The organism is Sulfurovum sp. UBA12169 (assembly GCA_002742845.1).
Taxonomy (GTDB): domain Bacteria; phylum Campylobacterota; class Campylobacteria; order Campylobacterales; family Sulfurovaceae; genus Sulfurovum.
The window spans coordinates 735,895-851,237 of sequence record DLUH01000005.1; the positions used below are offsets into that span (position 1 = coordinate 735,895).

Sequence of the window (115,343 nt, forward strand, 5' to 3'; positions counted from 1 at the left end):
GAAAATATATGATGCACCCCTCTACGCTTGCTATCGTCAACAAAATCAAAGAGGGCTACGGTATTTCGTATTCTGTTTTTTTTGAGCGGCTGCTTGCAGAGTACAAGGAAAGTTTTCCGATCACAATCTAAACTTCCCCCCCTTTTTCTTTGCAAAAAAATATATCTATACTTACAAAACGAATATCTTGAAAAGGAGCAACAATGCCAATGCCAGAAAAAAAAGGCATGCGTAAACCGGTGACCAGAGAAGATCTTGATCGTTCAAAAATGCAGGTGAATAAAGATCAAGCCAGATATGAGGTGATGAAAAATGACTTTGAGTCGTTTCGGGCTTCCAGAGAAGAAGACTTTAAGAAGAATATAAAGTCCATCGTCTCCGAAGAGGATATGGATGCGATAGAGCTCGGCGGCGATCCGCTGAAGATCTATGAGATCATCAAAAAATATGAGCAGGAGTATATCTCGGATAAGATCGAAGAAAAAAGAGAAGATCTTGAAGCGTTTGAAGAGCAGCTGCATAAAAATACGGCGCTTGTAGAACAGCTTGAGATCGAGGCGCAGTTTTTGGAAGAAAATCCTGACTTGGATTTTGAAGGGCTGATCGACTTGCTTGAGAGCGGACTGAGCCCGAAAGAAAAGCAAACGCTCATGGAAGCTTCCGGCGGAGACAGTATGGAATTCTTGAAGCTTGCGAAAGAAAGGCTTGGAGGAGCCGCAAAAGGAGATACCGGCAAAGAAAAAGAAGAGGATCCTATGCGCCTGCCTACCGACTTGAGTTTTGCAGCCGGAGAGACAGGAGATGTGGACGGCGGAACGGAAGGGCAGGATGACAATGAGTACCTGGCTTCGATAGGACTTGCATGATGGATAACACAACTAGAACAGAAGAGAAAAGATGGGCACTTGAAAGGGATCTTGACGTACTGAGACGTGCCATAGGGATCGCAAAAGACAAAAAAAGGCTCAAAGAGGTACAAGACTTCGCCAAAGAAAGAAAAGCGGAACTTGAGATGATAGAGGATGCCGGCTATCTTGAAAAGATAGGGCTAAAATAGATAAAAACAAAGAGTAAAGGATAATATAATGTCAGCATTGATTACGGCAAGCGCCTTCGCGGAAAAAGACCCGAAGGTATTGGTAGGACACGCAAAAGAGGTGATGGTCGCAGCAACGAGAGCTTCTGCTTTTTCTTCGTTGAGAGGAACAGATGATAACTCGATCATCAAAACACAGCTCGAAGACGGAAAGAGCACGATCGTAACGATGAGTATGGTCGCGCCTCTGAGAACGCTCGGCGTAAGAGGCAATACGTCACTTGATAATACAGAAGGCAAGATCAAGCGTATGTTCATGGATGTTCGCGGGAATGTCATCGCGGAAAGCGACATCTCTCAAAACAAAAAACTTTTGTCACGATCAAGCTGGCAGACATTTAGACGAGACGCGAAGAATGGATTGGCTGAGTGGAGAAAATGGCTTACTGATTGCGAAATTTTCTCCAAACTGTCACGCGACTGTACAAAAATCACCGTAGTTCAGGCAGACGGAACAGTCTCTGAAAATCCTGCTGATCTGGCACCCGGCGATACCTTCGGCGCGGCCCATCTTGATGCGGCGTACAGCAGAGCCAAAAACGGATATACAGACGCTGCGGATAAAAGACACCCAAAAATGAAACCGTACCGTGTTGAGATGGGGCAGGTCAAGGGGCAAACCACTGAAGTAGAGGTTTTTGTGATGCTTCTGGGGACTGCTTCGATCGAAGCACTTGGGCAAGACCCGTTGTATCTTGAGAAGGTCAAAGAGCTTTCCGATGCGGATAAAGAGAAATTGCCTTTTGCCGGAGGCATCGGGCTGTACGATAACAAAATGGTGATCGTAGACAAGGGAACATGGAATGAAGAAGACCCAGGTATCGTAAGATCTGACACTGCAGACTGGACGGATATCAACGGCCAGACGATCGGCGGGTTTAGCCAGTATGCAGGTACGGGCGTGGCGACAGAAGTGAACCTCCTTTTGGGCGCAGGCGCAGGGATGGAACCGTTCCAGGCGGTTCCGGACTACGGTGAAGACGGCACAACCATCGACAGCGGCAGAAAACTGAAAGTGTATGTTGACCAGTTCTGGGGATTTGAAAAATTCCGGCCTCAAGGTAAAACAGCAGAAGAGCAGGCGCTTGCATGGCATGATGAGGATTATGGCGTGCAAGCAGTTATCGCGGCAGTCGTATAAAAGGAGAGATGATGGCAGTCTATACTCCAGGTATGCTTGCTGTTGAATATGTGGGGGGTTTCCCCTACGTTGTAAGGGAAGTAAAATATGCGCGGTTTGAGCCGTCCGTCACGCTCGAAGAAGGGGATATCATTTTCCTTCCTATGCTGTCTGCCATGATGCTGTTGAGGCGAAAACATCGTCTTTTCCGGCCGGCAACAGGTAAGCCGTTCTTCAACTCAGATGCAGCTGAAATCACGAAAGAGAACATCATGGACGTTACCACGGTGAGTGATGAGATGATCATGGGAGACCAACCTGAAGGAGAAACCTTCTTTGAAGAAGATGCAGCTGAAATCACGAAAGAGAACATCATGGACGTTACCACGGTGAGTGATGAGATGATCATGGGAGACCAACCTGAAGGAGAAACCTTCTTTGAAGAAGATGTAGCTGAAATCACGAAAGAGAACATCATGGACGTTACCACGGTGAGTGATGAGATGATCAGGGCGGCGTGCCGATCGTACGGCATCAAGACAGGCAAAAAGACGAGAAACGACCTTGTCGCGCTTTTGCTTCCTTTTCTTGAAAAATAAGCTATGGCTTCCGCCATAGCGTTTGGATGTTTTTCTCATGGTATCAAGTGTCTTCCTCGCGTTGCGAGTGTTTTGATGCCATGGCAAAGATATACCCAAAAGGAGACACATGATAGACGTAAGTATGCTGACCCTTTCCATCCGAACCAAGATAGGCGATACGGACGCGGCAAAATACCGTTTCAGCGATATGCAGATCATCGATGCGGTTAATGCCGCGCTCGATGAGTTGAGCGAAGGGCTGCTATGGTCTGTACGTACCTGGGTGATACCGTGCAAGGACGGTGTGGGAAGGTATGCGCTTCCGGATGATTTTCTGCGCCCTGTGTATGCTTCCTTCAACGGAAAAATCATCAAAGAGATAGAAAGCCTTGAACATCGCGCGATCTCTGACAACTTCAGCACCGGCATAGCGTATGACAACCGTACGCTGCATCTCTTTCCTGAGGAATCTATCCGTGCTTCTGATACAGTAGAGCTATATTACAACAACTATGAGAACATAAATGACAAGAGCGATACTCTCGACCTCCCAAACGGATACAAGCTGGTGATAGAGTACTATGTGCTGCATCTTTTGTATCAAAATCCCATAGCCAACAATCATATGCAAAAGAGCGCCGAAGCGCTGCAGCTGTTTGAGCGACGCCTGGAGAAGATCAAGGGTATCACTCGCGCGAATGTGCAGAGCAAAAGGGTGAGAAGCCCGTACAATAAAGTATAACAGGAGTGCAATATGGCGTATGATGTGAGTATGTTTATGGCTGACGTAGAGACAATCTCTGATGAGCTTCGCGAAAACAGCATCTATAAAGATGCCAAAGAGAGCATCGAAAAAGCAATGGATAATGTAGAAATCTCCAGTGAAGAGAAAAAGAAACTTCTTTCAGGGTATCTGCAAAATTTCAGCATTCCTGCGCTGCAGATGGCATTTGACGCTGCAAGCAAGATCAAGCTGCTAGAGCATGAAATAGAAAAAGCGGCTTTTGAAAAGCTTCGCGTGCTTGCAGACATCAAAAAGAATTACGGCTTTGGTAATGCATCGGCTGAAGCAGGTCTGGGTGAAGATACGAAAGACGGCCTGGTCGATGAGCAGAAAGCAGGGTTTTTTAAAGATCAAATCTATAAACTGGCCAAGACGCTCTCAGAAAACTCCTACATGCTAGCGCAAAACGACGTCCCGACACCGGAATGGATGGCGGATGCAATCAAGCTTTGCTCTGAATTTCTCTCTGCGGGCAAAATCGATATAACAGTGGACAGAACCCTGCCGGAAACTGTTACCACGGTGACGTATAATGCTAATGCTACTACCCCTAACGGGCTAGACGTGTAACGATGGCGGCGATCCGGCTCAACACGTATGACGGTTCGCTTGATCTTGGCGAAAACATGCGCGCAAACTTTTTGGCAGACCGTCTGGCTAAAAACAGATGGGGCAAAAAATTTGCCAGACTGTACACAAGGCATATGGGCGCAAAAAGCATCGGCGGAATTGACGTGGTGGGGACGTACGACTACACTAAAGGAATGCGTGCGATCACGACAACGCTGGATGATGCGTGGGAAGAGCTTGACCGAGCGGAAACATTTAAGAGTATGCTTCAGGAGAATCTTTCTGTCAATATAGCTGGAACATGGCATGTCGCCGGAGCGCTGAAACACAGTTTTTTCTCTGTGCTTGCAGAACAGAGCGATACCTCTTCGTTGTTTTATACCCCTGTCGTCAATGTGACGGGGCTTCGTATTTCTTTGAGCATAGAAACGGACGGGGGAGACGGAAGACGAGTGTCATACTTCCATACCACCGGAAACAGTGATACCAGTGCGAGCATCCTTGAGCCGCTCGAAGAAGCCGATGATACCTGCGGGGTGTATCTGTATGACAATACGGCAACGCCGTACGGGCATTATGACGGCGGGCTGAAAGGCGGCACGACACATGACAACGTGCTTAGCAGTTACGGCATAGAAGATACGGCAAACCCTGCATTTGCAGCAAACCAGGAAGATAGGTTTGCTGCGATATGGAGCGAACTGGAATACTATGGCGGGATGATCGCGAAGCTGCGCCTGCCTGAACATGAAGAATACACACTTCCGCCGCCGTTTTCTGTCGTGATAGGGCTTGGTCAGCTATTTGACTATCTTGACAAGCGCATAGAGACGCTAAACGAGACGATCGAGACGCTAGAAAACGATGACGGCAGGAAGGGCGAGGATATCGAGCTGCTTGAGCATCTCGGCGTCGCCGATACCCTCAGCGAAAACATCAGCGACCCAGGCGAGATCAAGTATATCTGGTTTGAGTTTTTCAAGAAAGATGTAGAGATACAGTATGTATACAATATGGACACGCAAACCTATGAGCCTGATCCTAGCTCTCCGTGGTGGGAAGCCGAAGAGTTTGACGAGATACGCAAGCATGTGAAGAATTTCCATGAGTATTGCGTTTTGGATGTCAGCATCGGTGCAACCGTGTATGTCAAGAAGGAAGTGCTTTCGCTTGCGGGGTGGAAGATATTTTGGTTTGTTTCTGCGTTTTTGGGTACGGATGCCAAAGCGAAGGACAAATCGTTTTTTGAGAAGCTGCTGAGTTTTGTGCTGCTGGTCGTAGCAATCGTACTGACGGTACTCTCAAACAACCCGATGTGGCTCAAAGTGCTGCTCGTGACTACCACCGTGATGGGATATATGGGGGTATTGACTCCTGAGCTTGCGCTGGCTGTTGCTATCATCAGTTTCGGGTACGGACTCTACAGCACGGACTTTTCCTCGTTGAGCGGCATGGAAATGTTCAAGTTTGCCGTGCAAAACATAAATATGGTGATGAAAATCGTGCATTTGTACGATGCGGTAGGGCTGCAAGAGCGTCTCGAAAAAGAAGCGAAAGAAAAGAATGACGAAAAAAGCATCGCACAGATGCAAGATGATGCGATGCGGTACATCTACTCTGATGCGTACAGCCAGTACGATGAATTTTATTCTTTGCTGTACCGTTACGAACCCATTTACCTGTGATCTAAACTTCCCCCCCTTTTTTTTCTGCAGTTTTCTTTTCTATACTTAGGACCATATGACTTTAAAAAAAGGACAGAGATATGCCAATGACAAACTATGGAACATTTACACCGGAGCTTTTATTCAAAGATCTTGCAGGAAGCTCTTTGATGGGGGCGCAAACGGTGCAGCCGAATGTGGGAGCTCAAACAGAAGAAAACACCTCCGGAATATTGTCAGATATTGGCGGCCTGCAGGGGATATCGTCTCTGCTGGGCGCCGTAGGCGGCATCATGGGCGCAAGAGACGAATCTAAATGGAGAGAAAGGCAAGAACGCCGCGAAGAAGCACGAGTAGCACGCGAAGAGCGCAGACAGGAAAAGTTTGAATCTGATATGAACAGGGCATGGAACTAGAATGCGGACTGTGGCGCTTGCAACGCCTTTGGCAGAAGGCGACACCTTGACTGTAGAAAAAAGAAGCCGGTATCTGCATCCGATAGGTTGCGATATCGTGACGTTGACGGCAGGTGCGGGCGGCATCGCGCAGGCCGAACTTGAAGAAACGGCGCAAGACGAGTGTTATGCTGCCGTGTTTGCAGGCGGGAAAACGCTACCGTTTTGGGTGTATGAGGGTGAAAGCGTACAGGAAATCGACCTTACAGGCCCTATCTATCCGCGCAACGCGATACAAAATTATGAGGGCCGCATCGAAGAAGCAGCGGCCAACGCTGTGCGCATGATAGATATGAGCGTATGCGGATATCCGAATGTAAACCAGGAAGACCAGCGTCTTGGGTGCCGGTATGCTGCATACGAATCAGGCGAAGAAGATATGCGCGTCTGTGAAATAGATACAGCGATAGGTAATCCCTAATAGAATAAAAAAGAGGCAAAGATGAGCACATGTGATAAAGAAAACGGGTTTGCGGCGAAGCTGAACAGCGTTTATGGGTGGCTGACGGAGTTGATGCCTAGCCTAAGTGCGCTTTTGGGCATTGTGGACAGCAAGGACGAGATAATAGCGGCGGCTGATGAAGCCACGGAGGCTAGCAGTGAAGCGCAGCTGCGCGTGTGGGAAGCGCAGGCGAAGATGCTTACGGCGGACAGCTACGCCAATGAGCTTTCGGGCGTTTTGGTGAAGATATATAGCAGCAACGGGGACGGGACGTTTAGTTCTGTTGATTCGGACGAGTACAGTGCGCTGCATTGGGCAGGGGTATTGGAAACTTTGGGTACCGGAGGAACGGTGCTCGAGCTTGATCTTGCTCCTAAATTGGGCGGCGCGCTTGACTGCAACTTGAAGACTATCAATAAGAGTGCCGTAAGGCAGATCATCGACGCAAGTGTTTCTGCCGGAACGCATACGTTTGATTATGCGAACGGGGATATGCAGCAGCTGACAGTTACGGGCAATATGGCGATCGCTTTTAGCGGTTTTCCTGCCGGGCAGGTTTCTGCGTTTATCATAGATGCCGTAAACTGGGGAAGCTACACCGTGACGCATCCTGTAGGTATGCTATTTGGCAACGGTGAAGCCCCAATCTATACTTCTGCCGGGACAGACAGACTTTTGGTGACATGTGATAAAGACGGAATTTTCACGCTTAGCGTAACAGAGCAGAATATCAAGGCGGTCGTCGCATGATGATAGCTAAAAAAATGATGACAGCAAAGAAGGATAAGCTTGTTTATGTCGGCGGCAAAGTATTTACCGCAGGAAGTGTGGGCGCCGCCGGTCTGTCTATACCTCTGACGGATTTGTCTGGGGGCATAAACTCGGAGCCCTCTGAGGGCGATATAGTAATCGTAGCGAATGCAGTGTCCGGGCAATCTGCATACACTCTTACGTCATATTACCCTGTCGATTTTACCACGCTAGCGTCTGTGACGGCTACAGATGCAAATAAAACAACTCTTAAACTTTCGTATAAGATTATGGCAGCAATACCAGATACGAGTATAAGCATCCCGACAAACGCAGACTCATATACAGGAAACGCCGTGATCGTGCAGGTGTGGCGAGGTGTAGATCCTTTGCTTCCTATAAGAGATCTTTATGGTTTTTATATGGCTGCTACGCATATAGACGGCGCGCACCCTAATCCTCCCGTGTGTGAGCCTATAACAAAAGGAGCAGTTGTAGCTGCTTTCGGCGCAGAGGGATGCGCAGGCATGGTCGGAGGGGTATTTTCTTCTGGTGATCTTGAAAAGTTCATTTCTGGTCTTGGTGAGGCTGCGAGTTATATCGGCGTAGCCTGCGCCGGCGGTTATAAAAGATGCAGTGAATATGACGCCGTAGACCCTGCGTCGTTTAGTTTTTCAGGTACCGGCTCGGCAGATAATGCATCGGTAAGTTTTTCAATCGTACTCAATCCGGCGTAAAAGGAGAAATAAATGTACGCAGAAATAAAAGACGGAAACATAACAAAAATAGTAAGGCCGGGGGGGAGTTATAAAAATATCTCTTTTGGGAAATTGGCACAAGATCAAGAGTACCTTGATGCCGGGCTGTATAAGCTCATGGAAGAAACTCCGGTTACTACCGAATACCAAAAACTTGGCGGGGAGATCATCGCAATAGACGAAGCTTCAAAAACGGTCACACGCACGAAAGAAGTGCTTGGTATAAGCCTCGAAGAGATAGAGGCTGCCGATAAGAGAAAAGCTCAAAAAGCAAGGAAAGAAGCCATGCTTGCAGGTGCACCGTACACGCTCAATAACACGGTGTACCAAATCTCTTTTACTTCGGATGATGCCAACGGCCTAATGCAGGTGGGCAAAGCGTTTGAGCTGGGGGTAACAAGTACCGTTGTGAAATTTGAGAATGGCACTACTATGCCGGTCACGCCTGCTGAATTTAGCGATTTTGCTGTATGGTTTGTAGCAGAGCGCAATAGGTTTTTTGTGAATTAAAACAGGGAGATGAGGGATGAGGGACTTTTTACTTTTATTGACGGCGCTAATGCTGTTCGTGCCCGTTTTTGTGGCGGGCACGGTGATACATCTGAGGAAAGAATTTAAACTTCGACATCGTTTTTCGATGACTGGTTATGCGTACAATATCGCGCTGCATATTGACCGCGCGGGGGGTGCGATGCTTTTCAACTCTGAAAACAAGACGATCTCCGCGATGGCGTACGAGAAAAATATCCGATGGCTTGTGGTTCTTGTTAACTGGATATTTCGCGACCAATACCACTGCCTTCATGCCTGGCAGGATGAGTTTGGGAGGGCAAAACTGTGAGCGAGGCATATACTACATGGATGATCATCTACAACACGCTGCTCGCAGGCTTTGCAATGTTTTTGACGTACCTGGGGCTAAATAAAGAAGCGTTTACGCTGTTTGCCGCGCTTCTTTTCATCGACTACCTGACGGGCGTGGGCAAAGCGGGAGTGCTGGGGCAAAGCATCACGTCAAACAAGATGAAGTACGGCATCGCCTCGAAAATGGTGCTGCTCTTCATACCTATCGTGCTGGCTATCGGGGCGAAGATCATCAAGCATGACGCTGAGGATATACTCTTTGTGGGGATCAACATCCTGGTGCTGAGCGAAGTGTACAGCATCATCGGCAATATCTACTCCATGCGTACCAAAGAAGAGCTTCCTGAGATCGACGCGGTGGCCGCGATAGGCAAATTCATCCGCGACAAACTCATCGCGCTGAGCGGGGGTGAGAAATGATGTATCAGTTCAGGGTTTATCTTTACGCGGCAGTTATTTTGGGCGCAACAGCGTTTCTGTACTTTTGGCATTACAAGCCCATGGGTGAGCTTGAAGAGGCAAAAAAAGAGATCGAAGCCAAAGAGCTCATCATCGATCTAGGCAAGCATGACAAAGAAAAAGCGGTGTTTGAAGCGAAACAGCAAGCGAAAAAAGAGACGCTGCAAGATCAAAAAAAGGAGGTACACGATGAGATCAATAGTTCTGTTGGTCATCATATCATTTGGATTCGTTAGCTGCGGCACGCCAAAGACGCACTATGTGTATCTGCCGTGTCCGAAGCTGCAACTTTATGAGCTGAATGTTACGGAAGATGTGCCGTTTGCATTACATTATGAGGTGCAAAAATGAGTAGAAATGTCGTGCTGGAGGAGAAAGAGTTTAAGACGCTGGTCGAAGAGCTTCAGAAGCTTAGAGAAGAGAAAAAAGAGCTGCTTAAAGCTAATGAGTTTTTGAACGGACAAATAAGAGAATATAACGAAAGGTTTGCCAATGAGCATCAAAGAAAAGATCATCAATAGCATCATCGACATCGAGGGCGGCTATGTGAATGACCCAAAGGACAGCGGCGGCGAGACGAAATACGGCATCACTAAAGCAACGGCATACGCGTATGGATATGCAAAGAACATGAGAGATCTGCCGCGTGAGCTTGCGTTTGAAATCTACGCGAAAAAGTACTGGGACAAGCTCAACCTTTCTCTGGTCGAAGCGCTATCCCCTGCGCTTGCCGAGGAGCTGGCGGATACGTCGGTCAATATGGGGCCGCAAACTGCCGCGAAGTTTCTGCAAAGAGCGCTGAATGTGCTCAATATGCAGGGCAGAAAATACGACGATCTGATCGTGGACGGCGACCTGGGGCAAAAAACGCTTGTCGCGCTTCGGGCCTATTTCGCGCATCGCGGGATAGCAGGCGAGACGGTATTGCTCCTGCTTCTCAACAGCTTGCAGGGCGCAAAGTACGTATCTCTGGCAGAACGAAGAGAAAAAGACGAAGCTTTTATCTTCGGCTGGTTCCAAAACCGAGTAAAAATCTAAAAAAGGAGAAGAAATGACACAAGATCTTATAGTGACTGAAACGCAAGGATGGGTAGCGATCCCGCTGGGTGCAACGGCGTTTTCGCTCAACAGCGACGGAAGAGCATTTTACGGCCAGGCCGCATCGGCCGGCGACCTTGCGGGTGTGAACGGCGCGCGAATGGTCAGCTATGTGCCGTACCTGATCGACGCGAGTGAGCAGTATTTCGTGCGCGCGGTGGGCAGTACGGCAATATTAAGCTTGGAGGTGTGATATGAGACAAGGCGGATTTGATCTGAGAGTGAGATACAGCAAGGCGGAGATTGACGCGAAGCTAGAGGCACTTGAACAGCGAACTGTATATTACGGTATAGGCGTACCTGGAACTATAGGCTTCGGCGTTGCTCCTGCGAGGAAAGAAAAGTACGAAGCGATCGGAGCAGTACCGTATGATGGTCACGATGTGGACGAATCGCCAAATAGAGGGCTATACTTGCACACGGCAAGCGGTTCTACGTTGTGTCACATTCCAAAACACTACTATAAATATGTTGGCAATATAGCCACTTTAAGTGATTATCCACAGGACGGTTATGTTCTTGACAGAAGTTTTATAAACGGCGGGGTAGAGCTTGACGGTGTTTTTATATTTATAACTCACGGAAGCAATAATAGCGGGAAATTAAGTGCGAGAAAAGGATACGCGCCGCTAAGTACCGGCACAGCAAACAATCCAATAAATGCGCTTAGCACTGCTCCGGCAAACAATCTGGGCGGTATATATAAAGCAGCAAAGAGTTGCGATGCTAGTGCTTTTGCCACTCCCATGTGGCACTTTACGATGCTGGCAAGACTTGCCAAGGCACACGGAGAAGCTTCAACATCTACTGCAGTTTGTGCCTTTGTAGATGTGCTTCCGAAGCATCCCAAAGGTAACAACAACAATGCGCTAAAAGACTACAATGATACAAGCGTAACGTTTACAAGCGCTGGTAATGCAACTTATCCGAACTGCGCTCTAACGGGTTCAGGCGTGCCTTACCCAAAGACAACGCACAACGGTCAGCAAAACGGCGTTGCTGACCTGAACGGCAATATATGGACAGCCTGTAGCGGGATGACATACCGCGCCAGAACGGGTGCCACTGGAATAAGCGGCACAACCGCCATAGCACTGACTGCACACGGGTATGCAGTAGGGGACAAGATAGCATTCGGCGGCACTCCTGCGGTGGGGTCAACGTTTGACACTGTAGTGTATACGGTTGCTTCCGTCGTGGATGCTGACAATTTTACGATAGATGTTGCGCTGGCAAGGGACATCCTTGCTACGAATGGCATCTATACGGGCAAAACTTTCTACATATTGAAAGAATCTGTAGATATTACCGCAATGCAAGATGATAGCACTACAGCGGGGACTGGTGCGTTTGATATGAGTTTGTACGATCAGGTGGATTTGTCAGATCTGATCAACCCGTCTACAAAGGACCAGTGGAAGAAACTTGGTAATGGCACGGAGCAGGTGTTCGACTTCAACACGGACAGAAATACCAACGCCTACAAGAGAGCTTCTCTTGGCATACCTAGACTACTTGGACAGTCTGCGGGAGGCACAACCGAGTACGGTAACGATGGTATCTACTCGCATCTCCGGCACGATTGTGTGCCGATGGCCGGCGGTAGTTGGGACTACACTTCCAATGCCGGCCCCGGGACGTTCAATTTGAACAACAACCGTACGAATTCCAACAACAATGTTGGGGTGCGCGACTGTATCTCCAAACCTGAAGCAACAATGGTTGAAACTGGAAATATAGGGGTATATTGTCCTGCTATTAGCGAAATCAACGGCGAAGTCGGTCTTTTGAGTAACGATGTTGAAAATCAGACCGGAGCCACAAAAAGAACAGGAAACCTTTATGAGGCTTCTTTCAGTATAGAAAATCTGCATGCTGCGTTCATAGATGCAAGAAAAGGGAAAAGAAAAAAGAAGGCGACGCTTGCTTTTGAGAAGAACCTTGGCGCAGAGATATACGCTTTACATCAAGAACTTAAAGCCGGTACCTATGCGCCAAAGCCGTATATTACTTTCAAGGTGTATGAACCTAAAGAGCGTATCATTTATGCGCCTCACTTTCGTGACCTTGTGGTACAGCATGCGATATATAGAACGATCTACCCGATATTTGACAGGACGTTCATCGATCATTCGTATGCGTGCAGGAAAGGCAAAGGCACTCATGCTGCTAGTGCGTACACGCAAAAAGAGATGCGAAAGTATGACGGCGATCTGTACTATGTGAAGCTGGATGTGAAGAAGTTCTTCTACTGTATAGACAGGGAGGTGCTTAGAGGGTTTTTTGAGAAGAAGATCAAAGATGCGCGCTTCGTGGATGTGATGATGCAGTTCACGGACATGGGTACGCCAAAAGGGATACCTATAGGAAACCTTCTCAGCCAGCTTTATGCGTTGATATATATGAACCCTGTGGATCACTTCATTAAGCGTGAGCTGAAAGCTAAGTCATATGTCAGGTATGTGGATGATATGGTGGTGATTGGTGTGAGCCGTGAGAGGGCAGTGCAGATCAAGGATGGGGTAGAGTCCTTTCTTGGCAGGGTGCTGAAGATGGAGTATTCGCACTGGATGATTAGCAAGATCAAGCGGGGTATCAACTTTGTGGGGTACAGAACGTGGAAAAGTGTGAAGTTTGTGCGAAAGCACAGTATGTATAAATTTAGAAAAGCGATGAAAAGATCGCAAATTGAGTCAATGGCTTCTTTGGTATGGCATGCTAGCGGCACCGCTACTTTGCGCTACTACAGGAAGCTGTTGATTGAAGACGGGATTCTAACAAAACTATCCAAAAGGAGCCAACTATGTTTAAGTATGTGAGATATGTGCCGTTCGCTGATGAGTTTACGACACATGAGTTTTTAGAGAAAAATGAGAAATGCAAGATACATCGTTTTGATGTGCCGTATGTGTCTGTAGAGTGTGGTACAGAAGCGGACTTCGCGGCGTTGATAGTATATCAAAATCCGCTGATCGAAGCAACAGAGATATTAAAAGAGGAATTTGCGGAAGCGGTTAGAGAGTCACTACAGGTGAAGCGAATGTACGATATAGCAAACGAGCAATTTGTCAAAGAGTGTGTAGTAATTTCGGAAAAATATACACAAGAAGAAGTGAGCACTTGGGGCATTCAAGTAGCAGAAGCAGAAGCTATCAAAGCGAATACAGCAGTAGCAACACCTTTTTTGGATGCACTTGCTCAAGAGGATAATATAACAATAGAGCAGGCAGCAGACAAGATCCTATCTCTTCGGGATCAACAGTCTGCCTATACAGCCGCAGCACTTGCCAGAAAATGGCAAGTGCTGGCAGAACTTAAAGCGGAGGTGGGGTTATGATAGAAAAAATATACACTTTAATGGGAAAAATAGGCATAACAAAAGGGCAAGATAAAATCTTGCATTTTGTTGCAGGGTTTGGGATCGTTGCCGTGTTGTTCTTGGTTTTTGAGGACTACATTGCGTTTTTCGCTATGTTGTTTTTCGCATTCGGGAAAGAGGTGTACGACAAGTATGTAAAGAAGACGGAAATTAATTTTTTTGATTTCTTTGCCACATTGCTAGGCGGTATGGTGGGCTTGTTTAGTGCAGGCCTTTTGGCAGGATTCGTTTGAAAGGAAAACAAAATGTTAGACACAAGAGATTATAAACTACTACAAAACCAGGACAAACGAACGAAATGTATCGTCTATACCAGAGTGATGGGTTATCATAGACCCGTTGAGAGTTTTAACATCGGTAAAAAAGGCGAGCATGCTGAAAGGCAGTTTTTTAAAGAGAAAAGATAGCTAGCAGCGGAAAGAAAACCGCGTTAACAAACTCACGTATTTCATCTTTTTTCATGATACCTTCCTTTGGGTTGCGGCAGTTTACTGCCGTAGCTTAATCTTCCCCCCCTTTTTCTTATCGACCTCTATTTTTTACAATTGGTACAAAAAGAGGTGTACTGAAATGGCAAAGTTTAATACAAAATTTGATCCATATGTATCACAGGTTACAAAGCCTACGGAAGGGAATATGTTTTCGGCGCTTGCTGTAGGCCTTTCAGGGTTTGATAAAGCCCGCGAAGATACGGAAATACGAGAAATCAATATGGATGAGCTGCAAAAGAAGCGCAGAGATGATAAGAAGCTTGCTGCGCTTGCTTCGTACGAGGGCCCCCGCAGCGCGTTTATGCGTCAGCATGGCGATTTTGAGACAGCTTCCGCGGCCATGGATGCGGAAAATATATTTAAGTCACGCGCCGCGCAAAGGATTGCAGCGGAGCAGCTAGCGCAAAAGAACAGCGCTAAAACACAGCCAAAGGCGTTGCAAGCGCCTGCCATCGACTATGGCGCGTTTGGCTTCGGAAAAAATGAAACCGCACCGAAAGAACCGGATCAACCCGCCGCAACCCAAACGCCAAAACCATCCGCTCCCAAAAAGACCGTGACGCTTGTCAATCCGAAAACAGGAGAGAAGCGTGTGGTAGAAATACCTTAAGGAAGAAAAATGTCAGAATATGAAAAACTGATCGCGGAAGGATGGGTAGTAGATGACGGAAGCTATGATTCCAAAATGAGCGCTGCCCCAGACACTGCAAGCCCAAGCACGACCATGTTTCAGGAGAGACCTTTTGACTTTGGTATACCGCGCCCAAGCGGTATACCGACTACATCAAGCATCTATCAGAAAAATATCGCGCGTATTGCAAAAACCGCAGACGCTATACAAGATGGCGATCTATCGGTGCAGGCATCTTCTATCCTTGGATCAAATGCGGACTATAGAGATATAGACAAGGCGATCAAAGTCTTGGCGTTTAACGATAGGGTAAGGCTGGCAAACGCCAAAAAACAGGCAGACATCTATAGGCATATTGAAAATGAAGTGCTATCCTTTAGCGATCCCTATGCAAGAAGCGAAGCCTACAACGTCATAAACGACCCGACTATGAAAATAAGCGACAAATTGACGGCGGTAGGGGCATACAAAGAGGCGTATGGCGCCAAAAGTGACGCATCGACTCCTGCGGGTATGCGATATCTCAACGAAATACAGCAGCTTGAAGCAAAACCAAACCTTGGGACGGCTGAGAGGGAAAGGCTTACCAGTCTCAAAGACCTATATGAGGCGGAAGTGGTAAGAGGGTTTGACTCTACGGCGAAGAAATATAAAACGGCAACCAGGGAGCTTGACCGCACATGGGAAAATCTAAAGACGGCATATCCATCAGAAACAGAAGCAAAAACACTTTCAACTATCGACGTGAGAAATCTGTCTGACGGGGACAGGGCGAAGCTTAACCGTGTCGGGCTCATGGCGGTAAAATCTCTCGGAGTAGAAGGGCAAGCTGCCCACAATGCCATGAGGGGGATAAAAGCCCAGTACGATCAGGCATCCACCGCGATGGATATCACGCTTAGAATGATGGAGAAAGGGAAGGATATCAACATGATAGATACCGTGTATAAAGACCTCCTTGCGCAATACTTTGGATACAGCAAAGATATGCTCGATAAGGTGTCAAGAGATAAGTCTTTTATGAACATCCTTGCAGACTACAGGCATGGACTGTATGGTGCAGCACTGAACAAGACGGAGCAACAAACATTTCTTGAATCCGCTTCGTCTTTATATAGGAACAATCAGGATATCGCCCTCGCAACCAAAAAAATCATGGATATGAATCTTGCAAAAATGGACATGATACGAACACAGATGGGATTTGAGGCTTTTAACGCTTTGTACGGCGACCTGCATTCAAACATGAAAGACAGGGTTGAGTTGTGGAACGATGCGATATCCGGGCCCGCTGCCGGAGCGAAGAACGACGGTTTCCTCAACCCTGATGAGATACTTGGCGGCACAGGAAGCGTACAGCAAAACAGCGGTACGACAAAAAGGTTCAACGGAAACAACATTGATGAACTTGATAAACTTCTTGGGATGCAGCAGAGATGATAACACTTGATATAAGCAGAAGCTCTTTGATGGGGCTTGATGATGAAAGAAAGAAACGCATCAGGGAGAAAGCGGCCGCCGGCGAACTTGAGCTGAATGTCACGGAAGATATCGACGATATGGGCATCCTTGATGTTGCCGGCAAGAATGCAGGAGATACCAAAAAAGTAGAACAGATACAAGCGCCGGACACGCTTTCGCAGGAGCAGTACGGCGAACTGATGAAAGAGGACAACACCGCCACAATCCCTACGGTTGCCACAGGAGGCATATTCTCGGCAGAAGATCCAAAGTGGAAAGCGGCGGAAGAGAAAAAAGGAGATCTTGTCACGATGCCTACTTCGGCAAAAGGCACCGAAGAGATCGCTGATGGGGTAGTAAAGCAGGAAGCCCCCATCAGGCCGGAAGTGGATTCTGAAACAGAGTGGAAACGCGGGCTTTTGGCAAAGACAAATGACATCAAGACCAATGTATCTAATGCTAAGAGAGTTTTTGAGCAAGGCGGGTACAAGCTTATAGGCGTCAAACCCAACGAGCCAGGCGCGGCAACACAGTCTAACGTCTATAAGCTTGAAAAGGACGGCAACGAGTATATCATCGACGAGAACAGCTTTGACTCGGCAATGTGGGACCTGGGAGGAGACCCTGCAAGCAACGCCATCGCGCTTGGCACGGCAGGAATCGGCACAGCGATAGGGCTCGGCGGCATCGGGAACATGATAGACCAGGCGATCAGCAAGGCCATGAGCGGTGAAGAACTCAGCGCGGAGCAGAGAGCCGTGGAAGTATTAAAAGAAGCCGCGCTGTTTGGGGCAGGGGAAGCTATCGTTAAGAGCGCCCCGCTTTTGATCAAGGGCGCAAAGGGCATGCTTGAAGCGCCGGCATGGGCAAAAGAGAATATCTACGGCTATATCGCAAACGGAAACATGCCTGGGGCAAAGTCATTTGCAAAAGATATCTTGGGCGTGGATGACGCCTATATGGATGAAGCGGTCAAGTCTATGCAGACGTGGCAGAAGGAAGCGTATAGCAAGGGTGCAGATGCGGATAAAAAAAGGCTGAAGGACGTCCTGTTTGCCGACAATAAGCTTGAGTCAGCCGCTGAATATGTAAAAGAGGCTATCGATTCATCTAAAAACATGACAGACCAAGAGAGACTGTTGGCTACAGTGATGCAGCATCCAGAGGGGGAACGCTACTTGTTGCCTGCACTTGACGGCAATATAGACGCCGCCACTCAGGCCATGCGAAGTATAGACGCAAGGGTTCAGCAAGCAAGAGAGCTGCTTGACAGCGCAAGCGGCACAGAGATAAAGCAAGCGGTGCAAGAGTATGAAGGCAGGGTTGCAGATCAGTATAAAGATATGAGGAATACCTTCACTGAGGCATTTAAGAAGAGCAACTATCGCTTCAATTTGGACGATCTGAAGATAGAGGACAAAATCAAAAGTATGGGTTCTTATGTCGGAGACGACTATATCCAAAAACAATTTGAAGCCATGAGTAGCGCCGTCAAAGCAAAAATAGAGGGCGCAAGAAGCGGCGCGGGAGTCACAAGGAACATTGACGATCTTCTCGATCTGTGGCAGCGCGTCAATAAGTTTTACGGGAAATACGGGAAACAGCTTGACAAACCTGACGTGGAAGTGTTTGAAAACATCAAAAAGGGTATAGGCGATGAAGTTGAGCGCGCGCTTGAAAAGCATACTACACCGGAGATATCGCGTGATCTTCTAAGGTATTTCGATGATGCCAGAGATGCGTACAGCGAGATGTACCGCGTGTCGGAAACCAATCTGTATAAAGGGCTTATGGGCGAAGGAAAAAGCGCGAAGGATAGAGTGGACGCGCTTATCAAACATGCGCAGGATGACGAGGGAGAGCTGCAAAGACTTTTAAACAAGCTTACGCCTGAAGCGGCAGACAGGGCGGAGAGCGCGATAATAGATTCGGTGCTTAGTAAGCATACGGCAGGCGAAACGGGCAAGCTGCAAGCGCTCAATACTGCCGCTGCGCTTGATGACCTTGAAGCTCTAAAACCATTTTTGAAATCGGATGCGTCACAGCAGGGCATTAAGCTGCTTGAGGAGATGCACCAAAAGTTCAAGCATGATTTTAGTCTTTATCAAGCCGCTAAGGGAGAAACGGTAAAACAGCCAGAGGGCGGGATATCCCCATCTCCGATAGGCAGGATGCGTACCGCCGCCGGAAGCGCGATATTTCGATATATGAAAAGCATGATTCCGTTTAGTCGAGATGCTAAAGCCTTGGCTCTCCAACGTCATATTGGCAAGGCGCTTGAGAAAAGCAGAGCACCTGTAGATATGGCAAAGCGCGTATATTCTTCCATGGCGTTGTTGCCTAATCAAAGATCAGAGCTGAAAGAGTTGATCAAGATCAACAACAAGGCAATGGCTGCAAAGAACAAGGCTGCCGCTGATGCCGCCCTGCAAGAGCTTAGAGACTTTGAGGCGAAGATGGAAGCGAAGAGGATTAACGATGTCTTGTCGGTAAAAGAATTCAAAAAGCCTGACATCTATGAGATACGCGCAATCGAAAAGCTTGGGCAGGACGATGCAAAAGCCACGCTTGCAAGAAGCATCCGAGCGATACAGGAAGGAAAAGCAGGGAGTGCAGACATAAAGAGGTATCTTGAGGCAAAAGAATATATCGAGCCGGAACGTCTTGCCAAAGCGATAGAAAAAGAGCGACTATTCTCTCTGGATCAAAAGTATCGTTTTGTGGGAGAAGAAGAGATAGGCAAAATAGATAAGCTTCGGGGCTATCTGATGAGCGATGCAACGCTCAAATACGGCAATGAATTTAACCCGCAACAGGTCAAAGCGCTGATCTATGATCTTAAAACGAACGGAAAACCGCGCGATTTGAAATATGACAAGCTGTATGATGACGTGATGGGAATGTATGACGCGCTTGCGCCGCGTATCGATGAGGCGTACGGTAAAGTGTCTGTGCAGTCTCTAACTCGGGTACCTGCGTCATCCGAAGATGCGGCATCCTCGGTCACCCGCCATCAAGGACACCAGGCAGAGCGATTACCTTTGCGCGGCGTTCCTTCCGCTCAGGGATACGGCAGTCAATCTGCACAGACATATGACAGTATAGCAAAAGCGAACGAAAAATTCAAGGACTCTGTCGTAAGGGATGAGTCTGGTGATCTTAAAGTGCTGTATCATGGTACAAACAGCGACTTTGACACCTTCAATGTAAACAAAGCAGCGAACGGAAACTTCGGTCACGGCTTCTATCTTGCAGAAGATGTTGAGACGGTAAACGCGCACTTTGCCAAAGGATATGGTGCAAATATAATGCCCGTAATGGCAAATATAGAAAACCCGTTTGATATTGATGATCTTGCAAAAGCAATGCCCGTTTATGAAGCATTTGCCAAAGAGTTCGGGATGAAGATGCCAAAAGAGGCTAAGAACCCGCTTGCCGTATATAAGCTCATAACCAACGGAAGCAAAGGGAAAGAACAGTTTAGGAACTTCCTTGAGTATCTTGGCTACGACGGGATAGTAGGAAAGACACCAGGAGCAGGTAGACAGTATGTAGCGTTCTATCCTAACCAGATTAAGTCTATCCATAACAGAGGCACATTTGACCCTAAAAATCCAAATATCTTGATGGCAAATCATCACATCGGCAGTGGCTTAGTTGCAGGTAGCGGCAATGCGATAGTGTATGATGAGGAGGGCAATATAGTCGGGTTTGATACTGATGGTTTTGTTAGCGGTTTTTTAGCAGGTGCAATAGGAAGCAAAGCAGGTGCAGCGGCACTAAATAGAGTAAATCCAAAACTCTACAATAAGATATTAGGCGTGTCAAAAGAGTTTCCAAATATGGCGACTTCAAACCCTAAACTTTTAGCCCAGATATATAAAACTGCTCCGAGTGCCAAAGGGCAGGCTCTTACTTTCGCCGGCGAAAAAGCTATAAAAGCAGATGTTGCAAAGCTTGATGATGCTATGAAGTTGGCAGACTCTGGAGCAAAAGAGTCTGACATCTGGAGAAGTACGGGATGGTTCAAGGGCGATGACGGAAAGTGGAGATTTGAGGTGGATGATAGCGGGGCAAAGATGTTGAGCAAAGCAGAGCTTGACGCACTTGCAAAAGATGATCCGTATGAAATGATAGAAATTCCTTTGTCGCAAATATTTAAGCACGATAAGCTTTTTGAGCAGTATCCGAAACTCAAAGATATAAATGTAAATTGGGAGTATTCAAAAGCAAAAGGGTTAGAGAAGCCTGAAAATGTCTATCATGGAGCGAGCTTTAATCATAAAGAGAACCTTATAATTATAGGCAACGGACTTAACGACAAAGATATAAAATCTTCGATACTCCATGAGGTCCAACATGCCGTGCAAGGTATAGAAGATTTTGCGAGAGGCGGAAATCCACAGAGCATAAAAGGTATATCTAAATATCAGGAAGACAAACTAAGAGATGAATTATCGGAAATTTCAAGCGAGCAGCTAAGTAGAAAATTAGGAAATGAGCCTAAATCTATCTGGGTATATGACAATAACATGGTCTTAAAAACAGACAAAGAGCTAGAAAGCTATGAAGCAGATATCATTCAGGAGCTAAAAAATACAAAGCACAACAACTATGAACGACTCCACGGCGAAGCAGAAGCAAGACTCACTCAAAAAAGAGCGGATGCAGGGTATAAAAATTATCCTTACGATGACTTAGATGTGCCAAGAGATGAGCTTATCATCCGAGATGGTGAGGGTGTGGCGGAGATGAGCATAGAGACAGAGGCACGATATATAAATCCAAAAAACGGCAACTTGACATCACAATTTAAAAAAGATGCTATGCCTATGCCAAAAGCTTTAAGTAAAAAAGAGTTTGCAAAACAGTATGGAGATACATACGGATGGACAAGCGTAGAAACACCTATCGGTAAGATAAAATTTAACGTAAACAGTGCGTATAAGCATATGGAGTCTGATAATACTTATTTTGCAGACAGAGTTAACTTCTCGGGTGCTTTTGATAAAGCCTTGACGGATCCGCTCATGATAGTTAAAAATCCTCTCAAAGACGGACAAACAGAATACTACCTGCCGCTTAAAAACGAGACAGACGGTATCTTGCATTTTATAAATATAGCAAAAGACAAAAACGGAGAACTTAAACAGATAACTTTTTTTGATGTTTCAGAAGATGAAGCGAAGAGAATAATCAAGAGCCAAGGAAGCAACATGCTTTATTTTAAGTATTCGACGGCTACCAAGCAAATGCTTGATACGGGCGATGCAGTGCAAATCCCAAAAAAATCGCCGTCTACAAATGAAAGTATAACTAAAGAGTACAAAGATAGTCAAGGGGTAACATCTATATTGCCGGCAAGCTCAGCAAGCAAGGAGAAAATAAATGAACGATAAAGAACTTTTGGACTACCTAAAGTCCACTTTCGAGGAGTCAAAGACACTTACGGAAGGATCTAGAAAAGAGGGCCGGGATGCGTATGAGTATATGAGAGGAAACCAGCTTCCGGCTGATGTGATCGAAGCGCTTGAGGACAGGGGGCAGCCTGCAACATGGGAAAACATCTATGCAAAGATCGACAACAAAGTCGAGGGCATGAAACTGATGACGCGCGAGGATATCGTTCTTTTGCCTAGAAATTTTGCCAAAAAAGATCAATTTGCTGTGCTGTCGAACGTGCTAAAGTCTGTACATGAGAACTCCGAATGGAAGACGTACAAAAAGCGTGCGGACAGAGACTTTCGCGTCGTAGGGCTCAGCGTCGTGGAACAGTCGATGCACATACTTGACGAAACAGATATCAAAGGCAAGAAGGTCAAAGAGGTTGTGCGAAAACATATCCCGGCTCTTGAGTGCTTCATCGATATGTATGCTTCAAACCCGGATATGAGCGATCAGCGGTATTTTCATCATTCGAGGCTCATCCATAGGCCTTTTCTTGTGCGAGCATTCGGCGAAAAGGCAAAGAACATTGCTGCAAATGATGCGGAGATGGTGAGAGTGCAGCGCACGTGGTACCGTGATCAAGAATGGAAGATACGTTTTGCAATATGGACAGACGAGGCAGTACTGGAAGATGTGCCGACACCGTTTGGCAAACTCGACAAATTTCCGTTGGCGATAAGAAGGCTCAATTGGTCGCATCGGAAAGAGTATTATGGGATGTACAGGGATCTAAAGCCGTTCCAGGATACGATAAACTTCACGATGCTGCGTATCAAAAATATGCTCGGAAGCAATAAAGTCATGATAGAATCAGATGCGGTTGACGACGTACATACGTTCACCGATGATTTCTCAATCGATGAGTCTGTTATGGTACTGAAACCAGGGTCTCTGATACAAAAAAAGGTAGAGATCATCAAGCAGACGAATGATATCTCTCAACTGATGAGCATTGTGCAGGATGCAAGGATACAGGCCGAACTTGTCATGGGGCTCAATGCCGAAGCACTCGGCAGCGCAGTCAACCGACTGAGCGGGTATGCGATAGAAAACAGAATCAATCAAGGACTTGTGGGGTTGCAAAACTTTATGGATCTAAGTGGAGAGCAGGATGTAGACCTGGCGCAAAACGAGATAGAGATCATGAAGGAACATTTTAGCGCTGAACAGATCTACTATATCGAAGGCAAAAGCGGCAAAGAGCGCGAGCAAGTTGTGTTGAATGCGTATCAAAGAGACGATTTAGGCAGGATGCTTTATGATGCAGGCCGACCGCTACAAGAGAACATACTTGAGATAGGCAGGTATGATGTGCGCTTTACGCGTGTGCCGATGAACAGAGGCGCATCCGGCGAACGGCAGAAAAATTGGGCTGAAGTGATGAAAGTGTTGCGCCCTGAAGTGGCAGAGCGTCTTGTTCCGAGCATGTTGCGCGACACGGAAAGTCCGGAAGCAGAAGAAGCGCAACGCGTGATCGATGAAATGAACGAAAATATACAGCCTGATCCTGCTGCACAGCAGGCGCAACAGCTACAGATAGAGACGATGGCTGCGCAACTTCAAAAACTGCAAGCGCAAATCAATGAGATGAATTCAAAAGCAGAACTCAACAAGGCCAAAGCGGCAGGCATCCACGGGGCGTAATATCAATAGTACGATGTGATGAGGCTCAGCACTTCACTGAGCAACCGGTCCTGTTTGTCTTCATCTACAAGCGCAAATGCTTTGCATATCTTTGCCATACGCTCATCCCCGTCGCACGGGGTTTGTGCCATCTGTTTTTTTAGGGCAGCCATCGTCTCTTCTGTAAAGAAGTTCGGTTCAGGGAAGGTGTACTGCGGCCCATTGCCGGTCTCTATCCAGGAGAGATTTACTTTTTTTTCATTGGCTACCTTAATAAGTTTTTTCTTCGGGATAGCATCGCGGTTGATCCATGTGTCGTATGTGCCGGTAGGGACATCCATCTTTTGACACAGATCAAGACGGCTATCCACCTCATATATGAGCATGAGCCGATCAATAATGGGCTGAATTTTCTTTATTTTTGCCATTTTTTGAATAAATCCTTTCAAAAACCTTGACAAACACCTCAAATTGAAGTATCATTGAAGTATTAATTAAGTTGCTAAGAATAAATATAGCATATTTTGAAAGGATTTGCAATGTATCACGAAGAAGTTATAAAAGATCGCATAGAAACAAGGATACGAAACATTGCGGATATGCTTTGTCTTGTAGGGCCTGACATAAACAATAATAGCCCTATAGAGTTTAGGCTTGATAGCATCATCGATCACCTTGGCGATTTGATAGAGCATGAATTTTCAATCTCTCACGTCGCGCGTTTATGCGGGAAACACAAAGATACTATCAGAAATTTTCTGCTCCAGAACTATGCAGAAGGCAAAGGGTATAGACTTTCGCCAAAAGGTGGTAAAATATATATTGCAAGAGATGCAGCGCTGAGCATAAGGAGACACTATGCAAAGTAATGCAAGCAATGCAACACGACAAAAAGGAAAAGGCTGGTTCGTAAATGAATGCGGCGTGATATATGTGCAGGGTTCAATCAACGGAAAGTTTGTCAGGAAGTCAACCGGCATGAAGAGCACCTCCGGGAATATCACATATATCAAGAAAAATTATCGTGATGTTCTTTTAAATATAATCAATGAAAACAAAGTAACTACGGGCACCAGCTTTGAGGAGTTCGGGCGAAAAGTAATTGAGGATGGCGCAAAGAAGGTAGTTAACGGAAGGGAGAGCAAGCGCGGGAGAGGAGAGCTCGCACAAAGGGATGCTCTATCCAAGTTTGACAACTATCTTTTACCATTTTTTAGAGAGTATGCGCTGGATGAGATCAAAGCTATGCATATAGAAACATGGCTAGTAGGGATACTTAGACATAAGAGCACTTCTACAGCAAATAAGTGCAAAAATCTTTTAAACGAGATCATGCATAAAGCATGCGGAAATGACATTATAGTTAAAAATCCTGTTGAGTATGTTGAGAAAATAGAAGTAGAATATGAGAAACAGCAGGCCTATTCTATAGGTGATACGTTAAAAATGATGCGTGAGTCTAATGGATGGATGCATACATATCTGAATCTTGCGTTTACGACAGGGATGAGAACAGGCGAGCTTCTTGCTTTAATGTGGGAAGACGTAGACTGGGAGTATTCGTGTATATATCTAAAGCGATCAGTTTCAAAGGGTAGGATAAGGATAGGCAGTACCGGGAAAAAGAACCATTACCGTATCGTGCCCATACTGCCAGAGGTACTTAAAATTCTTAAGTCTGCACATGAGAACAACGCTAAAAGCAAATGGATCTTCCCTAATCAGAAAGATAGCTTCTACAAAGAGTCTAAGGATGTAGTTAAATATCACTTCAAACCGCTTTTGAAGAAGCTTAAGATAGCGTATATATCATTGTACGCTACGCGGCATACATTTGCGACGATAGCAGACAATGCCAGAGTCGACTCTGCAACTCTAGACAAAATGATCGGGAACAGTGAAAAAGTAAGACAGGATCATTATGTTACGTTTGCCATGACAAAAGAGAGAGCCGAAGAAGCTCAAAGCAATTTAACACCTGTAAACAATATTCTGTTCAGTAATATGAAGGTTGAGACGAAGTGATGAAAACTGCCGAGTTACTGCCGAGTAAATTTGTGATTATGGATGGAAGCTCGATATTTTGGGCATTTGTATTTTTATGCCGAAAGCCTCATAAGCCGGAGGTCGGGGATTCGAGTTCCCCCCTTGCTACCACTTCGTACTAAAAATACCCTATAGAATGTTTGAAATCGAGTTTTTTGGCCTAAACGCATATTTACTATGAGTCAAGTTCTAGATTGATCGGGTTGTTTTTTTGTTACTCGGCTAAAATAGTAAAGTATTCCGCTCCCAATGATCGCTGCAACGAATAAAGTTAAATACCAATGTTCTTTCGCCCATACTATAACTTGAAGAATTTGTTCTCCAAAATACCAAGCCGGAATAATTGTAAGAGCAGCCCAGCACCAGGCACTAATGAGATTGATAAAGGCAAATGTTTTAGCATCATATCGTGTAAGACCGATAGAAATGGGTATGACAGTTCTCATGCCGTACATATATCTTTGCACAAAAATGATCGGCCATCCATATTTTTTTAATAAAATATGCGCCAGCGCAAACTTTCTTCTTTGTCCTTTAAACGTTTTGTGAACATATTTTTTGTTGAATCTTCCAATATAAAAATAGATCTGGTCACCGGCAAAGCCGCCGAGCCCTGCAATAAATATTGCCAGATATAAATTCATATCCCCTGTGTGCGATAAAAGACCGGCCATAATAAGACCTGCTTCGCCTTCTAAAATACTCCAAGCAAAAAGTATTATATATCCATGGGTTTTAAGCAAATAGATAAATTTTTCATCAATTCCGTCGCCCGGTGCGTAGTATAATCCATATGCCAAGAAGAGAGCAAAAATGGTTACAATAACCGTAAAAAGCTTTCCAGAATTATTTTTTAGTTTTTGTCTCATTTTCTTCCCAATTCTCTAAATTCTATAAAGTATAGCATTACAATACTTTGTGGCAAATAATGACATAAATTGGTAAACAAAATGTTGCTTTTCTGTATAATTTAATCTTAAAAAATATAAATATATGATATTCTTGTGCGATACGCATTTATTTGAATGTATTATGTAAAACAAAATAAGGGCAAGGAGTTTATCATGGTAAAAAAGGTAAAGATAGTATTTTTGTGTATGGTTTTAGGAACTTTGCTAAATGCAAGAGAGATTTCTAGCGGAGATAAATTTTTAGGATTGGAAGTCGGCGCTGCGACAGTGCAGGCAGATACGGGAGGATTTTTTGGGGAGTTGGAGCATGAAGGAACCGATGTAGAGATCGGTTTTCGTCTCGGTGTTCAAAACGAAGCATGGAGAACGACGTTGATTTATGATTATTTTGATAGCAGCGATGATGATCAAAATTATGAAAAAGGGATGCTTACGGTAGATTATTTCTTTCTTGAATCTACACGCGGAGTTCAAATGTTTAATCCTTATATCGGCCTAAATGCAGGATATATGAATTATGAGTCTACCGGCATCGATGAGAGCGGATTTTTGTATGGGGCTCAAGTCGGCGTGACGTTTGATATGATGGAAAATATCAATGCAGATTTGGGATACAGATATTCTTATACGGATGCCGCACATACGGACCATATAGGAAGTTTTGTGCTTGGCGTTAACTATTTGTACTAACAAGGGGAGTAGATGAAAAAAAATATTTTTATTTCTCTTTTGCTGGCGTTTGCCTTTGTGATAAGCGGATGCGGTAGCACTAGCAAAACAGGCGGAGACGCTGAGGGTACAGCCGCTGTTGAGATGCAAAAAAGCCAGATAGCACTAGGATCAAACGGAACGGATTTTTCTTTGCCTTTAACATTTACCAAACTGTTAGACAGCAGCTATCAGGTTGAGCTGAGCGATTTTCGATTGAGTGTGACAGGCTGTACGGTTCATACGATCACATTTGATCCTGCCGCTTTGGTATTTGACGGAGGGCTTAATACGCAAGAAACACTTCTGGTAACGGGTGCATTTGATCAAAACTGTACACCGACAGGCTTTACGTTGACGGCGACACAAAAAGTTACCAAAGACGGCCAAAGCAAAACCGAAGAAGTAACCTTCAGTTCTACCTCTTCTGGAGATATACCAACAAGCGGTTATGACATAATCAATGCAACAACACCGCTTATTATCGGAGAATCAAATACGGGATATATGATTAGTATGCAAGTTGTCAAAGACGGTTATGTGGCACCGGGAGAAACGGTTAAGCTGCGAGCATTTAATGATGAAGATGGTCGCATAGAGGCAACTTCTACCTATACTGCTACAACGGATGTTAACGGTATAGCGCGTTTTGATTATGTATCACCGGGTGTTTTGCCCTTAGAGGGTACATCTGCAATACTGTTTGCTGATTTGATGGATGAAAATGATACTGGAGTGATTGCTACACAAGAGATTGAATTAATTTTCAGTCAAAACGGTTCGACGGATATAATTTATACAATAGTGCCGGATCAAAACATCACCGTTACAGACACGCTGCAGTCTCATCAGATCAAAGTCGCGCTTTCCAAGCAAGAGATCGGACAGCCTGCACAACCGGCAGTCGGTGAATTTGTGATTGCAGAATTTGTCATGCCTATCTATGGCGCTTTGGCGCAGTATGAAGCTGTGGTAGGAGCAGACGGATTTGCCAGATTTAGTTATACCTCTCCTGAGTCTATGCCAAGCGTAAATGATGTAAATATTACATTCTATTATAAAAATAATCATACGGTTCGTGGCGAAACCAAGATTATTTTTGATAAACAAACAGTGTCCGGTGTTTCTAAAATGTATGTAGTGCCCGAGTCATTTACCGTTACGGAGGCTGGGCAGACCCAGGAGATTACTATTGTAACCGTCAATGAGGAGAATATAGGTGTCAGCACCACAGTTACACTCGAGCAACCCTTCTTTAATAATACAGATTACGGAAGTTTTGACAAAACAAGTGTCACAACGGATTTGAGTGGAAAAGCGGTTGTTGCCTATACTGCTCCGGATGCGATCACAGGATTAAGCGAGAGAAATATTACGGTCACGGAAACATCAGCTATTATTCATAAAGAGTTAAATATCAAATTTGGAACACCGGATACTTTGGGCACCAATTACGAGATTGTGGTTGATGCACCGGCTTCTTTGGCCGTGGATGATACGGACCAGATTACTGTGAAAATCGTAGAGGTGGGCAATCCAAGTAATGTTATTGCAAATGGCAACGTGCATGAAGTGAACCTTACTAGCCAATTTACCAATATATTGACGTTTGCAAGCGGTAGCGCAACTTTCAGTTATGATAGTCTGGGGACAAAAGCGATCGCTGTGGAAACTAAAACGCTCTCCGGCGTTGCTGTCATCGCCGTTAGTGCATCTGTATACAACGGCGACCATGATGTGGTGTTAAATGCGTTGGTACCTGTTACAGTGCTTTCAGGGCCGGTAACAGCAATATCCTTGTTTTATGTCGGCTCTTCAGAGAATGAGTTGGGCGCATTTATCAATACCTATACAATCCATGCAATAGACAAGTATGCTAACCCTGCAAGGGAAGGCGTTGTGTTGTCTCCTTCTTTGATCAATGGAGTTAAGTTAGCCGAAACCGACTCTTCTCCAACCGGTCAAATCACAGCAGGTACGCCTGTAACTTTTGAAGATGCATTGAAAGATTTTGGTATAGTTGGCATCACAACAGAAGATAGGCTCATCATTGTTCCAAACAGCACCAGATATGCACAAAGCTATCTGGGCGGCTGGAGTATCGATGATGTTGCGGGGCAAAGTTTGACTTTAAGCGAATCTTATTTCGGTGCAACGGCTGATAATTTGAGCTATGTGATTGGAAATGAAAGCAGAAGTCTGCTAGGCGATATAGCTTTGGCATCCATCGCAAGCAAAACGGGAAGTTATGCCACGGATGCTAACGGCAACGTCCAGTTTGATATCGTATTTGATCCTGCGCTTGCGGGCCATACGGCAACTATCGCGGCGCATGCGTATGATACCAACCGGACCGGCGTAGCCAAGGTGGCCGGTTTGCGTTGGGGGCATTATAATTCAACAGTAGAAAAAGTGGACAATGACGGCAACGACCACAATGTAACACTTACATTAGAAATTTGCAACTCAAAGGATGAACCTATAGAGCGCTTAGTGGATGTAGAGATCGTGCCGGAGGGGATAGTAAGCAATTCATCCCAATGTGATCTTAATGTGTCGGCGGCAAATGATCTGCATACAGACGTCAACGGTCAAATCACCGTACAGATCTATACCAAAGCAACCGATCCTGCAGTAGCGGAGTGTGAAATCAGCTGGAGCAAAAGCAATTCCCATATTTATCTAGAATACTAGCCGGAAACTTTAAATTTTCTTGCTTTAAGTCCAAAAGAGCTTGACTCTTTTGGACTATCTTTTAATCCGTTTCTTCTTTATTTTCCACTATAATCTCATCATATTTTATACATACGGGTACTTATCATGATCGATCTGAAATATCTCCAAAACAATTTTGACGAAGCGGCTGCCAAACTTCAAAAAAAAAGCGTAGAAAGCACTATACTTGAAAATCTTCAAACGCTTTTTTCTGAATTAAAAGAGGCCAATGCACAACTGGAAGCAGCCAAAGCAGAACAAAACGCCATGTCCAAACTGTTTGGCCAATATATGCGTGAAAGCAAAGATATCTCAGAGCTTAAAAAGAAAGTGGATGCTAACAAAGAGGCGATGGTGCCGCTTCAGGAAAAAGCCAGGGCAGCAGAAGAGGCGCTTTATGCTGTGGCGCTTAGCATCCCCAATTTTCCTGATGACTCTGTACCTGAAGGGGCAGATGAAGAGGAAAATGTGGAGCTTCGCAAAGTGTTGGAGCCTAAAAAATTCACCTTTGCTCCTAAAGAGCACTGGGAGCTGGCTCAGATAAACGGCTGGATTGATTTTGAACGCGGGGTTAAACTGGCAAAAAGCCGTTTTTCTGTGCTGAGAGGAGAGGCTGCAAGGCTGGAGAGAGCGCTGATCAATTTCTTTTTGGATGCCAATAGGGCGAAAGGATTTGAAGAGTTTTGCGTACCTTTTTTGAACAATGCAACAATGCTTCAGGGCACGGGACAACTGCCAAAATTCGGGGATGACCTCTTTAAGATAGAAGAGGAAGATCTTTATCTGATCCCGACGGCAGAAGTACCGCTAACCAATATGTACCATGATGAGATACTCTCAACCAAAGAGCTGCCTCTTTTGATGACGGGCTATACCCCGTGTTTCAGAAAAGAAGCAGGAAGTGCCGGGCGGGATACAAGAGGAATGATACGCCAGCATCAGTTTGACAAAGTGGAGATGGTGGCTATAGCGCATCCGGATCAAAGCGATGAAATATTTGAGATGATGGTGCAAAATGCCTCTGATATCCTTACTGCATTGGGGCTGCCTCATAGGGTGGTAGAGCTGTGCGGCGGAGATCTCGGTTTTTCTGCGGCTAAAACGATCGATCTTGAAGTATGGCTTCCCGGACAGAACAAATACCGCGAGATCAGCTCTATCTCAAATACGAGAGATTTTCAGGCAAGACGTGCCAAAATCCGCTTCAAAGATGACAAACAAAATCGACTGGTACATACCCTCAACGGTTCGGCTTTAGCGGTGGGGCGTACGCTGATAGCGATCATGGAGAATTATCAAAACGAAGACGGGAGTATTACCATTCCTGCTGTATTGCAGAGGTATATGTAGAGAATCGCTTCGCTCAAGTGAAGAGTGGCGGTATACATTTCTTCGAAATGCTTTTATTTTAAAAATGCGCCATTCTAAACTCGTTTCAGAATCTCCCTGTGGTTCACGTGAGAAATGATTTTGTTAGACAGATAGAGATTCCGGATCGTAGTCCAAAATGACGTGTTAGATCGTTTCTGAACTGTCCGTATGACGCAACTTTAATTTTCCTTCCATGCTCAAATAGCTGTTAAGTGCCCCAATATAAGCTCTTGCACTTGCCAACATCGTATCAAGGCTTAAGCCATGACCTATGATGGCCGGCTCATTGTCGTTAAACATGACCTTCACCGTGACATTTGCCAAAGCATCTTTGCCTTCTGATACAGATTTGACTTTATAGTCAAGAAGTTTTCCCTGATAGCCGGTGATTCTGTCGATTGTTTTGAAGACAGCATCGATGGTACCATTGCCGATACCCGCATCAGTAATCTCTACTTCATTGTGTCTGATGGTAACAGCCGCGCTTGGCACGCCTCCTGTGGAGTCCATCAGCTGCATGGCGACCAATTCAAATGTTTTTTCAATAGTGGTCATTTCGCTGGTGACTAACGCTCTTATGTCGTCGTCATACACTTCTTTTTTCTTATCTGCCAACTCTTTAAAACGTTCAAATACGCCGTTAAGCTCTTCTTCGCTTACCATAAAGCCAAGTTTGGCCAATTTGTCTTTGAAGGCTGCACGGCCCGAATGTTTACCTAAAACCAAGGTGTCTTGCATGTCGAGCCCGATATCTTCGGGACGTATGATTTCATACGTTGATTTATTTTTAAGCATACCGTCTTGATGAATACCGCTTTCATGTGCAAAAGCATTTTTTCCGACAATAGCCTTATTTGGCTGAGGCTCTATACCCGTAATATTGGCTATCAAGCGGCTTGTTGGATAGATCTCTCTGGTATTGATATTAGTATCAAATCCTGCAAAAATATCGGAGCGGGTTTTAAGTGCCATAACGATCTCTTCAAGCGCTGCATTTCCTGCTCTTTCGCCTAAACCGTTAATCGTGCACTCTACTTGTCTAGCACCGTTCATAATACTTTCTAGGGAGTTGGCTACGCCCAAACCCAAGTCGTTGTGGTTATGCACAGAGATGATGGCTCGACCTTTGGTGTACTCACTCATCTCCTTGACCATCGCGCCGATTTCAAAGGGAAGCCTGAAGCCTACAGTGTCGGGTAAATTAATTGTGCTTGCGCCGACACTGATGACTGCATCGACAATCTCTTTCATGAACCCTATGTCCGAGCGGCCGGCATCTTCACAGCTGAACTCTACATCCTCCACAAAAGTACGTGCATATTCTACGGCTCTGACGGCTCTTTTGATCACTTCATCGGGTGTCATTTTAAGTTTGTATTCCATGTGAATAGGGCTTGTTGCGATGAAGGTGTGAATTCTTTTCATCTTGGCTGCTGCTACAGCTTCTCCTGCCGCTTTGATATCCCCATCAACCGCACGCGCCAAAGAACATACGGTAGAGTTTTTGACTCGTTGTGCGATCTTGCTTACCGCATCAAAATCTCCCGGGCTTGCAGCAGCAAAACCCGCTTCGATGATGTCGACTCCCAATCGTTCAAGCTGCGCTGCGATTTGGATTTTTTCTTCAGTATTCATTGAGGCGCCCGGACTCTGTTCGCCGTCTCTTAATGTTGTGTCAAATATTTTAATGATCTCTTTACTCATTATGTGTTGCCTTTATCTGTTGAGGTGCTCTTGTGTGCACACTATTGCACCGGTTATTCTATCAAAAGATAACTCAGTGTTATAACTTGTATTTATCTAATTTTACCCAAATATAGGTTACTAGAAACTAATATGAAAAATTGTATTTGTTGAAAAATATTATAAAGAGAGCAGCAGAAGAGTGTTATCTTTTTTGAAAGTGGTATAGATATAATGGCTGGCGATTTTCATAATAACTCCTCTAAGATTTTGAAACATTATATAAAATTTAAAAAATAATGTCAAGGGATACAAATTATCGTTTTCTATTTATCTTTCGGGAATTAAGATTTCTTACTGCGCGGAATGGGCCATAGCCAATATACGCTAAAATGATCAGAGCAAATCCTTCTGCACTAAACAGATAAAGCAATGAGGCAGCAAGAGTAAGTGCAATAAATGTTTTAAAAAGCATAGATTTATTTATATGGATTTTTTTAAAAGAGGGGTAGCGTATATTGCTCACCATCAGTACTGCTACGCCAAGCGAAAGAAAGAGTAGTAAAAAGGCGTATGTATCTAAATGGTATTTATAAAAAAGCAGCACCCATATGGAGATAAATATCGCAGCGGCAGGAATGGGGAGTCCGATAAAAATGTTGGGATCATTTTTGGAAGCGGTTATATTGAATCGCGCCAAACGAATCGCGCCAAATATGACATAGAGCGCCGATACCACTATCCCAAATCGACCGAATTCATGTCCGATATAAAAATAAAGCAGCATTGCAGGCGCCATTCCAAAAGAGACAATATCGGCCAAAGAATCAAACTCTGCACCAAATTTGCTTGTCGTGCCGGTTAAGCGCGCTATTCTGCCATCAAGCCCATCAAAGACAAGCGCTAAAAGAATAAGCCAGGCTGCTACCGTAAAATTTCCGCTGCTGGCTTTGATGATGCCAACCACACCTACAAAAATACTGCCTGCAGTAAAAAGATTGGGCAGGAAGTAGGTGAGGCTTAGTCTGTGCATCGATTAACCTTCATTGTTTGTTGTTTCTGTTTCCGATTCTTTGTGCGCAGGCGCTTTGGTATGAGCCAAACGGCTTTGCATATGATTTTCTTTTTCAAAGGTGTCTATGATCTCTCGCACTTTTGTGCCCTCGATCACTTCAATATCCAATAAAATGGTAGCCATTTTAACGATAGCGTCATGGTAATCGTTTAGTGTATTTTTAACATAAGCATATCGCTCGTTAAGTGTTTGCTTGATATGGCTGTCTATCTGTTCTGCCATTTTTTCACTATAGTCCGTAGAGATCATGCCTCCGCCAAGGAAGGAGTTTTGACTTCTTTTGAGTACCATAAGGCCTGCCACGTCGCTCATTCCATATACAGAGATCATATCTTTAAGAATAGCGGTTGCTCTATCAAGATCGTTACCTGCACCTGTACTTATCTCACCTATGAAAACCTCCTCTGCGGCGCGTCCGCCAAGAAGCACGTCTATTTCAGCTAAAAGTTCATGTTTTTGTTTCAAAAATCTATCTTCTTCATCGGGAAGATGAAGCGTGTACCCCAAAGCTCCAAGCCCTCTTGGGATAATAGAAACTTTTGTAACACGCGTCGCGCCTTTGGTGAGTTCTGCCATGAGCGCATGACCGCTTTCATGATACGCAACGATTTTTTTCTCTACATCGGAGATTTTTCTGTTTTTCTTTTCAAGTCCCACAAATGCTCTCTCTATAGCTTCAAGCAAATCTTCCTGTTCAATCTCTTTTTTGTTAAACCGTCCTGCAAGAAGTGCGGCTTCATTGATAATGTTTGCCAAGTCTGCACCTGCAAGTCCTGCGGTTTGTTTGGCGACGATTTCCAAATCCACATTTTTGGCAAGCTTGACACCTTTGCTGTGTACTTTCAGGATGGCCAAGCGGCCTTCATAGTCAGGCTTGTCTACAAGCACTTGTCTATCGAAACGTCCCGCTCTAAGCAGTGCCGCATCAAGAATTTCAGGTCTGTTGGTTGCGGCCAGGACAATGACGGGGGTATCGGTACCAAATCCGTCCATCTCTGCAAGAAGTTGATTGAGGGTTTGCTCTCTTTCGTCGTTTCCTCCCATTTGACCCCCGCTGGCACGGCTTTTTCCGATAGCATCTATTTCATCGATAAAGATAATGGAAGGCGCTTCTTTTTTGGCCTGTGCAAAAAGGTCGCGCACACGGCTTGCGCCCACACCTACGAACATCTCTATGAAAGATGAACCGCTTACAGAAAAGAAGGGTACCGAAGCTTCACCTGCTACCGCTTTTGCCAACAATGTTTTGCCGGTGCCCGGAGGACCTACAAGCAAAAGGCCTTTAGGTATTTTGGCACCAAGCTCAATATATCTTTCCGGATATTTAAGAAAATCGACGATTTCTTTCACTTCATCTTTTGCTTCTTCGACGCCTTGCACATCATCAAATTTGGTATCCGGTTTTTCGGAATTGATAAGTTTGTCGGCTTTTCCTGCACCCAAAATACCTCCGCCCATACCTTTTGACATTTTGTTTGCCAGAAAGATCCAGATCGCAAAGAAGATAAGAATAGGCAACAGCATACTGATAATTTCAGAGAACCATCCGCTTCCCATAACACCTTCGTAGGTTATTTTTTTCTCTTCTAAAAGAGGGATAAGATCTTTGTCGTAAGTAGGTACGTTTTGTGCCACATAACGTATTTTCTGTCCTGAAGTTTCAGCAATGGCTTCAACGGTAGAAGGAGTCAATTTGACACTGCTAATGTTTCCTTGCTCGATCTGCTCTTTGATTTGTGAATATTTCACATGCTTGGTTTGAGAAATATTGCTTTGCAGTACACTCCCAATCCCTTCGCTCTCGCCCACAAAAGATTTAAAAAGCATAATAAGCACGATAGAAAAAATTGCAAAAGCAAGCAAGGGATTGTTGTTAAAAAAATTTTTATTATTTTGGTTTTGGTTTTTGTTGTTTTGATTTGGATTAGCCATTAACGTCCTTTTTTATTTGTTGGAACACATGCAGGGTTTTGCCCTGTTGACTGCCCGGCAGGCAGCACACCCATGCGACCGGTTATTTTTGATAGACAAGTGTGACCCACTCATCTTTTAATATTCTTTTAACTTGTGTAAACTCTTTGAAAGATTCAGACACTAAATCCTCCTTTTTATCCAAAATACCTGAAAGTATCAAATAGCCGCCTTCTTTTGCGGCAGATTTAAGATCTTTTGCTATAAATCTTAACACATCTGCGATGATATTGGCAATAACGATATCATAAACACCTATCGCCTTATCGATAGAACCTTCCCACACTTTGTCGTATGTTTCTTCGTTGAGCTTAAAGTTCTCCTTGCAGCTGTCTACACTAAGGGGATCTGTGTCGCACAGTTCGACGTTGGCGCCGAGTTTTTTACAGGCCAATCCCAGTATCCCCGAACCGCATCCCACGTCGATGACATGCTGTCCTTTGGAGACATACTCGCTAATCACTTCCAGGCAAGAAAATGTGGTCGCATGATGTCCCGATCCAAATGCTAAAGCAGGATCTATCTTGATATTGATTTTGTCTGGTTTGGGCTCATACCAGCTTGGAAAAATATAAAACTTCCCCGCTTCTATGGGTTCAATAGAGTCTTGATAAGCTTTAATCCAGTCTTTGTTTTCTTTTACTTCAAGGGTAAACTCCATCGCAATAGTATCACCCAATGTCGCCGCGAATGATACTAAAGCATCTTTAACGAAAGTTAAATCATTTTCGCTGCGTACGATTATTTTGCCTTTGTCCAGCTCAAGACCGTCATCATAAATGTTTGCGACAAAATCAGCAATAAAATCCACAAACTGATCATCAAGCGTAACGGTAAGTTCGTTATAGGTATCGTTCATTGTACGTTCCTTGTTAAGCGAAATGCTTCTGTAAGATCAAGCGTGCCCTCATAAAAGGCTTTGCCGACAATAGTTCCATGCACGCCCGCTTTGATGAGTCGTTTGATATCTTCGATATCTTTGAGCCCGCCGCTAGCAATCGTCTCCACGCCTGAAGCTTTGGCGATCTCCAAAGTAAAATCAACATTGACACCGCTTAGCATCCCGTCTCTGCCGACATCGGTGCAGATAATTGCCTCTACTCCGGCATGAGCGAACTCTTTGGCCAAATCGGTAGCCTTCATGGTGCTCACTTCTGCCCAGCCTTCCACCGCTACCATGCCGTCAATCGCATCAATGCCTACGACGATAGGATATTTGGCGGCCATTTCTTTGACAAACTGCGGATTTTTGACGGCTACCGAACCCAAAATCAGTCGATCGACGCCCAAATCAAGGTACATTTTAATCGTTTTTTCATCGCGAATACCTCCGCCGAGCTCCAGTTTTAGGCTGCAGTTTTGACGGATCTTTTTAATCTGTTCAAGATTTTTGGGCTCACCCGCAAAAGCACCGTTGAGGTCAACAAGGTGTACCCACTGGCTGCCCAGTTCTTCAAATTTTTTAGCTACTTGCCAGGGCTCATCAGAGTATATTTTTGCTGAATCCATTAAGCCTTTGCTTAGTCTTACGGCTTTACCGTCTTTAAGGTCTATGGCCGGAAGTATGGTCATTTGACACCTCGTGTCAAATGACGTGAAGAGCAAAGCGTGAAGAGCGAAGCGTTTTGGTATGCATTGCTTTGCAATGCTTTTGTTTGATGTTGCATATTTTCCCTTTATAGTTTTACAAAATTTTCTATGATTTTAAGTCCATTTTCATGGCTTTTTTCTGGGTGCGGCTGTATGCCAAAGATATTACCGTTTTGTACAGCGCTCACAAACGCATATCCGTAATGAGTTTTTCCTACAGCATAGGCATCGTCACATTGGACATGATAAGAGTGTACAAAGTAAAGATAAAACGCATCCGGCAATCCTTTGAAAAGCGGCGTTTCTTTTTGTTTGAACAGCTCATTCCATCCCATATGCGGCACTTTTCGGGGATGGTCAAACCGGCTTTCATCAAATGCTGCTACTTTTCCCGGTATGAGCCCAAGCCCTTCATGCGACCCAAACTCCTCGCTGCTCTCAAAAAGCAACTGCATCCCCAGGCAGATACCAAGAAGGGGTTTGCCGCTGTGCGCAAAGCGTTTGACCGCTTCATCCATGCCGTTGGATTTGAGGTGCTTCATAGCATCACCAAAAGCACCTACGCCGGGCAAGATAAGTTTATCGTACTGATCCAATTTGCCGGGATCGCTTTCTAACGTGACGGCAGCACCTACGTTGGCAAACGCATTGATGACAGAAGCAAGATTGCCCATCTTGTAATCAACAATTCCAATCACGATAAAACTCCTAATGTATATAAAGTGTTGTGATTATAGCAAATTAAATTGAAAGGTGTCGTCCACTATGGACGTCCTTTAGCCTATTTGGGTAAAATAAACTTTAATTTATCATCAAAATAAGGTGAACATGAGAGAGAAGATTGAGTATCAGGCAGTAAAATTACTTTTATGGTTTGCAAAAGTTTTACCAAAATCGTTTGTTTATGGTTTGATGTATTGGCTGACGCTCTTGGTTTATCATACAGACGCAAAAAGACGTCTTTTGACTCTCAACAATCTTGCATTGGCATTTCCTGAAAAAGAAGAGAAAGAGATAGAAAGAGTATCTAAGGAAGTATATAGTGAGCTTTCAAAGACCATTGCCGAAATTCTATTGATGTTTGCAGACAGATTTGATATAGACGAAGCAGTCGTAAATAAAGATGAAGCGATAGAGAAGCTCCAAAGGGCGATACAAGACAGCCCTCGAGGCATCATAGCTATGACAGCACATTTTTCCAACTGGGAGCTTTTGGCACATTTTTTGGCAAAACACGGTTTGCCGATGCTGGTGGTCGGACGGGAGGGGAATAATAAACTGATCGAAAATAATATTACCCAGCCGTTTCGCAAACGATACGGCAATGATACAACAACCAAAAAGAAAGCGATACTGTCTATGGTAAAAAGATTAAAAAGCGGGGGGAATGTGGGTATTTTGATTGATCAAAAAGCGGGAGGCCCTAATGCTGTCGAAGTGGATTTTATGGGCAAGCCGGCTCAAACCATCACCTCTCTTGCGACGCTCAAGCAAAAATTAGATCCCAAGATCATTCCTTTTTTTGCAGCGAGAGTTGCAAACGGAAAATATAGAATTATCATGCAAGAGCCTGTGGAATACAATGCTCAGGAAGAACAAGAAGAAGAAAAAAAGATAGAAAAAATGACTGCCAAATATAATGAAGTTATGGAGTCTGTTATTAGGCAGTATCCGTCCCAATGGTTTTGGATGCACAACCGCTGGAGAGTGGTGTTTTGATAAAAAAAGTATTGATACTCAGTGACGGCAGGGCAGGGCATGTCAGCCAGTCGGTGGCTTTGGCAAAATATGCAGGAGCAACGTATGATATTGTCCAAGTTGCGTTTAAGTCAAAAGCGGCAAAATTGCTTTCGATGATTTTGGATGCATGCCATGTATATACCCAGCATATCTATGATGAGTATAAAATACCGGAATCTGACTATGATGCTGTTGTTTCGGCAGGTTCAAGTACCTATTATCTCAATAAGACTATTTCGAAAAAGCTGCATGCTAAATCCATAGCGATGATGCTGCCAAAAGGGTACCGATATGATTTTGATGTGATTTTTGCACAGCATCATGATGCGCCGCCTTTTAAAGACAATATTGTTCAAATTCCTGCAAATTTTGCCTATGTGGAGCCTGGAGGGATTTATAGGGCAAAAAGGCCATCTATCGGCATTGTGATCGGGGGCGACAATAAGTATTTCACATTTTCCAAAGAAAAGCTCAAGCTGCAGCTAAGCTGGATCAAGCAGCATTTCAAAGGGTATGAGATTGCCGTTACGACTTCGCCGAGGACATCAAAGGAAATTGATGCGCTGATCAAAAGCAGCGGCTTTGATTATACGGTGATTTATTCAGAAAATCCTGTAAACCCGATACCGGATTTTATCAGCCGGTGCGAAACGGTATGTATCACATCCGATAGCACTTCGATGGTTTCAGAAGCTCTCTGTGCAGGCAAAGCAAATGTCATGATCTTGCCTTTGGAGAGCAAAAAAGAAAACAAGTTTACGCGGTTTATCAAATCATTGCAAAAACAAGGCTATGTGCATATCTTTGACGGGACATTTAAGCCGTGCAGCAAAAAAATAGATTTTTGCCGTTACGCCAAGGAGGCTAAATTATGAGAATCGTACAGTTGCTGCCCGAACTCAACGAAGGCGGAGTGGAACGGGGCGTTGTTGATTTAAACAGGGAGTTTATTAAAAAAGGTATTGAAAATATTGTTATAAGCAACGGCGGTATCTTAGTAGATCAAATTTTAAAAGATGGCGGCAAACATATACAACATGATATATGCAGTAAAAATATATTTACCGTTCCCTTAAGAGTGTTTAGGTTAAGAAAGATACTTAAAAAGATAAATCCGGATATCATCCATGTACGAAGCAGAGTTCCCGCCTGGCTTGTATATTTTGCAAATAGATCATTAAAGTTTAAAGTTGTGAGTACCGTACATGGTTTTAATAGTGTAAATTTTTACAGCAAGATCATGACGATGGGCGATCATGTGATTTGCGTGAGCGGAGCTATCAAGTCTTATGTCCAAGAGCATTATCATACGGCTGATGAAAAGATCACGATAATTTCAAGAGGTATAGATCTGGTCAAATTTAATCCGGAAAATATTGATAAAGATTTTATCAAACAGTTTTCTAAGCAGTATGGGCTAGAAGGGAGATTTGTTGTATCAGTAGTAGGGCGGATTACACAGCTCAAGGACCACCAAACGTTTATTCGCGCGATTGCACTTTTAAAGCACGAAAACCCCACGATAGCAGGCTTGATCGTTGGTGGTGCGCATGAAGACAAACAAGGTTATTTTGATGGGCTTAAAAAATTGGTTGGCCAATTGGGAGCGGATGAAAATATCATTTTTACCGGATCCCAGGATAAGGTAGCAGAGATTTATACCTTGAGCGATGTGGTCGTGAGTAGTTCCAAAAAGCCCGAAAGTTTCGGCAGAAGTGTTGCCGAAGCCTTGGCGCTCAATACGCCCGTTGTTGCTACTGCTCACGGCGGGGTTTTGGATATCATTATCGAGGGAGGAAACGGCTTTTTTTATCCTGTGGGAGATGCTTATGGGTTGGCAGAAAAGATCATGGCGTGCCGTACTCTGAAGTTTGACGGATATGATTATGTTTCTAAATTTTTTTCTCTAAAGCAGATGGTAGAGAAGACGTTAGCGGTTTATAAGGATAAGTTGTGATGATTAAAAAGGTACGATATGGCTGAAATATTAGCATTGGGTGATTGCAACACAGCGGGTGTAGGTGATTTGTATGCTCAATCCTATCCAGAATTGTTTGCAAAAAAGATTGGAAAAAACGTAAAAAATTGTGGGTATACAATGTCTACCACAAGGGAAATGATACATTTTTTTAATAACAATTTTACGAAAGATACAGAGATAATTTTAATACAATATGGCTTGGTTGATTCGTGGAAAACGTTTAAATATTCTCCCTATGTGTTGTACTATCCAGATACGACAGCCAGAAAATTTTTTAGAAAATTAGTAAAAAAATATAAAAAAATCTGTAAAAAATTAGGTTTAAATGAATTGCTTGGCGTTAAAAATGTTGTTGATTTGGATGAATACAAAAAGAATATCGAATATGTTATTGAGAAAGCAATAGGGCGTAAAATTTTTTTAATTGATACAATTCCAAATCAAGAAACCTTTAGAAACAATGAAATACAAAAATACAATGAAATAATGAAGATATTAAGCTTGAAGTATCAAAATGTTTTTAAAGTAAATACATATTATGATTTTGAGGGTCAGAAAAAGTTTTATTTGGATGAAACACATATGAATGCTGAAGGAATTAAATTAATAACTGACAACATTTTAACAGTTTATGTAGACACAATAAGTTTACAATAGGCGAATATATGACAGTTGTGCAATTTTTAGCATCAAAGGGACGAGGAGGACTAGAGAGTATCTTTTCAGATTTATGCCTTGCCCTCAGTGCTCACGTTAAGCTTCATGTGATTGTGTTTAAAGATAGTGATGTTTTATCAACTTTGGATAATCGTGTGCAAATCCATCTATTGTCTTCTTATTCTAGTAGATTTAATCCTTTATTGTATTTTGAACTTTTCTTGCTGCTTAAAAAAATTAAACCCGATCTTGTGCATACTCATGGCGCCAAAGCAACAGAGATTATGTACCATCTTTCACAAATATTGTTTTTTAAACAGATTGCAACGAAACATAATGCCAGAAAAGGAAACATTTTTAATAAGATCAAATATGTTACAGCGGTCTCTATGGATGTGGCGAAAAGCATTGCAAGCGATCATGTTAAAATTGTTTACAATGGTCTGATGCTCCAAGCTATTCCAAAAGGGAAAATAACGCATAAAAGATTTACAATTCTTGCCGTGGGACGACTTGACAAAATTAAAGGTTTTGATATTTTAATTAAAGAGTGTGCGAAGCTGGAATTTGATTTTTTGCTTCAAATTATTGGTGAAGGAGAAGAGAAGATTTCACTTCAGAGTTTGATTGATGATTTTGGATTAAATGAAAAGGTGAAACTGTTAGGCTTTCGAAAAGATATTCCATTAATGATGCACAATTCTGATGTGGTTGTACTAAGTTCACATAGTGAAGGTTTTAGCTTGGTGATGATTGAAGCACTTTTTTATGCGAATTCGTTTATCTCAACTAGAGTTAGCGGTGCTACCGAAATTTTAGATAGTCAGTTTTTAATTAATGGATGGGATGTGGCCGAAAAGATTAAAGATGTATATCTCAATTATGATCTTTATAAAAGTGATTTTATGCATTTGAAAAAAAAATTGCAGAAAAAATTCTTACTGCAAAACATCATAGAGCAGTATCTAAACATATATCAAAAAGTTTTACATGAAAAGAAATTTAAATAAGTATGATAAAAATTATGACAATGACTTAAGCAAATAAAATAATTTTTATAAACAAAGAGAAGAAAATGGTACTTAAAATATTAAAAATTACAGATAGCAAGCCGGGGCATGTTACGGTTAGCGATGGTGTTATTGAGGGAATACGGAAGAATTATGCAGTTGAAACTATTGAGATGAATGTGAGCCTAAGGATAAAATTTTTTTCTCATATTTTAAAATTTATATTTAATAACAATTGGTTTTTTAAAAAGATTTTACTTCATGATTGGACTATGACATTTTTTTATAAATATAATCACAGGCCAAATCAACAAATTCATTTGATTGTTTCAACAGGAGGAGACACCGCATTCATGAATATATGGCTAGCAAATATGTTAAATGCAAAAAATATTTTTTGCAGTAGTTTGAGGGGGATTAAGCCCGAACATTTTTCTCTTATTGTTAGTACTTTGGAACTTCATCTAAAAAATAGCATCACGCTTGAGAGTGCACCAACAAAAATTGGAACAAATAATATTTCTAAAGATGTCATACAATTTTGTGAAGAAAAAAGCATTAATAAAAAACAAAAATATTTTGTTTTGTTGATTGGAGGTGATGGCGCCGGATATAGATACACAAAAGAAGATTATGAGAATTTAGTTAAAAATTTTATGAAATTAGTACTTAAAAATGGTGCTAAAGGACTCATTACTACTTCTAGAAGAACCGGGAAAAAGAATGATATATTTCTTTATGAGCAGTTTTCAAGGCATAATGACCATATTGCGCATAGTGTTTATTTTTCTAAAAATCCAGAAAAGGTTGTTGCTGTTTATCTTGAACTCGCATCGGCTATTTTTGTAACTGAAGAAAGTGGTTCCATGATAACAGAGTCATTATTTTGTAAAAAACCTGTATTTACTCTTTATCCAAGACGAATTAGAGAGCAAAAAAGATATAAATTATTTCTAGATGATTTACGAGATAAAAAAAGAATTGTAAGCTTTGCCATACAAGATGATTTGGCTGCTCAGAATATACAGAGTTTTTTGTTTTTATATCTAGAAAAAACACCCATTGATGATTTGGCTGAAAAAATTCGTCCTTTTATTTTAAAATGCTTTTGAAATTAAAAAGCAAGCAACCTTCCTATTCTTTTTTGTAGTAATAATAAAGTATAGTTTTCATACGTTTATCATAAAAATATTTCTTTTTTTTGATGCTTTTTATCGCATTTCTATCTTTAAATTCTACACTTTTCCATGTATGATAGACAATATCTTTTGGAATGATAGGCTCTAAGTAGGTTTTAATAAAAGGGTAAAGAGAAGAGTTAAAGGAAATTGCCTCAGAATGTTGTTTTGCAATTTGAATTTTAATGCGGTTTGCCTCTTCTTTTAATAGCTTATTATTATTTGTTGATAACATTTGATCAACAGGATTATTGAATAAATAGTAAGAGGTATGAAACCCGGCATCGCTAATTTTTTTAAGTTTTTCGCTTTGCAATGAACTCTCAAAAATAATAATTGATTTAATATGATAACGTTCATCGAGATAATTTAAATGATTCAGGATTAGGTCTATATTCTTATCGGATACATTTTTAACATCCATCCATATTTTTTTAATTTTGTAAGGTTTGATTTTTTTTAGATAGGTTTCAAACGTTGTTCCGCCAAGGTCTTCCTTGTCGTGTCCAATTTCAAAGCAAGATATGCTATTGTCCTTTGTTTGAAAAAAAAGATCAAGTTCAAACGATCGAATACCACTCTCTAAAATGCTATTAAGTTTGGTAAAACTATTCACTTCATGTGGAACCATCCGGCCGTCAAGCTTTTGTGCCAATAAATCCTCAATATTCTTTTTTTGAGAGATATGTTGAAATGACGCTAATAATAATTTAAAAATAACAAGTATTAGAAAAATAGAAAAAACAATTTTTTTAATCAATAACTTTCCTTGTGCGCTAAAATATGCAAATCAGTGCTATAATTATACTCATAATTAATTTTTTTATACATCAAAAGATTTTATTACTGACAAAAAAAGAATGCTATCAAGGCGTAGGAAAATACTCAATGCTCTGCTTAAAATACAAAGAAAAAAGTTTTTTTTGTTTTAAAAAATCATTATTGATGAGCTTAATATATTCGTCTGCGGTTACTTTGATTTTGTTGGGAATGGATAAATTATATTCGACTAGCAATGAATTTTTTTTATTTGATATAACACGAAGAGAAAGTTATAAAGTATTTTTTTTGATATTAATGCTCTCAATGATATCAAAACCAAAAATCAGATTGTCGATTATATCAATTTTATTATTATTTTCATTTTTTCAGTATATGCATTATGAGTATTTTGGTAAAAACATTGGTGCTATAGAATTTTATTTATTCTTTACAAATACGCATGAAGTTTTTGAAACACTAAATACAATGTGGAATATGGCTTTTGTACCAATTTCAATCGTTTTGGTTGCTTTTGTTTTAATTTATTTTATAGATGTAAAGTTTGGTTCAAAAGTTTTCAAATATAAGTATGGATTGCATATCTTATTGGTAGGTATTTTGTTGCTAATAAGTCAATTATTTTATTTTGCAAATATAAAACAAGATGGGTTTCGGCATAAAGATGGTAAGTTAATTTACCCAATAACCAATAGACATTCTGCGAGAAATTTTTTTGTAAGTATGAATTATTTTATTGCAGGAATTATGCCCAAGAAATTTTTTTCTCAAACTCAAACATTTCAAATTTTAGAAAAGCCAAAACTTGTTATGAGTGACACAAATAGAACAATTATATTAATAATAGGAGAAAGTCTTCGGTATGATGTGTTTTCTTTATACGACAATAAATTAACCCCAAAATTACAGTCATTAAAAACTGAACCTAACTTCTTTGCTAAAAAAATTTATTCAGGCGGCACGATGACAAAAGTATCTGTAGCTACATTGTTGAATAGATTACAATACCCATCTTCATTGGAACAAATTAACAATGAAGACAATTGTATATTTAAATTGGCTAAAGAAAATCATTTTGGCACCTATTTTGTTTCGGCGCATGACAATAAGGCCCTTGAAGACATGAGAGATACGATGTGTCCAAAATATATCGATACAATGCTTTCTCGAGATATGTTTAAAAATTATATTGTTCCGTCTGGCTATGATGTAGATTTGAAAAAAATATTATCTAAATTAAATATTCTCAACCAAAACAATTTTATAGTCTTGGAGCAGAGAGGATCGCATGCTCCTTATGAAAAGCAATATCCTGCTGAGTTCAATAAATATACCCCTTATGAAAATACAGCATTTTATACAGATTATACACTTTATGATTTAATACAATATATAAAAAATAATACACTACAAGAAATTTTTATATTTTACGTTTCAGATCATGGCGAATTATTAGGCGAGGATGGTAAAAATGGGCACGGACATTTAGAAAAAAATGTATATGAAATTCCCTTTATAATGTATACAAACAGTAAAAACAAAGAAACAGAAAAGATATTTAAAAACATAAGAAGTCATTATGATCTTTCAAATTACATTACATTACTGCTAGGGTATGAAGTCGATTTAAACATGGATGAGGATAGAGAGATTTATATTCTCAATGCTGATTTAGAAGGATTTTCTGGTTATGGCAAAATAAGAATTATTGATAATAAAGAAGAGCAAATAGAAGTACTGTACAATTAGAAAGTTTATATAAATAGATTAAATAAAATTCAATGTTTTTATGCAATATATTGAACATTTCCTTTTTAGATTTAATTACCTTGAAATTTTTTTGTTTGGCTTTGCAGGAAAAAGACAAAACCTTAGCCTAAAAGCTAAGCTTCATCCCGCCGTAAAAGCTGTTATTGAAGGTTCTGTCTACATCTTCATAGTCTGTTTTTATGTTTCTATACCCTGCAAACACATGGATTTTTGAGATCACTTCCATATCGGCTTCGGTTCTAAACTCCGAGTAGCTGTCTCCGTCTGAGAAAGTCAGTACAGAAGGTGCGTAGGCAAAACTAGCCATCAGTGATGTCGGAGGAATGGTGTCGTTGAAAGGAAGCCTGTAGGCTGCTTTGGCCATCAAGGGAAATGCTATGAAATCATCTGCAAAAACAAATTTAGCTCCCAGACCCAGAGTGAGGCCTTCTATTCCCTGGAGGCTGTTTTCGCCGCTTACGCCAAATGCGGTAAGGCCGTCTCCGTCGCTGTTGAGATAGCTTGCATGCATCATATACGTGGTGCTGCTGGAATAATCAACCAGCACATTGAGATTTGCAGTTCCAAAAAGTTCAAAATCTTCGTTATTGATATCTATTCCAATACTATTTTCAGCCTGTAATAAACCACCCACTAAAAGCAAAGGCAATAATAATTTTTTCATCTATAAATCCTTTTCATATTTTTTTCATTTCAATGATAGCACAGAATTGCTTTGAATCGATAAATGATTTAATCTGCCGGCATACCTTTTTCTTTCTTTTGTTTTTCGCGGGCTTTCTTTTTTTCTTCTATCATCGCTGCGTCCCGCAGATCTTCTTCGTTGTCATAGCGTGCCGCATCGAGAAATTTGGATTGGTCGTCAAACTGACCGGTTTTAACACCCCAAAGCAGTGCGATGAGACCCAATGCCCCTAAAAATGTAGAAACACTCAGCATTAAGATCATAATATTTTCAGACATCAAAGCCCCTTTAATTTCATCATTTTGATACGCAGCGAGTTGCCTACTACAACCAAAGAGCTTAAACTCATAGAGAGTGCCGCTACAAGAGGATTGACAAATCCAAGTATAGCAAGCGGTACGGCCACTGTATTGTAAAGCAAGGAGAAGGCAAGATTCTCTTTGACTGCCCTGAAAGTGCGGTTAGAGATAGCGTAGGCTTCATAAATACTTTGGGGTTTTTCATCCATCAAAACAACATCGCTGACCCCGATAGCGATATCTGCTCCGCTTCCCATGGCTATGGCGATATCTGCCTTGCTAAGGGCAAGGGTATCATTGATTCCGTCTCCCGCCATGACTATGATGTGGCCTTGTTGATGAAATCCATCAATAAGGTTCGCCTTGTCGGCAGGGAGAAGTTTGGCATAGACTTCTTCTATCCCTACGGCGTTGGCGACATGGTGTGCGCTTTGTTCGTGGTCTCCGGTGAGCATGACGACCTTGATACCCATTGCTTTGATAAGCGCAATGGCTTTGGCAGCATTTTCTCTGATCGTATCGCTCAGTTCAAATCGTGCAACAAGCTTGCCGTCGATGGCGAAGAAAAAAAGAGAATACATACTCTCATAAGCTACTTTTATTTGTGCCTCATTCATAAAATTGAGGTTTCCTCCCCTGAGCTTTGAACCCTGATGAACGGCCTCAATGCCTTTGGCTTCAATACTCTTAATCTCTTCAAGGGGAAATTCGTGAAGCATCTCGTAATGGCTTTCAAGATAGTTGACGATGCCTTGGCTGATGGGGTGATTGGAGGTGTGTACGAGTGAATAGAGCAGATCAGGATTAAACCCTTCAAGGATCTCGGCATTTATGACCGAAGGTTTGCCTTCAGTGATAGTGCCTGTTTTATCAAGTGCCAGAAGATTGCTTTTTGCCATGGTTTCCAAAAAGGTCGCTTCCTTGAAAAGGATACCTCTTTTGGCAGCCATAGAGATACCGACAAGCGTGGACATGGGTGTTGCAAGGCCCAAAGCACAAGGACAAGCGATGACAATGACGGAAATGCTGATGATAAGTGCTTGTTCGAAACTTCCGCCATACAGATACCACCCTGTAAAAGTGGCAAGAGCAATCAAGAGAATGACACTGGAGAAATATCCTGAAATTTCATTGGCAAGCTGTTCGATTTTTGGTTTTTTGGTAATAGATTCTTCTAGAAGCTTTACGATAGAATGAAGCAAAGAATGAGAAGCATCTTTGGTGGCCTCATAACGCAATGCGGAGTCCAGGCAGATCGAGCCGCTGAGGATTTCGTCCCCTTCTTTTTTGTAGACAGGTTCATTTTCTCCGGTCAGGGAGCTCTCGTCAAAGGAGCCTTGGCCGGATACAATGAGTCCGTCTATAACGACTTTTTCTCCGGGTTTGAGTTCTATAAGGTCTCCGGTAACAATATTTTCGATACTTACAAGGCTTTTGATGCCCTCTTTGATCAAAGTGACTTCCGTCGGTGTGCTTCCCATGAGCGTATCAAGTGTATCGACAGCCTGCTTTTTGCTCAATACTTCCAAATATTTTCCGACCAAAACAAACGTAATAATCATCGCCACGGAATCAAAATAGACTTCCCCGGTCCGCGTTAGCATCGCGTAAATAGAATATATGTATGCAAAAAGCGCCCCCGAGGCAACCAGGGTGTCCATGTTGACCATTCTGTTTTTGTATCCGTAATAAGCCCCGCGAAAAAAAATCCATCCGCTGTAAAAAAGCACAGGTGTTGCCAAAATGAATTCGGCAAAATTGAGAATATCTTTAAACTCCTGCTTGATGCCTGTAGAATATCCGGCATACTGGGCTATGGCAATCCACATAATATTCATCGTGCTAAACACTCCCACCAGAATGCGCGAATAATACTCTTTGCGTGTTTTTATTGCACGTTCTTCTTGCAGTTTGGGGTCATAGGGATAGGCATTGTAGCCGATAGAGCGAATGGTTTGGATGATTTGCGAAAGTTTGATGATCTGAGGATCCCAGAGTATTTTGGCTTTGTTGTTGGTGTAGTTAATGTTTGCCTCAATAACACCTTCGGTTCTGTGCAGTACTTTTTCATTGAGCCACACACAGGCAGAACAGTGGATGCCTTCAATGATGAGGTTAATCTCCCTGATTCCGTCCTCATGGGTCGTGATATATTTGTTCGCAAAACCTTCTAAATCAAATTTTTCCACATCATTAGCTTGGTTTTTTGCAGGCTGAAGCACCGTATCCCCAAGTTTTTCGTAAAAGCTGTCAAGTCCTTCATTTTGAAGAAGATGATAAACTCCTTGGCATCCTTTGCAGCAAAAATGAAGTGTCTGCCCATGATGCTGTTCTGCTATCATCACCTCTTCATTAAATTTGAGATTGCAATGTGCGCATGCGATTTGTGCCAAGTATGGTCCTTAGAAAATATCAATGGGGCTTATTTTATCTAAATATGAGTAAAATCCCGCATGGAAATAGTATTATTATGGACTTTTATTCTAATCGGCTTAGAGCTTCTTGAAGCATTTTTGCAGCGCGCAAATACACTAGGAGGAGTACTCCAAAATCTCTACAGATATTATGAAAAAAGTATTTTTCTTTTTTTCTTGGCGCATCCGGGATTTTATTTTGTGCTATTTGTGGCGCTTTATAGCAATATACTCAATGCGGGCATGATTTCTATCATTGCTTTTAAGGTGTTTGATATTTTTTATAAAATTGAACTGATAAAACAGATTTTTATTCAAAAAAAAGTTTCAAAAGAAATGGCGGCAATGCTGGAGTGGAAAATACCTCTTTGGTTTTTCTTTATCGGAGCATCCGTCTATCCTCTTTTACTCTTTTACGCATTAAGTTGACTTTTTAGCTTAAAAGGATTATAATACTTTCACTACATACTTAGTGTTATCGTTTCACTAGAGTATATCTCCATTTATATCACAAACTCAAGAGGATCCATGAGCGACCAAAAAAAATCAAACACCACCACTAAAAAAAATAGAACGCACATACCGGTTGAAGGTTACAAAATAGAGGATCTTCAGCAAAAACCGCTTACAGAACTTATCACCATTGCCAAAGAGATTGAAGTTGAAAACCCCAATGAGTATCAACGCAAAGACCTTATTTTTGAAATTTTGAAATCACAGGTAAGCCAGGGCGGATTTATCCTGTTTACCGGCATTTTGGAAATTATGAATGACGGCTATGGATTTCTTCGTTCTATCGATGGAAACTTTGCAAACTCAAGCAACGATACGTATGTAAGCAGTACGCAAGTGAAGCGTTTTGCATTAAGAAACGGAGATATCGTCACAGGCCAGGTGCGTCCGCCTAAAGATCAAGAGAAGTATTATGCGCTTCTTAAAATAGAGGCGATTAACTATCTTGCGCCTGAAAAATCCAAACAAAGACCGCTTTTTGATAACCTCACCCCGCTTTATGCCAATGAAAAACTCAAACTCGAATATAACCCCATGAAACTCACGGGCCGCGTACTTGATCTTTTTACTCCTATAGGAAAAGGACAAAGAGCTTTGGTGGTAGCTCCGCCTCGTACGGGTAAAACGGAACTGCTCAAAGAACTGGCACACGGTATTACCTATAACAATCCTGATGCATCGCTTATGGTACTGCTTGTGGATGAAAGACCCGAAGAGGTGACTGATATGCAGCGTTCGGTTAAGGGAGAAGTATACAGTTCCACGTTTGATTTGCCTGCACAAAATCATGTTAGAACAGCAGAAATGGTGATAGAGAAAGCCAAAAGACGCGTAGAGATGGGCAAAGATGTTGTTATTTTGCTTGATTCCATTACAAGACTCGCCAGAGCCTACAATACAGTAACACCGAGTTCAGGGAAAGTGCTTTCGGGAGGGGTGGATGCCAATGCCCTGCATAAACCAAAACGATTCTTTGGTGCTGCAAGAAATATTGAAGAGGGGGGCAGTTTAACCATTATTGCCACCGCGCTTATCGATACAGGAAGCCGTATGGATGAGGTTATTTTTGAAGAGTTTAAAGGTACAGGAAACTCTGAAGTGGTTTTGAGCCGCTATGTTTCTGAAAGACGTATCTACCCGGCGATTGATGTCACAAAGTCCGGCACCAGAAAAGAGGAATTGCTCACAGATCCTGAAACATTGCAGAAAGTCTGGGCACTGAGAAATGCAATGCAGAACATGGAAGAGGTCGAAGGGTTAAAATTCCTTTTCTCTAAAATGCTGAAGACAAAATCTAACGAAGAATTTCTTTCTATGATGAATGAGGGCGCTTAATTTTTAAGCAGTTTTATTCTGAGGCACTAGCCGAAGCTTTAGTGAGATGAATTGGAGTGCGGCTTTGCTGCACTCCAAGAAGAAGGGTTTTGGGTTCTGAGGCACTAGCCGAAGCTTTAGTGAGATGAATTGGAGTGCGGCTTTGCTGCACTCCAAGAAGAAGGGTTTTAAATGAAAATAGGTGTTTTTGACTCCGGACTTGGCGGCTTGACTGTGGTTAAAGCGATTGCCGCACTTATTAAAGGCGCAGAAATCTATTATGTGGCCGACACCAAGCATGCGCCTTACGGAGAAAAAACTCCTGAGCAAATCGTGCAATACAGCTTCGATATCGCGCAATATCTTATCGAGAAGCATCAGATTGATGCTTTGATCGTGGCATGCAACACGGCAACTTCAGCTGCTATTAAGCAGTTGCGGGAACATTATCCCTCATTGATCATTCTGGGAACGGAACCGGGAATTAAACCTGCCATACAATGCACTAAAACCAAAAATATCGGAGTATTGGCTACCCCTGCAACACTCAAAGGAGAGAAGTATCAGCAGCTTGTTTCTGTTTTGTCGGCTCAGGCCCATGAAGATATAAAACTTTTTGAGCAGGCATGTCCAGGGTTGGTGGAGCAGATAGAAAAAGGGGAAACACAAAGTGTAAAGACCAGAGAGATGTTAACGGCATGGCTGACACCGATGTTGAAAAACCATGTGGATACCATCGTTCTAGGATGTACACACTATCCTCTCGTGGAATCGTTGATCAAAGAGATTATGCAACATAAAATACAGCTTATACAAACCGGAGGCGCCATAGCAAAACATTTGCTTTTCCAAAGCGAAGCCAAAGGGCATATCAATTCGGGTCCTTTGCGAATATTTCTCTTCGCCACGGGAGAGATACAAACGCAAATCATTGATCAAATCATCAAGCATCATGAACCGCTTGAGAAAATCGAAATAGAAAGCAAGCAATAAAGGCCTAAAATTTTTAAATCAATCCTACAGCTTCTCTGACTTTTTCCATTTTTGTCGAAGCAATGGCTCTGGCTTTTTTTGCACCTTCGTTCAGGATATCATTGACTTCGTCCATGTGAGTTAAATAGTAAGCTCTTCTCTCTCTGGCATGCGCAAGTTCTTCCCAGATCAACTCTTTGAGGTATTTTTTGAAATGTCCGTATCCCTCCTTGCCGCTTTTGTAGCGTTCTTGAAGTTCCAGTTTTTGTGCATCATTTAAAAAAAGTACAGCCAAATCATAGATGTGACACCCTTTATATTCGATAGGGTCGCCCAGGGGAGTTGAAGAACTGATAATCTTGTTGCATCTTTTTTGCAACTCTTTCTCTTCCATAAACAAATCGATAGCATTGTCGTAACTTTTACTCATCTTTTGTCCGTCTATCCCGGGAATTGTTGCAACTTCTTCCTGAACAAGATGCTCAGGAAGTATAAAAAGATCTCCGTATTCATTGTTGAATTTTACGGCGATATCTCTTGTCATCTCCACATGCTGGATCTGGTCTTTTCCTACGGGCACTTTTTGGGTATCAAGCAAAAGAATATCTGCAGCCATCAGTACAGGGTAAGAAAAAAGTGCATGACTTGCAGGAATGCCTTTGGCAATTTTGTCTTTATAGCCATGCGCACGCTCAAGCAATCCCATGGAGGTAAATTTGGAAAGTATCCAATAGAGTTCCAGTACTTCCGGCACATGGCTTTGCACCCAGAAAGTAGTTTTTTGAGGATCAATGCCCAAAGAAAGATAATCCACAGCCGCTTCGATGGTATTTTGTTTAAGTGTTTTGGCATCTTTGGAAGAGGTTAGGGAGTGGTAGTTGGCAATAAACGTAAAAAGCTCATGCTCCTCTTGGAGTTCAACCATAGGCTTCATCGCTCCGAAATAATTCCCTATGTGAAGTTTTCCGGAAGCTTGGATTCCTGTAAGTACACGCATCAATATATCCTCATAAAAAATTCAGATATTATAGCGTATTAAAGGTTATGGCTTACTCGTCTTCCATCCGTTCGCCACGTTTTCTCGCAACGATATCAAGCGGTACACCCTCAAAATCAAACTTGCTTCTAAGAAAATTTGCCAAATACCGTTTGTAGCTAAAATGCAATCCATCCGGGCGATTGCTGATAAGTGCGATTTTGGGCGGCTTGGTCTCGTACTGTGTAGCAAATTTAATCTTGACAACCGCTCCGTTATAGGAAGGGATATGGTGTCTGTTTATGGCTTCACGTATGACCTCATTGAGTTTTGAAGTCGGAATACGCTGCGTGTAGCGCTTATAGATCGCAGTGATCTGATCGAGTATCTTATGCACGCGCATACCCGTCTTTGCAGAGATGGTTATAAGGGGCGCATAGTGTAAAAATTTAAGTTCATCCCGGATGTCATTGACCGCATCTTCATACGTTTTTTCATCCCGGATATCCCATTTATTGATGACGATAAGACAAGCTAGACGATGTTTTTCTATGAGTCCTGCTACGCGCTCGTCCAATTCTGTCACACCTACGGTCGCATCAATCATAAGTAAAACAAGATTGGCTTCTTCAAGCATGGCCGTCGTACGCCCCAGGGCATATTTTTCTATACCGATGATTTTGCTCCGTCGTCGGATACCCGCAGTGTCTACAAAAGTAATCTGATAATCGTCATGCTCTATGGTTTCGTCTATAGGATCGATCGTCGTGCCCGCCACATCAGAAACGACAGATCGTTCTTCTCCCAAAAGCGCATTGAGCAAAGAACTCTTTCCGGTATTTACACGACCTATAATGGCTACCTTGATATGGTTGTCTATCTCTTCTTTGGTGTCGTTAATATCGCGAACGATCTCCTCAAAAGGATCAATCTCTTCGGTAAGTTCAAGCTCTTCTTTTTCTTTTCGCTCAGGGATATAGGTTTCAAGCCAGGCATAGAAGTCATTAAAATAACGGTTATGACTCACTGAAATAGGAAAAGTGACATCCGCACCAAACTCTAAAAACTCCCAATAGCGCTCTTCTTCTTTTTCATTGTCTATTTTGTTGACTATCAATGCAAGGGGCTTCCCTAGTTCCTGGAGTTGATAAAAAAGTGCTCTGTCTTCTTCCTCGGGCAATATTTTACCGTCCACCATATAGATGATCACATCAGCTTGTTTTGCTGCCCTGAGAGAAAGTTCGGCTACTTTGCTAAAGAGTTCAGAGCTATAGTCTATCCCTCCTGTGTCCATGATTTCAAAATCACGGTTGCCTGAGATGGTAACAATACGTTTTTTTACATCCCGCGTAGTGCCTGATATATCTGAGGTGATGGCATCTCTTTGTCTTGCCAAACGGTTGAAAAGAGAACTTTTCCCTACATTTGGACGTCCTAAAATGGCTACTTTTTTCATACTTTGTCTTTCTTGATTATTATAATAATTATAGCGTAATAAGTACCGTATATTGATTATTTTCTTTTTTAAACCAGGGTTTGATCGTTCCGCTGACTAATATGTTGTCATTTTTGTACATTCTCGCACAGATTGGTTATGGTGAGATCTTGACATAGAAAGGGTGTTTTATTTATGATTCATGGTTGATTTACATAATTATTGTAAAATAGAATTTAATTTTAAAGGGGTTGTCTATATGCTTAAAAAATATCTGATGAGTTTTATGGTGATCGCGCTGTCATCTTCTTTGATGCAAGCAAAAACACTTAAGGCGGATTATAAGGTGAGTTTTGGTGTGTTTGGGCAAATAGGAACAGCCAAAGCTTTGTTGACCCAAGATACTACACGGTATACTATAGATATCCGTCTTGATGCCGCAGGAGTCGCAAAAACACTCAGCAGAGGACGCACAGAAAGGCATATTTCACAAGGGCGGACGGTAGATGGCGCGATGAGAAGCGACCGGTATAAAGTTATTAGAACCGATAACTCTAAAACAGTGAACAAAGAGTACCTTATTGACCATAAAAATAAAAAAGTCACCAAAATCTATAAAAAATTCAAAAACGGCAAACTGATTTCTGAAAAAAAGAGCGTACTTGATTTTTATGCCAAAAATGACCTATTGACTCTTTATTTTAATCTCGAACAAATACTTAAAGACAAAACAACACCGCACAGATATACACTTCAAGCTGTAGGAGCAGAACGCCAAGACGGAAAAGTATCGCTGGTGATTCCGGAGTTATCGGATCTTGGAAGATATAAAAAAACATTGGGCAGCGGGGCTGATTGGTATGCAACGGCCATTATTCATGAAAAAATCTTTTTAAGCAAAGAAGGTGAATTGATGCTCTCAGTAGGCAAAGACGGTGTTGCGCAAAAAGCAGTACTCAAGGATGTGATTTTTTTTGGTGATATCCGTGCGGAACGGATCAGATAATTTTTCGAAATACGGCAGGGGGTGTCGGCTAAAGAGATGGATGGTGTCTGTTTGGTAAAAACAGGGCAAATACAATGAAAAAAATCATTCAAACGATGGATAGAGGTATACTGTTTATGCTTCTTGCTTCACTTAGTTTTGCTGTGATGGGAGGGTTTGCAAAAGTTGTCAGCCAAACATTGCCCGCAATCGAAGTGACTTTTTTTAGAAACGTAATAGGGGTGATTTTGGTAGGATTTTCTATCTACAAAACACCGCTTAGACAAAAAGGAGGTAAGCCTTTTTTGCTTTTATTTAGAGGCTTTATGGGCTTTGCTGCACTTTTGGCATATTTTTATATTATGGCTTATATTCCTTTGGGAGAGGCGGTGACATACAATAAAACATCTCCCATTTTTGTAGCAATATTTGCCTATTTTATCCTAGGCGAAAAACTTTCCAAAAGTGCTTTATTTGCTGTTTTGCTGGGTTTTGCGGGGATTGTATTTGTTGCCAAACCGGAAGGATTTTCTTTTGATAAATATGATCTTTTGGGAATTTTTTCCGGGATCGGCGCAGCCTTGGCCTATACCTCTATAAGAGAGCTTAGAAACTATTATGACACCAGAGCGATAGTGATGTCTTTTATGGGTATAGGCACGATCGCCCCGCTTTTTTTAATGACGGCAACACCCTATATTGACGCACCGGAGGATCTTGATTTTATTTTCTCTAGGTTTATTATGCCTCAAGATGTCGCATGGGTGTATGTTATGGCTGTAGGAATTTTTGCTACCGTTTCACAGCTGCTTATGACCAAAGCCTATGAGTTGACAAAAGCCGGCATTGTTGGCACGATAAGCTATAGCAACATTGTTTTTGCTGTATTTATCGGTATGATGCTCGGGGATCCTATGCCTGATTTTTGGACAGTTTTGGGTATAATCTTAGTCATACTGTCGGGATTGCTTGTGGCTTGGCCCAAAAAAGAAGACCGGACATGACCCATTATAAAAGGAGTATTATGATATTGATTGCCGGACCTTGCGTGTTGGAAAGCAGAGACAATGTGATGAAGATTGCCGAATCTTTAAAAAAGTATGATGAGGATTGTACAAAAGAATTTTATTTTAAAGCCAGTTTTGACAAAGCAAACAGAACAAGCCTGGACAGTTTCAGGGGACCTGGGCTTGATGAGGGATTGAAAATGCTTCAGGAAGTCAAAGAGCAGTTTGGCTATAAGATTTTAACCGATGTGCATGACTATACACAGCCTGCAGCTGCCGCCGAGGTTGCAGATGTGCTTCAAATCCCTGCATTTTTATGCAGACAGACCGATCTATTGGTGGCTGCTGCAAAAACATCCGCTGTGGTCAATATCAAAAAAGGACAGTTTCTCGCACCTTCTGCGATGGAGCATTCTGTAGGCAAAGTGCTTAAAACCAGAGGTTGTGACGGTAAGGTCAATTATGAAAACGCTAAAAAATATAAAGTATGGCTCACAGAGAGAGGGACCACATTTGGATACGGCAATCTTGTGGTTGATATGCGCGGATTGAAGATCATGAGAGAGTTTGCACCTGTGATTTTTGATGCAACGCATTCTGTGCAGATGCCTGCAAGCGGCGGCGCCACAAGCGGAGGAGACAGCTCTTTTGTGCCCTATCTGGCTAGAGCGGCCGCAGCGGTTGGTGTGGACGGTTTCTTTTTTGAAACCCATTTTGATCCAAGCATTGCTTTGAGTGATGGACCCAATATGATAGAATTACACAAGCTTGATAAACTTATTGAACAAATTGATGCCATTAGGATGATCGTAGAAGAGTAGTACGCAATACCATCTTTAGTTTGATATGCCAAGATAATAAGATGAAAAAAATAACCAAAGGAAACAAATGAAAATAGTAGAAGGATACTTATCGGTAGATAAAAGTAAAAAAGTAGCGATCATCAATGCGAGATTTAACCATTTTATAACGGATAGACTGGTTGAAGGAGCAAAAGATGCCTATGCAAGACACGGAGGAGATGCGGATACATTGGATCTTATCTTGGTGCCGGGTGCATTTGAAATCCCGTTTGCATTGGATAAAGCGCTTGCTTCAGGGAAGTATGATGCGGTATGTTGCGTTGGCGCAGTGATCAGGGGTGCAACTCCGCATTTTGATTATGTTTCTGCCGAAGCGACTAAGGGAGTAGCAAATATGGCGCTTAAATACGGCAAACCCGTCACTTTTGGTGTTTTGACTGTTGATAATATTGAGCAGGCGATTGAGAGGGCAGGAACCAAAGCAGGAAATAAAGGCGCAGAAGCAATGGTAAGCCTGATCGAGCTGATTAATCTTTACGGAGAGCTTGTATAATGGCAACAAGACATCAGGCGCGTACGGCAGTTGTGGGATTATTATATGCATATGATCTGGGCAACACAAACATTGCACATTTTTCAGATGAGATATTCGAAGAGGGGAAAATAAGAAATAAACAGAAGGATTTCTCTCAAGCTCTTTTCCAAGGCACAATAGAAAATCTTGAAATGATAGACAATGAGATTCAAAAGCATCTTACAGATTGGGATTATACGGATATAGGCAAGGTGGAAAAGTCTATTTTGAGACTGGGAGCTTATGAAATACTTGTGGCCAAAACCGATAAAGCAATCATTATTAATGAAGCTGTGGAGTTAGCCAAAGCACTCGCTGATGAAAAATCGCCAAAGTTTATCAATGGCGTACTTGATGCTATTGGAAAATAGGATTCTCCAATGGTAAACGAGGAATGGAAAATGAGGAATGAAAAATTAATATATGCATTTTTTCAAAATGCTGTGAATACAAATATTACGCTGCAATACAATCCGACGCTCATCACTCATCACTCATCGCTAAAAACTCTCAAAGGAGGAGTTTTTTATGCGCATGACGATTGATGAAGCTGTTGAATTGATTGAGAGATGTGATCTTAAAACGCTGGGCAAGATGGCTTATGCGCGCAAAAAAGAGTTGCACCCCAAAGGAGTAACCACTTTTGTGGTCGATCGCAATATCAACTATACCAATATCTGCTGGGTAGATTGTAAGTTTTGTGCATTTTACACGCATGAAAAAAAAGAAGATGCCTATATTCTTACTTTTGAAGAAATAGACCGAAAAATCGAAGAACTTTTGGCCATAGGCGGCACACAGATACTTTTTCAGGGAGGCGTGCATCCAAAGCTTCAGATAGAATGGTATGAAGATCTGGTAGAGCATATCCATCAAAAATACCCTCAGGTGACAATCCATGGATTTTCGGCTATTGAGATAGATTATATTGCTACAAGGTCCAAGATCACTATCGCTGAGGTGCTGAGCAGGCTGAAAGCCAAAGGACTCAGCTCGATACCCGGAGCCGGAGCCGAGATACTCAGCGATAGAGTGCGCGATATTATTGCGCCTAAAAAACTTGACAAAGATACTTGGCTTGGGGTACACAAAGAGGCGCACAAGCTTGGCATAAAATCCACAGCAACGATGATGTATGGCACGGTGGAGACAACAAGAGAAATCGTTGAGCATTGGGATTTGATCAGGAAGCTTCAGGATGAGACGGGTGGATTTCGGGCTTTTATCATGTGGTCCTATCAAAGCGACAATACAGAACTCAAAAGAGAGCTTTCGACGATCGAAAAAACCTCCTCGAACCTTTACCTGCGCTATCTGGCAGCGGCACGGCTTTTTTTAGACAATATACCCAATATCCAAAGTTCATGGGTAACCCAAGGAAGTTATATCGGTCAAATGGCACTGCTTTTTGGAGCTAATGATCTTGGCTCTACGATGATGGAGGAAAATGTTGTCTCGGCAGCAGGCGCAAAAAACGAGATGAACCAACAGCAAATGATAGAACTCATCAAGGATGTAGGCGAAAAACCGGCGAAGAGAAATACCGCCTATGAGATATTGGAACGATTTTACTAAAATGAAAAAATTATTTTTACTGTTAGCAGTTTTACAAGGAGTGTTGATGGCCCAAAGTGTCAAAGAGATAAAAATAAAGGATGCATCGGCTCCTTTGATTTATGAAGAGAGTATCTATATTCCTATCGTTTCAATGCAGCTTGTATTCCAAAACAGCGGACATTTGAGCAATACAAAAGACGGCTTGGCAGATATGAGCGCCAGAATACTTAATGAAGGCACAAAAAAAGAAGGGAGCGTGGGATTTGCTACTACGCTTGACGAGCATGCTATTGAGGTGGGAGCACAGGCGGGGCGCGAGAATTTTGTTATAGAAATTTCAGCGCTCAAGAGTGAGTTTGCTTTTGCAGTGGAGCGTGTTAAAGCACTCTTGGGCGACCCCAACTATACTCAAGAAACATTAGCGCATGTAAAAAGGCAGAAAACAGGATGGCTGATGCAAAAAAAGAGTGATTTTGATTATATAGCAGCCGCAAAACTAAGAGAAATACTTTTTAAAGACTCTCCACTTGGCAAACCTTATGATGGCACGATGCAAAGCATAGAGAGTATAACGCTAGAAGATATTGAGGAATTTATAGCCTCTCATTTGGGCTGCAATAATGTTGTGGTGGTAGCAGGCGGAGACATAACACTCCAGGAGGCTGAGACTTACACAAAAGAGATACTTTCTTTGTTGCCTAAAGTCAATACAGTCCAGATAGACAAAATCAAAGCATCAGACCAAAAACAAACTGTATTGGCTAAAGAGGAGACGCAGCAAGCCTATATTCATTTTGGTGCACCGTTTGCCTATGACTACAATCAGACAGACGAGTATAAGGTCAAAATAGCCGAATATCTGTTGGGAGGCGCAGGTTTTGGTTCTCGTCTTATGGAGGAGATACGTGTAAAACGCGGATTGACTTACGGTGTTTATGCCTCGTTGCGCCGTACCAAAACAGCATCTTATTTGAGCGGCTATCTGCAAACTAAACTGAGTACGCAAGAAGAGGCTAAAAACTTGGTGCAGCAAGTGGTGAATGAGTTTGTTAATGAAGGAATCACCCAAAAAGAACTCGATGATACAAAGAAATTTTTACTGGGAAGCGAACCGCTTCGCACAGAAACACTTTCTCAAAGGCTCAATCGTGCCTTTGAAGAATTTTATTATGGCAGACCCCTTGGATTTACCAAAGATCAGCTTGAGAAGATCGAAAAAGTAACGCTTGAAGAGATAAATATCTTTATCGAAGAACACAAAGAACTTATGGATCTTAGTTTCGGGATCGTAACTAAAGATGCAAAAAATAAAAATTAGGCAGTTGTGATTTTTGACAGATAACCAAGTCGGCAATCAATATTTTTCTGTCAATTTGACATCTTTTTCTTTGTTTTTTACGGTATTCATTATAATAAATATCGTAAAAGCAGTGCAGAGCAGCATCCCATAATTAATAATGATTCATTGTAACGGAGCAGAGCATGGAAGAAGCAAAAGAACTTTTTAAAAAACTAAAAATCCATACTTTGCTTGACCTTGCTCTTATTGTTCCCGCCTCCTATACAGACACAACACTCTCAAATTCTTTAGAAATCGGCAAAGTAAATACCCTTGAAGCCAAAGTAGAAGAAGTAAGTGTTTTTGCGGGAAAATTTCGTGTTTCATTTAGGCTTATACGTTCAGGCAAAAAGCTCTCTTCCACTTTTTTTCATTCGACACCGTATCATCATAAGCGATTTTCAATCGGAAGCAATCATATTATCCAAGGGCGTCTTGAGGAGCACAGAGGGTATTTGCAAATGCCGCAACCCAAATCCATTAAAGAAGCCGGGAAAATCACCCCTAAGTATAAAACATTGCTTAAGGAGAGTGAGATCGGCATATTGATTGCATCTTATATAAATGAGAGAAATCTTTACAGCGAAGGATTGGATAGTCATGAAGTAGCCACTTTGCTGCGCATTCATTTTCCTAAAACCTTAGAAGAAGTGTATCAAGGCGGAAGAGTAACGTCACAGAACACAAGGGCGCTTAAATTTGTAGAAGCCTACAATCATCTAAAAAAACTCAAAGGAAAACGTATTGATTTTCCGGCTTTGCATGCATTGGATGGAGAAATTAAATCTTTTGTGGAAAATCTCCCTTTTATTTTAACACCTGAGCAGCATAAAGTGATCGATCAAATACAACATGACATAGCCAAAAAAGATAAAGCTGCCAAACGAATGGTGGTGGGAGATGTGGGGTCAGGAAAGACAATGGTGATACTTGCCTGTGCGATGATGTCTTGCCCTCATAAAAGTATTTTGATGGCTCCCACTTCACTTTTGGCGTTGCAACTCTATGAAGAAGCATGCAAATATTTACCCAAAAAAATAAAAATTGCTTTGGTGATGCAAGGAAAAGAAGAGGGAAAATATCAGGAAGCAGATTTTATCATCGGAACGCATGCGCTGCTTTATAAGGAAGATTTGCCTCAAGCGGCTTTAGTAATGGTGGATGAGCAGCATCGTTTTGGAAGCAAGCAGCGCCAAAGGCTAGAATCACTTGTGGGCAGTCAAGAGAAAAAGCCGCATTTTATTCAGTTTTCTGCTACCCCTATCCCAAGGACGCAAGCGATGATGGAGTCTGAGTTGATTGATGTAAGCCTTATCACCACTACGCCTTTTGAGAGAGAGGTAGTGACAAAAACCATAGGAAAGCATGATTTTGGGCACTTGCTTGGACATATCAAAGAGGAGATCGCACAACAGCATCAAGTGCTTATCATCTATCCTTTGGTTCAAGAGAGCAGCGAAGTGCCCTACCAATCCTTAGAAGAAGCCAGAAGATTTTGGGAAGAACGGTTTGAGCGTGTGTACGTGACACACGGTAAAGATAAAGAAAAAGAAGAGATACTGCTGAGGTTTAGAGAAAAGGGAAATATTCTTTTAGCCACAACAGTGGTGGAGGTGGGTATCTCTTTGCCAAGATTGACATTGATTGTAATTGTGGGAGCTGAGAGATTGGGACTTGCTACATTGCATCAACTCAGAGGAAGAGTGGGGCGCAATGGACTGAAAAGCTGGTGCTATCTTTACAGTAATGCCAAGGGTGAAAATATAAGACTGGAACGTTTTGCACAAACCACAAACGGTTTTGATATAGCCAAGCTTGACTTGCAGTTTCGTAACAGCGGTGATATACTTGACGGAACGATACAAAGCGGCCAGAAGTTTAAATGGCTGGATTTGGCACACGATGAAGATATTGTAAAAAAAGCCAAAGACAGACTTAAAAATATTGAAAATAAAAAGCAATAAGACAATTTAGAAGCATTCATCTTCAACGGGCAGACAGGCGGCAAACCCATCCGCCGACCTGCTAATAAAGGCCGAATTTTCCGTCCGCTCTTTTGTACATAACGCGCATTTGTCCCTCTTGGTCGTTAAAGACAATGAACTGTCTTTTTTTCTCTGCTTTGAGTGCATCGATAGCTTCATCAAACTCAAGCGGTTTGTGAAGTTCCAAATCCATAGGAACGATCTCTACCTCTTCTGCGGTAAGTTCACCAACTGCTTCTGCACCTTCTCCTAGGTCTTTAAAGCTCATGATTTTATGATTTTTGATTTTATCTGAAAATCTTCTGAGCGATTTTTTTACTCTCTCTATTGCCAAATCGATCGCCGCATACACATCTTTGTCTACTTGTGTGACAACAATGGTATTTTTGTCTTTCAGATTTATGATGAATTCGACAGCAAAACCTTTTTTTCCGCCTTTTTCATTTGCCGAGATAATTGTATTTGCCGATATGATATCAAGATTGTATTTTTTAAGCCCCTCAAGCGCAATATCTGCATACTCCTTGATAGGTTCAGTTAAGTCAAAATGTCTTCCTGTAATACTTTTATTCATGATAAATCCTTTAATTTAATTTGTTTCTTTTTGTTACCGGGCAGAACCCGCTAACAATTTATCTCACTAAAGCTTCGTTTTTGGCTCAGGCATTTAAAAAGATTATGGATAACGAATATCCTGCTTAATTGTAACTTAGGAAACTTAATAAAGAGTAAATAAAGAGATCATATGCCTAATATAAATTAGGATTCCGGCTGATCGCTGATGTAGGCGTAACCCGTCTCTTTTTCTATAGTGATGCTAAAATTTGTATTGTCTGAAAGGGTAAAGGTAAATTGACAATCTGTTGTCATAATGCTGCTGTGATTTGGCTGAGTAGAGGTTGAAAAGCCTGCATGCGGTCTTCCTAAATGATCAAACCCTATATGGGCGGCATTGGTGCATCCGCCTGAGGGAGTAACGGCTTTTATGCCGTACTGTTTACTGATGAAAATCCTTTCGCTTACGGTACCGTCTCCTCCGTTTTGACACGCCGAACCGTTTATCCAAAACATCGGTTTGCCGTTGGCAGGATCGATCGCCGCTTCTGTTTTGTCAAAAAGAGCATTGGTTGCTGATTCCGTGTCATCGTCGGTTCCTATCATATAGTATTTGTCGGTTCCTGTGCAGGTGCCAAAAACGATCCTCCAAAACCGTTGGTGCCATTTTGGATTATCGAAATCATGTTTGTTGTCCATGAGCGCAAGATGCTGGGTGTATCTGATGTCTGAGAGGATGCTGTCTGCAGCCTCTTGCTTGATGTCGCGATCAAGTTTTGGCAACGATACCGCTGCAAGAATTCCCAATACTACAATCACCATGACGAGTTCAAGTAATGTAAATGCCGATCTTTTCATCCAGTTTCCTTTACAGTTTAAAAACATATATACCAATCATCCTAAATCTTTTGAAACGTTCTTTTATGATACGTAATCCACGGAGCATTGGTGCTGTCCGGATGATCGGGTTCTTTATACTCCACATAGACATCTACGATAACATTCAACGGTGATCTTGGAGTTGTTACTGTATTGCTGAAAATGCGTGTTGCAGCGCATGAATTGACTTCTCCGGCATGACCGATATAGGCGATACGGGTACGAATCCGGTATCCGTTTCCTGTTGCCGGCGAACCGATTGTTGCGTCTATATCATGGAGGCAGTTATTTGTTGCGTTACGGTCATTGGCGGTTACGGCCATTACGGCATATTCTGTATAGCTTTTGGCAAGCAGGGCAGCTTGCTCTCTTTGAAACTGCGTGGTTGTTTCTTTGACCATTTTGCCCGAGAGTGAGATGATAAGCATGGCTACCGTTGCCATCAACACGATGACGATGATTGCCGTGAGCATAGAGAAAGCGTGCCGCATTGTTTGAGATGTCATCAGAATACCGCCTTTTCTTTGCAAGAGGTGATATTGAACTCATCGCCGATATTTTCATCCCTGCAGATTTTAAATCGCACGGTCCGGCCCGCACCTTGAAATTTAAAGGTGCTGACGTTTTTGAGCAGAAGCGATTTTGTGATGCCGATCGTAGCATTTGGCAGGGGAGCAAAATTGTAGTAAAGATAAAGATCGCCGTTTTCCACAACGAGCGCGTAGGAACTCCATGCCAGTTTATAATGCTCTGCAATTTTTGAAGCATTGCCATCAAGCGTAAGCGTCTCACCGGTCTCGCCGCTGATCCCGTGCGCAACGGGAGGGTCCTGCGGAAAATAAAGGGCTGCATCCGCGATCGTTTTGTTGTGATCGGAGAGGTTTTCGATGATCGTCTTGGCCAGTTCAAGGTTGGACCCGGGAGTTTGGATCGTATGGGCGGTACTCGCATCCACATCGCAAAAACCGCTCCATCCGGGTTTTCGGTTTGCATCCGACGTTATGGCTTCAAAACCATCACCGTCATAGGCAACCCATTGCAATACGGTGTAATCATCAGGATTATGTGCCATGGAGGTACTAATTTCTTCGGGCGCGCCTGTTGTGTCCACTCTTCGTATGACTGTCCCGGGGATGGCATAGCGCAGGCGGTTAGCGATTTGGGTGGCCGCAAGTTCTGTTTTTAGTGCGGCGCGGTGCTCTGCACGCTGCAAAATATAACTTTGATAAACCTGGGCAATCAGTTCGGAGGCCAAAGAGGCGACAATACCAAGTATGGTAATGACGATCGTCACTTCTAAAAGAGTAAATGCCGAATGAAGTGTGCGTATTTTCATCTAAAACTCTCTCTCTTCAAGTGTTGTCGCGCCAATATTGCAGCTAAAGGCATGCAAGACGATCTGCTTTTCAAGTTCTTCATGGCCGCTGCTGCTAGTCAGCATCACTTGGATATGTTTGATGTTGGTAGAATTTGCAGAGGGTGTCCACGAAGGAGTAAAGACAATCCCCTTGTCGCCTCCCGGATCCAGGTAGGTTCCGCCGCTGATCGCGTCGCTGATGTATGAGATGGAGGTATTGATGTCGATCGTTGTTTTTTCGACATAGTCGCTTGCAGCATCTTCGATCAGGGTAAGCTGCGCATTTCCTGCCAAATCATCTATGTCGTCTCTGTCGCCCCCGTCGCTTCCCAAAGCTGATGCAGGCAAACGCAAGCCGTCATCGCGGACAAAGGCGCGTTTGCTCTCTTTGGGCGTGCCTGCGCGGCGACCTGTGTTGTTGTACTCGATTAAGTTCGTATCTCCTCCGGCAGCTGTTAAAATGGGATCGATAAACCGTTCATCCGCACTGTTTTCATCCCAATGGTACCCTAAAACCATATTGACCTGCGAAGCAGCTTCATTGATCGCTTCTTGCTGGATGGCAACATAACCGCTTTTGGCAGCCTGTTGAAGAAGCATAGGGGCAGACATCAGCACGATGCCGATTACCACAATTGCGATGATCAGTTCGATCATTGCTATGGCAGGACGCAGAATGAGACGTTTTGTTTTCACCTACCACTCCACTCTTTTATTTTTTTTGGTGCTCGAATTGGTCTCAACCACATGGCCCGTATCTCCATGGCCTGCCCATCCGGATTGGCCGATAAAGCGGACGCTGTAGAATGGATCGGGCGCAAACATACTATTGTTTGGATTGTAGATCAGCCATCCGCTTGTATCTGTGGGATTAGTGGTGTCTAGATCGATCTCTACAGCCAGCGGCAATACGGCGCTTGCACCTCTTGAAACAACAATCGTATCGTCTTCACCGTTTGAATCGTTTATGGCTACGGCGGTAGGCGAAACACCCCAATCCGTACTGCTCCCTTCTGTGACATTGCCTTCTTGAAGTGTAATGTTGCCGTCATTGCGGTCCATACGATGGTTTAGTGAAAGCCACCATTCGTATTCGGTTATTTGGGCATTGACCGTATCGATACCAAAATTGCCGCAGGCATCATGGCCTAGATCACAATAGACATCTATAAAGACAGGGGTAGTAATACTTGTCTCTATAACGTCGGGATAAAACAGTTTTGAAGGCCGCGTTCTTGCATAGAAAAATGTAGCATTGTTGTCTGCATTTTGCTGTAAACATGTCTCCTCCGCCAGACATTGTGCTGCTTGTGTGGCATTGCCATCACCCATACGGCTGCCGTTGATGTCCGCGATGTCACCGTCTTCGGGGTCTTCATAGTGCGAAGAAGCAGCAATAGAAAGATGTGAGCCGTTCACATCAAACGGGTTGGCAGGCTGGTTGATCTCTCTTTCGAAATTGAATTCCAGCGGATAGGTGCTTTCGTCCCACAGAATGTTTCGCGTTCCGTTATTATCTTGTCCGGCACGCCCAAATCCTATGAGTTGGTTGGTGATGTTCGATTCGTTGGCATTGGGATAGAGATAGCCGTTTGGATTGCCGCTTGAAGGGACTACAACGGTGGGCGTGACAGAAATATTATTTTCATAATAAAGCTCTCCGCTTTGGAAATTTTGCGTGATATTGCCGTCTTTTGCCACGGCTTCGATACGTGTTTGTATTTTGGCGGACATGAGGGTGAACTCATCGGCAACATAGGTGAAATTGTTGTCTGGGCCGGCGTGATTGGTAATGTTCAGCTCGGCAAATGAAAAGTGGTGAGGGATAAAAGTTATATTAAGATCGCCGCAAATAAACGTGCCGTTGCAATCAAGTGGCGTATCGTCATTATCGATGGAAGCCCACACTTTGTCGTACACGTGAAGCGTTACTTTGCCGACATCGCTATAGGAAAGATCCAATACTTCTTCTGCGCTTACTGGTTTTGTCGTGCTGCTAACACTTGTCAATCCGTCGATACTGTAAAACGGGGCAGACGAGACATTGGTGAAGTTTCCGTGAAGCACTCCGTTTTCATCCACCGATCTGTCTTTAAAATAGGCAGTATGATTGATATCGAGCACCTCATTAAAGCTGGTAACATTCGTAACGGTATACTCGACAGTCGGGCTGCCGCTGTAATCCCTTGCTGTCAGGGAAGCGCTGTATGTTTCTCCTGCGCGCAATAGGTTTGGAGCATCTGCATGAGAGATGCCGATCTCAAAATGATCCGGCCGGATCGCAAAAATATTTCGCGAATAGGCATGTCTTCTGCTTAATGCCTTGCTTTCATCAAGATAGCACTGATCCCAATCTGTGATACCTCCTGAAGCATTGTTTTCGCAATATTCGAACATCACTCTTGCCTGCCTGATCGCTTTGTCGTAGATAAATCCCGAGACTTCAACGGACGACATTCCTTCGAAAATGACATCAATTCCCGGTGCGGCGCTGCCGTTTTTCATGATCAGTTTTTGCCCCATTGCATTGGCAAGGTATGCTTTGACGGTTACGGATGAATTTTTTAGATTGCCCGTATCGGTATCTATTGAAAGTATTTTTAGATCAAACGGTTTGTCGGCAATTTTGGTTTTGATGGGGACGCTGGCATAATTCATGACCGTTGCCGGCGTAGGCTCATCTATATCGATTGCATCAAATTCCGTAAAAATCAAACCTAAATTGACACCGTCCTTGTTGATGCAGCGACTGCCCCCCGAGTTGGCTCCTGTACCGTGATCATACCAGTCACCCGTACCGTCCGGTTCCCTGAAAAGATCTTTGTTTTGCGCAGAGGCGTCAAAGTCGGTATCGTAGATAAAATTTTGGCATTGTTGAGAGTAGTGGTTGGAGTTGTCGATATTGAGTACATCCACTTCGTTACCATTTTGATCTCTCAGCACGACATAGCCTTGCGCACCCATGACTTTATTGCTAAACTGAAACACTTCATAGCGCGGATCAATACATTCAACATCCTTGTCTCTCCATAGAATCCCTTGCGTTCCTGCTGTCGTATAAACAGAAACGCTCCAGTCATCCGTCACAAATCTTTTAACCAAAAAATCAATATATTTGATCTCGACGTAGTTACCTATGATTTTGATATTGCCGCTGCCGTCCCCTCGCGAGTCAAAATAGTGCGGGTTGTTTTGGTATTCATTGATCGTCATGAGACCCACATACGAAGAGCAGCCTCCTGTTCCGTCATTGTCAAAGATCGTCACCGTACTGTTGCCGTCGGCTATAACAGGCACAGCAGCTCCTGTGACGCTATCAATGGTGATAAAAAAGTTTTCTGCATTCTCGATCAGTGTATCTCCCAGCACCGTGAAGGTCAAATTGTGCTCTATTGCACCTGTTGGGATAGTGACGGTTTGTGAAGAGACTTCGGTATAATCAACATTTGCCGTTGCCGTGCCTTGAGAAGTATGATAGGTTAGCGTGATGTCATTTGGCAAAGACGCACTGAAGTTAACTTTTACGTTGACGGTTTTGTCAGCATCGCCTTCGGCGATAGAGGCATCGTTGATTGCCAAAGAAAACGCAATATCATTATCAATAATGGTTCCCATGCCTTCTGGATCAAGGATAACGGCATTGACTGCATTGCTCAGATACACAAAGAAAGTCTCATCGCTTTCGCCGGCAAGCAAATCATCGATAATGGGGATAGATAGGGATGTGCTGCTTGAGCCTGCAGGAATGGTTGCTGTGGAAGAAGTGATAACATAGTCACTTCCGCCCGTTGCCGTACCATCGATAGCTGCATACGAAAATGTCACATCCTCGGCAGCAGCCTCGCTTAGGGTTACGGCAAAGTTGGCTGTTCCTGCATTTTCATTGACGTTGACATCCCCTATGGAGAGCCGCGGCAGAGCCGCTGTGTCGTTATCGACGATGGTGACCAATCCACCGTCTTCGCTTATCGTAACAGTATCCAATAAACCAGTAGCAGGAATAGCTTTGGTAATTTTAAAGTAAAAATATTCATTTCCTTCACCGCCGATCGTATCATCATGGATGGTCAACGTTATAGTGGAATCTTTTTTTGTGATCCATTTGGAACTCTTTAACGCAACATAGTCATTTCCTGCCGTTGCCGTACCGTTTTGCGTTTCATAATAAATCAGAATCGACTCCGATGGATGCAAATCAGGCTCCATCCTGATTTCAATATCATATGTTCCGATATCCTCGTTTATTGTTGGGCTCTCTACAGTTAGGGTGTAGTGTTTTATTAAACCGTATGATTGAGTCATGAACATCAAATAAACAAATAATATATGCAATATAAATTTCATTCCATCCTCCTTTTTATATTCATTATTCAATAAGTATAGAGCTTTTATGGTTTATTTTTTCTTAAACACATGTGTGGATACAATGGTAGTGAATATATAGAAAATATATCAATTTGGTTTTATAAATTTTTTATTAATTTATACTTGTTTGGATACTATTTTTCTAATTAAAGTAATACCTAATACGTTTTTTACATACTTTGAGCTATCATACAGGCAATTAGATTTGAGAAGAGGTAGAAGTATGGCAGATATGAAAAAAATAATTTTATCAAGTACGGTTTTGGCATTTTTGCTTGTGGGATGCGGTGATTCAGAAGCTGTCAAGGAATTCAATAAGCCGGCGCTCTATTGGTACAAACATATTGGAAGCAGTATTGCCAGCGGGAATCTTGACAAGGCTGATGCCTATTATATCTCGCTTAAAAGCGAACATATGCGCTCTCCTTTGATGCCTACGGCCAATTTGATGCTTGCTTATGCGCATATGGAGAATGAAGAATACCTCTTGGCGGATTATTATCTGGATGAGTACAATAAGCGTTTCGGCGAAGAGGGAAACAGGGAATATATCGATTTTATCAAGCTTAAGGCATCTTTTTTGGGTATCAAAGATGTCTATAAAGATCAAAAACTGATCATGGACAGCATTGAGAAGGCTGAAAAGTATGGCTACAGATATCCCGGTTCGCCTTATCTGCCTATGGTAAATCATATGCTTATCAGGCTTCACATGAGCCAGTATCTTCTTAATGAAAATATTGCGGCTTTATATGATCGTACAGGGAAAAAAGATGCAGCAGCAATCTATAGAGACAAAAACAGTAATTCTATTATAGAAATGACCGATATTACGCCTCCGGAAAAAGGAATTATAGGCAAAATTTTTGATTGATCACTTGATTTTTTGGCATTTGCCGGAAAATCAGGAATGCTGACATATTAAATTTTTATATGATATAGCTGTTTTTTAGCAAAAAATATACTTACACGCAGGAGCCATAGTATGCAACTTAGCAATTACGACGCATTTCCAGCCACTCTGCCTATCGTTGTAGAGGATGAGCTTTTTTTATATCCTTTTATGATAAGCCCCATTTTTTTGACCCATCAAAAAGATATCGATGCGGCAGATGATGCAATGGAAAACAATTCTTTACTTTTTGTTACCTCTTCTATTGCCGGCAAAGAGGGCAATAGGGATTTTGAGGCGATGTATAAAGTGGGTGTTGTCGGCTCTATTATGCGAAAAGTTCATATCCCTGACGGAAGAGTCAAGATACTTTTTCAAGGACTCGCAAGGGGCGCCATTCTTAAAGAGATAGAGGGCCCGTTTAATCGTGCGGTTATTGATATTGTTAAGCAAGAGGAGTATGAGAAACTCAAAGTAGATGCACTGATGGATATTTTGCGGGATAAGGTCAAGCAGGCATCAACTTTAAGCAGCCGTTTCCCGGCAGATCTTGTACGTACGATTGAAGAAAATGATGAGCCAAATCGTATTGCGGATTTGGTTTCTTCGATGCTGAAGTTGGACAAAGAGACGGCATATGCGCTTTACATAGAGGCAAATATTGAAAAAAGACTGTTGGGGCTTATCGATGTGGTCACCTCAGAGATTGAATCCGCCAAAGTGCAGCGAGAGATCAGGTCCAAAGTGCACACCAAGATAGAGCAAACCAATAAAGAGTACTTTCTTAAAGAACAGCTCAAAGAGATACAGCGTGAGCTGGGAGCGGATACACAAAGAGAAGAGGAAATTGCACGATTTAGAGAAAAAGTGGAAGCCCTTAAGCCGCATCTGGATGAGAGCGCTTATAAAGAGATCAGTAAGCAGCTGGAGCGTTTTGCACGTATGCATCCTGAAAGTGCTGATGCCAATGTATTGCAAAGCTACCTTGAGTGGGTGTTGGAGTTGCCTTTTGGCCGTATGACAAAAAAAAGTTTAAGTGTTGCGGAAGTTTCTAAGGAATTGGACAAGGATCATTATTCTTTAGAAAAACCAAAAGAGCGTATTGTAGAGTTTTTTTCCGTAAGAGAACTGGCAATGCTTCGGGGTGTTAAACAACAAGATGCGAACGGAGCCATACTTTGTTTTGCGGGACCTCCGGGAGTAGGTAAAACCTCTTTGGCAAATTCGATAGCTACAGCGCTAGGAAGGCCGCTTGTGCGCATAGCGCTGGGCGGGCTTGAAGATGTCAATGAGCTTAGAGGACACCGGAGAACCTATGTGGGTGCTATGCCGGGAAGACTTGTGCAAGGGCTTATAGAAGCAAAAAGCATGGATCCTGTAATTGTTCTTGACGAGATAGACAAAGTGGGGCGAAGCATGAGAGGCGACCCTACGGCGGTCTTGCTTGAAATACTTGATCCTGAACAAAACAGCAAATACCGGGATTATTATCTCAATTTCAATATCGATCTAAGCAAAGCCATATTTATTGCGACGGCCAATGATGTTGGAAATATTCCTGCTCCTTTGCGCGACAGGATGGAGTTTATAGCCTTAAACTCTTATACGCCAAAAGAGAAATTTGAAATTGCCAAACGCTATTTGATTCCTCAAGAGCTTAAAAAGCATGCGCTTAAACGCAGAGAATTCTTTATAAGCGATAAAGCATTAAAAATTCTTATAGATGAGTACACAAGAGAAGCCGGCGTAAGAAATTTGCGGAGAAAAATAGCCGGATTGATGCGTAAATCAGCACGTACTCTCTTGGAAGACAGAAGTATTGAACAGGTTAACATCACAAGAAAGAATTTGAAAAAATTTGCAGAGAAGAAAGTTTTTGAAATCTCTTTGGTGGACAGCCGGCCTCAAGTGGGAGTTGTCAATGGTTTGGCATGGACTGCCGTAGGCGGGGATGTGTTGACCATAGAGGCCATTAAGATCAAAGGGAAAGGTGCCCTGCAGCTTACCGGGAGCCTAGGGGAAGTCATGAAGGAGTCCGCGCGCATAGCACACTCTGTAGTAAAAATTCTTATAGATGAAGGAAAACTGGGAATTTCTCAAGGAGTAATTCCGCTTACTTTTAGGGAAAAGGAAGAACAATTAAAAGTAGATGCAAGTGAAGTTTACAAACGTTATGATCTTCATGTCCATGTCCCTGAAGGTGCAACGCCCAAAGACGGGCCAAGCGCGGGAATTGCCATGGTGAGCGTCATCGCTTCCATTTTGAGTGGAAAAAAAATAAACAATAAAGTGGCCATGACGGGTGAAGTGACTTTAACGGGGAAAGTATTGCCTATCGGCGGACTCAAAGAAAAGCTTATAGCAGCCTATAAAGCCGGAGTAACAACAGCATTAATACCTGCTAAAAATTATGAAAGAGACTTGGAAGATGTTCCGGCTGAAGTGAAAGAGCATATCCACATTATCGGTGTTTCCAATATAGAAGATGTGCTGCAAGAGGTTTTTATATAATTATGGAATAAAAAAGAGAACCCTTGAATGGGGTGGAGTGCGCTAAGGATTTTTAATGGTCTTTAAGACCATTGTGCAATTTTTTCAAAGAGCTTCTCTTCTTTTATGGGTTTTGTTAAAAAGTCATTTGATCCGCTATTGAATGCTTCAGTTTTTTTCGTATCATCGGTTGAAAGTACAATAACAGGAATATGTGCATTTGCCATATCTGATCTAAATATTTTTAAAAACTCTATCCCGTCTAGTATGGGCATTACCATATCCAGCAAAATAAGATCAATATCTGAATTGTTCTCAATTCTGTCTAAGGCCTCAGACCCGTTTTCTGCCTCTAGAATGTCTGTGACATTAGGATGCTTTCTTAAAAGAGTCTGCAACAGTTTTCTGTTGATGAAATCATCATCAACGATTAATACTTTAAGGGCCATTTTTATTATCCTCTATGTTTTTTGATTAAATTTTCTATTTCTTCTTTGGTTACGGTTGTTATGATGGTGTGTATATTTGGATGCGATACAGTCATTTGTTTGGCAATAGGAGTGTCATCTGCAAACAGAAGATCATATTTGCCCGATGAGAGTTCGCTTTCAAGTTGATCGAAATCACCTAGAGTCCTATAGGCATACCCTAGATTTTCAATCATCTTTGCAAGAATTCTACCCTCTAAAAGAAATTTTTTCGCGATGAGGATCATTTTTGGCTTATTGCTTTCTTCTTTAATAAGAACACTGCCGTCCCGGTCCGGCGCAATAGTCGTATCTTCATACTCCTCTTCTTTTGCGTTTTGCGTTTTTTGGGCTGATTTGTCTATCATTGTTTTTGTTGCTTTGTGGGATAAAAATTTATTCAGAATAAAGAGTAGTTCACTTGTTTCAATAGGTTTTGTGATGTACTCATCCATCCCTTCGTTCATAAATTTTTCTCTGTCGCCCTTGAGCGCATTTGCCGTAAGTGCAACGATTGGTACATGGGAGATCTTCTCATCTTCTTCGTAGTCTAAAATTTCACGGGTTGCCTCTATGCCGTCCATAACAGGCATTTGAATGTCCATAAAAAGAAGATCATATTGTTTATTTCTTCGTTTTTCAAATGCTTCAAGGCCATTGTTGGCTAAATCAACGATGATGCCATGATCTTCAAGAACCCTTTTTATGAGTTTTTGATTAATGACGTTGTCTTCGGTTACCAATATATGTGCATCAAATTTTGTCTCAAGCAGTGCTTCTTCTTTGATGGCTTCAGTTGCTCTTTCTGTATTTTTATTTAATGCGGCCTTCAGTTTTGAAATCGTAACGGGTTTATAGATCACATTCTCTTTGGCAATGCCTAGTGATTCTAGCTTGTTGCGGCTTGTGATGTTCGCAATAATAATAAGTTTGGATTTATCAATATTTCTCAATGCATCCACAATATTTTGTTTTGCTTTTTCAATATCAATCCAGCAGTTTTTACATATTTGAAGGCCACTAAGCTCTTTGAGCTCCTCTTCAGATTTAAAATATTTGACTGTCGGACCAAAGTATTTGAAATACTCTTCTAGATAACTGTCGAGTTTTGTCGGAACATCTTGTTGATATTTACAGATGGTGATATTGTCAAATGTATGCTGAGAGCTTAAATCTGTTGATGCGACCTCTTCCATGGGTAAAGTAAAATAGAATCTTGTACCATGATCTTTTGCACTTTCGAGTTCGAGTCTGCCTCCCATAAGTTCAACAAGCCGACTGGAAATAGTAAGTCCGAGTCCTGTTCCTCCGTATTTTCTGGTGACAGAAATATCTGCTTGAGAAAAAGCATCAAAGATGTGAAGCTGCTGGTCTTTTGTCATGCCGATACCATTATCCTGAATGCTAAATTCAATATCGCTTGTTTCATTATTTGATTGTATTTTTCTTATTTCAAGATTGATTTCGCCTCCATGACTTGTAAATTTGATGGCATTGCTGAGCAAATTGATAATAATTTCTTTGATTTTGGTCGGATCGCCTTTGAGTTTGGGAGAAATTGCAGGATCCATGTAAAAATTAAGATCAATATTCTTTTCTGAAGCCCCTACGGCATAGGTTTCTATGGCGCTTTCAAACTCTTCAGCAGCATCAAATACGATATTTTCTATTTCAATTTTATTGCTTTCTATTTTTGAAAGATCAAGAATATTGTTGATAATGCTTAATAAGTTTTCAGAGCTTTTGTCAATGATTGATAAAAACTCCTCTTGTTCCGGAGTAAGTTCAGTACCTCTTAGAATCTCTGTAAATCCTACGATACCATTAAGGGGAGTACGAATTTCATGAGACATATTTGCCAAAAAAAGTGATTTTGCTTCATTGGCCTGGAGTGCAATAAGCTTATCTTGTTTGGCAGTGTCAACGAGTGTTTCTAGGAACTTGTAGGCTTCTTTGGTTCCTTCGTGGGTATCCAACTCGATATTTTCAATGGCAGCAGTATCAGAGCTGAGGTATTGACCGCCTTGTTTCATCTCATCTACAGCCTTGTTGAGTATGTCTTCAAGTTCTTTAATGTTTCTTGTGATGTCTCTAGCTATCGTGTATCCGATATATGCCAAAATAAAACCAAAGAATAAAATTGCCGTAGCAATAGCAAGCAGCAGAAGTTGTTGCCGAAGAAAAATTTCACTTTTTTCCCATAATTTATTGGAAACGATAAGTTCTGCCTTGGCAAGAAGTGTAATTTTTTGTGTTTGTAGCGAAAACCAGTTCATGACTTCTTCTGCGTATTCTCCGTTATCCACATCGGTTTGAATTGCAGAAGATGTTTCGGCTAGACTTGTAAGCATCTCTTTGGCTTGCGGAGTATTAAATAGTTCCTCTAGCTGATAGCGTAAATCGCCGTCTGTAACTTGTTTGATATCAAAGAGATTGGCCTTGGTTTTAAATTGATCCCATAAAGCCATCTCTTCAAAAGACATGGGAGATTTTTTTGTCATATAATGTGACACAAAACCTCTCTCCTGTCCCGCATTTTCTTTGGCTGTATAAAGCTGAGTAAGTGTTGTGATAAGGGAGGCTATCTCTGTATTTAGCGCATATTGGTTGATTTGTAAAAGGCTGTCCAAAATAGGTGTGGCAACTTTTGCCGTAAACATATCAAAAAAGATTTTTTGAAAATCCGCATCGGGGCTGTCAACCTCTTTTCTGATATCGGAAACATTTGCAATACTTGAAAAAAGTGCTTGGTATCGTAATTGATCTAGTGGTTTTTCTTTATCAAAAAATTTTACAATCATGGGAAAATAATTTGTATTTTCAGTAATAAGATCTCTTTTTAATGTTTCAATGGATAGGTCCAGAGCTTCTCGCTGGTTTTTTAGCAAATTGGAAAATTCTTTTTGTCCGCTTCCTATATAAAGTGCAGATAATCCGCGTTCTTTGCCAACATGGGAGAGTGTTTCTGCAAGTTTGGCATTGTTTTTCAATGTGTTTTTTAATGCATTGGCCTTTTCAAAGTTCAAATAGGATGTGATGAAAAAAGAACTTGCAAGCAGAATAAGCAGTGCGACCGGCACCAATCCGGCCAATTTAAGTTTACTACGTATAGTCATTGGATATTTCCTTTATCTTGACGTGAGATTTATTTGGGTTTCAAAAGATAAAAAATGTCCCCAATACCGCTTAATTAGATCTTCAAGACGACGGCTGTCTTCACAGAATTGTATATCATAGAGAGTGTTTGCAAGCGGGTCGATACGCAAATTGCTTGAAACTCCTTTAAGAAGATGCCCGATTTTTTGTATAGTAGGCAGATCGCCTTTTTCGTATGCCCTCAGCATTTTCTGTGTTTCCGTATGTGCCTGCTCGATAAAATCATGTACAAATTCGTCGATGAGTTCTACGGGCAAATTCAAGTCATTCGCTGTTTGCTCTAATTGAAAATCAAAATGAATAGGTTTGACATCTTTAAGGTTGATGGTTCCAAAACTTTCTTCGGGCAGAGGTTCAAGTTTGAGTTGTGTATCGGTTTCAATTGTCGGGCTGATAGTAAATTCATTGCGATCTTCTTCTGATTGTGTGTACGTTGTCAATCTGGATAATACCGTATAAAAAGATTCTATGAGGGGTTTTTTATCGCTCTCTTTTGCTTTGTCGATTTGTGTAAGTATATCTACTGCTGCGGGCAATCCCAATACGTTAGAAAGATGCAAAAGTGTGTCAACGGCATTTTTTTGTTTGTTAAGGTCAGCAGCCTGAAGATCATCTTCAAGCATGAGCGCTGTATCGATGTATTCATTTAAGAAAATATTGTAATCTTCAATGGAAATCCCGATTTTTTTACTCAGCTGCGCTACGTTGATTTTAATCGCAGAGACGCTGTCTGCCCGGGCAATGAATTTTTGCTGTTTTTCTGTTTGAATTTCAGAGATATGTTCGTCTGCTTCGCCCGGAAGGATAAGATCGAAAAGATCGTCATTTTTTTCTTTTTCCTGAAGAGATGCTTTTTGCGGAAGCTCCCTATGGATAGAGTCATCCTCCAGAAGCAGCAGCTGATCCTCATTATTCTTGGGCAGCACAGACAACTCTTGATCGACGGACTCTTCGGCGGAGATAAGATTATCGCTGTTGAAGCCGTCGATATTGAAAATGTCATCAGATTCTGCGATCGTGAACGGATTGGTCTCGTCGGATTTGGGCGATTCGTGTTCCTTTATCTCTGTCTCACATGTTTTTTCAGGAACAAAAATCTCATCTGCAAGCATTTTGACTTCAAACAGGGTAAGCTTGCCTAGCAAGCTTGTAAGCTCGGTTTTTTGGTAAGTGTAGCTATCTTCGCTGTAAGGGGTTTGTATGACAACATTGTTATCCGAGAGGTATAAAAAAGTAATTTCTTCATGTATGATTTTAGTACAAAGTTCAACTAAATCTTTAATGTTCAGCAAAAGCAATAAATTGTTATCAGCAGCAATGATATGATCATCTTGGTTGGTTATATAATACATTATGCGAAGAACTCCTTTTGATTTTTTTCTTTTTCGAGCAACTCTTTGTAAAGCAGTGTTGATTCTATGACTTCATTTGCGGTTGCAGGTCTTCTTGCTGCCGTATATCCCGTAATGTTCCCGTCTGTTACAATGGGAATAATATGTGAATACACCCAATAGTACCTGCCGTCTTTGCGAAGATTTTTGACAACTCCGCTCCACTCTTTTCCTTGTTTGATTGTATCCCACATGTTTCGAAAGGCAGCCTTTGGCATATCCTGATGCCGGATGATATTATGGTTTTGTCCTTTAAGCTCATCTTTTGTGTAGCCGGCAATTTCACAAAATTTTCGATTGGCATGTGTAATAATGCCTTCTGGATTGGTAGAACTTACAATTAAACCCGATTCAAACGTATATTCTTCATCTATGGGAATAAATGTGTTCATCTTTTCCCTCCCTCTTAGATATTTTGTTTTGGTGGTATTTGTTGAGCCGCAATGCGCCTAGTTTAAAACCTAATTATCAAAACAATATAACAAATAAACTAAAAGCATAATGAAACAAAAAGATTTTTAGTAAAAAATATGAAATTCGTAACCTATTGGTATAATAATTAATTATTAAATTACAGCTTTTTAAGAATTACAGTTTCTTATAATTAATGCAATGTTTTTACCGGCTACATTTTCTAGCTCTTCCAAAGAAGCATTTTGGATAGCTTCAAATGTGCCAAAATAATCGATAAGTTTTTTGAGTGTGGCTTTGCCTACTCCTTTTTGATTGAGCAGGGAAATTTGGACGTCTTCTTTCCTTTTTTTGTTTTGGTGATAGGCAGCGGCATAGCGATGCGCTTCATCTCTTTGTCTTTGGATCCAATGGAGGCGCTTGTCTGAACTTTGAAGTTCTATCACTCCTTGCGGCGTATAGATAAGATCTTTTGCGGCGCCTTTGGCGCGGTGTGCTTTGGCGTCAAGTTTTTCTTTGGCAATGGCAATGACATCAAGATTGATTTTCGTTTGCTTAAGAAGCTGTATGGCAAGATTGAGGTTGGCTTGTCCTCCATCAAGTATCCACAGATCAGGAGGAGGATTTTTTGCAAAATCGGCAATTCGTCTTGAGAGCAATTCTCTCATTTGTCCGTATTCATCGCGTTCGTGCAGTTCGTAGCGCCTATAAGCTTTTTTGTCCCAATGGTTTTCGTTCCAAACAACCATGCCGCCCACGACAGCTGTACCCATCATGTGGGAGTTATCAAATGTTTCTATCCGGTACGGAATGGTATTCAGGTCAAAAAGATCTGCAATTTTTTGTTCGATGATAGCGTGGTTGTCTTGTTTGCGCAACAACTCATCGCAATTTTGCATCGCCAATGCAATAAGTTTGACTTTTGGGCCGCGCTTGGGGCAAAGAATCTTTATTTTTTTATCAAATCGCATCGAGAGCGCATGAGCTACCTGTTCGCTGTCTTCAAAAGTATGTGCAGTAAGAATAGTTTTGCATACTCGGGGCACATCAGGAGGGTAAAATTCAAGAAGTGCCTGCTTGTACGCTTCATTGGCATCAAAGATATGCGTATGTCTAAAATAAGAATAAGACGAAGAGATAATTTTTCCTCCGCGCATAAAAAGTTTGACAATGACGCCTCGCTCCTCACCGTTTTGTATCGCAAAAATATCCGCATCAAGAGAGTTGGCGAGATCAACATTGGATACAGGAGCAAGAGCAGCAATCGATTTGACCATATCGCGCATTTTTGCCGCCTCTTCAAAGCGTTCCTGCAAAGCAAATTGCGCCATTTTTTTTTCGAGTGCCAGGATAAGCCTGTTTCGTTTGTGTATGGAGATTTTTGCTTCTTCTATGATCCGGGCATATTCTTTGGGCGATATTTTGCCCTCACAGGGTGCAAGGCATTTTTTGATCTGGTAAAACAAACACGCTCTGCCTCCTTTGAGGCATGACTTTTTTTGTATCAAAGGATAGACCTCATAGAGTGCATCAAATAACGCTTTTCCTCCGCTTGGAAAAGGTCCGTAATAGGTAATTTTTTTCCCTTTGACAATTTTTCGTGTGATTTCAAAACGCGGATACTCCAGGGATTCGTCCAAATAGATATAAGGATAGGTCTTGTCGTCTCTTAAAAGAATATTGTACTTTGGTTTGAGCTGTTTGATGAGAGAGTTTTCAAGAATAAGCGCATCCTCTTCGGTTTCCACGATGATGTATTCTAGACTGTATGCTTCATGCAGCATTTTGATAATTCGTGTGGAAAGCGTAGGATTTGGTGTAAAATCCGGAACAAAACGCCAATAGCTTTTCACTCTGTTTTTGAGGTTCTTTGCTTTTCCTACATACAGCAGTTTGCCTGCAGCATCGAAATACTGGTAAACACCCGCCAGAATAGGAAGATTTTTTATTGTCGATTGCACTGTATAAGCTCTTTAATGTGTTCAAATTTCTCTTTGAGCGTCTGATCTTGCGTTTGAATCTCAAAGCAGGATGTCGAGCGTTCCTGATAATACGGGATGGTTGAAATAAGCGGTTTGCTTTCTTCGGCAGGATAGTACCTGCTGTGAAATACAATAATTTCTTGTGCCTGCATAAAGGCACATTCGGCATCATAGGTGCGCAACTGTGTTAATACGCTTTTTAATAAATCTCTATTATAATTGAGTTCCATTTTAAATGCAGGATGAGTTGTGGCCACAAAAAGTGTTTCATTTTTGACATAGACAAATGCAATAGCATTTTGGTATCTTGAGCCCAAAAGCTTAACAAATTTGTTATAGCAAGCCTGTTTTTTTAAGAATCTAAATTGAGGTTGACACGTAAGATGAGACAAAATAACATGCGCTTTTTTCATAAATGCATTATAGCATTTGTTTGCTGTATGATAATGGCGGGTTGCGGATACAAAACAGACCCGGCCTACGTGCCCGATCAAAACAATACCCTGCAAACAAAAGGATAACAGGATGGACAAATATGATGTACTGATCATTGGTGCAGGGATCGCAGGGCTGTATGCTGCATTGCAATTGCCCAAAAGCAAAAAAGTGTTAGTAGTCTGCAAAGATATTCCGTGGGAGTGCAATACATTTTATGCGCAGGGAGGGATGGTTACAGCGCTTAACGAAGCCGATATTGCTTTGCATGTAGAAGATACTATGGCTGCAGGTTCCTATCACAATAACAAGGAGGCGGTTGAAATCCTTTCCCGCACCTCGCTTGAGACTACGGCAGATATTATCCAAAGAGGTATGGAGTTTGACAAGGATGAGCAAGGCAACATTCTTTACACTAAAGAAGCGGCACATTCCGTAGCGCGGATCATTCATGCTGGAGGAGATGCGACGGGACGATATATGCACTATTTTATGATGGTGCAAAATATGCATCATTTGCAAAAAAATACATTGGTCTATGATCTGCTTATTGAAAATGGAAGATGTTACGGCGTCAAAGCAACAGTCAATTATGAACCTACCACTATTTATGCGGATGATGTCATTATTGCATCGGGCGGGATTGGATCGCTGTATGCCTACAATACCAATTCTCGTACCGTCAGTGCGGATATTCACGGTATCTGCGTAGAAAAAGGTATAGAATTGGCCGATATGGAATTTATGCAGTTTCATCCTACCGTATTTGTCAAAACGCCTTTTGCCAGAAAACTGCTTCTTACCGAAGCGCTTAGAGGTGAGGGCGCGCATGTGGTAGATCAAGAAGGAAAACGTTTTTTGTTTGAGTATGATGAGCGTGGAGAGCTGGCGGGCAGAGATATTGTCGCGAGGGGTATTTTTGACTATAGGCGCCGAACAGGACAAGAGGCATATTTAGATTTTTCAATGTTTGAAGAGTCATGGTTTAGAGAGCGATTTCCCAATATTACGCGTACTTTTGGTGCATTGGGGTATCGTTTTCCTCAAGATAGGGTTCCGATTTCTCCGGCTTTTCATTATGCCAACGGAGGCATTAAAAGTGACACCAATGGCTGCATAGAAGGAGTGGAAGGATTGTATGTGATAGGAGAGGCTGCCAGAACAGGGGTGCATGGAGCTAACCGTTTGGCATCCAACTCTTTGCTTGAAGGGGTTGTTTTTGCCAAAAGAGCAACCGCGCACCTTTTGGGTAAAAGCCAGAAAGAGGGCAAAACACCTAAATTTGATAAAGATTACGGTAATATTCTGCACAAAGAAAACGACAAGATGTACAAGCATCGTTTGCGACAGGTTATGTGGAATGATATAGGTATTATTCGCACATCCAAAGGATTGCATGAGGCAAAAAATCTTATCTATGACATGAAAAATAAAGAGATAGGCAGGCTGCTGAAGTTGCGTCTTAACACGGCATCCGCGATAGTCGAGGCAGCTTTGGCACGCAAAGAGTCACTTGGCTCACACTATATTGAATTATAAGGATTAAAATGCATGATTTGAATTTAACGACGAGTTGGGTAGGGATCGCCTCGTTGATCATATTTGTGGTGGGATATTATTTTATTGCCACTGAAGATAAATATCATATAAATAAGGCAAAACCGGCATTGTTTGCAGGAACCTTTATTTTTATACTGATCGGTATCTATTATGCGGCTAATGGTTTGGACGGTAAACATCTGCATCACGAAATAGAGCTGCTCATTTATGAAATAGCGGGCATCTTTTTCTTTTTGTATGTTGCGATGACGTATATTGAAGCTATGATTGACAGGAATGTGTTTACCGCGCTTCGGTACAGACTTGTCTCAAAAGGGCACAGCTATCAAAGGCTTTTTTGGATCACAGGTCTTTTGGCATTTTTTATCTCTCCTGTGGCGGACAATCTTACAACGGCACTGATCCTTTCAACGGTGTTGATCACTATTGACAAAGAGACAAAAGCTTTTCTTGTGCCTGCGGCGATCAATATTGTCGTGGCTGCCAATGCGGGAGGCGCGTGGAGTCCGTTTGGTGATATTACAACGCTGATGGTATGGGTTGACGGAAAAGGACAATTTATTGATTTTCTTTATCTTTTTCCTGCTGCATTTTTGGGATGGTATGTAACAGCTTTTCTTTTGGTTCGTTTTGTTCCAGAGGACAATCCTCCTTTTGTCAAAGGAGAAAAAGAGGTACATATTGCCTATGGCGGAAAAATGATTATAGGGCTTTTTGCTTTGACTATAGCCTCTGCGGTTATCTCTCATCAAGTGCTTCATTTGCCGGCAATGTGGGGTATGATGTTTGGGTTGGCGATTTTGAAACTTTATACCTACGGAATGAATAGAGAAGTAAGGTATGAGAGTGACGGTACCGCTTGTCCTCGAGTCAATGTTTTCTCTTTTATTGCTAAAATTGAGAACGATACACTGCTCTTTTTCTTCGGGATTTTAGCTGCAGTCGGTGGGCTTCACTTTTTAGGCTTCTTGGAGTATTTTACGGCACTCTATAGTCAGTTTGGTGCAACCGCGGTAAATATCGGTGTAGGATTTCTTTCGGCTGTTGTCGATAACGTACCTGTGATGTCAGCGGTACTCAAGGCTAATCCTGATATGGGCGCAGATTCACATGCGCAGTGGATGCTTGTAACCATGACCGCAGGGGTAGGAGGATCGCTGATTTCGTTTGGAAGTGCCGCAGGCGTAGGTGTTATGGGCAAACTGCATGGAATTTATACTTTTTCTTCTCACATGAAATATGCATGGACGGTACTTGTAGGCTATTTTGTTTCATTGGCCGTATGGTATTTGCAATTTCAAGTATTGGGGCTGCATTAAGATTTTTACTTTCTTCTGTTTCTTCGTCAAAGGAGCAGAAGAAAAAATATTTGTATAGTTAAGTTTTTTCGAAAAATTTAACTATACAAATAGAAGGAGAGAAGATGAAAGAAGTGCCTATAGTTGTTTTGGATTTTGGATCCCAGTATACTCAGCTTATTGCCAGAAAACTTAGAGAGAGCGGTATATATACTGAAGTCGTACCTTATCGTGAAAGCATTCATGACATTAAGACGCGCAAACCTAAAGGAATTATTCTTTCCGGAGGCCCGGCTTCTGTTTATGCAGAGGATGCCTATAAGCCCGATGATGGCATTTGGGAATTGGGGTTGCCGATTTTGGGCATTTGTTACGGCATGCAGCTTATTACGCAGCATTTTGGGGGAGAAGTGGTGGCCGCAGACCATCATGAGTATGGAAAAGCCAAGTTGCACATAGAGGGGAATTCCCCTATTTTTAAAGAGGTCAACCATGACTCGGTTGTTTGGATGAGCCACGGTGACAAGGCTGAGTGCATCCCTGAGTCATTCAGGGTAGTCGGCACAAGCGAGAATTCACCTTTTGCAGCAATTGCCAATGAGGATAAAAAGATTTATGCATTCCAGTTTCACCCCGAAGTGCATCATTCCGCAGAAGGCGTGAAAATGCTTAAAAATTTTGCTAAGCATATCTGCGGATGTGAAAGCACATGGAATATGGGAGGCTTTGCCAAAGAAAAGATTGTGCAGATCAAAGCGCAAGTCGGGAATAAAAAAGTACTTTGCGGCGTAAGCGGGGGCGTAGACAGCTCGGTGGTTGCTGCGATGCTGCATGAAGCTTTGCCTAAAGAGCAGCTTATCTGTGTATTTGTAGACCAAGGGCTGCTTCGTAAAGATGAAGCGGTGCAAGTGCAAAATATGTTTAAGATGCTCGATATTCCTCTGATTAGTATTGATGCCAAAGAGATTTTTATGAAAAAACTGGCAGGCATTAGTGATCCTGAAACCAAGCGCAAAGTGATCGGAGAGACCTTTATAGAGGTTTTTGATCAAGAGGCAAAAAAACATACCGATGTTTCATTTTTGGCTCAAGGAACGCTCTATACAGATGTGATCGAGTCTGTTTCCGTCAAAGGGCCCTCAAAAACCATCAAATCGCACCACAATGTGGGCGGACTTCCTGACTGGATGACATTTGAATTGGTAGAGCCGCTAAGAGAGATATTTAAAGATGAAGTAAGAAAGCTTGGATTGGAGTTGGGACTCCCTAAAGAGATGATAGGAAGGCATCCTTTTCCCGGACCCGGACTGGCCATCCGCGTAATGGGAGAGGTGAACGAAGAAGCGCTTAGACTGCTTAGGGAATCAGACGCCATCATGCAAGAAGAGCTAAAGGCTACCGGATATTACGACAAAGTATGGCAGGCTTTTACCGTATTGCTTAATGTGAAGTCCGTCGGAGTTATGGGTGACAACAGAACCTATGACAACACTGTTTGTGTTCGTATGGTTGAATCAGTGGATGGCATGACCGCCACTTTTGCCCATGTACCTCATGATGTGCTTGAAGGAATAAGCCGACGTATTATAAATGAAATAGACGGCATAAACCGTGTCGTTTATGACATAAGTTCTAAGCCTCCTGCAACCATAGAATGGGAATAGTTTGGCCTTTTTGTCGCCCTGTTTTGGCATGGCGGCAGAGATTTATCGCAGAAATTCCAATCTACCCAGTAATTTTAAATCTACAAAAAATATAAACAAGTCGGTTGTTGTTATATATTTTTTGGATAGATAAAAAAATGCAATCGGGCAATACTGTATTGACACTCTTGCCATTTTAGAACAGGAAGTGCAAGCGCTGCAACTCCTAGCGTCGGGATGTTTTCGATGGTTTTATCTGCTGCCATTTTGTTTGCAAAGTCAGTAATTCCCGGATTGTGGGCGATAATAAAAACATTTTGATGTTTTTTTCTGATTTTCTGAACAATCTGAAGCATGGTTTTGGGGCCGGCAAGATAAAGATCGTCCAGATAAATAATTTTCTTTTTGTATCCTATTTCTCTTGCAAGACCTTTGGCGGTCATTTTAGTTCGTTTCGCCGAGCTGGAAAATATAAGATCAGGCATTACTTTTTTCGCTTTTAGCGCATGTGCCATTTTTAAAATAGCTTTTTTGCCTCTCTGGCTTAAACCTCTGTCAAAATCATTTGCACGCTTGCTGTCTCTTTCGGATTTGGCATGTCTGATTAGATATAAATATTTCATAGATGCAGTATAACATATATTTTTTAAGTACAGTAAAATACAACTTGAGTCTTTGTGGCTAAAGAATATTTAATCTATATTGTAAGAACACTTGAAATAATTTATTTTTTATACTATAATCGCACAAAAATAGTGACTATGAAAGGATATTTTATGGCAAAACATCAATTTCAAACCGAAATCGGCCAACTTTTAAAACTTATGACACATTCTTTATATTCAAACAAAGAAATCTTTATACGAGAGCTTGTGTCAAACGCAAGCGATGCATTGGATAAGTTTAATTATCTCTCTTTAACAGACGAGAAATATAAAAATGAAGAATGGAAAGGCCAAATTTTTATAGGATTGGACAAAGAAGACGGATCGCTAACGATAGGCGATAACGGGATAGGAATGAATGAAGCAGATCTCATCAGCCATCTTGGAACTATCGCAAAATCAGGTACCAAATCTTTTATAGAGTCTCTTACAGGTGATGCAAAAAAAGATTCCAATCTTATCGGTCAATTTGGAGTAGGATTTTATTCTGTTTTTATGGTTGCCCAAAAGGTAGATGTGATTACTAAAAAAGCAGGTGAAGAACAAGCCTATAAGTTTACTACCGACGGAACGGGAGAGTTTGAGATCGTTCCTGTTACCAAAGAGTCTCAAGGCACCATTATTTATATTACGCTTAAAGAGGATGAGAAAGAATTCTTGGATAAGTGGAGGGTGAAAGAGGTCGTCAAAAAGTACTCCAATCACATTGCTTATCCCATCATGCTTAATTTTTCTGAAGAAGAGACAGTAGGCGAGGGCGAGGAAAAAAAGATCAAAAAAGTAAAAAAATCTGAACAGATCAATGCCGCGTCCGCACTTTGGACACTCTCCAAATCCGAGCTCAAAAAAGAAGATTATATAGAGTTTTATAAAACAATTTCACACGGGGATGCCGAACCGCTTACCTATATGCACAATAAAGTAGAGGGCGCCCAAGAGTTTACCACACTTTTTTACATCCCCAAAACAGCTCCTTTTGATTTGTACAGGGCAGATTATCAGCCCGGCGTAAAGCTTTATGTGAAGCGTGTATTTATCACAGATGATGACAAGGAGCTGTTGCCTGCGTATTTGCGTTTTGTAAGAGGCATTATAGACAGCGAAGATTTGCCGCTTAACGTCTCACGCGAAATACTGCAAGAAAATAGAATTTTGGCTAATATTAGACAAAGTTCGGTTAAAAAAATTCTCTCAGAAATTAAAAAATTGAGTGAAGAAGATGTTAAAATATTTACCGAACAGTACAATAGGGTCATCAAAGAAGGTATTTTTACAGACTATACCAACAAAGAAACATTGTTAGAAATTGTACGATACAAAAGTTCAAATCAAGAGGGGCTTACTGGCTTGGATGAGTATATTTCTCGTGGAGATTCCGAAAAAAAAGAGATCTACTATATCATAGGCAAAGATGAGAAAGTGCTGAGAAATTCTCCATTGCTTGAGGCGTATAAAAAAGCAAATATTGAAGTGCTTGTAATGGATGATGAGGAAGTCGACAGTATCGTAACACCAATGATAGGCAGCTATAAAGAGTGGAGCCTTAAAGACGTTACCACGATAGAAGCACCGGACAGTAAAAGCCAAGAAGAGAAGGAAGAGATCTCCAAAGAATATAAAACGCTTACAGACAAAATCAAAGCGGTTTTGGGTGATGAAGTCAAGGAGGTTAAGATCTCGGCCCGGTTGACTTCAAGCCCTTCTTGTGTTGTAAAAGACAGTAGTGATCCTATGGCAGGCATGGCGCATATGTTTGCACAAATGGGACAAAAGATGCCGGAGATACCGCTTGTTTTGGAGATCAACCCTGAACATGAAATGATCAAAAAGCTTGATGTGCTTCATGATGAAAGTCTTTTTGCGGATGCAGTATGGATCTTGCTTGACAGCGCAAAACTTTCAGAAGGATTGGAGCCCAAAGATAAAGCCGCATTTGCCCAAAGGATTGCCCATTTGGCAAGCAAAGCACTGTAGTCGATTCTTTTGCTGTCTTAAAAATATGTAAGACAGCATTGTCTTTCTTTTGTTTTTCAGCTAAAATTTTTACCATACGCAAAACCAATTTATCAAGGAATTTTTTTGAAAAAAATGATGTCACCCCAAAAACGTGCAACTGTTATATCAAGCAGTGTGGCAATTGTTTTGGTAGCGGTGAAGTTAGCCATAGGAATTGTCAGCGGTTCCGTGGCTGTTTTGGCATCGGCTATAGATTCTCTTTTGGATACGGCAGTTTCGCTTTTTAATTTTTTTGCAATTAAAAAATCAGAAGAACATCCCAATGGAGAGTACCAGTACGGAAAAGGAAAAGTACAGGCTATTGCAGCAGTCATAGAAGGCACACTCATTACTGTGTCGGGGCTTTACATAATCTATGAAGCAATTAAAAAAATGATGTATCAGACAACTACTGTTTTGTTGATGCCTTCGATAGCCGCAATGGTTTTTTCTATCCTGGCCACCTATTTTTTGGTGCAGTATTTGTTAAGAGTGGCTGAGCAAACCGGCAGTGTGGTTATTAAAGCAGATGCACTGCATTACAAAACAGATCTTTGGAGCAACGCAGCAGTGCTTCTTGCGTTGGGTATAGTCTATATGACAGGTTTTGACGGTGCGGATGCATTGTTTGGTTTGGGAATAGGTTTGTACATTATTTATTCGGCGTATGAGATTATCGTTGAAGGCATAGGTATTTTGCTGGACCGTGCACTTGAAAACGATACATTGATCAAAATAGAAGAAATACTTTCAAAACATTCCGAGATAAACGGCTACCATTGGTTGAGGACCCGTACGGACGGCAGTACTAATTTTGTAGAGTTTCACATGGTGCTCCGGCCCAATATGCTATTGCTTGAAGCTCATCGTATCGCAGATCAGGTAGAAGAAAAAATTATGGCACTTGATTCGAAAAAAAAATGGGTAATTACCCCTCATTTTGATCCTTATGATGATGAAGAGGTTAATAAGGCTTTGTTGTACGGCAGGCCTTTTATGGAGTTAAAGCAATCATGAGACCTATTTATCTTCTCTCTCCCTCCGTCAAAGAAGGGGTAAATGCTTTGCCTGTGATTGCATTTTCATTGGTTGCCCAAAAAATTGATTTTGATGAGTGTGACACTTTGGTGTTTACTTCAAAGCAGGCCGTTGTGTCTGCGGACATGATAGACAAAAGATGGAAAGAGTATCCCTGTATAGCTATTGGTCCGGCTACAGCAAAGCAGATAAGGCAATTGGGAGGAGAGGTAATTTATGAGCCAAAAAATTTTTACGGCGAAGTGCTTGCTTTGGATATTGCCGCTTTTTTTAAGGAAAGAAAACTTCTTTATCTCAGACCAAAAGAGATTTCGTTTGACAGCAAGAGTTTCTTGGAAAAAAAAAGGATAATTTTAGAAGAACAAATTATCTATGAAACCTCTTGTGTAAAATACGATAAAGAAAAAGCACCCCCTCAAGATGCGATCATTATTTTTACCTCCCCTTCCTCGGTGGCATGCTTTTTAAAAAGTTTTGAATGGAATCCAGGCTATACCGCAGTGGTGATAGGAGAGGCTACGCTTAAGCATTTACCTGAGAATGCGAAGTGTGCGGTTGCAGAGGAACCCTTGATAGATGCCTGCATTAAAAAAGCAAAAGAATTGCAAAATCATAACATTAAACCTGCCTCTAACTCCAAATAGGTTATAATTAAATAACCTGGGTGGTGCGACAACTGTATTTGGGGTCCAACATATATGTTTGGTGGGATACGTAGCAGATCGGTGTGCGGATGGTTTCGTTTGAGCACGGCTTAAAGCCTGCGAGAAATTGTCCCCTAAAGAGATGCTCTCTCCCGCATCGTTGGCTAATTAGGGCCGACTTGAAGCAGAACGCCTACCCGGGGGCTAATAAGTCATATTTGTTTGCTCATACAAGGATTTTCTTGAAAATTGAAACAGAGAGTTGTCTGTACTGAATTTTGATGAAACCTCTTGGCAACAAACATATCAGTTACTTCAAGTTTGAGACAATGAGATAATTACAATACACCTTTTTTGGAGAAATAGATGAATATATTAATCATAGGTTCTGGAGGTAGAGAATACTCTATCGGTTTGGCACTTAAAAAAGATAAAAATGTAGAGAAGATCTATTTTGCGCCAGGAAATGGAGCAACAGACGCATTGGGAGAGAATCTGGCCATAAGTGATTTTAATGCTTTGGCTGATTTTGCAGAAGCACGAGAGGTAACGCTAACTATTGTTGGTCCGGAATCACCGTTGGTGGAAGGCATTGTAGACATATTTAAAGCAAGAGGATTAACAATATTTGGACCCACTGCGCAAGCGGCACAGCTGGAAGGGTCCAAGATTTTTATGAAAAATTTCTTGGCGCGACACAATATTCCCACTGCAAAATATATTCAAACGGATTCTTTGGAGGAGGCTTATACCTTCATCAACACTCTTGATGCGCCTATTGTCGTCAAGGCCGATGGTCTTTGCGGCGGCAAAGGCGTAATTATTGCCCAAAGTCACGATGAAGCCAAAAAAGCGGCCGGTGAAATGCTCAGCGGCAATGCATTTGGCGATGCGGGAACAGCTATTGTCATAGAGGAATTTCTTGACGGATACGAACTTTCTGTTTTTGCCATATGCGATGGGAAAGACTATGTGGTGCTTCCGGCTGCGCAAGATCATAAAAGATTGCTCAATGAAGACAAGGGACCTAATACGGGCGGGATGGGTGCCTATGCACCGACGCCATTGGTCAATGAAACTATCTATAAAAAATTAGATGAGCGCGTGATTAAACCTACACTAAAAGGAATGGAAGAAGAAGGAATGCCTTTTACGGGAGTTCTTTTTATTGGTGTCATGGTGGTGAAGGGTGATCCGATTATCCTGGAGTATAACGTACGTTTTGGTGATCCTGAGTGTGAAGAGTTGATGCCATTGCTTAAATCGCCTGCAAGTGAACTTTTTTATAAGGCAGCCACAGGTGATTTGAAAAATGCAAAAATCGAATTTCATGACAAGTATGCAGTAGGTGTCGTGATGGCAAGCAAAGATTATCCGTATAAAAATTCTGACCCCGCTGAGATTATTGTAGATGAGATTCACCATGAAGAGCTAAAAGAAAACGCACACATTTCTTACGCGGGAGTAAGCCGCGGAGAAGATGGAAAGCTTTATGCAACCGGCGGTAGAGTTCTTGTGTGTGTAGGAGTCGGCAAAAGCATTAAAGAAGCACAAAGACGCGCTTATATGCTGGTGGGTCAGGTGCACTTTGCAGGCAAGCAGTGCCGTAGTGATATCGCTTATCAAGCACTTTAGGCTGCCGGATAATGTCTAGCTCTTTTTCTTTTCAGATTGCAACCATACCGAAACGAACTGTAGCATTTGTCATAGATGATATTGTTGTTTCGATCTTCTTTGTAGTGATTTTTTATGATCAGATGATAATGCTTATGTCAGGAGTTTCCGCCCTTGATCAATCAACAGCAGAGGCAATGAATGTTTTTGTTCAGGAAAATATTTTAGTTTTTTTTGTTATCAAAATACTTTATCATACTGTTTTGGTATGGCAAAGCGGCATGACACTGGGTAAATATGTAGTAAAAATAAAAGTCATTGATTATCAAACGGAACAGATTCCCTCTTTTGTGAAGGCATTTTTGCGTGCATTATTGAGGGTGCCTAGCGAACTTTTTTTTTATGTCGGGTTTATGTTGGCATTTTTTACGCCGTTGAGGCAAACCTTTCATGACAAATTTTCAAACTGTGTAGTGATTGATGCCTAGACTTCTTTTTCTTTTTTTTCTGACTGTATTTTTTGGGTCACAAAGTATCTGTGCAGAAGAGAAAAAAGGTAAAATAGAGGTTATTGCAAAGCATTTGCAGTCATCCAAAACGACAGTGAGGGCCATAGACGAGGTTATTGTGTACTATGAAGACTCTGTAATCAAAGCATCCAGCGCATTTTATGATAAACAAACAAAAAAACTTATCCTTGACGGGCAAGTGGAAATGATAGGATACGAGGGCACCAAGACGCAAACCAATCATCTTGAAATTCAAACAGATACCAAAGAAGTTCATTTTCAAACACTTTTTTTTGTCACGGAAAATGATATATGGCTATATGCAGACAAAGCAAGCAAAAAAGAAGGAAATTATACTTTGGGCCAAAGTATATTTTCTAGCTGTGACATGAATGACCCTGTATGGAAAATGGTTTTTTCTCGCTCTTTGTATGACAGTGAGGCCAAATACATGAAGATATATGACGCAAAAGTCTATCTATGGGATATTCCTGTTTTTTATTCGCCTTATTTGGGTTTTTCGACCCACAAAGAGCGCAGTTCGGGATTGCTTTTTCCTCTTTTTGGCTATTCATCTGAAGAAGGATTTGTCTACGAGCAGCCTATTTTTTGGGCTATTTCTTCCAGTATGGATTTTGAGATTAACCCTCAAATGCGAACCAATCGCAGCAAGGGAATTTACGGCACGTTAAGATTTGCAGACAGCAACAACTCTTTTGGGCAATTAAGGACAGGTTATTTTAGAGATAATGATGAAAATCAGTTAGAGCATTATGGTGCAGAATTCCTTTATGACTCCAGCAGTTTTTTTGATTCGAGTTTGCCGCAAGGGCTCAAAGACGGCCTGTATGTGAATGCGACTTATTTGAATGATATAGATTATTTGAACCTGCAAAAGACACATCTGGAGCATTTTGGTCTTTTGCCGCTGCAGGAATCGCGTTTGAATTATTTTTTATATAATGATGACCACTATGCGGGTATTAACGGAAAATATTTTATAGACACCCGAAATGAAAGCAATGCAAATACCTTACAAGTACTTCCTTCTTTGCAATGGCATAAATATTTAAATCATTTCGTATGGAATAATCTTACCTATAGCGTCGATGCGCATATTAACCATTTTTATAGAAAAGAAGGGGTGACGCTGAAACAGGCAGAGACCAAAATGCCTTTAGAGTGGACCAATTCTTTTTTCGATGGATTTGTCAATCTTTCTTTAAGTGAAGAGTTCTATTACAGTAAATTCTTTTTTGGCAACGGAAGTTATGAATATGATAAATTTGAATATTACAGCAATACACATAAAGTAAAATTTTTTAGTGATTTAACGAAATCCTATACAGATTTTATTCATGTCTTGCAGCCTTCTTTTGGTTATGTCAAGCCAGGAAACGAGCATCAAGATCCTACCTATTTTGAGTGGCTTACTGAAGCACAAAAGATGCTTTTTGAAGCGGACTTGCCTGAGGAATACTATGATTTGAGCTTAGGCCAATATTTTTATGATGCACAAATGAAGCTTATTTTTTTTCAGCGTCTGTCTCAAAAATATTATACCAACCGTGAATACAAGTTTGCAGACATATCCAATGAGATGCAGTACAATTGGAAGAATTGGCAATTTTATAATGATATAGTCTATTCTTATGAATTTAATAAAATACGAGAATCTTCGAGCCTCATTTTGATGGCTGAAGATGAATACCATTTGAGCATTGGACACTCTTTTAGACAAAAACTGCCTGATGATATTATTGATATTGCTGTGGCAAATGATATTAATTTTGATTTTAGATATGATATAAATAAAAGAGTGGCAGTGAACGGAGGAATCACCTACAATATAGACAATGCTTCCAATACACAGTGGAGGGCCGGAGCCAGCTATAATAGGGATTGCTGGAATGTTGCTACATTTATAGGAGAGGAAGTTACGCCAAGACCGACAGGATACACTAAAGATAATATATTTTATGTTCAATTTAACTTCAAGCCGTTTGGCGGTATTGGATCAGGGGAATTGGAAAAGGAAAGGTTAAAGTAATGCATGGACCGGCCAAAGAGCTCAACAGAGCTTTGGAAATTTTAGAATTGCCCGCATTTATTACTAAAGAGGATATCAAAAAACAGTATCGTTTTCTTGCCAAAAAACATCATCCGGACTTGGGCGGCGAGGCTCAAAAAATGGAAGAAATTAATTATGCTTATAAACTTTTGATGAAGTATATAGAAGAGTTTCGTTATACTTTTGATGAAAACGAAATCAACAGACAGTACCCGGGGGCGGATTATGTTCAGCGATTTAGGGTTTAGTTATCATTTTGAAGACCGCCAAGATGCAGCCGAAAAACTCATCGAAACGCTTCCGCTTGAGATTTTGCAAAAAAATGAAGCGGTGATTATTAGCGTGAGCGAGGGGGGTGTTTATTTTGCCGACCAGATAGCAAAAGCTGCTCATGCCCCAATGGATATATTGCTTACAGCGCCTATTTTGGCATCCAACAATCCTGAAATAGCTATCGCTATGGTTTCGGAAACAGAAGAAGTGGTTATGCACAGAGCATTGATTGAAGCTTTTGAGATCAATGAAGACTATGTATACAGCGAAGCAAAACGTAAATACGAAGAAGAGGTATTAGGTTATATATATAAGTATCGTCAAGGCGCAGGGCTGATTTCTTTGAAAGACAAGTATGTGGTACTGGTTGATGAATGTATTGAAACAGGACTTACGATGATGGTTGCACTCAAATCAGTGATCGCGCAAGAGGCAAAAAATATCTATATTGCGGCACCGGTGTTAGATAAAACAGTTTATCAAAATTTGCTTTCTGTGTGTGATGGTGTATTTTGCCCTTGCAAAATACAAGATTATATTTCAATAGAATATTACTTTAAAGTGTTTGAAAAATCTAGCTTTGAGGAAATTTCTAAAACAGTAAAATCCTACGAAAAATTAGTGGCGCGGGATGGAAAAATTAAAAAGGATATAAGAACATATGAATAACGAAAAAATTGTAGATCTGGAAATGAATTATCTTGAAGAAAAGTATGAGTTTGACAAGGTAGCAAAACAAGCCAGCGGCGCTGTAATGTATAGACAGGGCAAAGCCGTATTGATCGCTGCGGTTGCGATTGATGAGAAAAGCGGAGAGGAAGATTTTTTGCCGCTTACGGTTCAGTATTTGGAAAAGTCATACGCTGCAGCAAAAATTCCAGGAGGATTTATCAAAAGAGAAACCAAACCGGGAGATTTTGAAACATTGACTTCACGTATCGTTGATCGTTCTCTGCGCCCTTTGTTCCCTGATGGCTTTCACTATCCGGTTACGATAACCGTCATGGTGGTAAGCAGTGATTCTGAAGTGGATATGCAAATAGCCGCACTGCATGCAGCCAATGCGGCACTTTTGGTCTCGGATGTTCCGGTTAGTCAAAGTATTGCAGCGGTAAGGGTGGGCAAAGTGGAGGAAACAATAGTAATCAATCCTGCATTAGGCCAACAGACAAAAACGGTGCTCGATCTTCTTGTGGTCGGCTCCGGCAAAGATGTCCTGATGATAGAGATGAGAACTTTGCCCTCCAAAAAAGATCAAGTGCAGCACTGCAATGAACTTAATGAAGAGGCATTGGTGGAAGTGATTGCTCTTGCCAGTGAGCACATAGCGCAAGCATCAAAAACTTATATGGAAGCTTTTAGGCCATTTGTCAAGCAACCTTTAGATCTTCCGCTCAGTGAAGAAAAAATTAATGACGAGCTTTATGGCTACATCGAAAAAAACTATGCCCAAGAGATAGAAAAAGCCATTTCGCATATGGCAAAAAGTGAACGCTCTACTGAACTCAAAAAAGTTCGTTCAACTATTTTAGAGGCACTCGAAGAGGCAGGGAAAGAAGCAGACAAAGAACTTGTTTCAAAAGTGCTTGAGCGTTACAAAAGAAGTGTTGTGAGATCAATGATTCTCGACAAAAATATAAGGGCAGACGGGCGGACTTTGGACGAAATTAGAGCCATAAGCATTGAAACGAATATTCTGCCTTCTGTGCACGGTTCGTGTCTTTTTACGCGCGGACAAACGCAGGCGTTAGTGACCGCAACGTTGGGTGACAAAAAAGATGCGCAGATGTATGAACTTATCACAGATAAAACAAGCCAGTTAGAAAACTTTATGGTGCATTACAATTTTCCGGGCTTTTGCGTAGGTGAAACTAAACCGATCGGAGCTCCGGGAAGAAGAGAATTGGGTCATGGAAATCTTGGAAAAAGAGCATTGGAGCCGGCCGTTGATATGCATTACGATGGAACAATTCGTCTTGTTTCAGAAATTTTGGAGAGTAATGGCTCTTCGTCCATGGCGACAATTTGCGGAGGAAGCTTGGCATTAAGAGGAGCAAAGGTAGAGATGGTTGATCTGGTGGCAGGCATTGCTATGGGGCTTGTAAGAGAGGAGAGCAGATATGCCGTGCTTTCAGATATTATGGGGCTTGAAGATCATGACGGCGATATGGATTTTAAAGTAGCCGGAACCAAAAAAGGGATTACGGCCCTTCAAATGGATATCAAGCTGGGGGGCATTGATCTGGATGTCCTCAAAACGGCACTCAAGCAGGCATCCAAAGGCAAAAATCATATAATTGGGCTGATGGAAGAAGCTGAACAGCACATCATATCAAGCGGTGCGCTCCCAAGCGTTGAGCAGTTTAGTGTTCATCCGGGCAAAATAGTAGATATTATAGGCAAAGCGGGAGCTACAATACGGGAAATTATTGAAAGGTTTGAAGTTACAGTTGACTTGGATCGCGATGCGGGCGGAGTCAAAGTTTCAGGAGAAGATAAAGAAAAAGTAAAAGCGGCCAAAGCGCATATTGAAACCATTGCTTCTGCTCCTGCAAGAAAGCAAATAGAATATAAAGTGGGAGAAAGCTACAGGGGCAAAGTAAAAAAGGTAGTGGATTTTGGTCTTTTTGTAGAAATGCCGGATGGATTTGATGCACTGCTTCATATCTCAAAGGTTGCAAAGGAGCATGTCAATAATCTTTCTGAACGCTACCGCGAGGGTGAAGAGATCACTGTTATAGTTATGGAGCAAAAGGGCAAAAAGGTGGAGTTGGCAACACCGGAATTTTTAGCATAAATTTAATTTAATTTTGCTATAATTTCGCCGTTGATACAAAGTGACAAGTAGGGATACGCAAGCCGAACAGACTTTGAAAGACAGTCTAAAGAGACTTAAAACCTATTTAATTGAAGGAATAAATATGAAAAAGTTTTTCTTACTTTTCTTGGCACTCGGTGCTGCTGCATTTGCAGGCGAAGGTGAATCTATGGTACAAGCATACTCAGTAGTTGCTGCTGGTGTTGGTCTTGGTCTTGCTGCTCTTGGCGGTGCTATTGGCATGGGTAATACTGCTGCTGCAACAATTGCAGGTACTGCTAGAAACCCTGGTCTTGGCGGTAAATTGATGACAACAATGTTTATTGCATTGGCGATGATCGAAGCACAAGTTATCTATACTCTTGTTATCGCTCTTATCGCACTTTATGCTAACCCATTTATCGGTTAATCTAAATAAATATTAAGGTTGCGGCGGTATAATCCCGTCACAACTTTTTGATAGTTTACTAAACTATCTAAGTCTACGCGGCAGTGGTGGAACGGTAGACACGCTACCTTGAGGGGGTAGTGCCCTACGGGTGTGGAGGTTCAAATCCTCTCTGCCGCACCATTTAAATTCTATCTAGCTTAGCAAAATCAGGCAAATTATTTTAATACAGCAAGCTACAGTTAAGATGCTAGCGTATGATAAAAATTTTCTATCGCTCCAGAGTTTCCTAAAATGCAAACATATTATCTGCGTGGACTTTATGGGCATTATCTATATCAGTATACTCTATGCCTCTTTTGTTTTACACAGAATCCATCCGAAGTGTTTAATAAAGTTTAAAGTTGGTCTTTTGCCCTTCAAACCTTTTTGCTCAGCGATTCAATATTGTTGCTGTTGCCAAGAACTACCAAGATGTCGCCTGCTTCAAGAATATCGTTTTTCTCAAAAGAGGTGTGCCATTCGCCTTGATGTTTGTAGGCGATGGGTTTGACCTCGAACTCCTCTTTAAATACCGGCGATAGTATAGAGGTTCCAACCCAAAAAGTAGGGACAACCATCTTTGCAAGCTTTATGGTAATAGAGAGATCGATAGTTTCGTAGTGCATATTTTTAACGATTTTTTTGACCAGTTTTTTCGCTGATTCCATCTCTGGATAGATTACTTTAGCGGCACCTAGTTTTGATAATATTTGACCGTGAACTTGCGTAATGGCTTTTGCTACCACAGTTTTTATACCTAGCTCTTTGAGTGCCATAACGGTAAGAATACTTGCTTCAAGATTTTCTCCGATGCTCACTATTGCCATCTCGGCGTCTGCTATGCCTGCTTCATAAAGTGCCTTTGGGTCTGATGAGTCAAGAATGATTGCGTCTTGAACAAACTCACTTATATTTCTCACCTTCTCCTCATCATGATCTATGGCGATAACCGCCGCCCCTTGCTGTGAGAGCCCTTTTGCTACGTGGTATCCGAATTTTCCTAATCCAATAACGACATATGTCATATAATCACCTTTCCTTCTGCGTATTTGATACGGGTTTGCACCGCTTTTCCTACGATCACTATTGTAAATGCAAAAACTCCTATTCTCCCCATGAGCATAAGCAGGATGATATTGAGTTTTCCTACATCGCTAAAGAGTGCACTGTAGCTTAGCACTCCGCCGTTGCCCGTTGATACCCCTACTGTTGCAAATGCTGAGCATGTTTCAAAAAGAGTTCTGACAAAGTGAAGATGTTCACTCTCATTTAAAATAACCGTTGAAATGAGGATATAAAAAGAGGCGACAAAGATAATCGCATAGGCTTTGTTGATCTGGTAGGGAATTAAACTTCTGTGAAAAATATGCGGGTTGTTTTGACCGCGCAGCGTAAACCAAACACCTATGATAGAGAGTGCCAAAACAGTAGTTTTGACACCTCCTGCCGTTCCGCCCGGACTGCCGCCGATAATCATAAAAATAGTTCCAAAAAAGAGGTTAGAATCGTTGAAGGTGGAAAAATCTATCGTGTTGAATCCTGCGGTACGGTAATTGACCGATGCAAACCATGCCGCAGCGATTTTTTCTCCAAAAGGCATATTTCCAAGAGAGTTCGGGTTGTTCCACTCCAGTGAGAGGATGATAGCTATCCCTGCAACAATCAAAATAGCCGATGTCCATAAAACAAGCTTTGTGTGTGTAGAGAGACGTGTGAGCGACTTTTTGCGGTAATTGTAGAGCTCTAAAAGGACAAGATAGCCAAGCCCGCCTATAATGATGAGCAATGGAATGGTAATATTGATAATGAGGTCATCCCTAAAGCGCATCATATTGTCGCTAAAGAGAGAAAATCCTGCATTGTTGAAAGCGGAGATGGAGTGGAAAATACCAAACCATAGGGCATCCGCAAAGGGCATATCCGCCAAAAATCGAAGCGTAAGCAGTGCTGCACCACTTAGCTCGATAATGATAATGGAGGTAAATACAATTTTTAAAAAGCGAAAAACACCGCTCATTCCTGGATAGTTGAGAGACTCTTTGAGGATAAGACGATCACGGTAGCCGAGTTTTTTGCCGCGCATGATGGCTAAAAATGTTACCGTCGTCATATAGCCTAGCCCACCGATTTGAATAAGAAGAAGAATGATGGTGTGACCAAAGATTGTAAAATCAACGGGAGTATCTTTGACGATAAGCCCCGTTACGCAAACTGCCGATGTTGCGGTAAAAAGAGCGTCTATGATAGTGAGTTCGCCGTTATGGGCAAAAGGAAGCATCAGTAAAAAAGTTCCTATGCCAATGAGAATAACAAAACTCAAAAAAATAATTTTCATATCTTGTGTTTGCATGCAACTCCTTAGCTATCGCAGCAAAATCTATATCCGATACCGGATTCTGTTTTGATATAGTTTGGCCTTGTGCTGTTTTTTTCTATTTTTTTTCTCAGGGTATTGACATAAGTTCGCAAATACTGCATTTCATTTTGATACCCTGTGCCCCAAACCTCTTTTAATATCTGTTTATGGGTAAGCGTTTTGTTGGCATTAAGCAGAAAATATTTTAATAGTTCATATTCTATAGGGGTTAATTTTAGGCTTTCCTTTTGAAATAAGATGCTTCGTGAAAGGAGATTGAGCTCCAGCTCCCCGCAGATAATATTTTTTTTAATGTTTTCTTCGCTGATATTTCTTCTTAGGTTTGCTTTTACTCTCGCCAACAGTTCATTGATCGAAAATGGTTTTGTGATATAATCATCCGCCCCGCAGTCTAAAGAAGTTACAATCTCTTTCTCGTCGCATCTGGCGGTAACTACAACGATGGGTACTTTGGAGATTTCCCGCAAATCCATGATCAGGTCTTTCCCATCCCCATCCGGTAAACCCAGATCTACTATGACAAGATTGGGATTTTGGCTCAAAAAAAGTGCTAAGGCGCTCTTTTTGCTTTCGCAGGAAATAAAATCAAAACCATATTCTCTAAATGTAATTTCTAAAAGTTTTTTAACCGATCGGTCATCTTCAACTATCAATATTTTTTTCATATGAGTTCTGCTTTCTTGGTTATCGGCAATCTTATATCTATTTGCATGCCGCTGTTGATGGCTTTTGCTTCAATGATGCCTCCATGAAGTGTTACGATGCTTTTGCATAAAGCCAAACCGATGCCGCTTCCTGAGATATCATTTGTATCTTCAAGACGATAAAATTTATCAAAAATATTTTTGAGTTTCTTTTTGTCAAGATGATCGCTTTTGTTAAAAATGCTTAAAATCATTGTATTTTCAAGCGATTGAATTTTAAGCAGGATATCAGTACCGGGTGTTGCATATTTTAAAGCATTGTCCAGCAGGTTGACAAGAAGCTGTGTCAGCAGCATATTGTCTCCCCAGAAAAGCTCGATATTTTGAATGTCTATCTTTAAGATGTCATCGGTTTGTTTTTGAGAAAATTCCTGCAAGGCAACTCCGATCATGTCTTCAAAATCGCACCATTGCAGTTTTAAATCCATTTCTTTGTTTGAAAACCTTGCGCTGTCAAATAGATTTGTAATAAGCCGTTTCATTCTCAAAGAAGCATAGTTGATATCTTCTAAAAGCGTCATCGTTTTTTCTTTGTTCAATTCCGGGTTGGCGAGGATAAGATTGACAGTTCCGTGTATGGTTGCCAGGGGAGTTCTTAGGTCATGAGAGATGATATGCAGCAAAGACTCTCTTAGTTCGTTTTGTCTTTTTTGGGCGCTAAGATTTTTTGCTTGATAGGTAATAATCCAGCCTACAATCCCGAAAATAACAAAACTCCATATATACAGTTCATTGTGAACACTAAAGCTGTAGAGCGGCGGAATATATAAAAAATTAAAACAGATTACGCTGACTAACGTGATAAAAACAGTCGATTTCATATTGCCGTGCATCGAAACAATTGCCACGGGAATAATGTGGATAAGCGCTATATTGATAATGTCTAAATACGCCCTGAAAATATGGCTTATAAACGTGATAAAAATCAAAATTAAAATAGAATTGAAGAGATATCGATAGGTATAAAAAAGATCAGGTTTCATAAAAATACCAGACCCCTCTACTTCGCATACTAAACATTTGATATATCCTTTGCCCGCTTAATCATTTTTTACTTTTAAATAGATTGATTTTATGATAGTCATTATAGGTTTTAATAGATAAATAAAATATCAAGATTGTATCAAAAATATAAAGATTTTATAAAAATCAATCTACTGAACTTAAGAGCAGACTCAGAGATAACGAGAATTTTTAAATAGAGAAATAAAAAACTTCAGCCAATATATCAATCTATATTGATATATAAATATTTTTATAGTATTATTCTAGGACGCCAAAGGAGTAGAGTATGGAAGTTTTTTTAAAAACAATAGGTGCTATCAATGATGAAACGCGATTGCGCCTTTTACGATTTGTAGGGTTAAATGATGAAGTATGCGTGTGTGATATTGAGACTTCGTTTGATATGGTGCAATCGCGCATTTCAAGACATCTGAAAATACTCAAAGAGGCGGGGTTTTTAAAAGTAGACAGAAGGGGGCGGTGGGCTTACTATAGCATACGAAGCCCTTTGGATGTTTTTAGGCAGTCTATTCTTGAAGAGATAAGCTGTTTAAGTATGGATATTCCTGTGCTCAAGAAAGGGTGTATAGCACGATAGCTGCCTTGCGGGTTTTGGATCGGAACGGCTTATTTATCAGTGATGCGTACCGTATCCCTGTTTCTATTTTTGCACTTGGCGGAGCAATCGTATATGTGTGGGATATTCACGGCAAGATAACATCTCTGAATTTATCATGATCAAGTATTGGTTATTGCAAATTAAAACTATAAGCTTTTTTGTTTGGTTTTTTGACAATAAGATAAACAAAGTACACAAAATAGGGCTTTTTGGAGTATTTTTATGTTTTTTTAAGATTAGATTGTGTTATAATGATCGCATCTTAAATAAAGGAAGAAGAATGACAAAAGCAGAGTTTGTGGAATTGGTACAAAAGAACGGTGAATTTGAGAGTAAAGCAGCAGCGGAGAGAGCAGTGAAAGCATTTATAGCTTCCGTAACTGAAGCGCTTGTAAAAAAAGAGACTGTATCATTGGTCGGTTTTGGAACATTTTCGACAGTTGAGGTGGCAGCAAAAAGCGGTACAGTTCCAGGAACAGATAAAACATATAAAAAAGCGGCACATACTGCACCTAAGTTTAAAATAGGCAAAACGCTTAAAGATGCGGTAGCAGCAGCAAAATAATCTATTTTATGGTTGCCTGTGTGGCGGGCAACCTTTTCTTCTTATTCTTCTGAATGTATATTCTCTATACAAATAAAGTATTAAAAATATTTTACAAGAAAACAGTTGCATTATATTTTTACATTTAATTGCTTGAGCAAACGATTTGGCTGAGATCGGGTATTGATAAAATAACGATTTTTTTATTTTTTGTCGTAGTCAGTATGGATTTCAATGTATGTTTTGTGTAATTTTCAAAATGGTATACTTTTACCAAAAAGAGCAAAAAATGAATCTAAAACATATGATCGGTTTGGGTGTAGCAGGCAATTTTGCACATCATTTAGAGCAAGCAGGCGAAATAAAAGATTTTGAAAATATTACTACCGAGCAACCGGATGCACCCAAAGGGATTTTCCCATTTTATGTGCCGCGCTCCAAGACTTTTCTTGGCCTCTATCCTGTGGGAACAAAAAAACTCTGTCTCCCCGAATATGAGGCAAATGCACAGGTTGAACCTGAAATCGCCATCCTTTTTGATATTGTTTATGGCGATGATGAGACGGTGACAGATCTTACTGCAAAAATGTTTACAGCATTTAACGACTGCACCATTCGCAAAGCCGGAGCCAAAAAAATCTCTGAAAAGAAAAACTGGGGATCAAATTCTAAAGGCATCGCAGACAAGTGGATAGCAATAGACAAATTTGAAAAAGGCGGCGTAATGGATCGTTACCGCCTCTGCTCTTTTGTGATGCGTGATGGCATCCTTCAACCCTATGGCGTAGATGCACCGCTGCTGGGGTACAGTTATTTATATGATACGCTCAAACTTTGGCTTATCGACAAGCTAAACAATCAAAAAGATTTTGGTCCGCTGGAGGACATGGCTATGTATCTGAAAGTATCTGATTATCCGGATCAGGCATTGATCTCTATAGGGGCGACGGCTTATGCGGAGTTTGGCGAAAAAAACTATCTTAAACCAAATGATGACATTTATGTTATTGCTTATGATAAGCATAAAGACAGGGGAGATAGGCAAACGAGTGAAAGTAAGATTATATTGCACCAAAGGGTGCAATAGCTTAGCCCATATTTTTTTTGATATCGGCGATGAATTCAGTGATGTCATCATGAAGTGCCTGTAGATCTTCTTCATGTTCAACTTCATCGGCAAGTATCGAAGAGACAATGTCATAGGTTACGATATCTTTGTCTTTGGTCATTTCGGCAATTTTAGAGTAAATGCTAATCGCACACTGTTCACCTTTAATTGCATCATTCAAAATAGCAACAACATCAAACTCTTTAGGCTCTTCGTAGCCGCAATTGGTGTGTGTGAACCATTGTTGAGGATGTGTCAACGGAGTGCCGCCAAGCTGAAGGATTCGATCTGCTACCAGGGTGGCATGTCTAAGTTCATCAGCAGCATGCTGCGTAAGTTCGGTGATCGCAGCATCTTTCATAATCCCTTTGATCACTTTTGCTTCGATAAAATATTGATAGTAGGCCAACCATTCATCTGCATATGCTTTGTTGAGTTCAGTAATAATATCATTGATCTCTAACCCTTTGATGATTGAATTCCCTTTTCGTGCCATAATTTATCCTTTTGAAATGATGTAAAGAAGTTTTTTCTTTATTTATGATAGTCTTTTTTGACTTAAATGGTAATTGCTTTTCTTTGATCTGTATTGAGGCAATCTTATGATATTTTTGTTAGAATGATAAAGAGAAGCGAGAGGAGCGATATGAAACCGTTTTTAATTTTAAGTGCAATGCTTTTGATGGCAGGGTGTGGAGAAAACAACGATAACCAACAAGCAAGACTTCTGGGCGGTCGTATGCCCGAAAGCAAAGTTGTTTCAACAGAATTTGCCAATGAAAAAAATGCCAAAAATCAAACAGTGCTTTTAGAAGAAATGAAGCATGAAAATGCACTTGATCTTGCCAGAATTGAGGCCGAAAAAGCCAAGGCGATTGGCCATATCGAGCTGGAAAAATCAAAGATAGAAATCTCTGCCAGACAGGAGATGGCTGCAATGGCACAGCAAACCCAAAAAGAGGTCGCCTTGGCCAAAGAGCAGAGGATCGCAGCAACAAAAGATAAAGATATTGCACTGTATCAAATGATTATGGGCAGCGGGGCTGTATTGGTTTTATTTGGCATGGCACTTTTTTTGTGGATCTACAGAAAAAACAGAAACGATAAGCTTAAAATGCATGAAGAGACGCTCAGGCATCAGGCATTCATGCAGTCTAGCCGGCAGCAGCATGAAAAAATGAATAAAATGCTAGAGATCATCGTGGATGAAAAAGCAGACAAAGCAGTTAAAAAAGAGTTGGTCAAGCTGCTCAAAGAGCAAGAAGGATCACCCGCCCTTATAGAGTACCGTTAGCTTTTAAACCAACTTTTTACTTTGTCAAATGTGGATTCGAAAGTTGTTTTGTGCGGACGGCTTTCTACACCGTAGCTTTCTTGAAGCTGCTCAAGAAGCTCTTTTTGTTTGCTGTTTATTTTTTGAGGAAGCACCATGCGTATTTGGGCAACAAGGCGGCCTTTTCTTCCGGTGTGAACATCCGCAATACCTTCTCCCTCAAAGACAAACTGTTCTTTATCTTTGGTGCTTTGCTGAAGCTCGAGTTCCAGTTTTCCCTGTAGGGCAGGTATGGTAATAGTTTCACCTAAAACGGCCTGGGTGAAAAATACAGGCACTTCGATATAGACATCATTGCCGTTGCGAATGAAGTGCTCATCTTCTTCGACTAAAAATGTAACATAAAGATCTCCCCGGCTTTTATTCTTGGCTTCATTGCCGCGGCCTTGTACTCTGAGACGATTGCCGCTATCCACGCCTGCGGGAATAGTGATGGTTACGGAGTCTTTTTCTTCATGGTAGCCTTTGCCTTGACAGCTGATACAGTTTTTGGCGATTTTCTGTCCTCTTCCATGGCATTTCGGGCAGGTTTGTGTAAATGTCATCGGTCCCTGACGCATGATCACTTGTCCCCGGCCCCCACAATAGTCGCATGTTTCAAGTTTTCCGTCTTTGGCTCCTGTTCCTTGGCAATCGCTACAGGATGTTTTATAGAAAACGTCTATGGTTTTTTTGCATCCAAATACTGCTTCGTGAAAGGCCAATGGCAATTCTATCTCAAAGTCCAAAGCATATTTTTGGCTGGGGTCTTTGCGTGTCTGCCCGAAACCGCCGCCAAAACTACCCGTTGCCCCGCCAAACATAGAATTGAAGATATCCATAATATCATCCATGCTTCCGCCGCCAAAACCGCCGCCCATGCCATGTCCTTCAAGCCCGGCTTTTCCGTAGCGGTCATAAATAGCTCTTTTTTCCTCATTGCTTAGTACTTGATAGGCTTCATTGACAAGTTTAAACTTTTCTTCGGCTTCTTTGTTGTCAGGATTTCTGTCGGGATGATATTTCATCGCCAATTTTCGATACGATTTTTTAAGTTCACCACCCGAGCAACTTCTGCTGACTTCCAATACTTCATAATAATCAAGTTCTGTCATTTTCTGTGTTTCCCTCTTTGGTCTTAGTGGATTATTTTGGCGAATTCTACCATAATTTGGCTATAATCACAAAAACCAAGAAGAGAGGCAGGGATGGTAGTCCATATCGTAATGTTTCAGTTTAAAGAAGAAAACAAAAAACCCAATATCATTCAAGCCAAGCAGATGCTTGAAAATTTGATGGGAGCCGTGCCTTCCCTTAGAAGTATGGATGTGGGGGTCAACTTTTCGACAGAAGACAGAGCGATGGATCTTAGCATTATTGCTTCTTTTGAGAGCAAAGAAGGCCTTGATGCCTATGCGGTCCACCCTGAGCACCTCAAAGTAATCGATTTTATTAAGACGGCTGTAGAATATTCTAAAGTAGTAGATTATGAGAGAATATGAGAAAGCACAGGATAGAAGCATTTGAAAATCTGGTAGAAGCCTTGGGAGCATTGCCCGGGATCGGCAAAAAAACAGCAATTCGTTTGGCATACCATATGGTGATGGAAGACGGGTTTGCAGGAATGAAGCTTGCGCATGCTATTGAAACGGGCGTCAACAGCATTCAAAAATGCAGCAAATGCCACAATATGAGTGAAGATGAATTGTGTGCGATTTGTTCTGATCCTTTTAGAGACAGCTCTAAGCTCTGTATTGTACAAAGTGCAAAAGATATTTTAACCATAGAAGAGAGCAGACAGTTTTTGGGTGTTTATTATGTGGTTTCGCAGGTGAGCGATCTGGACGAGAGCCATCTTTTGTATGCGGCACATGGAGTAGATGAAGTGATTTTTGCTTTTCCTCCAAGCATTGCCACCGATACGATGATTCTTTACATTGAAGATAAGCTCAAAGGATTAAATATCAATTTTACCAAAATAGCACAAGGGGTGCCTACGGGGGTGGAGCTCGAAAATATCGATTTGCTTTCACTCTCTCGTGCGTTTGAAGCAAGAGTGAAGATATAAATCAAAAAAATACCTTGGAGGCTACTCTTGAGCGCATTTTTCGTTGATATAGTCTTGGATGAATTGGCGTACCTGGGCGTAGACAAAGGAATCTTTGTATGTATCAATCTTTCCCCCGCTGGCGTTGGGGTGACCGCCGCCGCCGCCGATATGTTCAGCCATTTTTGAAACATCCAGCTTGTTATTGCTGCGCAAAGAAAAATGGCCTCTGAAGTTGATATCCATATAAAAGTCATAGTCAGGATTGTTGACAAGAAACGTGTTGCCGATGATGGAAGTGTTGCCTATATTGTATCCCAGGATGCCCTTGTATCCTTTGTAATGAATGGTGAGGCGCGCCTTATCGATACCTAAAAGATCTGTGACGTAAAAAGCAACAAGGTTGTCTTTGGTGTTGTTTGCTTCTCTCATAAAAAAAGATTTTTTGATCCGGTGCAGCGCATCATCAAGTTTAATGGGAGCATCGGCATCGTCTGCCATTTGTTTCGCTGCTTCGATAAGCGAGAGTTTCAAGGCTCTGTCCTCGTCGGGGAATAGGATGCGATTGATCTCTTTTGCGCCCGAAATCATGCCAAGCATCACTTTGCCGTATTCAAAAAGCGTGTCTTGATTCAGCCAGATATCGACGGCATTGACTGCCTGTACAATATGCAAAAACGTATGGTCTAGATCAAAATCATAATGTCTTTTGAGCCAATCATAAGTGATGCGCGTGGCGCTGCGGGAAGTGTCCAGCGTGTACCATGCAAAACGTTCTGCGGTATTGGCGCCTGTTGCATGGTGGTCAAGCAGTTGCAGTTTTGCACCGATACGTACGGCTTCTTTTTCTATCCAATTTGCTTCTTTCGTGCTAAGGTTAAGATCCGTGATAAGGATCAATGCTTCGGTATTTTCTCCGCGAACAAATTTGTCTTGCTCGATCTTGTGGACTATCTCTTCGAGCCTTGCAGTCACTTCGGGTCCATAGTTTGCATTGTAGCACACGATGTTCTCAAAGCATTGCACGGTAAGGTATTGGCATGCATACCCGTCAAGGTCGATGTGGGAAAGATGATAAATGTATTGTTTCATGATAAAAGATACCTTTTTAATTTTTAATCATACCAAATAGAGCCACTGATGCAGGCGATCAATAAAATGGCTGTTGCGACAGTATGTTTCAGGCTTTGTTTGAAAAGCATTTATAATAATATATCGCCCAACGTCAGATCAAATAAAAAATCATCGATTTTTGTTTGAAATTTAAGTAAAAACGGAGAGATGGCACAGCTTCCGATCATTCCGTTCGGACAGGTTTGGGCATATTGGGCACAATCAAAAACAGTAGGCATTTTTCCTTCTGCAGCACAGATGACATCATAAACCGGGATACTGTTAATATCTTTTGCCAGCATAAATCCGCCGTGTGCGCCTTTTCTGGATTCCAGGATACCCTGTTTGGCCAAATTTTGAAGAATTTTAGCCAGAAAACTTTTAGGGATGCAAAGTTCATTTGCCAATTGTTCAGCTCCGATAGGGGCTTCTGCTTTTCGAATGGTATCCAAAGAAAGTAACGCATATTCGCTCGCACGTGTCAATAACATAATGAGACCTTATTTAATGAATTAGGAGTATATTACTCTAATTTATATTAGAGTTTGGTTTGGCCGAAAGACAGATTGGCCTAAGCTCCAAAAAAGAATAGTATGGTATCATTGCGCTCCCAAATACACTTTGGAAAATAAAATACCAATCAGGAGGTCATTATGGCTTTGGATCAGGCGAAAAAAGCAGAAATTATCGCAAAATACGCTAGAGGCGACAAAGATACAGGTTCAACAGAGGTGCAAGTGGGACTTATTACAGAAAGAATTACGTACCTTACAGAACACCTTAAAATCAACAAAAAAGACCACTCATCAAGAGTAGGGCTTCTTAAGCTTGTAGGTCAAAGAAGAAGACTTATGAGATATCTTAAGACTAAAGATATCAGTCGATGGAATACGATCAAAAACGATCTTGGCATCAGAAACTAATCTTTTTTTCAATCCAGCCGCCTTTGGCAGCTGGACAAAACCGCGCGCTAGAGTGTACTGATATACTCTGCCACCGAACGAATCTCTTCTTTGCTGTATCTGTCTAGCAAATTCTTTTTATATATTTTTGCGATAGGCATTGCTTTCTTTTTACCCGAAGCAAACTGTTCCACATCTTCAACAATTTCTTCTGCAGACATCCCTTTGATAGCCTTTGAGTGCTCGGCAGCAACTTTCTCTCCTTCATAGCCATGGCAACCTGCGCAAGTTTTGTCATAGATTGATTTCCCTGATGCCGCACACAAAAAACCAGTCATTAAGAAAGGTAACAAAATTTTTATTTTTCTCATTTTCTCTCCTTTTTTAAATTGTAACAAACACCCTGTTTTGTAATGCTTAAAGAAGTGATCGATAGGCAGCGATGCAGTTTTTTATGAGATTATGTCAGTGAAGAGAATTTATTATAAAGTTCGATTTTTGACGTGACGCGGTATTTGTTGAAAATATTTTTCATGTGTGTTTTAAGTGTATTGATCGATATCCCAAGCGTTTGCGCAACTTCACCGTAAGACATTCCGTTCAATACTTTACGCACTATTCTTTTTTCCTGTTCTGTGAGCAGTTTCATGTTTTCATCAATTCTCATGCATTTGGAGTACACGAGGCTGTAGTGCTGATCGTACAGGGGTTGGAGCAAGGTTTGAAATACATTTTGGATGTTTTCAAGTTTTTTAAGATCGATTTTGTTTTCTGCTTGAAAGATAAAACACACAAAACCGATTTTATCTAGTTTATCAAAAGCATAAAGAGGCATCAAAACAGCTTCTTTCATCTTTATCTCTTCGGTAAATGCTTTGGCTTCTTTCTGTGTTATTATGCCCTTGAACAGCTCAAACAGATCATGTATGGTATGGTGTTTTTGTCCGAGATTAAAATGATCGGTACAGTTTTTGACAAACTGATTCCAGTTTAGCTTTTTTTTGGGGAAAAGATATTGTATTAGCAGATGAGAAAAAAGCCTGTGTTTTTCAATAACATGCTCTACATGAACCTTTTGGTGTTCATTGACACAGATCGCAATGATGTCCGCCTTTGATTTTTCAAGATAAAAATCACTATCCTTATGCAAAAGAGCCTTTAAGCTTCTGCCTTGAATGACACATCCTTGAATCTCTATAATCTTATGGAGAATCTCCTGGTCTGTGATCGTATGCATGTGCATGACTCCTTGGCAGATAATCTTTGAGTGATTGTAGTCTACATTTTCTTAAGGTGTTCCTATTTTGTAGAAAATCACACGAAAGGGTGATGTATGCAGAATGATATTTTGCTATACTACAAATATAGTTTTGATTATATTATGATTTTATAGTAATTCAAAATCTAAAATCTATACTTAAAAAGGAAGGGAATTATGATGAAAAAAAGTTTACTATCTTCATCTGCCGTAGCTCTTATAATGGGCAGTTTGCTAGTCGGATGCGGAGGAGGAAGCAGTTCGAGCTCAAGCGGAGAGGATGATCCGCTGGTGATCGAACCGCAGCCTCCGGTGACAGAGATCAACGGCACAACACTGTTGTGTGACGGAGGGGATTCGGAAGTATCGGTAGATGCAGCCGAGTTTAATGCCAGCCAAACTGTAAGAAGAAATATCTCTTCTACTTCAAATGATCCAAGCAGCAAAAATTACCACAGAGAAAGTCCGACATCACACAATACGCCGGAGCCTTTGGATATGGTGGTGCTCTCAACGCACGCAGACGGAAACCTGACCGAAGCCGGTGAGGCAGACACAAAAGTGCATCCGATCGTCGTCAGTTATGCCCAGCAGATCGTAGGAGACTATGAAACGGGTATCGGAAGCGCAGATGTAGGCGATCCGACGCATGTAGACGGAGTTTTTGTGAGTTACTCCAGAGACAACGGCGATTCGTGGAAGAGCTATGTGATCTCCGATACGACAGAGAAGAGTTCGATGCAGGTAGACTGGAACGGTACGGAGATTGAGTATCCGGGGCATGCGCAAAAACCCACCATGGCGGTAGAGGGCAACCATATCCTTGTAGCGTGGAACGACAAATACTGTCCAAGCAACAATCCGTTTGATCTTCCTCAAGAAGGCGATGATGCAAATGCCACCTATCCGACCGACTATTTTGCCGTTAACGGGCCGCAAAAATCGATCGACTATGAAGGAGCAACGGCGTTGCCTGACGGTAAGCAGGTGTGGGAAGTACCGTTTAGCTGTGTATGGACAGCCAGAGGTATTGTGGATCCTTCAACCGGAGATATTACATGGCATACGCCTCAACAGCTCACCACAGGGACAAGAGATTCTAACCACATTTGGATCGCAAGTTCAAGCGCAGGATTTGCCATGTCGTGGCAAGAAGATACGGTGGGATTGCGTTCGGGCAACGGCGAAGGTCCCGGGGATGGCTGGAGCGGTGCGACAACCAATCACGGCTCGGATATCTGGTACACCTCTATCAAAATGGATGAGTTTGACGATATCAACGGGACTGATGAAAATGTAACCAAACCCAAATCGCTTTATAAATTCAACTATCCGGTGCGTATCACGGATAACGAAAAATGTTCCAATGACGATACGAAACCGTATTGCCAATATATATGTGACACTTACGGATTTGTGACGTTGACTACCAACAACAACCAAGAAACCGAGATTACACGTTGTAAAACGTACGATACGGATATGCTGACCGATACGCAGGTTGTTTTAGACGGTGATACGGGCGCTTCCAGATCGGCGATAGAAATTCTTGTAACGGATCAAAATGAACATGTGGTGATCCTCGGATACGAAGAGACCAAAGGATTGTCAGACAGCACGCCGGGCGAGCCTGATCAGGATCAAGGGGACAGCGAAACCAACATTTCCGTAGAAGGTAAATCGGTCTATTTTGAAAGTTTCAAATTTGACGCCCTCGATGCGTTTGACGAAACCAATCTTTCAACGATCCAAAATGTAGCGATGCCGCTGGTGAGTGCAGGAAATATTGTCAATATTAAAGTGCCTGAACAAAACAATACTAGCAACATGATCTATGAGAATGCGCGAAGATTGGTGATCGGTACACAGGTGGATGATTGTGAGGCAGACAAATATACGTTTGCGTTTATGTATAAACAGTCATTTGAAACCCAAGGAGGACCGGCAGATATGTATGTGCGTGTCAACCAAGGGTTTACTTATGATGATTTTGTGCCGCTAAACGGGCTCGTGGTGACCAATGTCAGTTCGCAAGCCTATAAAGTAGTGGAAAATATCGAAGATTACAACATTACATGGAGTGAAGCGAATCTTGATGACAATACGTACGACAATGGCGAAGAAAATGTATTTTCTCCTCGTCTTTTCCTTAGAGGAAACAATATTTATGCAGGATTTGAGTATACGCCAAATGCCACCAAAACGGCTCAAGAAAATATGCCGGCGAATTTCCATATCCACAGATATGTAGACGGAAGCGGATGGCAAGGGCCTCAAAATATCACGGAAGTGCTTACAGGATGGGAAACAACAGTGGATGCGAGATTCTTTAGTACGCCTGAAGGAATGTATGACGACACCGGACTGGAATCAGACAAGAGCAATCCGAATGTATTTTTTGTGACATGGGGCAATGTCGGCTATATCAGCAACGATAACCATGATCTAGGCAAAGCAGAAGGAGATCTTTTCTATCGACGTTCAACGGATGGCGGTGTGACATGGGAGCCTGAGCGCGTGCTTTCAAACAGAGAAAAAAGCGTCATCCAGGAAAAAGAGGTAGAGAGTTTTGCGTCACCGGATGGAAAAACGATCTACAATGTGTGGCTGCAGGATGAAGAGGAGTTTAATGCTACCGATCCGGATTCAGGTGTGGACAGCTGGTTTGGACGTGTGGATTACAATATTTCTATTGCGTCAGTGCCTGAGTAAAACATAAAACAAAGCGGGCTTTGACCCGCTTGATGATTGATCAAAAAAGCAAAAGATACCAAGTGGTGTCTTTTGCTTTTTTTGTTATGATGCTTAAAATAAAAAGGGAGAGAGGAAAATGAAAACAAAAAAATATATAAAAGCAGCAGCGGGGATGTTTGCTTTTGCAGGGTTGAATCAAGAAGCTCAGGCATTGCCGATGTTCAGTACGCAAACGGGGATGGATTGCAAATCGTGCCACTTGCAGCATATACCCAAGCTCAATGAATTTGGCAGAAAGTTTGCTGCTTCAGGTATGACGCTGAGTAAAAAAATATTAGACGAAAATATGACCGCAACCGATATCAATCCTTCGGTGATGGTCAAATCGCTTTATCAAAAAACGTGGGATAAACCGGGAGCATCGGGTGACGTGAGCACCAAAAGCCAAACAGAAGACGGAGAATTTTCTATCCCTAAAACAGCTACACTTTATTTGGGCGGCAGGGTAAGTGAAAATATAGGGGGACTCGTCAATCTTTCCTATAAAAAAGAAGAAGATGAAGCCATTTCGGCAAAAGCAGCGTATGTTCAAGAAATCGAAGACGGGTTTTGGGGGATCGTAGGGTCTTCTTTTGCCGATTTTGGTCCGTTTTCTGGCATGGAATTTTATAACACAGGACTCTATAAGCCTCTAAGAACATTTGATATGAGAACACTCTCCAATGCATTTCAGGCATCCTCAATCGGTACGGGCGAATCAACGGGGTTGCAGGCTTATTATGACAAGGGCAACCTTTTTGGCACCGGAGATCATTTTTTTGTAACCGCGGGAGCGTATGCGCCGACACAGGACAATCTTTATATGGATATCGCAGACAACATTCTTCCTTTTGCCAGAATGGCATACCTATATCCTGTGGGTAATTTTAATGTGATGATGGGCGCATTTGCGATCGCCGGGGGATCAACCGTCGCATCTACGGAGTCTCTAAGCATTGAAAGAG

Annotated in this window: 109 protein-coding genes and 1 tRNA gene (2 of these 110 only partly in view); 73 read left to right on the forward strand and 37 right to left on the reverse strand. The window is 41.7% G+C overall.

What is annotated here, in order from left to right; translation table 11 throughout:
- The 25 genes from CFH81_08770 to CFH81_08890 all read left to right on the forward strand — a co-directional run.
- Positions 1-131: the 3' end of a hypothetical protein gene (locus CFH81_08770; protein DAB40277.1), read on the forward strand. Its footprint begins 301 nt before the window's first position; 131 of the gene's 432 nt are visible here — the last part of the coding sequence; its start codon lies beyond the left edge, outside the window; its stop codon occupies positions 129-131.
- A gap of 72 nt (positions 132-203) precedes the next feature.
- Entirely contained in the window at positions 204-866 is a 663-nt protein-coding gene (locus tag CFH81_08775; protein DAB40278.1) for a hypothetical protein, read from the forward strand.
- Positions 863-1,057 (forward strand): hypothetical protein, encoded by a 195-nt coding sequence (locus CFH81_08780; protein ID DAB40279.1) that lies wholly within the window; start codon positions 863-865, stop codon positions 1,055-1,057. Before CFH81_08775 ends, CFH81_08780 begins: the two co-directional genes overlap by 4 nt.
- Before the next feature lie 28 nt (positions 1,058-1,085).
- Positions 1,086-2,237, forward strand: coding sequence for a hypothetical protein (locus CFH81_08785; GenBank protein DAB40280.1), 1,152 nt, complete (start codon positions 1,086-1,088; stop codon positions 2,235-2,237).
- An 11-nt stretch (positions 2,238-2,248) separates the two neighbouring features.
- Positions 2,249-2,815: a hypothetical protein gene (locus tag CFH81_08790; GenBank protein ID DAB40281.1), complete on the forward strand. Its 567-nt coding sequence runs from the start codon at positions 2,249-2,251 to the stop codon at positions 2,813-2,815.
- A 109-nt stretch (positions 2,816-2,924) separates the two neighbouring features.
- A complete protein-coding gene (locus CFH81_08795; protein ID DAB40282.1) occupies positions 2,925-3,539 on the forward strand; it encodes a hypothetical protein in 615 nt (204 codons plus the stop codon).
- 12 nt (positions 3,540-3,551) lie between these two features.
- Positions 3,552-4,151 carry a hypothetical protein gene (locus CFH81_08800; GenBank protein ID DAB40283.1) on the forward strand — a complete coding sequence of 200 codons (600 nt, stop codon included), beginning with the start codon at positions 3,552-3,554 and terminating at the stop codon, positions 4,149-4,151.
- Positions 4,152-4,153: 2 nt separating this feature from the next.
- Positions 4,154-5,836: a hypothetical protein gene (locus CFH81_08805; protein ID DAB40284.1), complete on the forward strand. Its 1,683-nt coding sequence runs from the start codon at positions 4,154-4,156 to the stop codon at positions 5,834-5,836.
- Between the two features lie 80 nt (positions 5,837-5,916).
- Entirely contained in the window at positions 5,917-6,231 is a 315-nt protein-coding gene (locus CFH81_08810) for a hypothetical protein (GenBank protein ID DAB40285.1), read from the forward strand.
- A gap of 1 nt (position 6,232) precedes the next feature.
- Positions 6,233-6,691 carry a hypothetical protein gene (locus CFH81_08815; GenBank protein DAB40286.1) on the forward strand — a complete coding sequence of 153 codons (459 nt, stop codon included), beginning with the start codon at positions 6,233-6,235 and terminating at the stop codon, positions 6,689-6,691.
- A 21-nt stretch (positions 6,692-6,712) separates the two neighbouring features.
- Complete coding sequence (locus CFH81_08820; GenBank protein DAB40287.1) at positions 6,713-7,462, forward strand: hypothetical protein; 750 nt, start codon at positions 6,713-6,715, stop codon at positions 7,460-7,462.
- Positions 7,459-8,199, forward strand: a complete 741-nt coding sequence (locus CFH81_08825; GenBank protein ID DAB40288.1) for a hypothetical protein — start codon at positions 7,459-7,461, stop codon at positions 8,197-8,199. Before CFH81_08820 ends, CFH81_08825 begins: the two co-directional genes overlap by 4 nt.
- 12 nt (positions 8,200-8,211) lie before the next feature.
- Positions 8,212-8,730 (forward strand): hypothetical protein, encoded by a 519-nt coding sequence (locus tag CFH81_08830; protein DAB40289.1) that lies wholly within the window; start codon positions 8,212-8,214, stop codon positions 8,728-8,730.
- A gap of 16 nt (positions 8,731-8,746) precedes the next feature.
- Positions 8,747-9,061: a hypothetical protein gene (locus CFH81_08835; GenBank protein DAB40290.1), complete on the forward strand. Its 315-nt coding sequence runs from the start codon at positions 8,747-8,749 to the stop codon at positions 9,059-9,061.
- On the forward strand, positions 9,058-9,504 hold the full coding sequence (locus tag CFH81_08840; GenBank protein DAB40291.1) for a hypothetical protein: 447 nt from the start codon (positions 9,058-9,060) through the stop codon (positions 9,502-9,504). The genes CFH81_08835 and CFH81_08840 overlap by 4 nt, the downstream gene beginning before the upstream one ends.
- Positions 9,501-9,779 (forward strand): hypothetical protein, encoded by a 279-nt coding sequence (locus CFH81_08845; protein ID DAB40292.1) that lies wholly within the window; start codon positions 9,501-9,503, stop codon positions 9,777-9,779. The genes CFH81_08840 and CFH81_08845 overlap by 4 nt, the downstream gene beginning before the upstream one ends.
- Before the next feature lie 256 nt (positions 9,780-10,035).
- The gene (locus tag CFH81_08850; protein ID DAB40293.1) at positions 10,036-10,581 is read left to right on the forward strand and encodes a hypothetical protein; all 546 of its coding nucleotides are present in this window, start codon (positions 10,036-10,038) and stop codon (positions 10,579-10,581) included.
- 13 nt (positions 10,582-10,594) lie between these two features.
- Positions 10,595-10,834: a hypothetical protein gene (locus CFH81_08855; protein ID DAB40294.1), complete on the forward strand. Its 240-nt coding sequence runs from the start codon at positions 10,595-10,597 to the stop codon at positions 10,832-10,834.
- A 1-nt stretch (position 10,835) separates the two neighbouring features.
- Positions 10,836-13,460, forward strand: a complete 2,625-nt coding sequence (locus CFH81_08860) for a hypothetical protein (protein ID DAB40295.1) — start codon at positions 10,836-10,838, stop codon at positions 13,458-13,460.
- Entirely contained in the window at positions 13,445-13,978 is a 534-nt protein-coding gene (locus CFH81_08865; GenBank protein ID DAB40296.1) for a hypothetical protein, read from the forward strand. Before CFH81_08860 ends, CFH81_08865 begins: the two co-directional genes overlap by 16 nt.
- Entirely contained in the window at positions 13,975-14,253 is a 279-nt protein-coding gene (locus tag CFH81_08870; GenBank protein ID DAB40297.1) for a hypothetical protein, read from the forward strand. The genes CFH81_08865 and CFH81_08870 overlap by 4 nt, the downstream gene beginning before the upstream one ends.
- Before the next feature lie 337 nt (positions 14,254-14,590).
- Positions 14,591-15,121 carry a hypothetical protein gene (locus CFH81_08875; GenBank protein DAB40298.1) on the forward strand — a complete coding sequence of 177 codons (531 nt, stop codon included), beginning with the start codon at positions 14,591-14,593 and terminating at the stop codon, positions 15,119-15,121.
- A gap of 9 nt (positions 15,122-15,130) precedes the next feature.
- Positions 15,131-16,582, forward strand: a complete 1,452-nt coding sequence (locus CFH81_08880; protein ID DAB40299.1) for a hypothetical protein — start codon at positions 15,131-15,133, stop codon at positions 16,580-16,582.
- Positions 16,579-22,002 (forward strand): hypothetical protein, encoded by a 5,424-nt coding sequence (locus CFH81_08885; GenBank protein DAB40300.1) that lies wholly within the window; start codon positions 16,579-16,581, stop codon positions 22,000-22,002. The genes CFH81_08880 and CFH81_08885 overlap by 4 nt, the downstream gene beginning before the upstream one ends.
- Positions 21,992-23,695, forward strand: coding sequence for a hypothetical protein (locus tag CFH81_08890; protein DAB40301.1), 1,704 nt, complete (start codon positions 21,992-21,994; stop codon positions 23,693-23,695). The genes CFH81_08885 and CFH81_08890 overlap by 11 nt, the downstream gene beginning before the upstream one ends.
- 2 nt (positions 23,696-23,697) lie before the next feature.
- Here the strand turns inward: CFH81_08890 and CFH81_08895 are convergent, their stop codons facing one another.
- Positions 23,698-24,102, reverse strand: coding sequence for a hypothetical protein (locus CFH81_08895; GenBank protein ID DAB40302.1), 405 nt, complete (start codon positions 24,100-24,102; stop codon positions 23,698-23,700).
- Positions 24,103-24,213: 111 nt separating this feature from the next.
- Between CFH81_08895 and CFH81_08900 the strand changes: the two genes are divergently transcribed.
- On the forward strand, positions 24,214-24,543 hold the full coding sequence (locus CFH81_08900) for a hypothetical protein (protein DAB40303.1): 330 nt from the start codon (positions 24,214-24,216) through the stop codon (positions 24,541-24,543).
- Entirely contained in the window at positions 24,533-25,699 is a 1,167-nt protein-coding gene (locus CFH81_08905; protein DAB40304.1) for a hypothetical protein, read from the forward strand. The genes CFH81_08900 and CFH81_08905 overlap by 11 nt, the downstream gene beginning before the upstream one ends.
- A 203-nt stretch (positions 25,700-25,902) precedes the next feature.
- Here the strand turns inward: CFH81_08905 and CFH81_08910 are convergent, their stop codons facing one another.
- Complete coding sequence (locus CFH81_08910) at positions 25,903-26,589, reverse strand: DedA family protein (GenBank protein DAB40305.1); 687 nt, start codon at positions 26,587-26,589, stop codon at positions 25,903-25,905.
- A 156-nt stretch (positions 26,590-26,745) separates the two neighbouring features.
- Between CFH81_08910 and CFH81_08915 the strand changes: the two genes are divergently transcribed.
- The 3 genes from CFH81_08915 to CFH81_08925 all read left to right on the forward strand — a co-directional run bounded on the left by CFH81_08915 (position 26,746) and on the right by CFH81_08925 (position 31,404).
- Positions 26,746-27,321, forward strand: a complete 576-nt coding sequence (locus CFH81_08915; protein DAB40306.1) for a hypothetical protein — start codon at positions 26,746-26,748, stop codon at positions 27,319-27,321.
- A 12-nt stretch (positions 27,322-27,333) separates the two neighbouring features.
- Positions 27,334-30,033 carry a hypothetical protein gene (locus tag CFH81_08920; protein ID DAB40307.1) on the forward strand — a complete coding sequence of 900 codons (2,700 nt, stop codon included), beginning with the start codon at positions 27,334-27,336 and terminating at the stop codon, positions 30,031-30,033.
- A 126-nt stretch (positions 30,034-30,159) separates the two neighbouring features.
- Positions 30,160-31,404: a serine--tRNA ligase gene (locus CFH81_08925; protein DAB40308.1), complete on the forward strand. Its 1,245-nt coding sequence runs from the start codon at positions 30,160-30,162 to the stop codon at positions 31,402-31,404.
- A 165-nt stretch (positions 31,405-31,569) separates the two neighbouring features.
- Here the strand turns inward: CFH81_08925 and CFH81_08930 are convergent, their stop codons facing one another.
- The 6 genes from CFH81_08930 to hisH all read right to left on the reverse strand — a co-directional run bounded on the left by CFH81_08930 (position 31,570) and on the right by hisH (position 38,442).
- A complete protein-coding gene (locus tag CFH81_08930) occupies positions 31,570-33,129 on the reverse strand; it encodes a 2-isopropylmalate synthase (protein ID DAB40309.1) in 1,560 nt (519 codons plus the stop codon).
- Positions 33,130-33,424: 295 nt separating this feature from the next.
- On the reverse strand, positions 33,425-34,141 hold the full coding sequence (gene pssA, locus CFH81_08935; protein DAB40310.1) for a CDP-diacylglycerol--serine O-phosphatidyltransferase: 717 nt from the start codon (positions 34,139-34,141) through the stop codon (positions 33,425-33,427).
- A gap of 3 nt (positions 34,142-34,144) precedes the next feature.
- A complete protein-coding gene (locus tag CFH81_08940) occupies positions 34,145-36,115 on the reverse strand; it encodes a cell division protein FtsH (protein DAB40311.1) in 1,971 nt (656 codons plus the stop codon).
- Positions 36,116-36,197: 82 nt separating this feature from the next.
- The gene (locus tag CFH81_08945; protein DAB40312.1) at positions 36,198-37,013 is read right to left on the reverse strand and encodes a 50S ribosomal protein L11 methyltransferase; all 816 of its coding nucleotides are present in this window, start codon (positions 37,011-37,013) and stop codon (positions 36,198-36,200) included.
- Complete coding sequence (gene hisA, locus CFH81_08950) at positions 37,010-37,726, reverse strand: 1-(5-phosphoribosyl)-5-[(5-phosphoribosylamino)methylideneamino]imidazole-4-carboxamide isomerase (GenBank protein DAB40313.1); 717 nt, start codon at positions 37,724-37,726, stop codon at positions 37,010-37,012. Before hisA ends, CFH81_08945 begins: the two co-directional genes overlap by 4 nt.
- 104 nt (positions 37,727-37,830) lie before the next feature.
- Entirely contained in the window at positions 37,831-38,442 is a 612-nt protein-coding gene (gene hisH, locus CFH81_08955; GenBank protein ID DAB40314.1) for an imidazole glycerol phosphate synthase subunit HisH, read from the reverse strand.
- 130 nt (positions 38,443-38,572) lie between these two features.
- On the opposite strand from hisH, the gene CFH81_08960 reads away from it, so the two are divergent.
- The 6 genes from CFH81_08960 (at position 38,573) to CFH81_08985 (ending at position 44,244) form a co-directional block, all read left to right on the forward strand.
- Positions 38,573-39,463: a hypothetical protein gene (locus CFH81_08960; protein ID DAB40315.1), complete on the forward strand. Its 891-nt coding sequence runs from the start codon at positions 38,573-38,575 to the stop codon at positions 39,461-39,463.
- Positions 39,424-40,359 carry a hypothetical protein gene (locus tag CFH81_08965; GenBank protein DAB40316.1) on the forward strand — a complete coding sequence of 312 codons (936 nt, stop codon included), beginning with the start codon at positions 39,424-39,426 and terminating at the stop codon, positions 40,357-40,359. The genes CFH81_08960 and CFH81_08965 overlap by 40 nt, the downstream gene beginning before the upstream one ends.
- On the forward strand, positions 40,356-41,441 hold the full coding sequence (locus CFH81_08970) for a glycosyl transferase (protein ID DAB40317.1): 1,086 nt from the start codon (positions 40,356-40,358) through the stop codon (positions 41,439-41,441). Before CFH81_08965 ends, CFH81_08970 begins: the two co-directional genes overlap by 4 nt.
- Before the next feature lie 18 nt (positions 41,442-41,459).
- On the forward strand, positions 41,460-42,122 hold the full coding sequence (locus tag CFH81_08975; GenBank protein DAB40318.1) for an acylhydrolase: 663 nt from the start codon (positions 41,460-41,462) through the stop codon (positions 42,120-42,122).
- Between the two features lie 8 nt (positions 42,123-42,130).
- Positions 42,131-43,132 (forward strand): lipopolysaccharide biosynthesis protein, encoded by a 1,002-nt coding sequence (locus CFH81_08980; GenBank protein DAB40319.1) that lies wholly within the window; start codon positions 42,131-42,133, stop codon positions 43,130-43,132.
- A gap of 65 nt (positions 43,133-43,197) precedes the next feature.
- Complete coding sequence (locus CFH81_08985; GenBank protein ID DAB40320.1) at positions 43,198-44,244, forward strand: hypothetical protein; 1,047 nt, start codon at positions 43,198-43,200, stop codon at positions 44,242-44,244.
- A gap of 22 nt (positions 44,245-44,266) precedes the next feature.
- Here CFH81_08985 and CFH81_08990 read toward each other — a convergent pair whose 3' ends face one another.
- Positions 44,267-45,070, reverse strand: a complete 804-nt coding sequence (locus CFH81_08990) for a hypothetical protein (protein DAB40321.1) — start codon at positions 45,068-45,070, stop codon at positions 44,267-44,269.
- Positions 45,071-45,093: 23 nt separating this feature from the next.
- Between CFH81_08990 and CFH81_08995 the strand changes: the two genes are divergently transcribed.
- Complete coding sequence (locus CFH81_08995; protein ID DAB40322.1) at positions 45,094-46,839, forward strand: hypothetical protein; 1,746 nt, start codon at positions 45,094-45,096, stop codon at positions 46,837-46,839.
- Between the two features lie 127 nt (positions 46,840-46,966).
- On the opposite strand, the gene CFH81_09000 is transcribed toward CFH81_08995, so the two are convergent.
- The 3 genes from CFH81_09000 to CFH81_09010 form a co-directional block, all read right to left on the reverse strand.
- Positions 46,967-47,524 carry a hypothetical protein gene (locus tag CFH81_09000; GenBank protein ID DAB40323.1) on the reverse strand — a complete coding sequence of 186 codons (558 nt, stop codon included), beginning with the start codon at positions 47,522-47,524 and terminating at the stop codon, positions 46,967-46,969.
- Positions 47,525-47,592: 68 nt separating this feature from the next.
- Positions 47,593-47,823: a cbb3-type cytochrome oxidase assembly protein CcoS gene (gene ccoS / locus CFH81_09005; GenBank protein ID DAB40324.1), complete on the reverse strand. Its 231-nt coding sequence runs from the start codon at positions 47,821-47,823 to the stop codon at positions 47,593-47,595.
- A complete protein-coding gene (locus CFH81_09010; protein DAB40325.1) occupies positions 47,823-50,237 on the reverse strand; it encodes a heavy metal translocating P-type ATPase in 2,415 nt (804 codons plus the stop codon). The genes ccoS and CFH81_09010 overlap by 1 nt, the downstream gene beginning before the upstream one ends.
- A gap of 60 nt (positions 50,238-50,297) precedes the next feature.
- Here CFH81_09010 and CFH81_09015 point away from each other — a divergent pair, with 60 nt between their 5' ends.
- The 3 genes from CFH81_09015 (at position 50,298) to murI (ending at position 53,078) form a co-directional block, all read left to right on the forward strand.
- Positions 50,298-50,687: a hypothetical protein gene (locus CFH81_09015; GenBank protein ID DAB40326.1), complete on the forward strand. Its 390-nt coding sequence runs from the start codon at positions 50,298-50,300 to the stop codon at positions 50,685-50,687.
- A 99-nt stretch (positions 50,688-50,786) separates the two neighbouring features.
- Positions 50,787-52,106: a transcription termination factor Rho gene (gene rho / locus CFH81_09020; protein ID DAB40327.1), complete on the forward strand. Its 1,320-nt coding sequence runs from the start codon at positions 50,787-50,789 to the stop codon at positions 52,104-52,106.
- Positions 52,107-52,277: 171 nt separating this feature from the next.
- Positions 52,278-53,078 carry a glutamate racemase gene (gene murI / locus CFH81_09025; protein ID DAB40328.1) on the forward strand — a complete coding sequence of 267 codons (801 nt, stop codon included), beginning with the start codon at positions 52,278-52,280 and terminating at the stop codon, positions 53,076-53,078.
- A 13-nt stretch (positions 53,079-53,091) separates the two neighbouring features.
- On the opposite strand, the gene trpS is transcribed toward murI, so the two are convergent.
- Positions 53,092-54,054 carry a tryptophan--tRNA ligase gene (gene trpS / locus CFH81_09030; GenBank protein DAB40329.1) on the reverse strand — a complete coding sequence of 321 codons (963 nt, stop codon included), beginning with the start codon at positions 54,052-54,054 and terminating at the stop codon, positions 53,092-53,094.
- A 52-nt stretch (positions 54,055-54,106) separates the two neighbouring features.
- On the reverse strand, positions 54,107-55,489 hold the full coding sequence (locus CFH81_09035; GenBank protein ID DAB40330.1) for a ribosome biogenesis GTPase Der: 1,383 nt from the start codon (positions 55,487-55,489) through the stop codon (positions 54,107-54,109).
- 181 nt (positions 55,490-55,670) lie between these two features.
- Here CFH81_09035 and CFH81_09040 point away from each other — a divergent pair, with 181 nt between their 5' ends.
- The 8 genes from CFH81_09040 to CFH81_09075 all read left to right on the forward strand — a co-directional run bounded on the left by CFH81_09040 (position 55,671) and on the right by CFH81_09075 (position 63,697).
- On the forward strand, positions 55,671-56,474 hold the full coding sequence (locus tag CFH81_09040; GenBank protein ID DAB40331.1) for a hypothetical protein: 804 nt from the start codon (positions 55,671-55,673) through the stop codon (positions 56,472-56,474).
- Between the two features lie 74 nt (positions 56,475-56,548).
- The gene (locus tag CFH81_09045; GenBank protein ID DAB40332.1) at positions 56,549-57,457 is read left to right on the forward strand and encodes an EamA family transporter; all 909 of its coding nucleotides are present in this window, start codon (positions 56,549-56,551) and stop codon (positions 57,455-57,457) included.
- Positions 57,454-58,281: a 3-deoxy-8-phosphooctulonate synthase gene (locus CFH81_09050; protein ID DAB40333.1), complete on the forward strand. Its 828-nt coding sequence runs from the start codon at positions 57,454-57,456 to the stop codon at positions 58,279-58,281. The genes CFH81_09045 and CFH81_09050 overlap by 4 nt, the downstream gene beginning before the upstream one ends.
- A gap of 67 nt (positions 58,282-58,348) precedes the next feature.
- Positions 58,349-58,816, forward strand: a complete 468-nt coding sequence (locus CFH81_09055) for a 6,7-dimethyl-8-ribityllumazine synthase (GenBank protein DAB40334.1) — start codon at positions 58,349-58,351, stop codon at positions 58,814-58,816.
- Positions 58,816-59,208, forward strand: a complete 393-nt coding sequence (locus CFH81_09060; GenBank protein DAB40335.1) for a transcription antitermination factor NusB — start codon at positions 58,816-58,818, stop codon at positions 59,206-59,208. Before CFH81_09055 ends, CFH81_09060 begins: the two co-directional genes overlap by 1 nt.
- A gap of 157 nt (positions 59,209-59,365) precedes the next feature.
- Positions 59,366-60,412, forward strand: coding sequence for a dehypoxanthine futalosine cyclase (locus CFH81_09065; GenBank protein DAB40336.1), 1,047 nt, complete (start codon positions 59,366-59,368; stop codon positions 60,410-60,412).
- Positions 60,413-60,458: 46 nt separating this feature from the next.
- On the forward strand, positions 60,459-61,712 hold the full coding sequence (locus tag CFH81_09070; GenBank protein ID DAB40337.1) for a peptidase M16: 1,254 nt from the start codon (positions 60,459-60,461) through the stop codon (positions 61,710-61,712).
- A gap of 164 nt (positions 61,713-61,876) precedes the next feature.
- Positions 61,877-63,697, forward strand: a complete 1,821-nt coding sequence (locus tag CFH81_09075; protein DAB40338.1) for an ATP-dependent DNA helicase RecG — start codon at positions 61,877-61,879, stop codon at positions 63,695-63,697.
- Positions 63,698-63,758: 61 nt separating this feature from the next.
- On the opposite strand, the gene raiA is transcribed toward CFH81_09075, so the two are convergent.
- From raiA to CFH81_09105, 6 genes are all read right to left on the reverse strand, one after another.
- Entirely contained in the window at positions 63,759-64,292 is a 534-nt protein-coding gene (raiA, locus tag CFH81_09080) for a ribosomal subunit interface protein (protein DAB40339.1), read from the reverse strand.
- A gap of 185 nt (positions 64,293-64,477) precedes the next feature.
- Positions 64,478-65,131 carry a prepilin-type cleavage/methylation domain-containing protein gene (locus CFH81_09085; GenBank protein ID DAB40340.1) on the reverse strand — a complete coding sequence of 218 codons (654 nt, stop codon included), beginning with the start codon at positions 65,129-65,131 and terminating at the stop codon, positions 64,478-64,480.
- Positions 65,132-65,172: 41 nt separating this feature from the next.
- Positions 65,173-65,658 (reverse strand): hypothetical protein, encoded by a 486-nt coding sequence (locus CFH81_09090; protein DAB40341.1) that lies wholly within the window; start codon positions 65,656-65,658, stop codon positions 65,173-65,175.
- Positions 65,658-66,488 carry a prepilin-type cleavage/methylation domain-containing protein gene (locus tag CFH81_09095; protein DAB40342.1) on the reverse strand — a complete coding sequence of 277 codons (831 nt, stop codon included), beginning with the start codon at positions 66,486-66,488 and terminating at the stop codon, positions 65,658-65,660. Before CFH81_09095 ends, CFH81_09090 begins: the two co-directional genes overlap by 1 nt.
- On the reverse strand, positions 66,489-67,166 hold the full coding sequence (locus tag CFH81_09100; GenBank protein ID DAB40468.1) for a hypothetical protein: 678 nt from the start codon (positions 67,164-67,166) through the stop codon (positions 66,489-66,491).
- Positions 67,167-67,205: 39 nt separating this feature from the next.
- Entirely contained in the window at positions 67,206-70,853 is a 3,648-nt protein-coding gene (locus tag CFH81_09105; protein DAB40343.1) for a hypothetical protein, read from the reverse strand.
- Positions 70,854-71,106: 253 nt separating this feature from the next.
- On the opposite strand from CFH81_09105, the gene CFH81_09110 reads away from it, so the two are divergent.
- Positions 71,107-71,748, forward strand: coding sequence for an outer membrane protein assembly factor BamD (locus CFH81_09110; protein ID DAB40469.1), 642 nt, complete (start codon positions 71,107-71,109; stop codon positions 71,746-71,748).
- A gap of 111 nt (positions 71,749-71,859) precedes the next feature.
- On the forward strand, positions 71,860-74,277 hold the full coding sequence (lon, locus tag CFH81_09115) for an endopeptidase La (protein DAB40344.1): 2,418 nt from the start codon (positions 71,860-71,862) through the stop codon (positions 74,275-74,277).
- A 62-nt stretch (positions 74,278-74,339) separates the two neighbouring features.
- On the opposite strand, the gene CFH81_09120 is transcribed toward lon, so the two are convergent.
- The 6 genes from CFH81_09120 to CFH81_09145 all read right to left on the reverse strand — a co-directional run bounded on the left by CFH81_09120 (position 74,340) and on the right by CFH81_09145 (position 82,076).
- Positions 74,340-74,705: a response regulator gene (locus CFH81_09120; GenBank protein ID DAB40345.1), complete on the reverse strand. Its 366-nt coding sequence runs from the start codon at positions 74,703-74,705 to the stop codon at positions 74,340-74,342.
- A gap of 5 nt (positions 74,706-74,710) precedes the next feature.
- Complete coding sequence (locus tag CFH81_09125) at positions 74,711-77,839, reverse strand: hybrid sensor histidine kinase/response regulator (GenBank protein ID DAB40346.1); 3,129 nt, start codon at positions 77,837-77,839, stop codon at positions 74,711-74,713.
- Between the two features lie 12 nt (positions 77,840-77,851).
- Positions 77,852-79,231, reverse strand: a complete 1,380-nt coding sequence (locus CFH81_09130; GenBank protein ID DAB40347.1) for a hypothetical protein — start codon at positions 79,229-79,231, stop codon at positions 77,852-77,854.
- Positions 79,231-79,662, reverse strand: coding sequence for an aerotaxis receptor Aer (locus CFH81_09135; GenBank protein ID DAB40348.1), 432 nt, complete (start codon positions 79,660-79,662; stop codon positions 79,231-79,233). Before CFH81_09135 ends, CFH81_09130 begins: the two co-directional genes overlap by 1 nt.
- Before the next feature lie 189 nt (positions 79,663-79,851).
- Positions 79,852-81,642, reverse strand: coding sequence for an excinuclease ABC subunit C (locus CFH81_09140; protein ID DAB40349.1), 1,791 nt, complete (start codon positions 81,640-81,642; stop codon positions 79,852-79,854).
- The gene (locus tag CFH81_09145) at positions 81,627-82,076 is read right to left on the reverse strand and encodes a hypothetical protein (protein ID DAB40470.1); all 450 of its coding nucleotides are present in this window, start codon (positions 82,074-82,076) and stop codon (positions 81,627-81,629) included. The genes CFH81_09140 and CFH81_09145 overlap by 16 nt, the downstream gene beginning before the upstream one ends.
- Before the next feature lie 112 nt (positions 82,077-82,188).
- Between CFH81_09145 and nadB the strand changes: the two genes are divergently transcribed.
- The 3 genes from nadB to CFH81_09160 all read left to right on the forward strand — a co-directional run bounded on the left by nadB (position 82,189) and on the right by CFH81_09160 (position 86,620).
- The gene (gene nadB / locus CFH81_09150) at positions 82,189-83,637 is read left to right on the forward strand and encodes an L-aspartate oxidase (GenBank protein ID DAB40350.1); all 1,449 of its coding nucleotides are present in this window, start codon (positions 82,189-82,191) and stop codon (positions 83,635-83,637) included.
- Positions 83,638-83,645: 8 nt separating this feature from the next.
- Positions 83,646-84,977 carry a sodium:proton antiporter gene (locus CFH81_09155; protein ID DAB40351.1) on the forward strand — a complete coding sequence of 444 codons (1,332 nt, stop codon included), beginning with the start codon at positions 83,646-83,648 and terminating at the stop codon, positions 84,975-84,977.
- A gap of 104 nt (positions 84,978-85,081) precedes the next feature.
- Complete coding sequence (locus CFH81_09160) at positions 85,082-86,620, forward strand: glutamine-hydrolyzing GMP synthase (GenBank protein ID DAB40352.1); 1,539 nt, start codon at positions 85,082-85,084, stop codon at positions 86,618-86,620.
- 110 nt (positions 86,621-86,730) lie between these two features.
- On the opposite strand, the gene CFH81_09165 is transcribed toward CFH81_09160, so the two are convergent.
- Positions 86,731-87,222: a phosphohistidine phosphatase gene (locus CFH81_09165; GenBank protein DAB40353.1), complete on the reverse strand. Its 492-nt coding sequence runs from the start codon at positions 87,220-87,222 to the stop codon at positions 86,731-86,733.
- Positions 87,223-87,375: 153 nt separating this feature from the next.
- Between CFH81_09165 and CFH81_09170 the strand changes: the two genes are divergently transcribed.
- The 11 genes from CFH81_09170 (at position 87,376) to CFH81_09220 (ending at position 98,797) form a co-directional block, all read left to right on the forward strand.
- Positions 87,376-89,238, forward strand: coding sequence for a molecular chaperone HtpG (locus tag CFH81_09170; GenBank protein DAB40354.1), 1,863 nt, complete (start codon positions 87,376-87,378; stop codon positions 89,236-89,238).
- A 117-nt stretch (positions 89,239-89,355) separates the two neighbouring features.
- Positions 89,356-90,276, forward strand: coding sequence for a cation-efflux pump (locus CFH81_09175; protein ID DAB40471.1), 921 nt, complete (start codon positions 89,356-89,358; stop codon positions 90,274-90,276).
- The gene (locus CFH81_09180) at positions 90,273-90,941 is read left to right on the forward strand and encodes a uroporphyrinogen-III synthase (protein ID DAB40355.1); all 669 of its coding nucleotides are present in this window, start codon (positions 90,273-90,275) and stop codon (positions 90,939-90,941) included. Before CFH81_09175 ends, CFH81_09180 begins: the two co-directional genes overlap by 4 nt.
- A gap of 366 nt (positions 90,942-91,307) precedes the next feature.
- The gene (locus CFH81_09185) at positions 91,308-92,576 is read left to right on the forward strand and encodes a phosphoribosylamine--glycine ligase (protein ID DAB40356.1); all 1,269 of its coding nucleotides are present in this window, start codon (positions 91,308-91,310) and stop codon (positions 92,574-92,576) included.
- 11 nt (positions 92,577-92,587) lie between these two features.
- Positions 92,588-93,043: an RDD family protein gene (locus CFH81_09190; protein DAB40357.1), complete on the forward strand. Its 456-nt coding sequence runs from the start codon at positions 92,588-92,590 to the stop codon at positions 93,041-93,043.
- Positions 93,036-95,114 (forward strand): organic solvent tolerance protein, encoded by a 2,079-nt coding sequence (locus tag CFH81_09195; GenBank protein ID DAB40358.1) that lies wholly within the window; start codon positions 93,036-93,038, stop codon positions 95,112-95,114. The genes CFH81_09190 and CFH81_09195 overlap by 8 nt, the downstream gene beginning before the upstream one ends.
- Positions 95,114-95,383 (forward strand): heat-shock protein, encoded by a 270-nt coding sequence (locus tag CFH81_09200; GenBank protein DAB40359.1) that lies wholly within the window; start codon positions 95,114-95,116, stop codon positions 95,381-95,383. Before CFH81_09195 ends, CFH81_09200 begins: the two co-directional genes overlap by 1 nt.
- On the forward strand, positions 95,361-96,077 hold the full coding sequence (locus CFH81_09205; protein ID DAB40360.1) for a hypothetical protein: 717 nt from the start codon (positions 95,361-95,363) through the stop codon (positions 96,075-96,077). The genes CFH81_09200 and CFH81_09205 overlap by 23 nt, the downstream gene beginning before the upstream one ends.
- Positions 96,070-98,205: a polyribonucleotide nucleotidyltransferase gene (locus CFH81_09210; GenBank protein ID DAB40361.1), complete on the forward strand. Its 2,136-nt coding sequence runs from the start codon at positions 96,070-96,072 to the stop codon at positions 98,203-98,205. Before CFH81_09205 ends, CFH81_09210 begins: the two co-directional genes overlap by 8 nt.
- A 124-nt stretch (positions 98,206-98,329) precedes the next feature.
- Positions 98,330-98,635: an ATP synthase F0 subunit C gene (atpE, locus tag CFH81_09215; GenBank protein ID DAB40362.1), complete on the forward strand. Its 306-nt coding sequence runs from the start codon at positions 98,330-98,332 to the stop codon at positions 98,633-98,635.
- A 77-nt stretch (positions 98,636-98,712) separates the two neighbouring features.
- A tRNA-Leu gene (locus tag CFH81_09220) sits at positions 98,713-98,797 on the forward strand.
- Positions 98,798-99,033: 236 nt separating this feature from the next.
- Here CFH81_09220 and CFH81_09225 read toward each other — a convergent pair.
- From CFH81_09225 to CFH81_09240, 4 genes are read right to left on the reverse strand one after another with little or no spacing between them, the layout of a single operon-like run.
- On the reverse strand, positions 99,034-99,681 hold the full coding sequence (locus tag CFH81_09225; GenBank protein ID DAB40363.1) for a potassium transporter TrkA: 648 nt from the start codon (positions 99,679-99,681) through the stop codon (positions 99,034-99,036).
- Positions 99,678-101,006 carry a potassium transporter gene (locus tag CFH81_09230; GenBank protein ID DAB40364.1) on the reverse strand — a complete coding sequence of 443 codons (1,329 nt, stop codon included), beginning with the start codon at positions 101,004-101,006 and terminating at the stop codon, positions 99,678-99,680. The genes CFH81_09225 and CFH81_09230 overlap by 4 nt, the downstream gene beginning before the upstream one ends.
- A gap of 8 nt (positions 101,007-101,014) precedes the next feature.
- Positions 101,015-101,698 carry a DNA-binding response regulator gene (locus CFH81_09235; GenBank protein DAB40365.1) on the reverse strand — a complete coding sequence of 228 codons (684 nt, stop codon included), beginning with the start codon at positions 101,696-101,698 and terminating at the stop codon, positions 101,015-101,017.
- Complete coding sequence (locus CFH81_09240) at positions 101,695-102,720, reverse strand: sensor histidine kinase (protein ID DAB40366.1); 1,026 nt, start codon at positions 102,718-102,720, stop codon at positions 101,695-101,697. Before CFH81_09240 ends, CFH81_09235 begins: the two co-directional genes overlap by 4 nt.
- 308 nt (positions 102,721-103,028) lie before the next feature.
- Here CFH81_09240 and CFH81_09245 point away from each other — a divergent pair, with 308 nt between their 5' ends.
- The 3 genes from CFH81_09245 to CFH81_09255 all read left to right on the forward strand — a co-directional run bounded on the left by CFH81_09245 (position 103,029) and on the right by CFH81_09255 (position 104,992).
- Entirely contained in the window at positions 103,029-103,340 is a 312-nt protein-coding gene (locus CFH81_09245; protein DAB40367.1) for a transcriptional regulator, read from the forward strand.
- A gap of 301 nt (positions 103,341-103,641) precedes the next feature.
- Complete coding sequence (locus CFH81_09250) at positions 103,642-103,926, forward strand: DNA-binding protein (protein ID DAB40472.1); 285 nt, start codon at positions 103,642-103,644, stop codon at positions 103,924-103,926.
- Positions 103,927-104,194: 268 nt separating this feature from the next.
- On the forward strand, positions 104,195-104,992 hold the full coding sequence (locus CFH81_09255) for a hypothetical protein (protein DAB40473.1): 798 nt from the start codon (positions 104,195-104,197) through the stop codon (positions 104,990-104,992).
- A 1-nt stretch (position 104,993) separates the two neighbouring features.
- Here the strand turns inward: CFH81_09255 and CFH81_09260 are convergent, their stop codons facing one another.
- Entirely contained in the window at positions 104,994-105,509 is a 516-nt protein-coding gene (locus CFH81_09260; protein DAB40368.1) for a ferritin, read from the reverse strand.
- A gap of 150 nt (positions 105,510-105,659) precedes the next feature.
- Between CFH81_09260 and CFH81_09265 the strand changes: the two genes are divergently transcribed.
- A complete protein-coding gene (locus CFH81_09265) occupies positions 105,660-106,307 on the forward strand; it encodes a hypothetical protein (GenBank protein ID DAB40369.1) in 648 nt (215 codons plus the stop codon).
- Here CFH81_09265 and dnaJ read toward each other — a convergent pair.
- Entirely contained in the window at positions 106,304-107,440 is a 1,137-nt protein-coding gene (gene dnaJ, locus CFH81_09270; protein DAB40370.1) for a molecular chaperone DnaJ, read from the reverse strand. The genes CFH81_09265 and dnaJ overlap by 4 nt on opposite strands.
- 93 nt (positions 107,441-107,533) lie before the next feature.
- Here dnaJ and CFH81_09275 point away from each other — a divergent pair, with 93 nt between their 5' ends.
- Positions 107,534-107,827: a stress responsive protein gene (locus CFH81_09275; protein ID DAB40371.1), complete on the forward strand. Its 294-nt coding sequence runs from the start codon at positions 107,534-107,536 to the stop codon at positions 107,825-107,827.
- Positions 107,824-108,393 carry a recombination protein RecR gene (locus tag CFH81_09280; protein DAB40372.1) on the forward strand — a complete coding sequence of 190 codons (570 nt, stop codon included), beginning with the start codon at positions 107,824-107,826 and terminating at the stop codon, positions 108,391-108,393. The genes CFH81_09275 and CFH81_09280 overlap by 4 nt, the downstream gene beginning before the upstream one ends.
- Before the next feature lie 21 nt (positions 108,394-108,414).
- On the opposite strand, the gene CFH81_09285 is transcribed toward CFH81_09280, so the two are convergent.
- Together CFH81_09285 and CFH81_09290 are read right to left on the reverse strand one after the other, a co-directional pair.
- Positions 108,415-109,464, reverse strand: a complete 1,050-nt coding sequence (locus tag CFH81_09285) for a phosphoesterase (protein DAB40373.1) — start codon at positions 109,462-109,464, stop codon at positions 108,415-108,417.
- A 110-nt stretch (positions 109,465-109,574) separates the two neighbouring features.
- Positions 109,575-109,976 (reverse strand): transcriptional regulator, encoded by a 402-nt coding sequence (locus CFH81_09290; GenBank protein DAB40374.1) that lies wholly within the window; start codon positions 109,974-109,976, stop codon positions 109,575-109,577.
- Positions 109,977-110,138: 162 nt separating this feature from the next.
- On the opposite strand from CFH81_09290, the gene CFH81_09295 reads away from it, so the two are divergent.
- On the forward strand, positions 110,139-110,408 hold the full coding sequence (locus tag CFH81_09295) for a 30S ribosomal protein S15 (protein ID DAB40375.1): 270 nt from the start codon (positions 110,139-110,141) through the stop codon (positions 110,406-110,408).
- Between the two features lie 47 nt (positions 110,409-110,455).
- On the opposite strand, the gene CFH81_09300 is transcribed toward CFH81_09295, so the two are convergent.
- Together CFH81_09300 and CFH81_09305 are read right to left on the reverse strand one after the other, a co-directional pair.
- Positions 110,456-110,758 (reverse strand): hypothetical protein, encoded by a 303-nt coding sequence (locus CFH81_09300; GenBank protein DAB40376.1) that lies wholly within the window; start codon positions 110,756-110,758, stop codon positions 110,456-110,458.
- Between the two features lie 89 nt (positions 110,759-110,847).
- Positions 110,848-111,630: a hypothetical protein gene (locus CFH81_09305; protein ID DAB40377.1), complete on the reverse strand. Its 783-nt coding sequence runs from the start codon at positions 111,628-111,630 to the stop codon at positions 110,848-110,850.
- Between the two features lie 192 nt (positions 111,631-111,822).
- On the opposite strand from CFH81_09305, the gene CFH81_09310 reads away from it, so the two are divergent.
- Together CFH81_09310 and CFH81_09315 are read left to right on the forward strand one after the other, a co-directional pair.
- On the forward strand, positions 111,823-114,357 hold the full coding sequence (locus CFH81_09310) for a hypothetical protein (GenBank protein DAB40378.1): 2,535 nt from the start codon (positions 111,823-111,825) through the stop codon (positions 114,355-114,357).
- A 118-nt stretch (positions 114,358-114,475) separates the two neighbouring features.
- Positions 114,476-115,343, forward strand: the 5' portion of a protein-coding gene (locus CFH81_09315; GenBank protein ID DAB40379.1) for a hypothetical protein. It continues 452 nt past the right edge of the window; 868 of the gene's 1,320 nt are visible here — the first part of the coding sequence; its start codon is at positions 114,476-114,478; the stop codon falls past the right edge of the window.

Excerpts from the sequence above, each read along its gene's own strand:
- CFH81_08775 (DAB40278.1), top strand. The coding sequence starts at position 204 with ATGCCAATGCCAGAAAAAAAAGGCATGCGTAAACCGGTGACCAGAGAA.
- CFH81_08780 (DAB40279.1), top strand. The coding sequence starts at position 863 with ATGATGGATAACACAACTAGAACAGAAGAGAAAAGATGGGCACTTGAA.
- CFH81_08785 (DAB40280.1), top strand. The coding sequence starts at position 1,086 with ATGTCAGCATTGATTACGGCAAGCGCCTTCGCGGAAAAAGACCCGAAG.
- CFH81_08790 (DAB40281.1), top strand. The coding sequence starts at position 2,249 with ATGGCAGTCTATACTCCAGGTATGCTTGCTGTTGAATATGTGGGGGGT.
- CFH81_08795 (DAB40282.1), top strand. The coding sequence starts at position 2,925 with ATGATAGACGTAAGTATGCTGACCCTTTCCATCCGAACCAAGATAGGC.
- CFH81_08800 (DAB40283.1), top strand. The coding sequence starts at position 3,552 with ATGGCGTATGATGTGAGTATGTTTATGGCTGACGTAGAGACAATCTCT.
- CFH81_08805 (DAB40284.1), top strand. The coding sequence starts at position 4,154 with ATGGCGGCGATCCGGCTCAACACGTATGACGGTTCGCTTGATCTTGGC.
- CFH81_08810 (DAB40285.1), top strand. The coding sequence starts at position 5,917 with ATGCCAATGACAAACTATGGAACATTTACACCGGAGCTTTTATTCAAA.
- CFH81_08815 (DAB40286.1), top strand. The coding sequence starts at position 6,233 with ATGCGGACTGTGGCGCTTGCAACGCCTTTGGCAGAAGGCGACACCTTG.
- CFH81_08820 (DAB40287.1), top strand. The coding sequence starts at position 6,713 with ATGAGCACATGTGATAAAGAAAACGGGTTTGCGGCGAAGCTGAACAGC.
- CFH81_08825 (DAB40288.1), top strand. The coding sequence starts at position 7,459 with ATGATGATAGCTAAAAAAATGATGACAGCAAAGAAGGATAAGCTTGTT.
- CFH81_08830 (DAB40289.1), top strand. The coding sequence starts at position 8,212 with ATGTACGCAGAAATAAAAGACGGAAACATAACAAAAATAGTAAGGCCG.
- CFH81_08835 (DAB40290.1), top strand. The coding sequence starts at position 8,747 with ATGAGGGACTTTTTACTTTTATTGACGGCGCTAATGCTGTTCGTGCCC.
- CFH81_08845 (DAB40292.1), top strand. The coding sequence starts at position 9,501 with ATGATGTATCAGTTCAGGGTTTATCTTTACGCGGCAGTTATTTTGGGC.
- CFH81_08850 (DAB40293.1), top strand. The coding sequence starts at position 10,036 with ATGAGCATCAAAGAAAAGATCATCAATAGCATCATCGACATCGAGGGC.
- CFH81_08855 (DAB40294.1), top strand. The coding sequence starts at position 10,595 with ATGACACAAGATCTTATAGTGACTGAAACGCAAGGATGGGTAGCGATC.
- CFH81_08860 (DAB40295.1), top strand. The coding sequence starts at position 10,836 with ATGAGACAAGGCGGATTTGATCTGAGAGTGAGATACAGCAAGGCGGAG.
- CFH81_08865 (DAB40296.1), top strand. The coding sequence starts at position 13,445 with ATGTTTAAGTATGTGAGATATGTGCCGTTCGCTGATGAGTTTACGACA.
- CFH81_08870 (DAB40297.1), top strand. The coding sequence starts at position 13,975 with ATGATAGAAAAAATATACACTTTAATGGGAAAAATAGGCATAACAAAA.
- CFH81_08875 (DAB40298.1), top strand. The coding sequence starts at position 14,591 with ATGGCAAAGTTTAATACAAAATTTGATCCATATGTATCACAGGTTACA.
- CFH81_08880 (DAB40299.1), top strand. The coding sequence starts at position 15,131 with ATGTCAGAATATGAAAAACTGATCGCGGAAGGATGGGTAGTAGATGAC.
- CFH81_08885 (DAB40300.1), top strand. The coding sequence starts at position 16,579 with ATGATAACACTTGATATAAGCAGAAGCTCTTTGATGGGGCTTGATGAT.
- CFH81_08890 (DAB40301.1), top strand. The coding sequence starts at position 21,992 with ATGAACGATAAAGAACTTTTGGACTACCTAAAGTCCACTTTCGAGGAG.
- CFH81_08895 (DAB40302.1), bottom strand. The coding sequence starts at position 24,102 with ATGGCAAAAATAAAGAAAATTCAGCCCATTATTGATCGGCTCATGCTC.
- CFH81_08900 (DAB40303.1), top strand. The coding sequence starts at position 24,214 with ATGTATCACGAAGAAGTTATAAAAGATCGCATAGAAACAAGGATACGA.
- CFH81_08905 (DAB40304.1), top strand. The coding sequence starts at position 24,533 with ATGCAAAGTAATGCAAGCAATGCAACACGACAAAAAGGAAAAGGCTGG.
- CFH81_08910 (DAB40305.1), bottom strand. The coding sequence starts at position 26,589 with ATGAGACAAAAACTAAAAAATAATTCTGGAAAGCTTTTTACGGTTATT.
- CFH81_08915 (DAB40306.1), top strand. The coding sequence starts at position 26,746 with ATGTATTATGTAAAACAAAATAAGGGCAAGGAGTTTATCATGGTAAAA.
- CFH81_08920 (DAB40307.1), top strand. The coding sequence starts at position 27,334 with ATGAAAAAAAATATTTTTATTTCTCTTTTGCTGGCGTTTGCCTTTGTG.
- CFH81_08925 (DAB40308.1), top strand. The coding sequence starts at position 30,160 with ATGATCGATCTGAAATATCTCCAAAACAATTTTGACGAAGCGGCTGCC.
- CFH81_08930 (DAB40309.1), bottom strand. The coding sequence starts at position 33,129 with ATGAGTAAAGAGATCATTAAAATATTTGACACAACATTAAGAGACGGC.
- pssA (DAB40310.1), bottom strand. The coding sequence starts at position 34,141 with ATGCACAGACTAAGCCTCACCTACTTCCTGCCCAATCTTTTTACTGCA.
- CFH81_08940 (DAB40311.1), bottom strand. The coding sequence starts at position 36,115 with ATGGCTAATCCAAATCAAAACAACAAAAACCAAAACCAAAATAATAAA.
- CFH81_08945 (DAB40312.1), bottom strand. The coding sequence starts at position 37,013 with ATGAACGATACCTATAACGAACTTACCGTTACGCTTGATGATCAGTTT.
- hisA (DAB40313.1), bottom strand. The coding sequence starts at position 37,726 with ATGACCATACTTCCGGCCATAGACCTTAAAGACGGTAAAGCCGTAAGA.
- CFH81_08960 (DAB40315.1), top strand. The coding sequence starts at position 38,573 with ATGAGAGAGAAGATTGAGTATCAGGCAGTAAAATTACTTTTATGGTTT.
- CFH81_08965 (DAB40316.1), top strand. The coding sequence starts at position 39,424 with ATGGTTTTGGATGCACAACCGCTGGAGAGTGGTGTTTTGATAAAAAAA.
- CFH81_08970 (DAB40317.1), top strand. The coding sequence starts at position 40,356 with ATGAGAATCGTACAGTTGCTGCCCGAACTCAACGAAGGCGGAGTGGAA.
- CFH81_08975 (DAB40318.1), top strand. The coding sequence starts at position 41,460 with ATGGCTGAAATATTAGCATTGGGTGATTGCAACACAGCGGGTGTAGGT.
- CFH81_08980 (DAB40319.1), top strand. The coding sequence starts at position 42,131 with ATGACAGTTGTGCAATTTTTAGCATCAAAGGGACGAGGAGGACTAGAG.
- CFH81_08985 (DAB40320.1), top strand. The coding sequence starts at position 43,198 with ATGGTACTTAAAATATTAAAAATTACAGATAGCAAGCCGGGGCATGTT.
- CFH81_08995 (DAB40322.1), top strand. The coding sequence starts at position 45,094 with ATGCAAATCAGTGCTATAATTATACTCATAATTAATTTTTTTATACAT.
- CFH81_09000 (DAB40323.1), bottom strand. The coding sequence starts at position 47,524 with ATGAAAAAATTATTATTGCCTTTGCTTTTAGTGGGTGGTTTATTACAG.
- ccoS (DAB40324.1), bottom strand. The coding sequence starts at position 47,823 with ATGTCTGAAAATATTATGATCTTAATGCTGAGTGTTTCTACATTTTTA.
- CFH81_09015 (DAB40326.1), top strand. The coding sequence starts at position 50,298 with ATGGAAATAGTATTATTATGGACTTTTATTCTAATCGGCTTAGAGCTT.
- rho (DAB40327.1), top strand. The coding sequence starts at position 50,787 with ATGAGCGACCAAAAAAAATCAAACACCACCACTAAAAAAAATAGAACG.
- murI (DAB40328.1), top strand. The coding sequence starts at position 52,278 with ATGAAAATAGGTGTTTTTGACTCCGGACTTGGCGGCTTGACTGTGGTT.
- trpS (DAB40329.1), bottom strand. The coding sequence starts at position 54,054 with ATGCGTGTACTTACAGGAATCCAAGCTTCCGGAAAACTTCACATAGGG.
- CFH81_09035 (DAB40330.1), bottom strand. The coding sequence starts at position 55,489 with ATGAAAAAAGTAGCCATTTTAGGACGTCCAAATGTAGGGAAAAGTTCT.
- CFH81_09040 (DAB40331.1), top strand. The coding sequence starts at position 55,671 with ATGGTTGATTTACATAATTATTGTAAAATAGAATTTAATTTTAAAGGG.
- CFH81_09045 (DAB40332.1), top strand. The coding sequence starts at position 56,549 with ATGAAAAAAATCATTCAAACGATGGATAGAGGTATACTGTTTATGCTT.
- CFH81_09050 (DAB40333.1), top strand. The coding sequence starts at position 57,454 with ATGACCCATTATAAAAGGAGTATTATGATATTGATTGCCGGACCTTGC.
- CFH81_09055 (DAB40334.1), top strand. The coding sequence starts at position 58,349 with ATGAAAATAGTAGAAGGATACTTATCGGTAGATAAAAGTAAAAAAGTA.
- CFH81_09060 (DAB40335.1), top strand. The coding sequence starts at position 58,816 with ATGGCAACAAGACATCAGGCGCGTACGGCAGTTGTGGGATTATTATAT.
- CFH81_09065 (DAB40336.1), top strand. The coding sequence starts at position 59,366 with ATGCGCATGACGATTGATGAAGCTGTTGAATTGATTGAGAGATGTGAT.
- CFH81_09070 (DAB40337.1), top strand. The coding sequence starts at position 60,459 with ATGGCCCAAAGTGTCAAAGAGATAAAAATAAAGGATGCATCGGCTCCT.
- CFH81_09075 (DAB40338.1), top strand. The coding sequence starts at position 61,877 with ATGGAAGAAGCAAAAGAACTTTTTAAAAAACTAAAAATCCATACTTTG.
- raiA (DAB40339.1), bottom strand. The coding sequence starts at position 64,292 with ATGAATAAAAGTATTACAGGAAGACATTTTGACTTAACTGAACCTATC.
- CFH81_09085 (DAB40340.1), bottom strand. The coding sequence starts at position 65,131 with ATGAAAAGATCGGCATTTACATTACTTGAACTCGTCATGGTGATTGTA.
- CFH81_09090 (DAB40341.1), bottom strand. The coding sequence starts at position 65,658 with ATGACATCTCAAACAATGCGGCACGCTTTCTCTATGCTCACGGCAATC.
- CFH81_09095 (DAB40342.1), bottom strand. The coding sequence starts at position 66,488 with ATGAAAATACGCACACTTCATTCGGCATTTACTCTTTTAGAAGTGACG.
- CFH81_09100 (DAB40468.1), bottom strand. The coding sequence starts at position 67,166 with ATGATCGAACTGATCATCGCAATTGTGGTAATCGGCATCGTGCTGATG.
- CFH81_09105 (DAB40343.1), bottom strand. The coding sequence starts at position 70,853 with ATGAAATTTATATTGCATATATTATTTGTTTATTTGATGTTCATGACT.
- CFH81_09110 (DAB40469.1), top strand. The coding sequence starts at position 71,107 with ATGAAAAAAATAATTTTATCAAGTACGGTTTTGGCATTTTTGCTTGTG.
- lon (DAB40344.1), top strand. The coding sequence starts at position 71,860 with ATGCAACTTAGCAATTACGACGCATTTCCAGCCACTCTGCCTATCGTT.
- CFH81_09120 (DAB40345.1), bottom strand. The coding sequence starts at position 74,705 with ATGGCCCTTAAAGTATTAATCGTTGATGATGATTTCATCAACAGAAAA.
- CFH81_09125 (DAB40346.1), bottom strand. The coding sequence starts at position 77,839 with ATGACTATACGTAGTAAACTTAAATTGGCCGGATTGGTGCCGGTCGCA.
- CFH81_09130 (DAB40347.1), bottom strand. The coding sequence starts at position 79,231 with ATGTATTATATAACCAACCAAGATGATCATATCATTGCTGCTGATAAC.
- CFH81_09135 (DAB40348.1), bottom strand. The coding sequence starts at position 79,662 with ATGAACACATTTATTCCCATAGATGAAGAATATACGTTTGAATCGGGT.
- CFH81_09145 (DAB40470.1), bottom strand. The coding sequence starts at position 82,076 with ATGAAAAAAGCGCATGTTATTTTGTCTCATCTTACGTGTCAACCTCAA.
- nadB (DAB40350.1), top strand. The coding sequence starts at position 82,189 with ATGGACAAATATGATGTACTGATCATTGGTGCAGGGATCGCAGGGCTG.
- CFH81_09155 (DAB40351.1), top strand. The coding sequence starts at position 83,646 with ATGCATGATTTGAATTTAACGACGAGTTGGGTAGGGATCGCCTCGTTG.
- CFH81_09160 (DAB40352.1), top strand. The coding sequence starts at position 85,082 with ATGAAAGAAGTGCCTATAGTTGTTTTGGATTTTGGATCCCAGTATACT.
- CFH81_09165 (DAB40353.1), bottom strand. The coding sequence starts at position 87,222 with ATGAAATATTTATATCTAATCAGACATGCCAAATCCGAAAGAGACAGC.
- CFH81_09170 (DAB40354.1), top strand. The coding sequence starts at position 87,376 with ATGGCAAAACATCAATTTCAAACCGAAATCGGCCAACTTTTAAAACTT.
- CFH81_09175 (DAB40471.1), top strand. The coding sequence starts at position 89,356 with ATGTCACCCCAAAAACGTGCAACTGTTATATCAAGCAGTGTGGCAATT.
- CFH81_09180 (DAB40355.1), top strand. The coding sequence starts at position 90,273 with ATGAGACCTATTTATCTTCTCTCTCCCTCCGTCAAAGAAGGGGTAAAT.
- CFH81_09185 (DAB40356.1), top strand. The coding sequence starts at position 91,308 with ATGAATATATTAATCATAGGTTCTGGAGGTAGAGAATACTCTATCGGT.
- CFH81_09190 (DAB40357.1), top strand. The coding sequence starts at position 92,588 with ATGTCTAGCTCTTTTTCTTTTCAGATTGCAACCATACCGAAACGAACT.
- CFH81_09195 (DAB40358.1), top strand. The coding sequence starts at position 93,036 with ATGCCTAGACTTCTTTTTCTTTTTTTTCTGACTGTATTTTTTGGGTCA.
- CFH81_09200 (DAB40359.1), top strand. The coding sequence starts at position 95,114 with ATGCATGGACCGGCCAAAGAGCTCAACAGAGCTTTGGAAATTTTAGAA.
- CFH81_09205 (DAB40360.1), top strand. The coding sequence starts at position 95,361 with ATGTTCAGCGATTTAGGGTTTAGTTATCATTTTGAAGACCGCCAAGAT.
- CFH81_09210 (DAB40361.1), top strand. The coding sequence starts at position 96,070 with ATGAATAACGAAAAAATTGTAGATCTGGAAATGAATTATCTTGAAGAA.
- atpE (DAB40362.1), top strand. The coding sequence starts at position 98,330 with ATGAAAAAGTTTTTCTTACTTTTCTTGGCACTCGGTGCTGCTGCATTT.
- CFH81_09225 (DAB40363.1), bottom strand. The coding sequence starts at position 99,681 with ATGACATATGTCGTTATTGGATTAGGAAAATTCGGATACCACGTAGCA.
- CFH81_09230 (DAB40364.1), bottom strand. The coding sequence starts at position 101,006 with ATGCAAACACAAGATATGAAAATTATTTTTTTGAGTTTTGTTATTCTC.
- CFH81_09235 (DAB40365.1), bottom strand. The coding sequence starts at position 101,698 with ATGAAAAAAATATTGATAGTTGAAGATGACCGATCGGTTAAAAAACTT.
- CFH81_09240 (DAB40366.1), bottom strand. The coding sequence starts at position 102,720 with ATGAAACCTGATCTTTTTTATACCTATCGATATCTCTTCAATTCTATT.
- CFH81_09245 (DAB40367.1), top strand. The coding sequence starts at position 103,029 with ATGGAAGTTTTTTTAAAAACAATAGGTGCTATCAATGATGAAACGCGA.
- CFH81_09250 (DAB40472.1), top strand. The coding sequence starts at position 103,642 with ATGACAAAAGCAGAGTTTGTGGAATTGGTACAAAAGAACGGTGAATTT.
- CFH81_09255 (DAB40473.1), top strand. The coding sequence starts at position 104,195 with ATGAATCTAAAACATATGATCGGTTTGGGTGTAGCAGGCAATTTTGCA.
- CFH81_09260 (DAB40368.1), bottom strand. The coding sequence starts at position 105,509 with ATGGCACGAAAAGGGAATTCAATCATCAAAGGGTTAGAGATCAATGAT.
- CFH81_09265 (DAB40369.1), top strand. The coding sequence starts at position 105,660 with ATGAAACCGTTTTTAATTTTAAGTGCAATGCTTTTGATGGCAGGGTGT.
- dnaJ (DAB40370.1), bottom strand. The coding sequence starts at position 107,440 with ATGACAGAACTTGATTATTATGAAGTATTGGAAGTCAGCAGAAGTTGC.
- CFH81_09275 (DAB40371.1), top strand. The coding sequence starts at position 107,534 with ATGGTAGTCCATATCGTAATGTTTCAGTTTAAAGAAGAAAACAAAAAA.
- CFH81_09280 (DAB40372.1), top strand. The coding sequence starts at position 107,824 with ATGAGAAAGCACAGGATAGAAGCATTTGAAAATCTGGTAGAAGCCTTG.
- CFH81_09285 (DAB40373.1), bottom strand. The coding sequence starts at position 109,464 with ATGAAACAATACATTTATCATCTTTCCCACATCGACCTTGACGGGTAT.
- CFH81_09290 (DAB40374.1), bottom strand. The coding sequence starts at position 109,976 with ATGTTATTGACACGTGCGAGCGAATATGCGTTACTTTCTTTGGATACC.
- CFH81_09295 (DAB40375.1), top strand. The coding sequence starts at position 110,139 with ATGGCTTTGGATCAGGCGAAAAAAGCAGAAATTATCGCAAAATACGCT.
- CFH81_09300 (DAB40376.1), bottom strand. The coding sequence starts at position 110,758 with ATGAGAAAAATAAAAATTTTGTTACCTTTCTTAATGACTGGTTTTTTG.
- CFH81_09305 (DAB40377.1), bottom strand. The coding sequence starts at position 111,630 with ATGCACATGCATACGATCACAGACCAGGAGATTCTCCATAAGATTATA.
- CFH81_09310 (DAB40378.1), top strand. The coding sequence starts at position 111,823 with ATGATGAAAAAAAGTTTACTATCTTCATCTGCCGTAGCTCTTATAATG.